Raw genomic sequence first — 89,353 nt, 5'->3', positions numbered from 1 at the left:
CGAACTCACCGACCGCTGCCCACCGTTCCGCAACCAATGCCCCGTCGTACAGCAATCGGGCGGCGGCGAGGAAGTCGGCGAGGTCGATCTCGACGATCGTGAACCCGGCCACCCGTGCCTGCTCGACCGCGGCGGCGAACGCGGCGCGCCACCGCTCGTCGAGTTCCGGAAGGTCGCGGGGCACTGCGACCGATGCACCGGGAGCCGCGGCCAGCGGCACGTCCGCCGCCCACGGCCGGCCACCGGGGGCGGTCGCCATGATCGCGACCGCACGTTCCGCGGACGGAAGGTCGCGGGCGAAGATCGTCACGCAGTCGTAGCTCGCGCACGCGGGCACGACACCCGTGGTCGCGACCGTCCCGACCGTCGGTTTGATGCCGACGATCCCCTGGAACGCGGCGGGAACCCGGCCGGACCCGGCGGTGTCGGTGCCGATCGCGATGTCGACGACGCCGAGCGCGACCGCGACCGCGGATCCGGACGACGACCCGCCGGACACGTACTCGGGGCGCCGCGCGTCGCGGACCGCCCCGTACGGGCTGCGGGTGCCGACGAGTCCGGTCGCGAACTGGTCGAGGTTGGTCTTGCCGACAACGACCGCACCGGCCGCGCGCAGCGCCGCGACCGCGGCGGCATCGACGTCGGGGACGTAGCCGTAGCCGGGGCAGGCGGCGGTCGTGGGCAGGCCCGCGACGTCGACGTTGTCCTTCACCGCGAGCAGCACTCCCGCGAGTTCTCCACCACGAGAAAGTGATTCGGCATACTCGACGGTGACCTCGGCTTCGTCGCGCAGGTGCACGAACACCTCGGGTCGGTCCGCTTCGCGTAGCCGCGCATAGGCTTGTGCCACACGGTCGTTCATGCCGCTTCCTTCCCGATTCGAGCGCCGCGGGAGAGTTCGCCGTCGGCTTCCCAGCGGGCGCGTTCCTCGTCGCGGGCCGCTTCCATCTTCGTACGGACGGCACCGATCGAGCCGGCTTCGCGTTCGAGGAACGCGAGGTGCTCGGCGAGGGAGAATTCACCCTCGGTGATGTCGACGCGGCCGCGTCCGGCGGCGGTGTCGGCGCGCAGGTCGAGCAGTTCCTCGGCGGACACCGGATACCAGGAGATGCGGTCGAAGAATCGCAGCAGCCACGGATGTTCGGGCTCGAATCCTCTTGTGTTCTCCGGGAACCGGTGGTTCCACACCTGCGTGGTGCGGCCGACGAACTGATAGCCGCCCGGTCCTTCCATTCCGTAGACGCACAGGTACGCGCCGCCGATGCCGACCGCGTTCTCCGGGGTCCAGGTGCGGGCCGGGTTGTACTTGGTGGTGACGAGCCGGTGCCGGGGATCGAGCGGGGTCGCCACCGGCGCACCGAGATACACGTCACCGAGACCGAGCACAAGGTAGGACGCGTCGTATACGGTCCGGTACACGTCGTCGACGGATTCCAGTCCGTTCATCCGCCGGATGAACTCGATGTTCCACGGGCACCACGGGGCGTCGGCGCGCACCCCGTGCATATACCGTTCGGTGGCCAGGCGGGTGGCGGGGTCGTCCCAGCTCAGCGGCAGCCGCACGGTGCGGCTGGGGACGACGAGCCGGTCCGCGGCGGGGAGCGCCGCCTCCGTCTCGAGCACGGCACCGAGCACCGCACCGCTACTCGTCAAAGTCGGATCGAATTTCACTTGCAGGGACCGGATTCCGGGCGTCAGGTCGACGAGACCGCGCAGCCCGGTCTGTTCGAGGGCGGTCTGCAGGGCGTGCACCCGCGCGCGCAGCACCAAGTCCAGCGACATGGTGCCGTATTCGACGAGGATGTTGTCGTCGCCACTGCGTCGCACCGTCACCGAGGTGGTGCCGTCGGCGGTCGCGCCGCGGTGCAGCACACCGTCGTCGCCGTCGCCGTTGCCGCCGACGACGGGCAGTGCCGCGCGCCGGGCAGGCCCGAACACCTTCGGTGAGGCCACGCTCGCGGCGCGCACCGGGACCAGCCGCAGCCGGTCGCCGGGGGCGAGCTGCCCCATCTTCCAGCGGTCGGCGGTGACGACGGTGACCGGGCAGACGAAACCGCCGAGGCTCGGGCCGTCGGGACCGAGCAGGATCGGGGTGTCTCCGGTGAAGTCGAGGGCACCGACCGTGTAGGGGGTGTCGTGGATGTTCGACGGGTGCAGTCCGGCTTCCCCGCCGTCCGGTCGCGCCCACTCCGGCTTGGGGCCGATGAGGCGGACGCCGGTGCGGTCGGAGTTGTGGTGCACCGTGTACGCGGTGCGGTAGAGGGTGTCGATGTCGTTGCGGGTGAAGAACTCCGGCGCCCCGTGCGGCCCCTCGGTGACCGCGATCGTCCAGTCGTGGCCGATCGAGGGGATCTCTTCGGCGGTGAGGCGCCGGGGCGTTCCGGCAGGCGCGCCGAGCGGCAGTGCGTCCCCGTCGGCGAGCACCCGGCCATTGACGCCGCCGAACCTGCCGAGTGTGAACGTCGCGCCGGACCCGAGGTACGGGTCGACGGCGAAGCCGCCGGCGACGGCGACGTAGGTGCGCAGACCTGCACCGGAGACGGCGCCGACATCGAGGACGCCGCCGGCCGGGACGATGACGGGCGTCCACTGCGGGACGGGGCGGCCGTCGACGGTGACCGCGCAGGCCGCGCCGGTGACGGCGACCGTGGTCTCGGCGTCGAAGCGCAGGCGCGGCCCGGCCATGGTGGCCTCGAGCCCGGCGGCACCCTCGGTGTTGCCGACCGCGAGGTTCGCGAGCCGGAACGACAGGTCGTCCATCGGGCCGGATGGGGGGACGCCGATCTTCCAGTAGCCGACACGTCCGGGCCAGTCCTGGACGGTGGTGAGCGGTCCGGGCCTCAGGACGGTGCAGGTCGCGCTCATGGTCAGGCCTCCGGTCGGGTGACGATCATCTGCACGGCGGTGGGGTCGAATCCGTTGCAGGGGTTGTTGATCTGCGGGCAGTTGGACACCAGCACGAGCGTGTCGATCTCGGCGCGCAGCGCGAGCCGGCGACCGGGTGCGGAGAGTCCGTCGACGATGCCGAGGGTGCCGTCCGGATCGACCGGCACGTTCATGAAGAAGTTGACGTTGCCGACCAGATCGCGCTTGCCGAGTCCGTGTTTCGCGCCCTCGGCGAGGAAGTTCTCGACGCACGCGTGCTGGTGGCGGGTGTGATGGCCGTAGCGGAGGGTGTTGGATTCCTGCGAGCAGGCTCCGCCGATGGTGTCGTGGTTGCCGACCTCGTCGGCGACGATCGTCATCATCGGGGCGCCTTCCTGGTCACGGATCACCGATCCGGTGGTCAGGAACAGGGAGCGCTGCGCGGCGATGGTGACCTGCGCGCTGTACCGGACGGTGGTGTCGGCGGCGCCGTAGAACAGGGTGTCGACGGCCTGGTTGCCGTACAGGTCGACGATGGTGAGCACGTCACCGGCGGCGACGATCGCCGACCACGGGCCGCGCGGGGCGACCGTCTCGTCGAGGATCACGGTGCCTGGGACGAGCGGTGCGGGGGCGGTGGTGGTCATCGGGTGGTCCCTTCGGTCGGCAGAGCGGCGGCGTGGACGTCTTCGGTGTTGCGGTGGGCGCGGTCGTATTCGGGTCCGATCTCGGGGGCCCGCGCGGCGAGCTCGGCGAGGTCGGCGGGGGCGCGCCAGGCGAGCAGTTCGATCGCGGTGGTGTCGAAGGTGGGCGACTCGTCGAGCGGGTGCGCGGTGTTCGCGACCGCGACGATCAACGGAAGGTGCAGCAGCAGTTCGACGCTCGCGCCCGGTCCGGCGTTGCCGGTGGCGATCAGGGACCCGTCGTCGTCGGCGCGGACCCCGTGGAAGAACGAGACGGTCGGGGCGACGTCGCGCGGTCCGAGCCCGTGTTTGAGGGCGGCGAGGGTGAGCAGTTCGCGGCCCGCGGGCGAGGTGGAGTGTGCCGAGCCGTCGCCGTAGCGGGCGGTGTTGGCCGCTGCGCTGGTGGTGCCGCACAGTGCGTCGTGCCGGCCGGAGGTGTCGGCGACGATCGTCGCGAGCACGCGGCCCTGGTCGTCGAGGAGGGGGTGGTCGACGCCGAGGTATGCCTGCCACGGCACCTTGACGGTGTCGGCGATGTTGAGCCGCTCCCACGGTGCGTCGGCGCGCCACAGCATCACGTGGGCGCAGCCGCGGCCGGCGAGGTCGGTCAACCGCAACCGGGTGCCGCGGGCGAGGACCTTGGAGGAGTAGCGGCCGCCCGGGACGGTCTCGGCCCACACCATCGCCGCGGCGTCGACGGGCGGGTTCGGCCAGGCAGAGGCGGGGATGACGGGCATCGGTCCCTCGTGCTGCCCGGCCTGGGAGCGGGCGTGGTCGCGGGCTGCGGAGGTGGTGGCGGTCATGGTGACTCCTCGGGATGCGGGCGTTCAGAGGGAGCGGACGGGACGCGGGTGGGTCCGGCCGCGGGGGAAGCACAGGATTCCGAGGGCGACGATCGCGACGATGGAGATCGGCCCGGCCCAGCGCAGGATCGGGGTGGTGCCCGCCGGGTCGAAGATCTCGGCGCGCGGCCACGACAGGTTCACGACCATGACCAGTCCGTAGAGGACGGCACCGGCGTTGACGAGGACACCCCAGCGGCCCAGGGAGAACAGGGGCCGGCCCTCGGCGTCGGTGCCGCCGGCGCCGGAGATCCAGCCGCCGGTCAGCCGCCGGTACAGCATCGGCGCGGTCACGAGCAGGTAGGCGAGGTAGATCGCGATGATGCACACGCTGGCCAGCGTCGAGAAGATCGCCGAGTTGCCGACGTTGAGCAGCAGCACCGCGACGCAGGCGAGGCCGACGACGATAGACGGGGCGATGGGGGTTCCGGTGCGGCGGTTGACGGTCGCGAGGGATTTGGAGAATGGGAGGCGTTCGTCGCGGGCCATCGAGAACATGAGGCGGGAGGCGGCGGTCTGGATGGCGAGGGTGCAGATGAGGATCGCGATCGCGACGTCGACGAGCAGCACGGTGCCCCACGGTGAGGACAGGACGGTGTCGAGCACGTACGGCAGGCCCTCGGTGGCGAGGCGGCCGTCGGTGAGGCTGGGTGCGGCCATGAGTGCGCCGAGGATCATGAGGCCGCCGCCGAGGGCGGACACGCTCAGCGCCATGCGGATGGTGCGCGGTGCGACCCGGCGGGGGTCGCGGGTCTCCTCGGCGAGTTCGCCGGCGGAGCCGAAGCCGACCATGACGTACGCGGCCATCAGGCCAGAGGCGATCCAGGCCCAGCCGTACCCGGATTGACCTGCGTGGACTCCCGTGTCGAAGACAACCTGCGGACCGCGCTGGGCGTGGGTGAAGAACACGCCGATGACGGCGACCACACCGACGATCTCGCAGACGACGCCGACGGTGTTGACCCGCGCCATCCAGCGCACGCCGACGCAGTTGATGGTGGTGGTGACGACGAGCAGCACGGTGCCGAGCAGCACGGCGTTCGCGGCGCCGCTGGGCGAGGTCAGCGAGGTGTCGTCACCGATGATCTGGAAGCCGGACCACACGGCCGGCAGCACGACCTGCAGGGCGATCGCGGCGGCGGAGGCGGTGACGATCTGCGCGAGGATCATGAACCAGCCACCGAACCACCCGAGCACTTCACCGCCGAGGCGCCGCGACCACTGGTAGACGGCGCCGGAGAGCGGGTAGCGGGCGGCCAGTTCGGCAAAGCACAGGGCGACGAGGAACTGGCCCGCGAACACGACGGGCCAGGTCCAGAAGAAGGCCGGTCCGGCGAACCCGAAGCCGAGGCCGAACAGCTGGAAGATCGTGGTGAGGATCGAGACGAACGAGAATCCCGCCGCGAACGACGCGAACTTCCCGAGCGAACGGTGGAGTTGCTGTTCGTAGCCGAACTCGGCGAGATCTCCCGCGTCACCGCCCTTTTCGGGTGGCGCCGCGGCGGGCGTGGTCAGTGCCATGGGGTCCTCGATTCGCGCAGCCGTCAAAACCTGTCGGGTGACAGTTTTAAGGGGGCGCATTCCTGCGCGGTGACGGCGATGTTTCGAATGGACTACCTGTGTTGCGAACATGTGACGCGGGTTCGGTGTGCCACTATCGCTGCATGCCCACCGCCACCGACCTCGCGCGCCTGCGATCCGAATTCGCCCGCGGCGCAACGTCGGAACACATCGCGGCCGAGTGGTCGCGGCTGTGCGTCGACGAACTGCGCACCGCACTCGACGCACACACCGACGCGCAGGTCTGGGTCACCGGCAGCGTCGGACGCGGCGAGGCCATACCCGGATCCGACCTCGACGCCCTGGCCGTCACCACGACCCCCGAGAACGAATTCGACGCCGCCGCCCTGCACGTGCCCGGGGTCGTCGCCGACCCGAACGGCGCCACCCCGCTGCGTCGACGACTGCGCCGGACCCCTGGCGAATGGCGCGACGCCGCGGCCCGCTGGACCGCCGACCCCCGCGAGGACCGCGGCGTCGTCATGATCGGTCTCCTAGCCGACGCCCGCTGCGTCGGCGACCCTGCCGGGATCGACCTGACCGAGGTCCTCGCCGCCGCGGTGCGCAGACAACCGCGTTGTCTCCACGCCGTGCTGTCCGACGCACTCGCCCACCGCCCGCACGTACGTCCGGCATTCCCGCTGGTCCCCGCCCCGAGCGTCGACCTCGAGCGGGACATGCTGACCCCGGTGCGCAAGATTGCCCGCTGGGCGGCGCTGGCCGGCGAGACCGGCGGGCACACCACCGGGGAGCGCCTGGCCGGTGCCCGCCCCGGCGAGTACCTCGAGACCGACGAGCTCACCGATCTGTGCCGCTGCCACCACGAAATCCTCGACCTCGTCACCCGGCGCGCCCTCGACGGCACCCGAGGCGACGGCCCGGTACCCCTGAGCAGCTTCCGGCCCGCCGAACGCGCCACGATCCGGTGGGTGTCGCGCACTGTCGCCGGGATCCAACGCGTCCTCGACTACCGGCTGTCCGCGTCGTCGTTCACCCGGCCGGACCGGCCGTGACCCCCGGTGACGCCGTCGCGCAGGCGGTGCACGCCCAGGAGCTCGAAGGCTGGCGGCCCGAGGACGACGCCCGTGTCGCGCTCACCGCGTTCGCGACCGGGACTCTCGGACGGGGCGAGTACATCGCCGCCGCGGTCGCGGCGGCGCGCGCGATCGATCCGAGCGAGCAGCGCCCCCGCCTGTTGCGCCGCTATCGCCCCTACTACGTGCGCGGAACCACAGTGCTGCGCAACGGGATCGGTCTTGCCAACCCGGTGGCGCTGGCCGAGGCCGAACATCGTGTGTGCGCGGCGCGGCTCGTCGAGATCCATCTGGGGGCCGTCGCGCCGGGTGTTCCGCTGGTGACGTCGATCCACCAGCATCTGTTCGGCGACGTCTACCCGTGGGCCGGGCAACAGCGCATCGTCGATCTGCGCAAGGGCGACGCAAAATTCCTGCCGGTCCCCCATCTCGCCGCGCGCATGGCGGCACTCGAGGCCGGCGCAGGCACCGTACGGCCTCCCGACTTCGTCGGGCCCACTGCCACAATTCTGGCCGATCTCGTTGCGGTGCATCCGTTCCGGGAAGGCAACGGACGCACGGCGACGACCCTGCTCGCCGTCCTGGCCCGCCGTGCGGGGCTGCCGTTCGACCTGCGGCGCATCGATCGCACGGCGTGGATGGACGCCTCGCGCGCCGCGATGGCAGCCCGGGATGGAGACCATCGGGTTCCGGGCGACCCGTTCGTGCCGATCGTCGAACGGGCGATCGGGATATGGCAGAGTGGGTCGGCGTGACCGGACCCGGACGACCGCGCCTCGTGGAGCGCCGTCGCCCCGGCGCGTCGGGACGCGAGGAAATCCTCGATGCCGCAGGCGAACTGTTCGTCACCCGCGGTTTCGCCGCGACGTCGACACGCGCGATCGCCGAGTCGGTGGGTATCAGGCAGGCGTCGCTCTACCACCACTTCCCCACCAAGGAATCGATTCTCGCGGCGCTGCTCGATTCGACGGTCGAACCGTCCCTGCGCTACGCGCGCGTCCTCGCGACCCTGGGCGGCGATCCGTCCGTGCTCCTGTGGGCCCTGACCGCGGGCGACTCGTGGAATCTTCTCACGGACCGCTCGAATCTCGGACGGCTGTACCTGATCCCGGAGGCGGACGCACCGGGACTGTCCGCGTTTCACGCCAAACGGCGTGAATTGCACGGCATCTACCGGACGCTGGCGGCACAGGTGCTCGCGGATCCGGCCGATCCGCGATGCGGACTACCGGTGCGGGTCACCGAATCGGTGATCGCGATCCGCGCCGACGACCCGTCGATCACCGCCCCCGCCGACGGTGCGCTGCCGACGGCCGCCCGACTCCTCGCCGACAGTTCCCTGCGGATCCTCGGTCTCGAACCCACCGACACACTCCGGGACTCCGGGACCGCACTGGTCGCCACCCACCGCACCGCCTCTCCCACTCCGGGGTGACGCCCCACCCCCGGGTGATGGCTCCCATCACCCGGATAGACCGAATATTGGTTCCCACCACCCACAGGGGCGGGCGCCGCACCCACAGGGGTAGTCGCCGGGGAGAGGATCGCTGCCGGGCAGTAGGTACGCATTCTCCGACTTCAACCTGGTCGGCGCCGATATCGTCGATGTTGCCCCGGCCCACGACCGCGCCGAGCTCACCGGCATGTCGCAGCCCACGTCGGCCACGAACTGCTGTCGGCGATGGCCGCGGCACAGCGGCCCTGACCGAGCACGCACCACACAACAGCACCGACCGAGGGACGTCCACCATGACCATCGAATACCGGCTGCCGCAGCAGCGCAGCCTCCGCACCACCCTGCCCGGTCCCCGCTCCGCGGAACTGACCGAACGGCGCAGGAACGTGGTCGGCGCCGGCGTCGGATCGTCCGTCCCGGTCTACGTGGCCGACGCGGACGGCGGTGTCATCGTCGACGTCGACGGGAACTCGCTGATCGACCTCGGTTCCGGAATCGCCGTCACCAGTGTCGGCGCCTCCGATTCCGCTGTCGTGGAAGCGGTTCGCGAACAAGCCGGCCGGTTCACCCACACGTGTTTCATGGTCACCCCGTACGAGGGGTACATCGAGGTCGCCGAACGGCTCGCCGACCTGACGCCGGGCGACCATCCCAAGCGCACGGTGTTGTTCAACAGCGGCGCCGAGGCGGTGGAGAACGCGGTGAAGATCGCCCGCAACGCCACCGGCCGTGACGCCGTCGTCGTGTTCGACCACGCCTACCACGGCCGCACCAACCTGACGATGGCGCTGACCGCGAAGAACATGCCGTACAAGAACGGTTTCGGGCCGTTCGCGCCCGAGGTGTACCGGATGCCGATGTCGTACCCCTTCCGGGAAGGACTCGGATACGACGGCGCCCCCGTCACCGGCGAGCGGGCCGCGCGCCGCACCATCACGCTCATCGAGAAGCAGATCGGCGCGGACAACGTCGCCGCGATCGTGATCGAACCGATCCAGGGCGAGGGCGGATTCATCGTGCCCGCACCCGGTTTCCTTCCTGCCCTGGCAGGCTGGGCACGCGACAACGGCGTCGTGTTCGTGGCCGACGAGGTACAGACCGGGTTCGCCCGCACCGGGCGCTGGTTCGCCTGCGAGGACGAGGAGGTCGTGCCGGACCTGATGACCCTCGCCAAGGGCATCGCGGGCGGCCTCCCGCTCGCAGCGGTGACCGGGCGCGCCGACCTGATCGACGCCGTGCACGTCGGCGGGCTCGGCGGCACCTACGGCGGAAACCCGGTCGCGTGCGCGGCCGCGCTGGCGACGCTCGATCGGATGCGCGACCTCGATCTGCCGGCGCGCGCCCGGCACATCGCCGACCTCGCGCTGCCGCGATTGCAGGCGCTGGCCGACGAACTCGACATCGTCGGGGAGGTGCGCGGTCGCGGGGCGATGCTCGCGATCGAGTTCGTGATGCCCGGTAGCCGCGAACCGAACCCGGTCGCGACCGCCGCGATCGCCGCGGCCGCGCTGGCGCAGGGTGTCGTGCTGCTCACGTGCGGCACGTACGGCAACGTGATCCGGTTGCTGCCGCCACTGGTGATCCCCGACGAGCTGCTCGTCGACGCACTCGATGTGCTCGAGGACGCGGTCCGTGGGGTCGCCGGACCGGAAGGAGACGCCCGATGACACACCCGCGCCCCCGGGTGAGGGGAACCTTCAGCCGGTCAGACCGAATATTGGTTCCCATCACCCAAGGGGCGCGGTGACGATCAGGAGTCGCGCTGGTGGCGCGGCTTCCAGACGACGAGGGCGTTGCTGCGCGGGATCGGGACGAGGTCGCGGCGGGCGCTGCGCAGCTGGGTGACCTCCGCCGACAGTTCCGCCACGCGCTGCTGCAGGGCCTCGACCTGGTTGGTCAGTTCGATGACGCGCTTGATGCCGGCCAGGTTCACACCCTCGTCCTGCGACAGGCGCTGGACCTCGCGCAGCAGTTCGACGTCGCGCGGCGAGTACCGGCGACCGCCGCCGCTGGTGCGGTGCGGGGTGACCAGGCCGAGCCGGTCGTAGTTGCGCAGCGTCTGGGCGTGCATCCCGGCCAGTTCCGCTGCCACGGAAATCACGTACACGCGTGCGTCCGGGTCGCCGGCATGGTCACGCGGCTGCCTCGGTTCCGGCATCATGCACCTGCCCATCCTTCACGTGGATCGAAGCCGCTGTTCTGTTCGGCATGCAGAAAGATGCGAAGAGCGTCGACGGCCTGATCGTCGAGGTTCTGCGGAATCGCGACCTTCACGGTGACCAGCAGGTCGCCGCTGCCGCCGCCGCGCTTGGGCACACCGCGACCGCGCACCCGCAGCACGCGTCCGTCGGCGGTGCCCGCGGGGATCTTCAGGCCCACGCGACCGTCGAGGGTCGGCACCGACACGGTGGCGCCGAGGACGAGTTCGCCGTAGCTGACCGGCAATACGAGGGTGAGGTCGTCGCCGTCCCGGCCGAAAACCTTGTCGGGACGCACGTGCACGGTGACGAACAGGTCGCCCGACGGTGCGCCGCGCAACCCGGCCTCCCCCTGCCCGGCGAGCCGGACCTTGGAACCGTCCTTGATGCCGGCGGGGACGCGCACGGTGATGGTGCGGGTCCGGTTCTGGATGCCGGTGCCCCGGCAGTCGCCGCACGGGTTGTCGATGATCGATCCGGAACCGCGGCAGTCGTCGCACGGCTCGGAGAAACCGAACGCGCCCTGGTTGCGGGAGACGATGCCGCTGCCGTTGCAGTTCGGGCACACCCGCGGGCTCGTGCCCGGCTCGGCACCGCTGCCGTGGCACGTGGTGCACGGAGCGGGGCTGGTCAGGCGCAGCGGGACGGTCACACCCTGCACTGCGTCGCGGAAGTCGAGGGTCGTCTCGGTTTCGACGTCGCTGCCGCGCCGCGGGCGGGTGCGGGTCGCACCACCGGCGCCGCCGCCGCGGTTGAACAGGCCACCGAACAGGTCGCCGAGTCCGCTGTCGGAGGCGCCGCCGCCGAACAGGTCGCCGATGTCGAAGTTGGTGCTGGTGAACCCGCCACCGGCACCGGGCTGGAAGCCGCCGAACCCGCCGCCACCGCCGGACGCGAACAGCCGGCGCGTCTCGTCGTACTCCTTGCGCTTGGTGGGGTCCGACAGGATGGCGTTGGCCTCGCTGACCGCCTTGAAACGTTCCTCGGCGGCGGTGTCACCGGGGTTGGCGTCGGGATGCAGATCCCGCGCCAGCTTCCGGTACGCCTTCTTGATGTCGTCCTGCGATGCGTCGGAAGAGACGCCCAGGTCCTTGTAGAAGTCCTTCTCGATCCACTCCCGCTGGCTCACCGGGCGTCTCCTCCTCTCGCAGTACTTGTTGTTTCTTACTCGGTGCCCGACTCGTCCGGCGGCGTTTGCGCCGGAGTGTCGCTCGGGTCGCCGTCGGCGACGGTCACCATCGCGTGCCGCAGCACGCGGTCACCGAGCCGGTACCCCTTGCGGAGAACCGTCCCGAGGACGGGGTGCGTGCCGTCGCCTTCCATCTGGACCGCCTCGTGCAGGTCCGGTTCGAAGGGATCGCCTTCCGCACCGAACGCTTCGAGGCCGAGGCCGGTGAGAATACCGGTGAGCTTGTCGCTCAGGGCTTTCATCGGCCCGGTCTCGAGGTCGCCGTGGGCGCGGGCCCGATCCAGGTCGTCGACCAGGTCGAGGAACTGGCCGACCACGGACGCCTTCGCGCCCTCGATTGCCACGACCTTCTCCCGCTCGATGCGACGCCGGTAGTTGGCGTACTCGGCCGTGACGCGCTGCAGATCCGCGGTGCGCTCGGCGAGTTCGGCCGTTTCCGGCGACGGCTCGGCCGTCAGTTCGGCTTCGTCTCCCGCAGCGGGAGCCACCGACTCGGTGTCCACCTCGATGGCGTGCGCTTCGGCGTCCGCCTCGCGCACCTCGAAGGTGTCCGGGTCGATCCGTCGCTTGTCGGTGACGGTGACCGGCTCCTGCTCGGGCTTCTCGGCACTCACTTCTTGTCCGAATCGTTGGGCTCGTCGACGACCTCGGCGTCGACGACGTCGTCGGCACCGGCGGCAGCACCGTCACCGGCTGCAGCACCGTCGGCGGCCTGCGACTCGTAGATAGCCTGGCCGAGGGCCTGCGACTCGGTCGCCAGCTTCTCGACGGCGGCCTTCACCGCAGCGATGTCGGTGCCGGCGAGAGCGTCGTTGGCTTCCTTGACGGCCGCCTCGACCTTCTCCTTGACGTCGGCGGGCACCTTGTCCTCGTTGTCCTTGATGAACTTCTCGGTCTGGTGCACGAGCGACTCGGCCTGGTTGCGGACCTCGGCCTCCTCGCGACGCTTCTTGTCCTCCTCGGCGTGCGCCTCGGCGTCCTTGACCATCCGGTCGATCTCTTCCTTGGAGAGGCCGGAGCCTTCCTGGATCTTGATCGTGTTCTCCTTGCCGGTGCCCTTGTCGCGGGCGGTGACGTGCACGATGCCGTTGGCGTCGATGTCGAAGGTCACCTCGATCTGCGGAACACCGCGCGGAGCGGGGGCGATACCGCCGAGCTCGAAGGAGCCGAGCAGCTTGTTGTGCGCGGCGATCTCGCGCTCACCCTGGAAGACCTGGATCTGCACGGACGGCTGGTTGTCGTCGGCCGTGGTGAAGGTCTCGGACCGCTTGGTCGGGATGGTGGTGTTGCGCTCGATGAGCTTGGTCATCACGCCACCCTTGGTCTCGATGCCGAGCGACAGCGGGGTGACGTCGAGGAGCAGCACGTCCTTGACCTCGCCCTTGAGAACGCCTGCCTGCAGGGCGGCGCCGACGGCGACGACCTCGTCCGGGTTCACGCCCTTGTTGGGCTCGCGGCCACCGGTCAGCTCACGCACCAGCTCGGTGACGGCCGGCATACGCGTCGAGCCGCCGACGAGGACGACGTGGTCGATGTCGCCGACCGAGATGCCCGCGTCCTTGATGACCTGCTGGAACGGAGCGCGGGTGCGTTCGAGGAGATCGTTGGTGATCTTCTGGAACTCGGCGCGGGTGAGCTGCTCGTCGAGGAACAGCGGGTTCTTGTCCGCGTCGACCGTGATGTACGGCAGGTTGATGGAGGTGCTCTGCGAGCTGGACAGCTCGATCTTCGCCTTCTCCGCAGCCTCGCGCAGACGCTGCAGGGCCATCTTGTCCTTGGTGAGGTCGATGCCGTTCTGCGCCTTGAACTTGTCGACGAGCCAGCTCACGATGCGCTCGTCCCAGTCGTCGCCACCGAGGTGGTTGTCACCGGAGGTCGCGCGGACCTCGACGACACCGTCGCCGATCTCGAGCAGGGACACGTCGAACGTGCCGCCGCCGAGGTCGAAGACCAGGATGGTCTGTTCCTTCTCGCCCTTGTCGAGGCCGTAGGCGAGGGCTGCGGCGGTGGGCTCGTTGACGATGCGCAGAACGTTGAGGCCGGCGATGGTGCCGGCTTCCTTGGTGGCCTGACGCTGAGCGTCGTTGAAGTACGCGGGGACGGTGATGACGGCGTCGGTGATGTCCTCACCGAGGTACGCCTCGGCGTCGCGCTTGAGCTTCATCAGCGTGCGGGCGCTGATCTCCTGCGACGTGTAGTTCTTGTCGTCGATGCCGACGGTCCAGTCGGTGCCGATGTGGCGCTTGACCGAACGGATGGTGCGGTCGACGTTGGTGACCGCCTGGTTCTTGGCGGGCTGGCCCACCAGAACCTCGCCGTTCTTCGCGAACGCGACGACCGACGGAGTGGTACGGGAACCCTCGGAGTTGGCGACCACCACGGGCTCGCCGCCTTCCAGAACGGAAACGACCGAGTTGGTGGTTCCGAGGTCGATGCCGACCGCACGAGCCATAATTCTCCTCCAATTTTCTCGCCGCGATACGTCGTTGCACCGCGGACCTGCATGCCCCAACCCTGAGCCCGACGGACTCAGGTGAGCGAAGTCCACTCAAGCTTGCACCCGGACCGAAACCGGAGTCAAGTCCAAGTTGAGCTACCCGCGCTCAAGTTTGTCGATCTGTCCAACCGCAACCTTCCGGACTTTGTTCCAACGGTGATGCGGATCACTCTCCCGGGGTCTGTTCGCGCCGCGGAGGAGCGGCCGCGCGCGGCCGTCTCCGTCGACGCCGGGTGTGTGGGCGGGACGGTTTGTTCACAGGCACCGAATCGGTCCACCGATCCGACCTACTCTCCTCCGGCATCACCTCCGACGAGGTGCGGCAGGCATTGCGCAGCGGCGCTCTCGCTCCGGTCGCGCCGGGCACGTACCTGCGGCGCGCCGACACCGACGGGCTCGACGAGATTGGCCGGCACCGTGTCCGAGCGCGATGTGTGCAGCACACGCTGGGCGGGGGACGCAGTGCTCAGCCACGTCACCGCCGCGCTGTTCCACGGAGCCGACCTGTGGAAACCGGATCTGTCACGCGTCCACGTCACCCGCGACCGGAGATCCGGTGGCCGCCGCACCGCCAACGTCCATGTCCACCCGGCTCCGCTTGCGCGTGACGACATCTTCGTCGCAGGCGCCGCGGGCAATCACCTCACCCGCGCGCACGATCGTCGACGTCGCTCGATCTCTACCCCTCGACGAGGCCGTGATCGCAGGGGATTCACTCCTGCGAATCCATCCTTCCGCCCTCGTGGGAGTCCCGGCCGTGCTCGACACTGCTGCTCTGTGTTCCGGGGTCGCGGCGGCGCGGCGCGTCGTCGACTTTCTCGACGGGCGCAGCGAGAGCCCCGCGAATCCCTCGCCCGTCTCCGGCTTCGCTCCGCGGGGACCCCGAGCCGAGTCTGCAGCGCGAGTTGTTCACACCGACGGCGTGTTCGTCGCGCGCGTCTTCCGGGAGGAACTCGGCGTCGTCGGCGAATTCGACGGCATGGGCGAATACGGCGCGGGCGATCCCGGATCGACGGCGGAGACCGTACGGCAGGAGAAGCTGCGGGAGGACGCGATTCGCGACCTGGGCGTCGAGGTCGTGCGGTGGACGTGGCCGGAGTTGTTCCGCTTCGACGTCGTCGAGGATCGCGTCGCGCGGGCCGCCGAACGTGCCCTCCACCCACACCCGCCGACGATGAAGACACCCGCGCGGTGCCGGTTGCGCGCGGCTGTCGATCCCGTGCGGGTGATTCAGACGCCGGCGAGCACACCTTCCGCGCTGCGAACCGCGACCGCGGCGGCGCGGGCCGTGAACGGGTCCAGGAGCGGATGCTCGGCCCGCGCGCGCCACGCGCGGACCGCCGCGACACCCGCGGCACGGACCTGCGTCGCGGGTGCGTCGTCGGGCAGTCCCAGCCGCTGCCGCGCCCCGATCCCGAAACCACCGACGAGGCGCTGCAGCTCGAACAGTTCGTCGTCGCCGAGTGAGACGGGACGCGACCGCAACCGGCCGAGCAGGCGCAGTTCTACGAAACCGTGCCCGTCGGCGAGTTCCCGCTGCACCGACGCCAGCAGACGACGATCACCGCACGCGCGCAGTACCCGCCGGAGCGCCAGCAGCACCGAATGGGTCTTGAGCTGATCGGCGCGCTGCCCGAACTGGACGTCGATGACCTGGCGCAGTTCGTCGAGTCCGCTGCGTGCGAGCAGTTCCGCGGCGAGCGTCGGCGAGTCGCGTACGCCGAGTTGCACGAGCGCGACGGCCATCCGGATCCCGAAGAGCCCGAACCGGTCCGCCAGCTGCGCCCGCAACTCGGGGTCGACGGGCAGTGGCATGTCCGGCCGCGCGAACCGGTCGACGGACAGCATCGCGGCCTGTAGTTCTGCGGGCGGCACTCCGGCGAGCGCCTCGAACGCGGCGAACTCACGCTGGCGCAACGTCCGCGCCCCGAGCGCGAGCAGACCCGCGACCGGAACGACCGCCTGGCACAGTCCGGTGCGCTCGAGTTCGCCGGCGAAACGGGAGGCGACGTCCTTCGCCGACATCATCGCGTCGGCGCGGCCGGCACCGATCTCGTCGGCGCGCGACACGACGCCGACCACACCGAGCGGTCCGGATTCTCCCCCGACGTGACGGCCGATGCGGTCGAGGAACTGGACGTCGGCGGCACCGAGTGTGCGCATCAGGTAGACGACGGCGTCGGCGCCGGACGCCGCGTCGTCGGGTGTGAGCAGGTCCAGGGTTCGGGCCGAAACATCGTGCGAGAGAGACGAAGTTCCCGGTGTGTCGATGATCGTGGTGTGCCGGAGCGCCCGCGCGGGCCACTCGACGTCGATGCCGTCGATGCGATCGGCGGTCAGCTCGCCCAGGTCGAACGTGAGCCGGCCGTCCCGGCGCTGGACCGGCACCGGCAGCGATCGGTCTCCGTCGTATCGGGCGGTGACCGCGGGAGTGGCACCGTTGCGGTACCAGGTGACCACGCGGGTGCACTCGGTCGCGTCGGTGGGGGCGATGTCCTGACCGACCAGGGCGTTGAGCAGTGTGGATTTGCCGGCTTTCAGCGAACCGGCCAGCGCCACTCGCAACGGCTGCGCCAGCCGCGCTTCGCATTCCGCCAGTTGTGGTGCAACCCGCGGATCGTGGCCGTATGCCGCCCTGGCCTCGGCGATCAGCTGCCCGGCTCCGCCCGGTTCTGCACTCATCGTCGCGCTCCCGCCAGTTCACGTGCCCGGTCCCGCAGGGCAACAAGTGTTTTCAGGTTCTCCTCGAGTTCGGCGATGCGCCGCTGCCGCTGCTGCTGTTCCAGCGTCGCGGCGTCCTGCGCTGCCTTCAGCGACTCCGAGACCGACCGCAGCGTCTGGTCGGCGAGTTCGGTGAAGTGGTCGCGCAGTTGCCGCTGGATCGACCGCAGCCGATCCTTCGATTCCTTGCCGACCTGGAACCCGACGTCGTCGGTGAAGCGCCGGATCGCGGTCTTCGCGTCGACGCGTCGTTTCGCGACGCGGGCCTGCTTGTCGTCGCGATACGCCTTCGTGCCGAGCACGACACCGGCGCCGATCGAGACCGGGTTGATCAGTGCCATGCCCATGAACGTGGTGACCAGACCGAACATGAGGACACCACCGTACGAGCCCTTCATCCCGACCAGCATCTTCTGCCCGGGCCCGATCCGGCCCGGGTCGAGGTCGCCGAGAGGATCGACCGGTTCGAACAGTGAGTCGAGATCGGCGAGGTTCAGATGCGGCAACCGGGTCGCGCCGTCCGCGGCGAACAGGTCGGCGACGGTCGCTGCGAGCGCCGTGGACCGTTCGTGCGCCCACACGAAATTGTCTCCGACGGATTCCGCGACCTGTTCGGCGAGCCACTGACCGAGACGGGGCCACTGCGTTCCCGGGTCGCATTCGTCGACCTCGGCCTCGGCGGCACGGGTGACGTGCCGCAGCCTGTCCCGCAGGTCGTGATCGATGTCGGCCGCCAGGTCGGTGATGCCGTCGGCGAGGGTCTGCTGCCAGCGCGCGGCACGGGCGCGCAGGGCCTCGGCCGCGGCCTTGGCGCGGACCAGATCCTCGACGGCGGCCGCTCCGGCGTCCGGGTCACGCAGCGCCGCGAGCTCACCGGCGACACCGAGGGCGACGTGATCGACGACGACCGCGACCTCGTGGGCGACCGTGCGCCGGTCGTCGTCGGCCGCACGAGCGACGACCCGCTCGCGCAGGTGGTCGTAAACGGCAGCGAACCCCGATTCCCGGTGCAGCGACTCGTCGTCGAGTTGCAGGGCGTGCTCGCGCAGCAACGACGACACGGGCAGCAACGGAACGTCGAGGTCGGCGCGCTGCAGATGAGCACGGTCGGCGTCGACGATCGCCCGCCAGTGCGGGTACAGATCGGTTTTGGTGACGAGCACCGCGACCGAGGGGCACAGCATCCGGACCTGCCGCAGGAAGCTCAGCTCCGGCGCGGTGAACTCCTGGCTCGCGTCCGACACCACGAACACGGCGTCGGCGGACGACAGCAGCGTGAGTGTCGCCGACGTGTGCGGGTTGGTGTGCCCACCCACTCCGGGGGTGTCGACGAAGACGAGTCCGTCGGCGAGGAGCGGGCTCGGCACGTTCACCTCGAGCCGGCGGATCTCGCGACCGCCCGCGTTGCCGCTGCGCGGACCGAACCCGCGTAGTTCGGTGAGGGGAATCGGCACACGCTCCGGCTCGACGCCCGCGTCGGCGACGACCAGCTCGGCGGAGGCCTCGGCCGCGTGCTGCACGAGGGTCGGCACGGCCGTGGTCTCGTCGTCACCCACCGAGCACACGTCGAGCCCGAGCAGCGAGTTCACGAAACGGCTCTTGCCCTGGCCGAGCGACCCCACCACGACGACGCGCAGCCGCGGGTCGACCACCCGGGTGCGGGTCGCGGCGAGCCTGGTGGCGAGATCGCCGCGACCCGCGGCCCGGGTGTGTTCGGTGGCTTCGTCGACGAGTTCGGTGAGCGCGGCGCGGCGCGGTGCGGGGTCGACCGGTGTGTTCTGCATGGTGCTGCGACGGCTCGCCTTCTGTCGTGGACTGTGGAGACTACGACGACACGGATCAGTTCGTGAAGTCGATGCCGGTGATGTCGGAGACATCGGCGGCGTCCGGGCCGACGTTGCTCGTTCCGCCGATGATCAGTCCGTCGCCACCGACGGAGGAGTCGAACAGGCCGCCGGTGCCCGCGGCGTTGCCGAACACGTCGCCGGCGTCGAGCGACGACCAGACATCCGTCGCGCCCTGGAGCCCACCGGACAGTGAAGCGCCGAGGTCCGCGGCGCCCTGCAGTCCCGCTGCCGCGTCTGCGCCGAGGCCGGCACCGAAATCGGTGGCTCCGGTCACCGCACCGGACACGCCCGCACCGAGATCCGCCACACCGTCGGCGGCACCGTTCAGCGCACCGTCGACGGCACCGGACACACCACCGGTGAGCTGACCGCCGACCTGGGCGGCGGTGTCGACCGCCGCACCGACATCGCCCGCGAGCCCGGCCGTCACATCCACACCGGCAGCCGCACCACCGGCAATCGCAGAATCGACCTGCACGCCCAGATCACCCACGAGCCCGGTCGCCACATCCACACCGGCAGCCGCACCACCGGCAATCGCAGAATCGACCTGCACACCCAGATCACCCACGAGCCCGGTCGCCACATCCACACCGGCAGCCGCACCACCGGCAATCGCGGAATCGACCTGCACGCCCAGATCACCACCGACCTGCAGCGCCGAATCGACCGCGGCCGACAGGTCCGCACCGGCATTCAGGCCGGCATTCAGGCCGGCATCCAGACCGGCACCCACGCCCGCTTCCAGGCCGGTGGACAGTCCGGCTCCGAGGTCGAGAGCGGAGCCGACGGCACCGCCGAGCGAACCACCCAGTTCCGCTCCGGCACCGAGAGCACCCGCCAGCGTGGTACCGACGGCGACGCCGAGGTCGGCGCCACCGCCCACGGCCGCGTCGACGGAGGTCGCGAAGTCCCCACCGGCGGTCAGAGCCGTGTCGAGCAGGCCGCCGAGCGCGAGGCCGACCTCGCCCCCGAGGTCGCCACCGAGCCCGAACACCGAGCCGAGTGTGGCGCTCAGGTCGGCCTCGAGCCCGGTACCGACACCGGCAGCGACGCCGCCGGCCGCGGCGAGGGCGGCGTCGAGAGCCGCAGTCAGATCCGCGGCGGCGCCCAGGTCGAGACCGAGACCACCGGCGAGGGCACCCGAGACCGACGCACCGAGGTCGGCGCCGACCGTTCCGCCGAGACCTAGCGTCGCGTCGAGGACGGATCCGACGGCACCGCCCAGGGCGACGCCGGTCTCACCGCCCGCCTGCAGGGCAGCCCCGAGTGTGGCGGCCAGGTCGGATGCGGCATCGAGAGCGAGACCGGTATCGAGGTCCAGACCACCGTTCGCTCCGGCTCCGGCCTCGGCACCGAAGTCCAGCCCACCACCGAGACCCAATCCACCACCGAGACCCAGACCGCCACCGAGACCGGCACCGGCCCCCAGCCCTAGTCCGGCGCCTGCGGCAGCGCCCACTCCGGCGCCACCCAGGAGACCGGCGGCCGCACCGCCGGCGATCGTGCCGGCACCGGTCAGCGCGGCGGTCAGATCCGCGGCGGAACCCGCGAACAGGCCGGTGTCGGCGACCAGCGGGGCGACCGCGACGATGTCGGCGTGGCACACGTCGGCCAACCCGGCCTCGGCGAGCACGAGGTCGGGGTTCTCGCAGTAACGGGCCAGGGCGTCCTCGTCGCGGAACAGGGCGAGGATGAAGTCGAGCACAGCGTTGGACATCGCAAACTCCTTGGGTGTTCGGGTTGTCTTCGACGCTAGGAACCCCCGGCCCCCGGCCCAAGGGGGCCGGCACCCCCATCTGCCCGCGTCGGCGCGTTAGGGGATCGACGGGCGATAGGGGGTCTTTCCCGTCGTCGGGAGGGTGGGGCTAACGGAAAGCTGGAGCGAAGCGACATATCGGTTCGACACGGCGGAGCCGTCCCGCCACGAACCTCGACAGGAGCGACCGATGACTGCAGGACTGGGCGTCACGATCGGATCGGCGAACGCGGTGGCCGCTGCCACCGTGCTCGAACGACCCGACGATCCGACGGTCCTGCGCCGCGCCACCACCGTGCGCCTGCACGACGACGGCACCGCCGAGCTGGGCCACGGCAGCGGAAGCAACGTCTTCACCGGTTTCGTGGGCCGCGTCGGGGACCCGGTCGGCATCCTGTCCGCCGACGGCACCTCCTGGACGGGTGAGGACCTGACCGCGACCGCGGTCTCGTGCCTGCTGCACGCGTCTCCGCCCCACGGGGCCGTGACGGTGACCCACCCCGCCATGTGGGCAGAGCACACGGTCGACGCTCTGCGCGGCGCACTCGACCGCGCCGGTCTGCACGGGGCGACGCTGATGCCCGAACCGGTGGCGGCGGTGCACTGGCTCGACTCGGCGCACGGTCCGCTGGGCGACGGGGTCGTCGTGGTCTACGACCTGGGGGCGCACTCCCTCGATGTCACGGTGCTCCGCACCGGCGGCGAGCCCGAGCTGCTGGGCCGTCCCCTGTCGAGCGACGAGCTGAGCGGCGACGTGCTCGATCACCTCGTGACCACGCACGTGCTCGACGCCGTCGGCGACGTCACCGGCGACCTCGACCTGTTCGACCCGGGCACCGTGGGGGCGCTGGCCGAGCTGCGGGCCCGGTGCCGCGGGGCGAAGGAGGAGTTGTCGGCGGACACCGATGTCGTCGTGACGGTCGAGTTGCCGGGAGTCCGCCGCGATGTGCGGCTGGTGCGGGACGAGGTCGAGGAGCTCGTGCGCGGGCCGGTGCGGGACTCGCTGCCGCTGATCTCCGAGGCGCTGCGCACCGCCGACGTCGACCCGTCCGACGTGAGCCGCGTCCTGCTCGTCGGCGGCGGATCCTCCATTCCCCTTGTTGCCGAATCAATTTCGTTCGAGCTCGGCCTGCCGGTGACGGCGTCGGCGAACCCCGCCGACACCGTCGCGGCAGGCGCGGCTCTCGTCTCGGCGCGCTCGCTCGCGACCTCGGGTGCCGCGATCGTCGCGCCCGATCCGGCCGACGACGCGATCACGACGGAACTGTCCGTGGTGACGCCACCGCCCGGTGCGTTCGCCCGGCCGGCGATCGCGGCGGGTGAGCCCGTCGAACCGCTGCGTTCCAAGGCTCGCAAGTTCGCCCTCATCGGTGCGGCCGCCGCCGCGATCGTCGTCGTCACCGGCGGTGGACTCGCCGTGGGCACGCTCACGACGAGCGCAGGCGAGGCCGGTGCCGAATCCGCCCGCTCGTCGACCGTGGTCGCGCCCACCGTCCCGACGACCGCCGGTGAGCCGACCTCCTCGCAGGCGACCGTCCCCGGCGGTGCAACCCACGCCGCCGCGACCGCGTCGACCCCCGCAACGCCCGGCTCGGCCGTGCCGGTCCTGTCGGGAACCATGGCCGGCACCGCACCGGCCGCGCCGGGTGCCCCAGCTCCCACCGTGCCCGGCGAACCGGCACCCGGGCAGCCCGCGACCCAGCAGCCTGCCCCGCAGCAACCCGTTCCGGCGCCCACGACGACCCAGCCTCCGGTTGCACCGCAACAACCCAGCGGTGGTGGAGTCGGCGAGGCCGCGGAAGGCATCGGCAACGGTGTCGGCGGGGCGGTCGAAGGGGTGGGCACCGGTCTCGGCGGAGCCGTCGAGGGTGTCGGCAACGGATTGGGCGGCGTCCTCGAAGGCACCGGCAACGCGGTGGGCGGCCTGCTCGGCGGCGGAAACTGACGATTCGGATGAGTTCGCCCGCACTCCCCCGCGCCGTCGCGCGGGCACTGACCGCCGATCCGCCACGGTTGCTGGTCGTCGGCGGCGCATACAGCGGAAAGTCCGCGCTCCTCGACCGGATCCGGCGCACGTTTCCGGACTCCGGTGAGGAGATCCGGGTCGTCGACGACGCGCACCGCCTGCCAGCGGAGGAACTCCTCGACCTGAGTGATCGGATGTTCCGCGACGATCGCGGCATCATCGTCGCCACGGAGCCACGGCCGCACCGGACGGAGGTGCAGCAGCTCGTGTCGAGGTGTGCCGCGCACGCGTGCATCGTGACGCTACAGCCCTCATCCCCGGCCGAAATACTCTCCCGGGCAGCGGCTTTCGGGATATCCGACCCTCGGGTCGTGCGCGGGGTGCTGTCGTTCACCGGCGGCTCCCGCGACCTCGTGGACGCGGCCCTGACGGCACTGCGGCAGGGCGCGGATCCGCGGCGCGCGGCCGTCGACCGGGTCCGGGCCCGGCTCGCCGGGACTCCCTCGCTCGCCGGTGTCCTGGCACTGGTCGAGCTGGGAGGTACGCCGGATCCGGCCGAGCTTTCCGCCGTGCTCGATCTCGACGCGGACCTCGCCCGCGAGCTGGCCGACGCCGCGCAGGCCAGCGGGCTCCTGTCCGCCGCGGGTGACGAGCTCGTCCCCGCCGCGTCCGGTGTTCCCTCCGCGTCGCTGGGGCCGCACGGATTCCTGGCCGTCGCACAGGGTCTGTTGTCGTGCCGGCTCGACCGCGCCCTGCTCACGGTCCCGGTCGCGTCGCGTCTCGCGGCGACCGGGATCACCGACCGCCGCCTCGCGGATTATCTCGTCGCGCGGGCGGATTCGTCCGCTCCGGCGGAAGCCTCCGCCTTGTATTCCGCCGCGGTGCGCGCCGGTGCCGACGCGTCCGACCTGGCGCTGCGGCGAGCCGAAGCCGCCGCTGCGATCGGCGACCGGTCGACCGCCGCGGCCCTCACGGACGAGATCCTCGAACGCGCCGGCTCGCTCACACCGGCGGACCTGGCCACTGCCGTCCGGATCGCCGCGACCGTCGCGGCCGGGGACGGCATGCTCGGCCGCAGTGCGGACCTGTACGAGTGGCTGGGGCCGGACCGGGCCGGTGCCGACGCCTCGGTCGGGGCTGCGGTGCTGCTGGCCGCCGGGCGCCCCGAAGCCGCGACGCGGATGATCGAGGCCGCCGGTGCCCTCGCTCCCACGTCGTCGGCGGCCGCCGCGCGGCTGCTCGCCGAGGGCATGCGCGAATCGATCGGCGGTGACGGGCGTGTCGCGATGAACGCGCTCACGCGTGCCCTGTCGATGCGCGGCGCCCCCGCTCGTGCCGGCGTGCAGCCGGACACCGTCGAGGCGATCACGGCGCTGCTGTGTCTGCACTCCGGGGAGCTGACGCACGCGTCGAACGTGCTCGCCCGGTACACCCCGCCGACGATCCGGCACGAACTTCTGGCCGCGTGGGCCGCGCTGCTCGGAGGTGACCTGCCGGCGGCGACCGCCGCGGCCGAGGACCTGTCCCAGCGCGCCACGCTCCCGCGCGACCTGCTGTTCCTGCACGGACTGCGGGTCGGGGCGGCCCGGCGCAGCGGCGACTCCGGGCGGCTGCTCGCCGAATGGGAGGCCGCGCAGGGGGTGGTCGCCGCGTACTCCGTCGACCTGGTGAGCCTGCTTCCGCTGGGTGAGCTGTGGCTGGCGGCCGTCCGGGTCGGTGACGCACCGCGCATCTCGCACCTGGTCGGACAGGCCCGGGACCTGCTCGCCGCACTCGGCGAGCCGCCGCTGTGGGGCGCGGCGCTGCACTGGTATGGGGTGCAGGCGGCGATCGCCGCGGAGTGTCCGGACGAACTGCTCCCGCACGCCCGCGCCCTGGCCGTCGCCGCCGAGTCCACCGCCTACGCCGCCGCCCTGGCGCGCGCCGGACAGCAATGGCTGCGGTTGCTGCAGAACGACGTCGACCCCGCCCGGATCCGGGTTGCGGCCGAGTCGCTCGCCGCGATCGGGCTGACCTGGGACGGCGCGCGGCTGGCCGGTGAGGCCGCGCTGCGGGCAACCGACACCGCGGCAGCGACCGCGCTGCTCCAGGTGGCGCGGGCGCTGCGCCAGCCGACGGCGGCCCCCGGTCCCGCGGTCGCGTCCGCCGATACGGTGTCCACACCGGCAGGTCCCCTGTCCGAACGGGAAGCGCAGGTGGCCGACCTGGTGGTTTCCGGCCTGACCTATCGCGAGGTCGGTGCACGGCTGTACATTTCCGGCAAGACCGTCGAACATCATGTCGCCAGGATCCGACGCCGCCTCGGCGCCGGTTCCCGCTCGGAGCTGATTTCCATGCTCCGTGCGATGGGGCACGGGGGTGACGGTCGCACGACCATCAGTAGCAGCAGTGAGAAGAAGGGGGGAACTTCGGCATGTCCGTAGGCGTCGGCCTGCGCGTTGGCACGACCGTTTCGTCGGTCGCCGTGACCTCCGCTGTCCCCGGTCAACCCGGTCCCGCACCGATCGAACGTCGCAGTGCAGTCCATCTGCACCAGGACGGTACCGCGACTCTCGGTGAGATCGACCCGATTCTCGATCAGGGTGCCAGTTCCTTCACCAACTTCCTCGACCGTGTCGGTACCCAGTCGGGCATCCGCGCCGAGGACGGATCGCTGTCCCGCGCCGAGGACCTCGTCGCGACCGCGATGGAGTGCCTGCTGGCCGATGCGGCGCCGCTGATCGGCGACCGTCAGTACACCGTCGTCGCGACCCACCCGACGGAGTGGGCACCTGCGACCGTCGCGGTCCTGCGCAACGCCCTCGACTACGTCGGGTTGCGGCACGTGTCGCTCGTGTCCGACGCCGAAGCCGCCGCAGCCTGGTTCGAGTCCCAGGTGTCGCGTCAGACCGGCCGCCTCGTCGCGGTCTACCACATCGACGGCCAGGGTTCGACGGTCACGCTGGTCCGTGCCGGAATCGCTGCGGGCAAGCCCGTGCGGTTCGGGCTCACCGACGCACCGCCCGTCACGAAGCAGTTGTCGACGGCCCTGTCCGGGTACGGCTGGCAGGTGACCAACCTCGACGCCGTCGTCGTCACCGCCGACGAGGACGTGGACACCGCGGCAGCGCAGATCGTCGCCCAGTCCGTCAAGGCCGGGATGGGCACCCGCTGTGCGCTCGCGCCGGATCCGCACCAGACCATGGTGCGCGGCGCCGCGCTGGCCGCCGCTGCCGGTTCCGTCGAATTCCTCGGCTCGACGCAGATCATCCCCACCGCCCGCGTGAATCTGCCGCGCAAGCAGACGCCGCAGGGTGACGGCACGCCGCCGCGGCTCGTCGATCCCGACGCCACCACGACGATCCCGAAGATCCCCGCCCGCGAACCGCACAGCGCGAAGCCGGCGAGCGCGCAGGCCCCGAAGGCATCGGTGGGACCGGCTCCCGTTGCGACCGTCCGGGCGGGCGACGCGGCGGTGGCCGCGCCCGATACCGAACCCACGCGGCGGCCCTCGCCGATCCTGCTGGCCATCTCCGCCGCAGCGGTGGTGCTGCTCGCCGTGGTGGGCGTGCTCGTGCTGACCCAGCGCGGCTCGGCTGCGGAAACCACCGCGCCGGTGGCCGACCAGCCCGTCGTCGCGACCATTCCGGAACTGCGTTCGCCGAGCCCCACACCGGCGAAGCCGACGACCACCACCACGACCGCGGTGACGACGACATCCGCCGCGGAGACCACGACACCGGCATGGTCCGATACCGAAGTGGCCTCGGTCGACGATTCGACGGCCGCAGCCGAGACGGCGGAGTCTCCTGCCACGTCACAGCAGTCGGATCGGACGACGTCCGGCAACACGGTGCCGCAGACCACGACGACCCGGCCGGTCCCGGGCTGGCAGACGTCCGACCCGAAGCCCACGCGGGATCGCGACCGGGATCGGACGACCACGCCGCCGACGCAGACGACGACCACGGAGCCGAGCGAGACCGATCCGGGCGGCCCGGGTCCGGAGGATCCGGACGACTCCACCGGGGCCGCTGGGTAGCAGCACCCCTCCCGTAGGCTGTTTTCGATCGTCGCAACTCACACCCGCTCACAACGAAGGGCTTTCATGCGTCACTCGTCGGCGTCGCGCGCCGCTGCTCGTACCACCGCCCGCCGGCTTGCTGTCGCTGCCGCGTCGGCGCTGATGCTGATCGGCCCGTTCACCGCGACCGCTCAGGCGGATCCGGTGGACGACCTTCCCGCCGAGTTGGTCGAGGCTGTCCAGCGCGATCTGCACATGTCTGCCGACGAGTACCTCGAGCGTTCGGCGCGGGCGCAGGAACTCGGGGAGTACGCCCGCGGCTTCCGTTCCGAGCGTCCCGCGGACTTCGCGGGCGCCTGGATCAACGGGAACGGCGAGCCGGTCGTCGCGGTCACGAACACCGATGCGGCCCGGCAGGCCGAGAGCGACGGCTACACCGCGACGGTGGCGCCGGTGTCCGCGGACGGTCTCGAGCTCGCGCTGGCGGAGTTGAACCGCTGGGTTGCCGCACTGCCGCGCGACGTGGCCGGTGCCGTTCAGTCGACGTCGATCGACGTACTGAACAACCAGCTCGTGGTCGACATCGTGAACACCCCGATCGGTCGTGCACTGAATCTGCCGTCGCTCATCGCGAACGTGCAGGTGCAGTTGACGCCGGGCCTGCCGGCGAACGATCCGGCGCCGCTCGGTGGCGACACCTACATCACCGCCGACGGTGACGTGCGTTCCACGCCGCTCGACCGCATCGGTATCTGCTCGTTCGGGTTCAACTCGGTCGACGCGAACGGTGACGCGGTGAACGTCACCGCCGGTCACTGCGATGCGGTGGCCCGCGCCGACGGTGGTTCCTCGGTGTACCTGCCGAACCGCGAGAACATCGACGAGAGCACCCGGATCGGCGCGTTCACCAGTTCGTCGGTCGGCACCGACAGCCCACTCGACTACGGCGTCATCAAATTCGACGAGGCCGGTGTGGACGCCGGGCTGGACCGGCCGGTGGTGCGGGGCGGCAACGGCTCGACCCTGACGATCACCGGCACCGCGGTCCCGGTCGTCGGCGCCCCGGTGTGCAAGTCCGGCCAGTCGTCGTACTTCACGTGCGGTGTGGTCGCCGCCGACCGTATCGAGACCCAGCTCGTCTACCCCGACGGTGCCAGCACGACGATCCGCGGCTTCGCGACCACCGCGTGCACGCTGTCCGGCGACAGCGGCGGCGCGATCGTCACCGGAACACTCGCGCTCGGTGTCATCAGCGGATCGAACAGTGCCGGAGCCCCCGACTGTGTGGAGGCGAACCTGGTTCTCGCCCCGAACGGGGGCACTTCCAGCCTCGGAATCCCGATTCGCGACATCCAGAACGTAACGGGCACCCGGGTCCGGACCGCCACCGATCCTGCCTGACCCGACGTGATCCACGCCGCTTCACCCCATATGATCTGACGCAACGACTGCCGCCCCGGTATCGGGACGGCGTCTTTGCGTGACCAGCCAGACCGTGTAATCAGCAAGATCTGTGTAGTCCGCCAAACCTGCGCACTGAGCAGGACCTATGAGGAAGGCATCCATGCGACGCTCCTTCGCACGTCGGGCAGCGGTGATCGGGTCGGCAGCTCTGTTGCTGCTCGGACCCGCCGTCGCCCTGGCGCAGGCCGAACCGGCCGACAAGCCCGTCGACCTGCCCACCGAGCTGGTCGATGCGCTTGCGCGCGACCTCGGCATCAGCCCCGAGCGTTTCGTCACCGATGCCGACCGCAGCCAGGAGCTCGCGCAGTTCGCGGCGACTGCGCGCGAGAAGTTCTCGGACGTGTTCGCCGGTGTCTGGCTCGACGAGCAGGGCACCCCGACCGTCGGCCTGACCGAGGGCGAGGGCCACGACGCCGCTCGTGACGCCGCCGAGGACGAAGGGTTCACCGTCCGGCCGGCCGAGCGCAGCGAAGGCGAACTCGAGGGCCTGTCGAAGCAACTGAACGACTGGCTCGACACGCAGCCGCCGGCGATCGCCGATCTGGTGCGCGGTATCGCGATCGACGTCGTCAACAACGACGTCGTGGTGCGCGCCGCCGATGTCGCCGGCCTCCAGCTCCCCGACGCCCTGCAGGGCGCGCGGGTGCTGCTCGCCCCGGCGACGCTGGAGCCGGAACTGCTGAAGCTCGAGCCCATCGCCGGGCTGGCCTCGCCGGATTCGCTGTTCGGTGGCGACGCCTACGCCGCGTTCGGTGCCGGCACCGGATTGCGCTGCTCGCTCGGATTCAACGGCGTCGACGGCTCCAACCGGCCGGTGAACATCACCGCCGGTCACTGCGACCCGAACCGCGCCCAGGCCGGCACGCAGTACGCGTCCGAGGTCTTCCAGGTCATCGGTGACGGTCTCGGCCAGCGGGTCGGCACCTTCGAGAAGACCATCCTCGACCGCCGCGACTACGCGCTGATCCGCCCGACCGCCGAGGCTCGCGGCCGGTTCGAGAACAACGGCGTGCGCGTTCCCTACGCGGCACCGCTTCCCGTGACCGGGGTCGCCGAGCCGGTCGTCGGCGCACCCGTGTGCAAGTCCGGTGTCCGCACCGGGTACAGCTGCGGCGTCGTGACAGGGGCCAACCAGTCCGTCGAGATCGGCCATCGTGTGCTCGATTCCGGGTTCTCCACCAACCTGTGCGCCCTGCAGGGCGACAGCGGTGGCACCCTGGTCAGCGGCACCCTCGCCCTGGGCATCTCCAGCGCGTCGAACGTCGGCCAGTACCAGATGTGCGAGATCGCCGGCGTCGTCAGCGGCATCCTGGGTGAGAGCCCCGAGCTCTACGCCACGCCGATCTCCGCGATCCTCGCCGAGAACCCGGGCCTGAAGGTCCGCACCTGGTGATCCGCCGGTAAGGACAGATCCACGCAGCAGGGCCCGTCTCCTCCCCCCGAGGAGACGGGCCCTGTTGCGTTGTGACCGTCGGCAACACGCGCCCGGGACAGTTACGTGTGCTACACACCGAATAGGTTACGATTCGGCAACAAGATGGTCCGGCCCGGCGTCGTCCGAGCCGGACCGTCATGTGTCACCGGCGTCCACAGGGGGCGTGCGGTCGGACGAAAGGTGGGGCTGTGTCGAGTGACCTGATTCTGGTCGGCGCGGATCTGTTCGTGTACTCGGGCGAGATCGTCATCAACGTGACGAAGCTGATCCTGCAGAACCTCTTCTGAGTCCCGAAACGACAGCGGCCCCGCCATCCGAAGGTGGCGGGGCCGCTGTCTGCGCGCGCTAGTTCGCGTACTGGGTCGTTCCCGGAGGCGCGGTGAGGGTCTGGATCAGGCCGATACCGGCGATGACCAGGGTGGGACCACCGACAACGATGGTGCCGATGACACCGCCGATTCCGGCGCCGAGCGGAACGGAAGCCAAACCGACCGGACCACCGAGGAATCCGAGACCGCCCACGAGTGCGCCAATAATGGTGCCCGACAATCCACCCACTGCGGTCGCGATACCAAGCTGCGAGCTGAAGTTCTGCTGCGCCTTGAGATTCTCCTCCGGCGAGGCGACATCCGCCAGCTTGAGGCTGACGGGCGTGAGGCCGCGGGCGACCCTATCCTCCGGTGCGACCGGGGTGGCCTTCGACGGATCCGTGACCGGGGTCAGCGTGAGGGTCTTGCCGTCCTCGCTGATCTCCCGCTCGAACGGCAGCTGGAGGTCGCCGAGCTGGACGGCGAGCGGCAGGCTGACAACGGCGTTGCCGTCGGCATCCTGGAGCTCGACGCTCTTGCCGTCGCCCGAAACCTGGAACGCGCCGGCGTCGATGACGGTCACGACGGAGTTGCCCTCCGCCTTGACCTCGTAGTTGATCTCGTCCTGCGCCGCCTCGGCAGGCGCCGCGTACGACGTGCCCGCAGTGATCCCCATCGCGGCGATGGTCATGGTGGCAACCGCCGCAAGCTTCCTGAGCTTCATTTGTTCCCGTTCTGTGACATGTGGCGCACGCCCCCGACGGACGCCCCCCTGGATTCAACAGCTCTGCACCGGCAAATCCGCTCCCCATCGCGCGAAAACCCCAGCGTGCAAGGCTGTTCGAGATCATATCCGAAATCACAGACAACTTCGTTACCGGGTCGAGCCACATTCGTCGGCGAAAAGCCGTGCGAGCGTCGTCCATTCGTGACCCCGACCGCGTGTTCGGGACTTAGGCCATCCTGAGCAGTCGGGGCACCGGAGGCGGCGTTTACCTTGTGCGCAGGAGAACCATCAGCACTCCAGCGCGAGTTACCCACGAGTAACATTGCTATAGTTACCGACGGGTAACTTATGAAGCGTTAGGATGCTGAGGCTTATACCAGGCGGCCCGGAGCCGCCCCCGACACGAAAGGCCGCGTATGAATGCCCTGACGATAACGTTGGGCACGATCGGCGTGCTGCTGAGCCTCGTGTGTTGGTACTCGTTCATCGGCGGCGCGTTGAAGATGGTCAACACCGTCCGGATCGGCCAACCGGCCCCGGATCGGTGGCGCCCGTTCTTCCCGCGCTTCAAGCAGATGATCGTCGAGTTCCTCGCACACACGCGAATGAACAAGTTCCGTACCGTCGGGTGGGCCCACTGGCTGGTGATGGTCGGCTTCCTGCTCGGCGCCATCGTCTGGTTCGAGGCATACGGACAGACCTTCAACCCCGAGTTCCACTGGCCTCTCATCGGTGGCACCGCGGTCTACCACTTCATCGACGAGATCCTCGGCCTCGGCACGGTGATCGGCATCCTCACGCTGATCATCATCCGTCAGCTCAACCACCCGCGTCAGCCGGGCCGGTTGTCGCGCTTCGGCGGCTCGGATTTCAAGGCCGCCTACTTCGTCGAGACCGTCGTCCTCATCGAGGGCCTCGGCATGATCTTCGTGAAGGCCGGCAAGATCGCCACCTACGGCCACGCGAACCCGTGGACCGACTTCTTCACGATGAACCTCGCGAAGCTGCTGCCCGCGAGCGCCGTGATGGTGTCGATCTTCGCGTTCGTCAAGCTGATGTCCGGCATGATCTGGCTCTACATCGTCGGCCGGAACATCACGTGGGGTGTGGCCTGGCACCGGTTCGCCGCGTTCTTCAACATCTACTTCAAGCGCGAGGACGACGGCGATGTCGCACTCGGCGCGGTCAAGCCGATGATGTCGGGCGGCAAGCCCGTCGACATGGAAGACGCCGACCCGGACAAGGACACCTTCGGTGCCGGCCGGATCGAGGACTTCTCGTGGAAGGGCTGGCTGGACTTCACGACCTGCACCGAGTGCGGTCGCTGCCAGTCCCAGTGCCCGGCCTGGAACACCGGTAAGCCGCTCTCCCCCAAGCTGCTGGTGATGTCGCTGCGCGACCACGGGTACGCGAAGGCCCCCTACCTGCTGGCCGGGGGCCGCAAGGACCTCGGCGGCGACGAGATCGGTCTGGTCGACGGCGAAGGCAACGTCGACGAGGCCGCGCTGGCGAAGATTCCCGAGGCCGCTCGCGCCGAAGCCGACCGCAAGCTCGTCGGCGAGACCGCCGAGCTGGTCGAGGCCGGTGAGCCCGCCCCGGTCATCGATGCCGAAACGCTGTGGTCGTGCACGAACTGTGGTGCGTGTGTCGAGCAGTGCCCGGTCGACATCGAGCACGTCGACCACATCGTCGACATGCGCCGCTACCAGGTCCTCATCGAATCGGACTTCCCGTCCGAGCTCGCGGGTCTGTTCAAGAACCTCGAGAACAAGGGCAACCCGTGGGGCCAGAACTCCAAGGACCGCCTGAACTGGATCTCCGAAATGGACTTCGAGATCCCGGTGTTCGGTCAGGACGCGGACAGCTTCGACGGCTACGAGTACCTGTTCTGGGTCGGTTGCGCCGGTGCCTACGAGGACCGGGCGAAGAAGACCACCAAGGCCGTCGCCGAACTCCTCGCCACGGCGGGCACGAAGTTCATGGTGCTCGGTGCGGAGGAGACCTGCACCGGCGACTCGGCACGTCGCGCCGGCAACGAGTTCCTGTTCCAGCAGCTGGCACAGCAGAACATCGCGGTGATCGATTCGGTGTTCGAGGGCACCGAGCGCTCCAAGCGCAAGATCGTCGTCACGTGTGCGCACTGCTTCAACGCGCTGAACAACGAGTACCCGGAGGTCGGCGGCCACTACGAGGTCGTGCACCACACCCAGCTGCTCAACCGCCTGGTGCGGCAGAAGAAGCTGGTGCCGGTCGCACGCCTGGGCGAGGACGTCACCTACCACGACCCGTGCTTCCTCGGCCGCCACAACAAGGTGTACAACGCGCCGCGTGAGTTGATGGAAGCCTCCGGCGCGACGCTGAAGGAGATGCCGCGTCACGGTGAACGCTCGATGTGCTGTGGCGCCGGTGGTGCCCGCATGTGGATGGAAGAGCGCATCGGTAAGCGCATAAACATCGACCGCGTCGACGAGGCGCTGACGACTGCGCCGTCGAAGATCGCGACCGGCTGCCCGTTCTGCCGCGTCATGCTCACCGACGGTGTCACCGCCCGTCAGGAACAGGGCCAGGGTGAAGGTGTCGAGGTCGTCGACGTCGCGCAGCTGATGCTGTCGTCGATTTCTCGGCTCGAAGCCGACCAGCTCAGCGCGAACACCAAGGTCGTGCAGGCCGAGAAGCCGCAGACCCCCGTCACCGCCGAGGCCGAGGCCGAGGAACTCGAGGCCGAGCGCGTCGCCGAGGTCGAAGAGGCTGCCGCTACCGCCGCGCCCGCGGCCGCTCCGAAGGCCGGCGGCCTGCAGATGAAGGGTGGTCTGAAGGCTCCCGGCGGTAAGCCCGGTGGCCTGCAGATGAAGGGCGGTCTCAAGGCCCCCGGCGCGAAGGCCGACGCACCCGCTGCGGCTCCGGCGGCCGAGGGATCCGAGGCTCCCGCCGCACCTGCTGCCAAGCCCGGCGGGCTGGCCATGAAGGGCGGCCTCAAGGCTCCGGGCGCCAAGAAGGCGGCGGCACCGGCGGCTGCCGCGCCGGCAGCCGAGGCACCCGCGGCTCCGGCGGCCCCGACAGCGAAGCCCGGCGGGCTGGCCATGAAGGGCGGCCTCAAGGCCCCCGGTGCCAAGAAGGCCGCACCTGCGGCCGCCGCGGCACCCGTTGCCGAAGCGCCGGCCGCCGAGGCTCCCGCCGCGCCGGCCGCACCGAAGGCCAAGCCCGGCGGGCTGGCCATGAAGGGCGGACTCAAGGCCCCGGACGCCAAGAAGGCCGCTGCTCCGGCAGCTGCCCCCGCGGCTCCGGCTGCCGAGGTACCGGCGGCTCCCGCTGCCGAGGCGCCCGCTGCCGAGGCGCCCACAGCAACGGAACCGCCGAAGGCGAAGCCGGGCGGACTGCAGATGAAGAGCGGCTTCAAGGCACCGGGCGCCAAGAAGGCTCCGGCTGCTCCCGCACCTGCTGCGGAGGCACCCGCTGCCGAGCCCACCGAGCCCGAGCCCGCCGAGCCGGAGGCTCCCGCGGTCGAGGAGACCCCGGCGCCGCCGAAGGCGAAGCCGGGCGGACTCGCCATGAAGGGTGGCATCAAGCCGCCCGGACGCAAGTAATCCCTCCGGGCTTACACCGCTTCCGTAACGCGTACACCCCCTCCGGCAGCCCGGAGGGGGTGTACGCGTTCTACCGGAGGTGTAAGCCCTGTGGCGTGACGACGTGCCCACTCGGTCGCGGGCCGCGCGCCGCCCGCGCGATCGCCTCCCGCACACGGGCGACGACGATCTCCGGTCTCTCCAGGTCCGCCCACACCCATCGCACGACGACCCACCCGGCCTCGCGCAGGCGATCCTCACGCTGCTTCTCCCGGAACACCACCTCTTCCGCGGCGGCATCCGCGACACCGTCGCGGCGGTATTTGACGCGCCCGTCGAACTCCCCGATCACACCGTGTTCGGGAAGCAGGAAATCGACACGCGCCAGCCACTGCCCGCCACCCGCATACACCTCCGCCTGGGTATACGGAATCGGCAGACCCGAGCGGACGAACAACACCCGGCTACGCGATTCGCCGACGCTGTCGCTGTGCCCGCACATGAATCGCACAGCCCGAACTGCCTTCGCGTTGCCCGGATGCGACGGATTCCGGGCAAGAATCGCAGAGACCTCGGCACCGGCGACTCCTGCTGTCCTCATCGCGTGGTCACCGGCGACCACCGCCTGCTCGAACGGCAGCGTGCGGGCCAGATCGGCGACCGTCCTGGCCACCGACATCACCGCCACACCATCGATGTCGACCACTTCGTCGGCCTCGAAGTGTTCGGCATGCAGTATCCGGCCGCGACTGCGTCCGTTTCCCCCGCTGCGACCACAGGTCAGGTGCACGTCGTCGAGCGGTGTTCGCCACAACTCCAGACCGTGCGCGATTGCAGCGGACACGTGCCCCAGCACCGTGCCCGGGCGGGCGATCTGCGCCGCCGCGAGAGCGCGATACAGGTGCCTGCCCCGTTCGTCCGCGTCCGCGTACACCCGGGTCGGGACATAGACACCGCGGCTCAGCCGGGTCCAGATTCCCGATCGGCACAGCCGTCGGATCTCGATGTCGGTGACGCCGCGCGCATGCGCGTCGCGACGCCGGATGATGTTCTCCGATTCCCCCATGACGACCAGCGTCACGCACGGACCCGGTGACGATCTCCCCCGAACGCCCGCACGGGGCGGATCTGTGGATGAATTACCCGCCTGTGGATTCGAGTTCGAGCGCGGTGGACAATTGCGGCCACGAAAGCCTCAGTTCGTCCTGCCAATACCCCCACGAATGGGTGCCCTCGTTCCGGAAATGGAAGGTCGCCGGAATACCGAGATCGTTCAGCCGTCCGGCCAGCGCACGAGTGCACACGTTGGTGGCCGCTTCGATGGTGCCGCCGACGACGATCTGATCGGCGAGCGGAGGCGACTGCGGGGTGCGCGGCAACGCCGGGTTCTCGTACGGGCCGGGCAGTCCGGTGCCGTTCGAGATGTACAGCGACAGTCCACGCAGTCGCTCCGCGTTCAGCGTGGGGTCGTGGTCCTTCCATCCCGGCCCGTCGAACGGACCCCACATGTTCGTGGCGTCGATCTCCCCCATCACTTCCACGACGGAGCGAATATAGGCCTGCCCGAGCGGGGTTCCGGTCTGGGCGCATCCGCTGTAGGACGCGGCGGCCCGGTACAGGCCCGGCGCCTGGATGGCCAGATCGAGGGCGGAGGTCGCCGACATCGACAGTCCCGCGATCGCGTTGATGCCGTTCGCCCCGAGCACCTCGTCGACCACCGGGGGCAGTTCGCGGGTGAGGAAGGTCTGCCATTTCTGCCGGCCGAGTTTCGGGTCGTCCTGTTGCCAGTCGGTGTAGTAGGTGAACATTCCCTCCGCGGGGATCACCACGTTGGCGTTCTTGTCACCCATGAAGTCGAGGATGTCCGTCTGGTTCAGCCAGTTCGCGCCGTCCTCACCGCCGCCCGCCCCGTTGAGCAGGTACAGCGTCGGACGGGGACTGCTCGTGTCGGCGGGACGAATCACCTGCAGTGGAATGACACGTTCCATGGACGGCGAGTAGACGAACACATCCCACCTGCGCTCGTCGATCCGCTCGATGCGATCCACGGAAGCCGTCGTGGACGTGCTGTGCTCCGTCACGGGAGTTGCAGTCGCCACCCCGAGCGGGGTCATACCGAACGCGAGGACGATGCCCGCGCACAGTCCGGTACGGCGTAGCAATTCGCTGTACATTGCCGAGAATTCCGCCTTTACGCTCACACCGATCGTCCGGAGGGTACCGAACGTTCCTGCCGATTTGGTCACGGGAACCCGCCGTCCGTCAAGATCTTGTTCAGGACGGGCACGATCGTCTCGAGGGCTTCCGGCGAGGTCATCCCCCAGTGCGTCGACGGAACCGGGTGGTCCCGCACCACGCCGGTGACCGCATCGCGCCATCCTGCGGCACCGTGTGCCCGCGCCGGAGCGTCGTCCGCAGCGGTGAAGTAGACGAGGTCACCGTCGAAACGCTCGGGTTCGTACCGTGTCGTCAGTCCGGCGTTCCGTTCGGCCGCAGCGAGCAGCCGCGCCACCACCTGTTCCGCCTGCTCCGTTGAAATGCCGTTCAGCGCCGCCAGGGAATCGACGATGCCCGACGCGTCGTCGCCGACTGTCTCCGGGTCGAATCCGAAACCGGCGAGCACCTCGCGCATCGGAACCTCGGCCGCCTCGCCGGTGGCCGCGTCCGCGCCGGTGAAACTGTCGAGCATCACCAGCAACTCGACCCGCGCCCCGGACCGCTGCATTTGCACCGCCATCGCGTGCGCGATCACGCCTCCGAGCGACCATCCGAGCAAGCGGTACGGTCCTTCCGGTTGTACCTTTCGAATCTCGTCGATGTACCGCCCGGCCAGTTCCTCCAGGGAATCCGGGGTGAACGATTCGTCCGAGACCGCCGGGGTCTGCAGTCCGTACACCGGCACACCGGTATCCAGCCGACGGGCAAGTCCCGTGAAGCACCAGGCGAGCCCGACGATCGGATGCACGCAGATCAGCGGGGTACCCGTCCCGTTCTCGCGCAACGGAAACACCGGCCCGAGCGTGTCCACCGCGTCCGGCCCGGCAACGTCCGCAATGAGGCCCGCCAAGCCCTCGACGGTCGAATCCCGGAACAACAACTGCAGTGGCACTTCGCAACTCAGTTGCGCACGTAGCCTTGCCGTCACCTGCGTGGCCAGGAGCGAGTTTCCGCCGAGCGCGAAGAAGTCGTCGTCGAGCCCGACCCGCTCGACGTCCAGCACATCGGCGAACACCGCAGCAACCGTACGCTCGACCGCGCCCTCGGGCGCCCGGAACTCCCGGCTCTCCGGCACCGGTTCGGGCAACGCTTTCCGATCCAGCTTGCCGGACGTGTTGAGCGGCAACGCATCCAGCATCACGATCGCGTCCGGAACCATGTACGACGGCAGCACGTCACCCATCGCGGCGCGCAGGTCGGAAGGTGCCCCGTCACCTGCCGGTACGATATAACCGACCAGACGGCCGGAGTGCACCGCGACCGCACCCGCCGCCACCTCGTCGAGGCCACGCAGCACGGTTTCGATCTCGCCGAGTTCGATCCGCAGACCACGGACCTTGACCTGGAAGTCGTTGCGCCCCAGGAACTCCAGCTCGTCGGCGGATGTCCACCGTACCCGGTCGCCGGTGCGGTAGAGCCGGTCACCGGAGGTGAAGGGGTCGGCGACGAACCGTTCCGCCGTCGCACCGGGACGGTTCTCGTAGCCTCGGGCCACCTGCGGTCCCGCGACGTACAGCTCCCCCGGAACACCCACCGGTACCGGCTGCAGGAACGGATCGAGGACGTACACCGCGGTGTTCCACACCGGCACACCGATCGGCACCACGCCGGAACCCGAGTCGCCTCCGATCCGATGGGTGATCTGCACGGTCGTTTCCGTCGGCCCGTAGACGTTGTGGACGTGCGCGCCGAACGTCTCGGCGACGCGTGCGGCCGTCACGGTCGCGAGCGCTTCACCGCCGGAGAACACGTGCCGCAACGGCCCCGCCGTCGCAGCCTGATCGAGCATCGGTTCGAGGACCGACGGCACGAACTGCGCGACCGTGATGCCCTCGTCGGCGATCACCTTCACCAGATACGCGGGATCGGTGTGCCCGCCGGGATCGGCCACGACCATCCGCGCGCCGATCCGGAGCGGCAGCAACACCTCCCACACCGACGCGTCGAAGGTGACCGGTGTCTTCCAGAGGAACACGTCGTCCGATGTCGGACCCGTCTCGCTGCGCATCCACTCGAGCTGATTCACCAACGCTCGATGCGGCACCGCGACACCCTTCGGCACCCCGGTCGAACCCGACGTGAACAGCACGTACGCGGTCGAATCCCCGTGCAACGGGGTGAGCCGTTCCGCATCGGTGATCACCGGTGCGGTCTCGGGCCATTCCTCGCCGCCGAGATCCACGATCGCGGGACCCGCCGGCAGGCGGTCGCGCGCAGTACCGGCGGTGATCGCCACGACCGGCCGCGCCACGCCGACGATGTGGGCGATGCGTTCGGCGGGATGCTCCGGGTCCAGCGGGACATAGGCGCCACCGGACTGCAGCACGGCATGGATCGCCACCAGCAGATCGACGCTCCGGGGCAGGCACACCGCCACCCGCGCTTCGGGACCCACTCCGCGTTCGATCAACCGGGCCGCCAGGTGATGTACCCGCGTCGCGAACTCGCGGTAGGTCAGCGAGCCACCCTGATACTGCACCGCAACCGCGTCCGGGGTCCGATCGACCTGTTCCACGAACGATTCCGGCACAACAGTTCGGGGAACGGTGTGCGAGACCGCGTCGCCGAGGGCCAGCACCTGTTCGCGTTCGCCGGCATCGAGCATCGGTAGCCGGGCCACGATTGTTCCGGGTTCCTCGACGACCGCGGTCAGCAGTCGCTCGAACCGCCGCGCGAACGACGTCACGGTCGCGGCGTCGAACAGATCGGTCGCGTACGTCCAGCCCACGTCGATTCCGGCGGGTGCTCCGGAGTCGTCGAACGCCTCGCGGACAGTCACCTGCAGATCGACCATCGCCTCGCGGATGTCCGCCTCGATCGCCGAGATCCGGACACCGGGCAGTTCGAACTGTGTCCGCTCCATGTTCTGCAACGTCAGCATCACCTGGAACAGCGGATTGCGGGCCTGCGTGCGCGCCGGGGCGAGGACGTCGACCAACCGCTCGAACGGCACGTCCGCATGCGCGAATGCCCCCAGCGCGACCTCGCGTGCACGAGCGAGCAACTCCGTGAACGGCTCCGCCGGAACCACTTCGGTCCGGAGGACGAGCGTGTTGACGAACATCCCGATCATTCCGTCGAGTTCCTGCTCGCCACGACCCGCGACGGGTGTGCCCACGGAGATGTCGTCACTGCCACTCAACCGGGAGAGTTCGACGACGAGCACCGTGTGCAACACCATGAACAGCGTCGCCTGCCGGGCGCGTGCCAGATCCAGCAGCCCTCGATGGGTCCGCGCGTCGATCGTCATCCGGTGCTCGGCGCCACGGCGGGATGCGACCGCAGGACGCGGCCGGTCCGTCGGCAACTCCAACGCGTCGGGTGCCCCTGCGAGGGTGTCGCGCCAGTACGAGATCTGACGTGCGGCCGGACTCCCCGGATCGTCCTCGGACCCGAGAACCCGGCGCTGCCACAGGCTGTAGTCGGCGTACTGGACGGACAGCGGAGCCTGTGCGGGGGCCTCGCCCATCGAGCGTGCCGTGTACGCGATCATCAGGTCGCGCAGCAGCGGTCCCGTCGAGAATCCGTCCGCTGCGATGTGGTGCACCACCACGACGAGGACGAACTCCCGGTCGGTGATCCGGAACAGCCCGGCACGCAACGGCACGTGCGCGGTGACGTCGAACCCCGCCCGGATCACACCGGTGACGGCGGTGACGATCTCGTCCGGGTCGATGTCGACGGGTGACAGGTCGAGCGGCACCTCCGATGCGGGCAGCACGAGCTGCACTCCGGAACCGTCCACCTCCGGATACACGGTCCGGAGGATTTCGTGCCGCGCCAGCAGGTCACCCACCGCCGCGCATAGTGCACCGACGTTCGGATCGCCGGTCAGCCGGACCGCGGCCGGGATGTTGTAGGTGGCCGATTCCGGATCGAAACGGTTCAGGAACCACATCCGCTGCTGCGCGGGCGACAGCGGGATCCGTTCGGGCCGTGGACCGGACACCAGCGCCGGACGGCCCCCGGTCCCGGAGTGCTGCTCCGCGCGCACCGCGAGTGCCGCGACGGTCGGAGCCTCGAAGACGAGCCTCAACGGAACACTCGCGTCGAGAGCGGCCGAGAGCCGGGCAACCACCTGGGTGGCGACGAGCGAGTTGCCGCCGAGTGCGAAGAAGTCGTCGTCCGCTCCGACCCTCTCGACGCCGAGCAGATCCGAGTAGACGGCGGCGACGATCTCCTCCACGGGTGTCGCCGGCGCCCTGAACTCGGTGGTCCCGACGACGGGCGCGGGCAGCGCCCGTCGGTCCAGTTTGCCGTTCGCGTTGAGGGGCAGCACGTCGAGCGGGATGTAGGTGGCCGGCACCATGTAACTCGGGAGCCGTTGCGCCAGCGCGTCCCGTACCGTTGCCGCGTCGAAGCCCTCACCGTCGGGAACGACGTAGGCCACCAGCCGATCACCGGTCAGCGCGTCGTGGTGGGCCACCACGACCGCGTTCGCGACGGTGTCGAGACCGCGGAGAGCCGACTCGATCTCACCGAGCTCGATACGGAAGCCGCGGATCTTGACCTGGAAATCGGTGCGGCCGCGGTAGGAAAGGGTCCCGTCGGCATTCCATACGACGAGATCGCCTGTGCGATAGAGCCTTCCCGCGCCACCATCCGGAGCGAACGGATCGGCGACGAACCGTTCGGCGGTGAGGTCGGGGCGTCCGAGATATCCGCGCGCAAGCTGTACACCCGCGAGATAGAGCTCACCGGGAACGCCCACCGGCACCGGACGCAAGCGCGCGTCGAGAACCAGGGCCCGGGTGTTCCAGGCGGGACGTCCGATCGGCACGTCGAGCGAATCGTCCTCGTCCACCCTGTGCCAGGTCGCCGACACCGCCGCTTCGGTCGGACCGTAGAGATTGAACAGTTCGGCGTCCGGATCAGCGGTGCGGAAGCGCCGCACCACCTCGGGTGTGAGTGCTTCGCCGATGGCGAGGACCCGACGCAGTGCCGGACCGGACGGACCGTTCGCCGCGGTGGTGATCGCGTCGAGCATCGACGGCACGACGTGCAACGTCGTGACCGCCCGCCGGCGGATGGTGTCGACCAGGTATGCCGGGTCGCGGTGACCGTCGGGGTCGGCGACGACGAGCCGGCCACCGGAGACGAGCACGGACCAGAATTCCCAGACCGACAGGTCGAAGGTCGCGGCGGTCTTGAGCAGCGCCGCATCCGTGGGGCCGAGTCCGAAGCGGTCCGTCTTCCAGATCATCTGGTGGGCGGCAGCTTCGTGGCTGACGGCGACACCCTTGGGCCGCCCGGTGGAACCGGACGTGAAGATCACGTACGCGAGGTGGGCGGGCGTCAGCGGGGTGAGCCGCTCGTCGTCACCGACGGGGCCGGTGGCCAGTGCGTCGGATTCCCCGTCGTCGATCACGATCGTGGCCCGGCCGGTGACCATCACGTCCCCGCGGCTGGTGAGCACGCAGAGCGGATTCGCCACGCTCAGGATGTAGTCGGTCCGCTCTGCGGGCTGGGCCGGGTCGAGGGGCACGTAGGCGCCGCCGGCCTTGGCCACGGCGTACATCCCCACGAGCAGCTCGACGGACCGTCGCATACCGAGTGCGACACGTGTTTCCGGTCCGACTCCGGCAGCGATCAGGCGCCGGGCGACGCGATTGATCCGGGAGTCGAACTCGCGGTAGGTGAGTTCCGTGTCACCGCACTGCACCGCGACCGCGTCCGGTGCGGCGGCTACCTGCGCGTCGAACATCGCCACGAGAGTGGTTGCGGGCACGGAACGTCCGGTGTCGTTCCACTCGGTGACGATCCGGTGACGCTCGGCGTCGTCGAGTATCTCGATGTCGCCGACGGGCGCCCCGGGCGCGGCGACCACGGCACGCAGGACCCGCACGAACCTGTGCACCAGCTCGACCGCCGTGGACTCGTCGAACAGCGCAGTGGCGTAGGTGAGGTGACCGGTGATGCCGTCGGGGCTGCCCGCGTCGTCGTACCGGTCCTGGACGATCCAGTGCAGGTCGAATTGGGATGTGCGGTGGGCGAGTTCGACGAGCGACGCATCGAGGCCGGGGAGCTCGAGTGTTCCCTGCGCGAAGTTCTGGAAGGAGAAGCCCACCTGGAACAGCGGATGCCGGGCGGTGGAGCGCGGCGGATCGAGCACCTCCACCAGACGCTCGAACGGCACGTCGGCGTTTCCGAAGGCTTTCAGATCCGCGTCGCGCACGGTCTGCAGGAGTTCGTCGAACGTCGCGTCGTCTGCGACCCGCGCGCGGAGCACGAGGGTGTTGACGAACATTCCGATCAGGTCGTCGAGCTGCTGATCGCCGCGGCCGGCGACGGGTGTACCGACGGTGATGTCGTCGCTGCCGGACAGTCGCGCGAGCAACACGGCCAGTGCCGCGTGCACCGTCATGAACAGGGTGGCTCGTCGCCGGTGGGTGAGGTCGACGAGTTGTGCGTGCAGGTCCGCATCGATGTCGAAGTCGATGCGCCCGCCGGCGTACGACTGCACGGCCGGGCGTGGCCGGTCGGTGGGCAGATCCATCTGGTCGGGAATCCCGGCGAGAGCGTCCCGCCAGTGCGCCAGCTGCTTCGAGACCGACGACGCCGGATCGTCTTCGGAGCCGAGCAGATTGCGGTGCCACAGCGCGTAATCCGCGTACTGCACGGTCAGCGGTGACCACGCCGGCGCCTCTCCCCCGCGATGCGCCACGTAGGCGGTCAACAGGTCGCGGGTCATGGGCGCGATCGAGAATCCGTCGGCCGACACGTGGTGCACGACCATCGCGAAGACGTGCTCGTCGGGCGCGAGCCGGAACAGCCGCATCCTCAGCGGAACGGAGGCGGTGACGTCGAAAGGCCGTGTCGTGAAATCGGTGACGAGATCGGGGAGGTCGACGGCGTCGGCATCGACGACGTCGATCTGCGTGGTGACGGTCGAGGTGGGCAGCACGACCTGGACCGGGCCGTCGGATGTCTCCGGGTACACGGTGCGCAACGCCTCGTGCCGGTCGATCACGTCGACGATGGCGGCGCGCAACAGGTCGAGGTCGATCTCCCCGGACAACCGGAGCGCCATCGGCAGGTTGTACGCCGTCGTTTCGGGATCGAAACGGTTCAGGAACCACATCCGCTGCTGCGCGGGCGAGAGCGGCACGTGTTCCGGCCGGGCGCCTGCGGTCAGTGCCGGCCGCGCACCCGTGCCTGCGGTCCCGGAGATCGCGGCGGCGAGCGCAGCGACCGACGGGGTCTCGAACACCGCGCGGACCGGAACGGTCGTGTCGAGCGCGACCCCGAGCCGGGCGACGAGCCGGGTGGCGCTGAGCGAGTTTCCGCCGAGCGCGAAGAAGTCGTCGTCGAGGCCGACGCGGTCCGCGCCCAGCAGGTCGGCGTACACGTCGGCGACGGTCTGCTCCACGGGACCTTGCGGGGCACGGAAGGGCCGGGATTCGAAGGCGGGCACCGGCAGCGCCCGCCGATCGAGTTTGCCGTTCGCGGTGATCGGCAGTGCGTCGAGCAGAACGATCTGCGCCGGCACCATGTAGCCGGGCAGTTCGTCGCCGAGTCGGTCGCGCAGGCGCTGCGGGTCGGCGCTGTGTCCGTCCGCCGGGACGGCGTAGCCGATGAGCCGGTCGCCGGTGTGGGCGTCGGCGTGGAGCACGACCACGGCCTGCGCGACGTCGCCCCCGCGGGTGAGGGCGGACTCGATCTCCCCGAGTTCGATGCGCAGTCCTCGCACCTGGACCTGGGCGTCGCCGCGCCCGACGAAGTCGAGTTCTCCGGACGCCGTGCGGCGCACGAGGTCTCCTGTGCGGTACATGATCCCGCCGGTGAACGGATTCGCGACGAACCGGGATGCGGTGAGCGCCGGGCGCCGGTGATAGCCCCGCGCGACCCCCGCACCCGACAGGTACAGTTCACCGATCACGCCGTCGGCGACGAGGCGCAGTCTCCGGTCGAGGACGACCGCACCGGCCCCGGCGATGGGTGCGCCGATGGTGATGGCGTCGCCCGGGGCCAGCGGTGCGGTTTCGGTGATGATGATGGTGGTCTCGGTCGGGCCGTAGCTGTTGACGAACCGGCTGTGGGTTCCGAATCGTTCCACGAGTTCGGGTGGGCACACGTCGCCGCCCACGACGACCGCCTCGAGGTCCGGGAAGGGACCACCGGTGACGGTGCCGAGCGCGGCGGGGGCGGTGAGGATGTGCGTGATGCGTTCACGGCGGATCAGGGCGCCCAGTTCGGCGCCGCCGACGATCTCGGGGGACGCGACCACCATGGTGGCGCCGGCGGAGAACGCGGCGATCTGCTCGAACACCGACGCGTCGAAGCTCGACGACGAGAACCGCAGCATTCGCGATGCCGTCGTCAGCTCCAGTTCGGGGCGGTGCGCAGCGGTGAACGCGGCGAGGCCGCGATGCGTGACGACGACGCCCTTCGGGGTGCCGGTGGAACCGGACGTGTAGATCATGTACGCCGCCGACCGTGCCGTGATCGCCGGGGCGAGCGGGGTATCGGGGTGCTCGTCGGCGTCGACGGTGAGCCACGGTATCTCGGCCGGACCGTCGCCGATCCCGAGGCGTGCCCCCGAATCGGCGAGCAGGTAGGTGATGCGGGTCGCGGGCAGCGCGGGGTCGACGGGCACGAACACCGCACCGGTCTTGGCGACCGCCCAGACGGCGACGATCGCTTCGATCGACCGCGGGAACGACAGGGCCACCGTGGTTTCCGGGGCCGCGCCGTGCGCGATCAGCTTGTGGGCGAGCCGGTTCGACGCGAGATCGAGTTCGGTGTAGGTGAGGCTGCGATTTCCGTCGGTCGCGGCTGTCCCGTCCGGATTCGCCGCGACGCCTGCGGCCAGGATGTCGGGGAGCAGCAGTGCCGGCAGCTCGGCGGGAACGGCGTGCGCGCGTGCCCGGGCGGCGTCGGACTCGTCGAGGACTGGCAGGTCACCCACCGCGACGTCCGGATCGGCAGCGACGGTCCGCAGCAGTCGCGCCCACCGTTCGGTCAGGACCACCGCCGTCGCGGCGTCGTACAGGTCCGTCGCGTAGGTCAGCGACGCGGCGAGCCCGCCGTCGTGGTCGTCGCGCACGGTGAATTCGAGATCGACCTTGGCGACGTCGATGCCGGGATCGACTGGTTCGACCGAGAGGCCGGGCAGGTCGAGGACTCCGGTGCCCTGGTTCTGCAGCGACAACGTCACCTGGAACAGCGGCGAGTGGGCTCGGGAGCGAACGGGGTCGACGGCGTCGACGACGTCCTCGAACGGCACGTCGGCGTGCCCGAACGCGGCGAGGTCGGTGTCGCGGACCCGGTCGAGCACCTCCCCGAACGCGGCGGCGGAGTCGATGTCGGTGCGCAGCACGAGGGTGCCGACGAACATTCCGACGAGGTCGTCGAGTTCCGCGGCGCCGCGACCGGCGACGGGTGTTCCGACGCTGACGTCGCCGGTGGGTCCCAGCCGGGCGAGCAGTACCGCGAGCGCGGCGTGCAGCACCATGAACCGGGTGGCGCCGTGGCGGCGGGCGAGGTCGTCGAGGGCGTGCACCGTACCGGGATCGATGCGGAAGTCCGTGCGGGCGCCGCGTTGCGAGGCGACCGCCGGCCGCGGTCGGTCCGTCGGCAGGTCGAGGACGGCGGGTGCGTCGGCGAGCGTCCGCGTCCAGAACGCGAGTTGCTGCGCCGCGAGCGACTGCGGGTCGTCCGGATCTCCCAGGACGGCACGTTGCCACATCGCGAAGTCCGCGTACTGCACGGCGAGCGGCTCCCACTCGGGGGCGGCGCCGGCCAGGCGCGCGGTGTAGGCGACGAGGATGTCACGGGCCAGCGGCACCGTCGAGGCGCCGTCGGCGGCGATGTGGTGCACGACCACGACGAGGAGGTGTTCGTCGTCGTCGACGCGGAGCAGCGCACCGCGGATCGGCGCCTCGGAGGTGACGTCGAATCCCCGCGCGAACACCGCAAGCATCTCCTCGCGCACCGACCCGTACTCGACGGAGCGGGGGGTGAGGTCGAGCGGGGCGTCGTCCAGCACGACCTGGTGCGGACCGGCATCGGACTCGGGGAAGACCGTGCGCAGACTCTCGTGCCGTGCCACGACGTCGGAGACGGCAGCGGCGAGGGCGCCGGTGTCGAGCCGGCCCGCCAGCCGCACCGCGACGGGGATGTTGTAGACCGGGGACCCGGGATCGAACCGGTTGATCAGCCACATCCGCTGCTGCGCGGGCGAGAGCGGGATGCGGGCCGGCCGCGACCCGGCGGTCAGGGACGGCCGGTGCGGCGCCGCCGTACCGACCGCTGCCGCGAGCGCCGCGACCGTGGGGTTCTCGAAAACCGTCCGGACCCCGAGTGCCGGATCGAGCCGTGCGATGACCCTGGTCGCCGACAGCGAGTTGCCGCCGAGCGCGAAGAAATCGTCGTGCGCGCCGACGCGCCCGAGACCCAGGACTTCTCCGAAGGCGTCCGCCACCCGCTGTTCGGCGCCGTCGCGGGGAGCAACGAATTCGACTGCCGCGAAGACTGGTTCGGGCAGCGCCCGGGTGTCGATCTTGCCGGCGCCGGTCAGCGGGAACTCCGGGACGATCGTGATCGCGGACGGCACCATGTAGGCGGGCAGCGACTGTGCGAGGTGTTCCGTCAGCTCGGCGGATCCGAGCGCGGTGTCCGCTGCCGGGACGACGTAGGACACCACTGTCCCGGTCGCCGGGTGCGGCACGGTGACCGCCGCGGCGACATCCCGGTGGCCGGTGAGGACCGCGTCGATCTCCGGCAGTTCGATGCGATGGCCGCGCACCTTGACCTGGAAGTCGGTGCGGCCCAGATAGTCCAGCTGATGATCGCCGGTCCAGCGCACGAGGTCGCCGGTGCGGTACAGGCGGCCGGGCGCGAACGGATTGGCGACGAATCGTGCCGCCGTGAGGGCGGGGCGGTCGTGGTAACCGCGTGCGAGTCCCGCGCCGTGGACGTACAGTTCTCCCGGCACACCGGTCGGTACCGGACGCAACCGGGCATCGAGCACCACCGCGCCGGTGCCCAGCACCGGACTGCCGATCCGGACCCGGTTTCCGGCCACCATCGGACCGAAATGGGTCGCCATGATGGTGGATTCGGTCGGACCGTACGCATTGAACATCTCGCGGCCCGGCGCCCAGCGCTGCACGAGCGCCGGCTCGCACGCCTCGCCGCCGACGATCACGACGCGGGTGCGGTCGAGTCGTGCCGGGTCCACGGTGGCGAGCGCCGCGGGCGTGAGGAACAGGTGGGTGACCGGCGCGAGGTGGGCGGCGAGTTCGGTGCCGCCGTACACGTCGGTGGGGATGAGCACGAGCGTCGCTCCCCCGCCGAACGCCATGAACATCTCGAGCAGCGACGCGTCGAAGCTCGGTGAGGCGAACGCCGCGATGCGATCCCCCGGCCGCACCCGGTAACGCAGTTGCTGTTCGGCGACGAACGCGCCGAGGCCCCGATGGGTGACGACGACCCCCTTGGGCAGCCCCGTCGAGCCGGAGGTGTAGATCAGGTACGCGGCGTCGTCGAGGTGCGGCACCGCCCGGGTGAGCGGCGCCGGATCACCGGCACCGTGCGGTGACACCCAGGTGACCGTGTCCGGCAGCGTGTGGCCCGCCGACGCAACGCCGATCCGGACCCCCGAATCGCCGAGCATGTGCTCGATCCGGGCACGCGGGTAGTCCGGGTCGACGGGCAGGAACGCCGCTCCGGTCTTCGCGATCGCCCACAGCGCGACGACCGAGTCCACCGATCGCGCGACCGCCGCCGCCACCACCGAGCCGGGCGCCGCGCCCGCGTCGATCAGGGTGTGGGCGAGCATGTTCGAGCGACGATCCAGCTCGCCGTAGGTGACGGACTCGTCGTCCGAGATCAGTGCGACCGCGTGGGGGTCGCGGGCGGCATCGGCGAGCAGTTCCGGCAGTGTGCGGTACGGCGCCGGCTCGGGGGTGCGGAGCAGCATCGCGTGTTCGGCGGCCGACAGCAGGTCCAGATCACCCACGGCGGCAGACGGATCGGTCGTCGCTCCGTCCAGCACCCGCAGGTACCGGTCGAGCAGCACCTCGGCGGTGGCGTCGTCGAACAGGTCCCGCGCGTACGTCAGCGCCACGGTGGCGTGGTGATCGTGCTCGGTCACCGCGAATTCGAGATCGAACTTTGCGATCCCGGAATCGACCGGCAGCAGCTCGATTCCGAGCCCGGGCAGGGACACGGATGACGGACGCGGGACCTCGAGCGCGAGCACCGTCTGGAACAGCGGATGGTGCGAGGTGGCCCGCGACGGTGCGAGTGCCTCGGCGAGCCGCTCGAACGGCAGGTCGGCGTGCTCGTACGCGGCGAGATCGATACCGCGGACCTGTCCCAGCACCGCGGCGAACGAGTCCTCCGCGGCCACACGCGTGCGCAGGGGCAACGTATTGACGAACATACCGACGACATCGTCGAGGTTCGCCTCACCGCGACCGGCGACCGGCGTGCCGATCGTGACGTCGCCGTCGCCGCCCATACGGGCGAGCAGAACCGCCAGTGCGGCGTGCAGCACCATGAACAGCGACGCGTCCCGGGTGCGGGCCAGTTCGGTGAGTCGCGCATACAGCTCCGCGTCGACGGTCGCCGAGACCGTCCCGCCGCGGAATGTCGGCACGGCGGGCCGTCGTCGATCGGTGGGCAGGTCCGACACCTCGGGTGCGTCCGCCAGACCGTCGCGCCAGTAGGTGAGCTGGCGGCCTGCCACCGAATCCGGATCGGTGGCGTCGCCGAGCAGATCCTGTTGCCACAGAGCGTAATCGGCATACTGTACGGGCAGTGGTACCCAGGACGGGGCGGTGCGTTCCGCACGGGCGGCGTAGGCGGTGACGAGGTCGCGGGCCAGCGCCTGCATCGACCACCCGTCGATCGCGATGTGGTGCACGACCAGCACCAGCACGTGTGCGTCGGCGCCTTCGCGCAGCACCGTCAGCGCGACGGGGGGTTCGGAGGTGACATCGAACCCGCGGCCGATCACCTCACGCAGACGTTGTTCCAGGGGGCCGTCGAGCGAGCCGACGGCGAGGATGTGCCCGGCCTCCGCGACGGGCAGAACGTCCTGGTAGGGACCGTTCCCGGAATCCGGGTACCGGGTGCGCAGCGTCTCGTGCCGCTCGACGATGTCGGCGACCGCCGCCTCGAGCGCGTCCGTGTCCAGCGTGCCGGTCAGCCGCAGCGCGACCGCGACGTTGTAGGCGCCGGACGCGGGATCGAAGCGGTTGACGAACCACATCCGTGCCTGTGCCGGCGACAGCGGTACGCGCGGCGGTCTCGGGCGGGCCGACAACGACGGGCGCCGGGCCCCGCCGCGCTGCAGGTCGACGACGCGCGCCAGCCCCGCCACGGTCGGGTTGTCGAACAGGTCACGGACCTGGAGCCGGGTGCCGAAGGCCTCGTCGAGCCGGGCGAGCAGCCGGGTGGCGGTGAGCGAATTGCCGCCGAGATCGAAGAAGTTCGCGGTCGCTCCGACGCGGTCGCGGTCCAGTAGTCCCGCGATGGTTCCGGCCACGACCTGCTCGGTGCCGGTAGCCGGTTCGACGTGCTCGGCCGACGCGAATTCCGGTGCCGGCAGCGACTTCCGGTCGATCTTCCCGTTCGGGGTGACCGGAAGCGCGGCGAGCCCGACGGCGACGGTGGGCACCATGTGCCGGGGCAGGCGGGATCCGGCATACGTCAGGGCGGCGTCCGCGTCACCGACGAGGTACGCGACGAGGTGCTCCCCGGTCGCGGGATCGTGGTGCAGCACGACGACCGCCTGGGTCACCGACGGGTGTTCGAGGAACACCGCTTCGATCTCACCGAGCTCGATCCGCTGGCCACGCAGCTTGACCTGGAAGTCGGTGCGGCCGACGTACTCGAGTGCACCGTCGTCGCGCCACCGCACCAGATCACCTGTGCGGTAGAGCCGGCCGGTCCCGTGCGGATCGGCCACGAATCGACCGGCGGTCTGCGCGGGCGCCCGCTGGTAGCCGCGCGCGAGTTGCACTCCCCCGAGATACAACTCTCCTTCGATGCCCACGGGGACGGGACGCAGGCGCTCGTCGAGCACACGAACCGTCGTGTTCCACACGGGCGTGCCGATCGGAACCGGGGTTTCGCCGGGGACCGTCCGGTGGGCGGTGACGTCGACGGAGGCCTCGGTGGGGCCGTACAGGTTGTACAGCGGGGCGTCCAGGACCGCGGCGAAGCGGGCCACTGTCGCCGTCGTGAGCGCCTCACCGCTGGTGAAGACCTGTCGCACGCTCGCGCACCGCGCCGGATCCCCGTCGATGAGGAACACGTCCAGCATCGACGGAACGAAATGTACTGTGCTGACCCGGTGTTCGGCGATCACCCGGGACAGGTACCGCGGATCGCGGTGCCCGTCGGGGGTGGCGAGCACGAGGGTGGCGCCGGTGAGCAACGGCCAGAACAGTTCCCACACCGACACGTCGAAGGTCGCGGGGGTCTTCTGCAGGACCACGTCGTCCCCGTCCAGCGGATGGTGTCCCTGCATCCACAGCAGCCGGTTGACGATTCCGCGGTGCGAGATCGCCACACCCTTCGGTCGGCCCGTGGAACCGGACGTGAACAGCACGTACGCCAGGTCGTCGGGTCGCAACGGAGCACGACGATCCGTGTCGCGAACCTCGGCGCCGGAATATTCGTCGGCTGGGGGCAGCGCGTCGAGCACCCGCACGGGGCGGGCCGTGTCGAGGATGTGCGCGGTGCGACCGTCCGGCTGATCGGGATCGATCGGCACGTACGCGGCACCCGCGGTGACGACGGCGTGGATCGCGACGAGTTGCGGCAGCGACCGCGGCATCGCGACGGCCACCAGGTCGCCGGGGCCGATCCCGTCGGCGATCAGCGACCGCGCCACCCGGTTCACCTGCTCCGCGAACCGTCCGTAGGTCAGGGTTTCGCCACCGTCGACGACGACCGCCGTGGCGTCTGCGGTCTTCACGTTCTGCTCCGCGAGGAGGCCGGCGAGCGTGACCTCCGGCAGCGGCACGGCCGCGCCGCGCTCGAACGCCGCGATCCGGTCGCGTTCCCCGTCGACGAACACGTCGATGTCGCGCAGGTGCATGTCCGGATGGGTCACGAACGTCTCGAGCAGCCCGACCAGGCGTGCCGCGATCCGCTCGACCGCGGACCGGGCGAACAGGTCGGTGCGGTAGCGCACACTCAGCCGCAGCCGCGGTTCGAGGAGGGCCATCACGGTGAGCGGGTAGTGCGTCGCGTCGCGGGCGTCGATTCCGGTCACCCGCATGCCGGCGAGGTCGGTCGTCTCGTCGAATCCGGCGCGGTCGACCGGGTACGACTCGAACACGGTCAGTGTGTCGAACAAGGTGCCGGCACCGGTCCGGTCCTGGATCTCGCCGAGCGCGACGTGGTGGTGGTCGAGCAACCGCACCTGCTGGTCTTGGACGCGCCGCAGCAACTCCGCGACCGTGTCGGTGGGCTCCCACCGCACCCGTACCGGCAGTGTGTTGATGAACAGGCCCAGCATGTTCTCGACGCCGGGCAGATCGGCGGGGCGACCCGACACGGTCGCGCCGAACACCACGTCGCGGCGGGCGAGCAGCCGCGACAGCAGCAGTGCCCACGCCGTCTGGACGAGGGTGTTGACGGTGACGTCGGCGTCACGGCGCTCGGCGAGCGCGTCGAGCAGCGTGGCCGGCAGCGCGACCTCCACCGGATCCGGGTTCTCGGACAGGACGGCGGCGGCGTGCGGCGCGATCAGGGTGGGTTCGGTGATCCCGGCCAGCACCTCGTCCCACGCCGCGAGCGAGCGGTCCCGGTCCTGCTCGCGCCACCACCGCAGGTAGTCCCGGTACCGCGCGGGTTCGGGCAGGGCGTCGCGAGAAACATAGTGCGTCAGCACTTCCCGAACGAGAAGCGGCATCGACCAGCCGTCGAGGACGAGGTGGTGGTTGGTCAGCACGAGCACCGCACGATCGGGCGCGGTCCGGGCCAGGACGGCGCGCAGCAGCGGCGGACGCGCCGGGTCGAACGGAAGGACGCGTTCGGCATCCAGCAGCGCAGTGAGCCCGGCCGCGTCCACGTCCACCTCGCGCCACGGCAGGTCCGCGTGGTCGAGCACGAGCTGTACCGGTGTTCCGGCGTCGTCGTGGACGAAGGCGGTACGCAGCCCCGGATGGCGGGCCACCACTGCGTGGACCGCGGCACGCAACCGCGCCGAGTCGACGGCACCGGAGAGGTTCAGGGTCAGTTGCGCGACATAGACGTCGAGCGAGCCGGCGGCCAGCCGCGAGTGGAACAGTAATCCGGTCTGCAGCGGCGGCAGGGGCCAGATGTCGCGCGCATCGGGGTATTCGGCTTCCCATCGTTCGATCTGCCGCTGGTCGACGCGGACGAGCGGTACGTCGGACGGTGTGAGGCCACCGGCGTCGGGTCGTCCGACGTGCACGGCCAGTGCGTCGAGCGCACGGGTCCACCGCTCGGCCAGATCGGTGACGAGCCCGGCCGGCACGGCCCGGGGCGGGTACGCGAACGTCGCGGTCAGGTGAGGGCCGTCCGGTCCGTCGACCACCATCGCGTTGATGTCGACGGCCGCGGCGACGGCGAGCGCCGACCCGCGCCCGGCGTCGAGGTCGACGGCATCGGGCACCCAGCCGATCTCGCGGACCTCCGCGGCGACGTGGCCGGAGGTCAGCCGGCCGAGGTAGTTGAACGAGATCTGCGGGGCGGCGGGCGCCGCCAGGACCGGGCCGGCCTCGGCGTCCAGGTACCTCAGAATCCCGTAGCCGACACCGTGATTCGGAACTTCGGCGAGGTGCTCCTTGACCGCTTTGACGGCGGCACCCGCGCTCGCACCGCCGGCCAGTGCGTCGTCGACGTCGATGTCGGCCGGCAGTGCCGGGCGTACCGGGTGGATGCCGGTGAACCATCCGACGGTGCGTGCGACGTCGGCGCCGGCGAGGTCGCGTCCGTGTCCCTCGAGCATGATCGGGACCGAGCGGCCGTAGGGGGCGACCGCCAGCGCGAGGGCGGTGATCAGGCCGTCGGCGGTGCCCGCGCGGAACAGGGCGGGCAGGCGCGTGAGGATCGCTTCCGTGGTGGCCGGACCGAGATCGACTCGGACGCGCTCGACGGTGGCGAGGGTGTCGATCGCGGGATCGAGCGGCACCACCCCCGGCAGCGACTGCCCGTCCGCGAGGACGCGCCGCCAGAAGTCCGTCTCGCCGGCGTAGGTGCGGTCGCGCGCCGCGTCGTGCAGGGCATGTGCCCAGCGGCGGTAGGACGTACCGACGTCGGCGAGGCCGGTTTCGGCGACGCCGCTGCCCGCGGTCGCGACCTGCATCCACGCCTGGGCCAGATCGGGCAGCAGCACGCGCCAGGACACGCCGTCGACGACCAGGTGGTGCGCGAGGATCAGCAGTCGTCCGTGGCCGGCGCCGGGATCGAACCAGACGCACTGCACCATGACACCGGTTGACGGGTCCAGCCGCTGCGCGGCCTCGCCGCAGGCGACCTCGGCTGCCGCCCGGATCACGTCGGGATCGTCGATGTCGCTGCGGGGAACGGCCTTTCGGGCGATCTCCACGGTACCGCGGGGAGCCTCGGCGAAGACCTCCCAGGTCACGCCGTCGAACGTCGAGCGCAGGACGTCGTGGCGGGCGACCACCGCGTCGAGCGCGGCAGCGAGGTGTTCGACGGTCAGTCCGGCCGGGGTGGTCACCAGCACGGCCTGCGCGAACCCGGAATAGTCTCCGCGGCGCATCATCTCGTGTGCGATCGGGGGAAGCGGAACCGTGCCGACGCCGCCACCGTCGAGTTCGGCGAGGACGGTCTCCCGGGGCACCGCGGTGGCGATCCGGGCGAGCGTCGCGATCGTCTTGTGCTCGAAGATCTGCCTCGCTGTCAGGTGCAGGCCCGCCTCCTTCGCGCGGGCCGCGAACTGCATCGCGATGATGCTGTCGGCACCGAGCGCGAAGAGCGAGTCGTCCGCGCCGATGCGGTCGACGTCGAGCAACCCCGACGCGATCTCGACGAGGAGCTGCTCCGAACTGCTCACGGGGGCACGGAATTCCGCTGTCGCGAACCGCGGTGCCGGAAGCGCGGCGCGATCGAGCTTCCCGGCGGGCGTGACCGGCACACGGTCGAGTTCGACGACGGCGCCCGGCACCATGTGCGACGGGAGCATCCCCGCGACACCGGCGAGCAGCGTTTCGGCGTCGAACGCACTGCCCGCCTTCATCAGCACGTAGGAGACGGGGACGACCGAATGCCCCGTGTCGTGCACGATCGTCGCCGCATAGTCGACGCCGTCCAGTTCGCTCAGGGCGGCGTCGATCTCACCGAGTTCGATGCGGAACCCGCGGATCTTGACCTGGAAGTCGGACCTGCCGACGAAATCCAGCTGATGATCGTCCGTCCAGCGCACCTCGTCGCCGGTGCGGTACAGCCTGGTTCCGGGCTCGAACGGGTTGGCGACGAACCGGCTCGCGGTCTGGCCGGGACGGCGCCAGTAGCCGCGTGCGAGACCCGGCCCGCCGAGGTAGAGCTCCCCGACGAACCCGACGGGCACCGGGTTCAGCCGCCGATCCAGCACCACCGCGGTCACCCCGTCGAGAGGCCGGCCGATCGTGATCGGGTCGCCCGGGACGAGCGGGTCCCCGGCGGTGACCACGATGGTGGTCTCCGTGGGGCCGTAGCTGTTGACGAAACGTGCCGTGCTGCCGAATTTCTCGACGAGGTCCGGGGTGCACACGTCGCCGCCGACGACGACCGCCTCGAGGTCGCCGAGCCCGGCCGGATCGACCGTGGTGAGCACCGTCGGCGCCGAGACGATGTGTGTGATCCGGTGCCGGCGGAGCAGCCGGACGAGGTCGTCGCCGCCGAGGGTGTCGGGAGGTGCGACCACCATTGCCGCGCCCGCGCTGAACGCCTGCAGCATCTCGAAGATCGACGCGTCGAAACTCGCCGACGAGAAACGCAGCATCCGCGACTGCGCCGTGAGACCGAGTTCGGGCCGTGCCGCGGCGCCGAACGTGGCCAGGCCGGAATGGGTGACCACCACGCCCTTCGGCGTGCCGGTCGAGCCGGAGGTGTAGATCATGTAGGCCGGATTCTCCGGTCGCGGCACGACGGCCGCAGCACGCGACGACACGGCATCCGCGCCGATCACGTTTTCGTCCACGGCAATCCAGCGGATGCCGGCAGGCAGCGACCCGACGCGGCCCGGCACGGTCAGGCCGAGGCGGGCACCGCAGTCGCGCACCATGTATTCGATGCGTCGAGGTGGCAACGCCGGGTCGATCGGCACGAATGCGGCCCCGGTCTTCGCGATCGCCCACAGCGCGATCAATGCCTCCGCGCTGCGCTCCATGCCGACCGCGACGAATTCCTCCGGTGCCGCGCCTTCGCCGCGCAGCACCTCCGCGAGCCGGTCGGAACGTGCGTCCAGCTCGCGGTACGACAGGACGCGGGTCCCGTCGATGATCGCCGGTCCGTCCGGGTTGCACGCGACACCGTCCGCGAGCAGGTCCCGCAGAAGCCGCACGGGAAGCGCCCGCGGGCCGCGGCAGGGCACGAGCGCGTCACGTTCGTCGTCGTGCAGCACATCGAGATCGCCGAGGGCTCCGGGGGCGGAGACGAACCCGGCGAGGAACTCGACGAACCGGGCTCGGTGTGATCGGAGTTCGGCGCGCGTGTAGAGGTTGGGGTTGGCCTCGAAATCGATGGCGGCCGGATCGTCGGGGCCGCTGGGGTAGATGTTGAGCGAGAGGTCCTCGGCCGGGCCCGTACTGAGCACGTGCAGCTGTCCCGTCGCGGCGCCGAGCCGCACCCGGCCGTGGAACATCATGATGTTCACGGCCGGACCGAAGAATCCACGGGCGGCGCCGCCGTATCCGGAGTCGCGGCGCATGTCCTCGGCCCGGTACCGCTGGTGGCGCAACGCGCCGGTGAGTTCGAGCTGAACCCGTCGCATGAGATCGCCGGCTGTGTCGTCGGGATCCACCGTGACGCGGATCGGGACGACATTCGACACCATTCCGCCCGATCGGCGCAGTTTCGCCGTGGTTCGTGCGGACACGGGCAGGCTCAGGACGACGTCGCGCTCGCCGGTGACCCGTGACAGGAATGCGGCGAACGCCGAAACCACGACGGTCGCGAACGTGGTGCCGGGCGAGGCGGCGAGGAGCCGGTCGACGGCGCCGGATATGTGATCGGGCAACGGCTCGCTCCACCGGACCGGGTGTGGTCCGACCGGGGCAGCACGCCCTGCGAGACCGATCGGGTGCGGCAGATTGGCAGTCCGTTCGGACCAGTAGGCGCGGTCGGACTCGAAGCGGGTGGACGAACGGTAGCGAGCCTCGTCCTCGATGATCTCGGGGAGCGCGTTGACGGCGAATGTCGCGGGGGCGCGATGCTCGACCGCCGCCGTGTACCGCTCGGCCGCACGGTTCGCGAAGGTCATCGCCCCGTAGCCGTCGAGGGCGATGTGGTGGATCCGGGTGTAGACCAGGTGGCGTTCGTCCGCGACGCGCAGCACCGCGCACACGATGAGCCGATCGCGGAGCATGTCGAGCGGTGCTCCCCATTCCGCCCGCATCCACGCGATCGCCGCGGCTTCGGGGTCGGCCTCGCCGCGCAGGTCGACGATCGTCATCCGGTCCTCGAGCGTGTCGTCGACGACCTGGTAGGGGGTGCCGCCGTCCTCGTAGAGACGGAGCATTCCGGTGCCCAGTTCCCGCGCGGCGTCCGCGGCCGCGTCGGCGAACACGTCGGCGTCGAAACGGCCGCGAACGTCGAGGTATTGCGCGATGGTCAGGGGCACATCGCCGAGAAGATGCTGGGCGAACCAGATGCCGCGCTGAGCGGCAGACAGTGGGAAACCCTCAGTGAGGGCGTGTGTTCCGGTCGTCGCATCGGGTCGCAACCTCGGTGACACGCTCCTCCTTCCGTGCGTCCCGCACCAGCGACAGGCGCATAGTTACTAAAGAAAACAATTGAATTTGCGCCTTTCTACAGCCTAGTTGTGCGCATGATCCCGCGCACAATGAGCGAGTGCCCCGCATTCGGAGAAATCCGCCCGTCGCCAGGCATACACGTCATCAGCCAAATTCCTTGTCGAGCAGTCGAAATGGGGAAGTTCACCACGGTATCGACGAGATGTCCACACCCACCGGCGGCGCCCGCACGCGTCGCCCTTCCGGTGTCGCCCTCAGCCCTCCCCGGCCGACGACACGCAGATCAGCGTAACCTGCCACGACCACCGCGGGGCGAAGAGGCGCACTTCACGAACGCCCCGGGTGGCCGCTGGGAGACATCACACCCGAAAGGTGCTGCGCTATCGATCGGAACCCATCGCCGCAGCCAGTTGCGGCCACGACGCGTACAACTCGTCCTGCCAGTACCCCCACGAGTGTGTCCCGTCCGCGCGGAACCGGAACGTGGCGGGGATCTGCAGTTCCCGGAGACGGTCGGCCAGCCGGTGCGTACACACGTTGGTGGCTGCTTCGATGAGACCTCCCCACACGATTTGTTCGACCAACATCGGCGCCTGCGGGGACCGCGGCAGCGCCGGATTCTCGTACGGACCGGGCAAACCACTGCCGTTCGAGACGTACAGCGACAGCCCCCGCAGCTTCTCTGCGTTGAGGTACGGGTCGTGTGCCTCCCATCCCGGGCCGTCGTACGGGCCCCACATGTTCGTCGCGTCCTTGGCGCCGGCCACTTCGACGACGGAGCGCACGTACGCCTGACCGAGCGGGTCGCTCGTCTGCGCGCACCCGCTGTACGACGCGACCGCGCGGTACAACCCCGGTGCCTGGATCGCCAGATCGAGCACGGAGGTGGCCGCCATGGACAGACCGGCGAGCGCGTTGACTCCCGACGCTCCCAGCGCCCGGTCCAGGACGGGAGGCAACTCCTTCGTGAGGAACGTGCCCCATTTGTTCCGCCCGGACGCCGGGTCCTCGTGCAACCAGTCGGTGTAGTAGCTGATCATCCCCTCGGCGGGGATGACGACGTTGACGTTCTTGTCCGCGGTGAAGGCGAGAATGTCCGTCTGGTTGAGCCAGTTCATCGAATCCTCGCCGCCCCCGGCCCCGTTGAACAGGTACAGCGTCGGCCGCGGCACCGTCGGATCGGCGGGACGGATCACGTTGAGGGTGATGGTGCGGCCCATCGCCGGGGAGTACACGAACACGTCCCAGCGCCGGTCCCCCACGACGTCGATCCGCTCCACGACCGCCGGCCCGCCGTCCGGTTCGGGGGCCCGTCCCGGCACCGCCCAGGCGAGGGCCTGAGACGCCGCCGCGAGCACGGCTCCGCCGATCACGGCGCCGGCGAGCCGCACCCAGGACGGCAACGCGCCGCCGACACCACCGTTCCGCAGAGCTCCCACATCCAACCCCCGCCGTCCACCCCGAGACGGACGCTGCGCATCCGTGTGACCAGGATTACGTCACAGCGGGGTAACGCGCAAGAATTTCGGCCTCTTTTCGTGGGTCGATGTTGATGCGCGACAGGTCGTGGTCGTAGTGCTCGAGCACTCGTCGATCCATGACGCGGCGCCACAGCGGCGGGACGAGCGAGATGACGACCAGCACCGCGTAGCCGGCAGGCAGCTGCGGGGCTTCCGGCATGCTGCGCAGGGTCTGGTAGCGGCGCATCGGATTGGCGTGGTGGTCGCTGTGCCGCTGCAGGTTGTAGAGGAACAGATTGCTGCACACGTGGTCGCTGTTCCAACTGTGGGGCGCGGCCACCCGCACGTAGCGGCCGTCGGGCCGCTTCTCCCGCAGCAGACCGTAGTGTTCGAGGTAGTTCACGGCTTCGAGGAACATCACGGCCATCACGGCCTGTGCGACGAGCCACGGCGCGATCTGCCAGCCGAACGCCGCGAGGAGGGCACCGAACAGCGCCACGCTCAGCGCCCAGGCGTTGAGGATGTTGTTGCGAAGCGGATTCCACGGCGATCGGCCGCGGCGGCGCAGCCGCGCGCTCTCGTACTCCCAGGCCGACCGCAGGCTCCCGAACACCGTCCGCGGCAGGAAACGCCAGTAACCCTCCCCGAATCGAGCGGTCGCCGGGTCCTCGGGCGTCGCCACGCGCAGGTGGTGCCCGTGATTGTGCTCGACGTAGAAGTGCCCGTAGAAGGACTGGGCGAGCGCAATCTTGGCGAGTCGGCGTTCGAGTTTGGTCCGCTTGTGACCGAGTTCGTGGGCCGCGTTGATGCCGACGCCGCCGACGACGCCGAGCGTGGCGGCCATCGCGAACTTCTCGAACGGTCCCATCGGGCTGTTCACCCAGGTCCAGCAGCCGAAGACCAGACCCGCGTACTGCAGCGGCAGATACAGATAGGTGCACCGGCGGTAGTACTTGTCGTTTTCGAGGGACTTCACGATCTCGTCGGGAGGATTTCGCCGGTCCTGGTCGACGAACCGATCCACGAGCGGAGCGATCACGGCGATGACGATGGCCCCGGCGGCCCAGAACACTCCGAGGCGGAGGTAGTGCACGAGGATCCACGCGACGAACGGGCTCAGCGGCACCGCCAGCCCGTAGAGCCAGAGATGCCGTTTGGGATCCTTCCACCGCGACCCGACCCCGTCGTACGCAGCCAACGCCGACCCCCCGGACACAACCAATTCCACCACTTACTTCCAGCCGTACTGCCACGCGACCTGCACGACAGCAGGCCCCTCCCGGTTGCAACGCCGACTGCCTTCGCCCCCGAACACAGCCCCATCGGTCTCGAAGAGTAATGCACGGGGGTGGACGCTTCTGTGGCCAGTGACGGAACCCACAGACAACACAACGGTGATGCCGGGCAACAAAGTTGCGGCACCACCGTTGTGACGGGGAAACGCGAGATCAGATCGCGCGGACGCCCTGCGCCTGCGGGCCCTTCTGGCCCTGACCGATCTCGAACTCGACGCGGGCACCCTCATCGAGGGTCTTGAACCCGCTGCCCTGGATCTCGGAGTAGTGGACGAACACGTCCGGTCCCCCACCGTCCTGTTCGATGAATCCGAACCCCTTCTCCGCGTTGAACCACTTCACAGTTCCCTGCGCCATTTCCGCCGACTCCCTACATCAACATCCGCACGTCACCCCGACGCCGCGGTCACAAGTCGCCATCATCGCACTGTTTCCGCGGATCGTCGCGGCAGACGCGGCGAGGTTTCGGAAAATCCGGTTGAAATGCGGTTGCGCGACGGTGGCACCATGGACGCCGTGACTATCGGAGAGCAAGGCCACCTTCACCACCGCATCACCCGCCCGCTCGAGCAGTCGTCGAAGCTGCAGAACGTGCTGTACGAGATCCGCGGGCCGGTGCACGCCCATGCCGCGCGGCTGGAGGCGGAAGGTCACCGCATCCTGAAGCTGAACATCGGCAACCCCGCCCCGTTCGGCTTCGAGGCACCCGAGACGATCGTGCAGGACATGATCGCCGCGCTTCCTCACGCGCAGGGTTACTCCGAATCGAAGGGCATCGCGTCGGCCCGCCGTGCGATCGTCACCCGTTACGAACTCGTGCCGGGATTCCCCAAGCTCGACATCAACGACATCTACCTGGGCAACGGTGTCTCCGAACTCATCACGATGACGATGCAGGCTCTGCTCGACGACGGCGACGAGGTCCTGATCCCCGCACCGGACTATCCGCTGTGGACCGCGATGACGTCCCTCGCCGGGGGCACTCCGGTGCACTACCTCTGCGACGAGTCCAACGACTGGAATCCGGACATCGCCGACATCGAGTCGAAGATCACCGACCGCACGAAGGCTCTGCTCGTCATCAACCCGAACAATCCGACGGGCGCGGTGTACTCCCTGGAGGTGCTGAGCCAGCTCGTCGAGCTGGCCCGCAAGCACCAGCTGCTGCTGCTCTCCGACGAGATCTACGACAAGATCCTCTACGACGACGCGAAGCACATCTCGCTCGCGACGCTGGCACCCGATCTGCTGTGCCTGACCTACAACGGCCTGTCGAAGGCGTACCGGGTCGCCGGCTACCGCTCGGGCTGGATGACCATCACGGGTCCGAAGGAGCATGCTGCCGGCTTCCTCGAGGGGGTCGACCTGCTCGCGTCGACGCGTCTGTGCCCGAACGTCCCGGCTCAGCACGCGATCCAGGTCGCGCTCGGCGGCTACCAGAGCATCGAGGATCTGATCCTGCCCGGCGGCAGGTTGCTCGAGCAGCGCGACGTCGCGTGGGAGCGGCTCAACGCGATCCCCGGTGTGAGCTGTGTGAAACCGCGCGGCGCGCTGTACGCCTTCCCGCGCCTGGATCCGAACGTGTACGAGATCCACGACGACGAGAAGCTGGTGCAGGACCTGCTGTTGCAGGAGAAGATCCTCATGGTCCAGGGCACGGGCTTCAACTGGCCCGACCACGACCACCTGCGGATCGTCACGCTGCCGTGGGCCCGCGATCTCGCCGTGGCGATCGAACGATTCGGCAATTTCCTCTCGAGCTACAAGCAGTAGCGTTCGTGCCCGTCAGCGGCTCGAACTCCTCCCGGCGGCAGGCTTCGGCTCCGGATCTCCGGACTCCGGGGCCTGCCGTGACACGCCCGAGAGTCGCGACACGCCCATAGATACGGAATTTATATCTGCATGCCAAAGGCCGTATTTTCCCAGGTAGAAGGTCCCTAAAAGGTCCCGAATCAGACAATTTTACCAATCCGTGAGCGGCAACACACCGCGGAACACTTCCCCGAATGCGGACACAACAAGTAGGTTTGTCCATGGCACGGCTCGATCGTGCCGGGCTCCCTGACCGACGCCATCCCCCCTGTGCGAGGTCAGGTGAAGGTGGCGGGGACACCCCCCCTGCTCCCCGCCACCACCAGCCCAACTCTCACCTCGGCCCTTCTGCACTCATCGCCGCCTCAGCGGTGTGCAGGCCGTGATCCGTCATCGGGCTGTGGATCTCGACGGGAAACCCACTCGCGGTCACGATTGAACCACAGAATTTCCGGGTAATCCACACGATCGGGGTGCGCCGGGCCGCATTTTTCGTGCGGGAGGCACCACCCCGCCCTCCCCGCTTGTTCCCCGCGCACATACGCGACCGGTGTGAACGCGCCCCGATCCGGGCACGTGGCCGCAGGTGGCTAGCCTGTTGCGGTGAGTCACGGACACGGACACGGGCACGGGCACGGCCACGACGGCCCGGTTCCGCTGGGCCCCACCGCGGCCCGGGTGGTCGTCGGATTGCTGACGGCCATCGGCATCGCCGTCCTGCTGGGCACGGTCGCACTGTGGCCCAGCAGCAGATCCATCGACATCCCCGCGCCGTTCCAGACATCCGGCGGCGGTGCCGTCGTCACAGAGGCCGGCACCGTTGTCGCCCAGGACGTCGGACCGTGCGGAAGCACCTCGTCGGGCCGCGTGTTCACCGGCGAGCCGGTGCCGCCGACGCTGAACGCCTACGAATGTTCCCGCAACGTGATCTCCATCGATTCCGGTCCCAACGAGGGCACGCGCACCCTGCTCGAGATCGCACCGGGTCCCGGGCAACCGGATCTGCGCGCCGGCGAGAGGATCCGGCTGGTCAGGCAGACGGATCTGTCCGGTGCGACCCAGTACTCCTTCTACGACTACGCGCGCGGCCTGCCCATCGCCCTGATCATCGTGGCGTTCGCCGCAGTGATCATCGCGGTCGCGCGATGGCGCGGGCTGCGGGCACTGATCGGCCTGTTCGTCGCGTTCGCCGTCCTCGTCGGCTTCATGCTGCCGGCGCTGCTCGACGGGAAACCGGCCGTGCCGGTCGCACTGGTCGGCGGCTCACTCATCCTGTACGCCGTGTTGTATCTCGCGCACGGCGTGAACCTCCGTACCAGCTCGGCACTGCTGGGGACCCTCGCGTCGATGGGCCTGGCGGCACTGCTGTCCTATCTGGCGATCCGGTTGACCCACCTGACGGGACTGTCGGAGGAGCAGAACACCGACGTGCAGTTGTACCTCGAGCACGTGAGCATCACGGGCCTGCTGCTCGCCGGATTCATCATCGGATCGCTCGGTGTCCTCAACGACGTCACGATCACCCAGGCGTCGTCGGCGTTCGAACTCGCGGCCCTCGACCCGTCCGCGAGCCGGCGCGAGGTGTACACCTCCGCGATGCGGGTCGGCCGCGATCACATCGCCAGCACCGTGTACACACTCGTGCTGGCCTACGCGGGCGGTGCGCTGCCGCTCCTGCTGTTCTTCAGCATCGCCGGACGATCGATCTCGGACGTCGTCACGGGCGACGCCGTGGCGATCGAAGTCGTGCGTGCCTGCGTGGGCGGCATCGCACTGGCCCTGTCGGTGCCGCTGACCACCGCCATCGCGGCGCTGCTCGCGCGGCCGGTCGGATCGGGTGCGCGAAGCGCCGCCGGCACCGATCAACCCCGCGGGCGTCACGCCCGCTGATCAGCGACCGGCGATCACGGCCCGGGCAACTCCAGCCGGGGCAGCTCGAACCGCGGCAACTCCACCGTCGGAAGCACGGGGACCGGGATGTTCAGGCCCGGGATCATCGCCGGGGGCGGAGGCGGCTCGGGAGCAGGCGGCACCTGCCGCTGCGTCGTCGTCACCGGGTCCGGTTCGACCGTGGTGGTCGTGGTGACCGGTGCGGGTGCGACCGCGGGCTTCGGCTGCGGCTTCGACGACGGCGGTGTCGTCACCACGGTTTCCGCGGGGGCGGACTCGTCGGACGGTGTCGACCCGAAGACCGTGTTGCCCGCGCCGAGCGCGACACCGATCAGTGCGACGACCATCAGGGCCGTTCCCGCCAGACCCGCGCCGCTGATCTGCTTGCCGCTGACCCGCGGTCCGCGGGCGGTGATCATCCCCAGCCAGGACCGCGACCCGTCGGAGTCATCGGCGTCCCCCGGCCGGTCCTTCGAACGGGCGATCCGGTCGGTGCGCTGGTCCGTCGAGGCGAATCCCCCGACCCCGGCCGGCGCCTGGGCCGGCCGCGCGATGCGCTCGGTCGCCGACGGCGGAACGATCCGGGCGGTGACGGCCGGGAACCGGTCCTTCGGCTGACCGGCCAGGAGTGCGCCGCCCTTCGCGAGGACCAGTTCCGGCTCGTGCGGCACCACCAGCGGCAGCTTCAGCCAGGACCGCAGGACCTCCTGCACGAGCGGAATGTGCGCGCCACCGCCGAGCAGCACGATCGCCTCCGGGTCCCGGCCGGCACGTTCGACGATGTCACGGACGAACCGCGCCGACGATTCGACGCACTGCGCGATCAACGGGTCGAACGTGTCCCTGGACATGAGAATGAGCCCGGCAGCTCCCGGTACCGCGACCGCGTCACTGGCGGAGAGCTGCTCCTTCGCCTCGCGGCACTGTGCATCGAACTCGGTGGAGGTCGCCGGGTCGTCGGGCAGCCACACACCGTTGGTGCCGAGCTGGTGCGCGCGGATCGCGGCGTCGAACACCCGCCCGCCGACGGTGTCGGTGCGTCCGGCCAGCACCTGCCCGGACGGCAGGTCGACGACCGTCACCGTGAGTCCGGAATCGCCCAGGTCGTAGAACACCGCGGTGTCGGTGCACAGCTCACCGGTGGCACGCAGATAGGCGAGCGCCGCCTCGGACTCGGAAACCAGGCCGAACCTGTCGAGACCCTGTTCTGCCATCGCCGCGCGGATCCGGTCGGCCTGCGTCGTGTCGCGGTACACCACGCCGACGGTGTCGATCGGCTCGCCGGCCACGCCGGTCTGGAACAGCACTCCCAACGTCTGGGCGGCGAGACGAGCGGGGTCGTCGCGGCCCGTGTCCACCACCTGGAACTGATATCCCGCCGACGGCGCGGTCCGGTCGATCGGACGCACGATCCGGACGGCGCTCTCCCCCACGGTCACCCCGAGTACCGAACTCATCAGCCGCCTTCTACAGTTTCCGGCGCCGCTGCAGTGCTCACCCCCGGCGCTTCGAGACGGACCCGATGTTACCCAACGGTCCCATCGGGCAACCAGGTGATTCCGGACGGTCGTTCTGCACGGGTCGGCGTCCGGGGCCGCGGCGCATAGGATCGGTTGATGCGCGTCCTCTTCGTGTGCACGGGAAACATCTGCCGGTCACCCACGGCCGAACTACTGACGGCGGCGTACGCGGCGGAGTCCGGTCGAGCGGATCTCACGGCCCACAGTGCCGGAACGCGGGCACTGGTCGGTCACGGGATGGAGCCGACGGCCGCGGAGGTGCTGCAGCAGCTCGGTGGCGACCCGGTGGGGTTCGCCGCCCGCCGGCTGACGCCGAACATCGCGGAGGACGCCGATCTCGTCCTCACCATGTCCCGCCGGCACCGGTCCGCGGTGATCACCGCGGCGCCGCGAATGATGCGGGTGACGTTCACACTTCGAGAGGCCGCTCGGGTCCAGCAGGCCAGTGGCGCCTCGACCGTCGCAGAACTGACGGCGGCCCGGGTGCAGAACACTGCACCCGGGCCGGACGACATCACCGATCCGATGGGACGGGACGAAGAGACCTTCGCGACGGTCGGAACCGAGATCGCGGACCTTCTGTTTCCGCTCCTGTCACGACTCCACGTCTGAGTTCTCGCTCGGCGGCCGCAGCCGTGCCTGCACGCGCGGCCGCTCACCCGGGCGAGGAGTCACCACCTCCGGATAACTCGGCGCGACCGAGTACGCCGGGACCGGGCGGCTGTGGGCACCGTTGTGCGCCGGAACCGGTGCGGGTTCCGGAGGCGCGACGTTCACGGCGGCCGGCACGGACTTCGTCGCGGCATCGTCGGACTCGTAGTAGTACCGGTACTCGTAGGCACCGGGTCCCTTCGACGGCGCCATGGTGATGATGGTGCCGAGCACCCGCACGCCCGCGTTGTCGAGATTGCCGACGGCACGGACCATCTGATCGCGTGTGGTCTTGCCGTGCCGGGCGATGACGAGCGCGCCGTCGGCGGCGGCGCTGAGCACGACCGCGTCGGTCACCGGCAGCAGCGGCGACGCGTCGATGATCACGTAGTCGAATCGCGCACGGAGATCCTCGACGACATGCTTGGCGGTGGCGGAGCCGAGAAGCTCGCTCGGATTGGGCGGCAGTGCCCCGGCCGCGAGCACGGTCAGATTCTCGAAGCGGGTCGGCTGCAGCACGTCGTCGAGCCCGGCCCGGCCGGCCAGCACCGTGCTGAACCCGGCGTCGCCGATCACACCGAGGTACTTCGAGACCCGCGGCCGACGCAGGTCGCCCTCGACCAGCACCACCGAGTGTCCGGCCTCGGCCAGCACGAGGGCGGTGTTGATGGCCGTGGTGGTCTTGCCTTCGGACGGCAACGCGCTGGTGAGAACCAGGACCCGCGGCGGGTTGTCCACGTCGAGGAACTGCAGATTGGTCCGCATCTCACGATATGCCTCGGCACTGCCGGAGTTCGCGTCGCGGAACACGATCGCCGCTGTCTCCTGGCGTGCCTTGTCGAGCGGGATCGTTCCGACCAGGCCGGCACCCGCGATGTCCTCGGCGGTCTTGCGGTCCTTGACCGTGTTGTCGAGACGGTCACGCAGGACCGCCGCGCCGATCCCGAGCAGCAGGCCGACCAGAAGACCCAACGCCGCATTGCGTTTCGTGTTCGGCGACACCGCCGTCGACGGCGTGGTGGCGTGCTGCTCGACCACGACGCGCGCGGCGGGGGACCCTCCGTTCTCGGGGGTCTCCAGTTCGCGTGCCATGGCCACGAACTCGTCGGACAGCACGTTCGCCAGATCGCGGGCGCGTTCCGGCGACGTGTCCGTGACCGTGGCATCGATGAGCACCGTGTCCGGCGCCGACGACGCCTTCACCTTCCCCGCGAGCTCGGCCGGGGTCACATCGGTGATCCCGAGGCTGTCGAGGGTGCGCTGCGCGAGTGTGGTGCCCGTGAGCAATTTGGTATAGGAGGCCACGCGCTCCTGCGAGAAGCGATTGCCCTGGTAGATCTCGCTGACCGATGCGCCGGACGATGTCGACACGAACAGCCTCGTCGATGCCTGGTACTGCGGGGTGGCCAGCAGCGAAGCGCCGAGCGCTCCGAGCAGCACCACCGCGGACGTCACAGCCACGATCTTCCATCGTGTCTGCAGAATTCGCAGATAGTCGTGTACTTCCATCAGGGCGTCTCCCTCGTTCCGATGACACTGCTGCTACGCCCGGTGGGCGCGAATTGGTGGTAGTTGCTGCGAAATTCCCCGTGCTGCACCAGCACGGGTCCGATCCGGCGGAGTGCTTCCGGCACCGTCAGATCCGAATGTGCGAACGGCAGTGGATGATCGACCACATCGCCGGTCGTGTACCGGCTCCACGCGGCGACGAGTGCGGCGGAATCCCGCCGTTCGGACTCGGCCACGAAGAGATGGACCGCGCCGTCGTGGACGCGGGGTGTGTGATGGCGCAACCCGGTTTCGACGGTCACCGCGGCGGTGTCGGCGCGTCTGCGGACACGGGCGACGAGATCGTCCGGGAGGCCGCCGGTGTCGATCTCGACCTCGCCGTACGCGGGTTCGGTCACGTCCGGCATCGTTTCCGGCGTGAACGTGTCGAGCAGCGCGAGCAACGCGACACGCTGTCCGGCTTCACGCAGCTGGACCGCCATCTCGTGCGCGATCGTGCCACCGGCGGACCATCCGAGCAGGTGGTACGGGCCGTCCGGCTGGACGGCCCGGATCCGGTCGACGTACCGCGCGGCGAGTTCGGGGATCGAGCCGGGAATCGGGTCGAGCCCGACCGCCTGCAAACCGTACACGGATGCGCCGTCCAGATGTGCCGCCAGACCGCTGTAGCACCACGCCAATCCGCTGATCGGATGCACACAGAACAGGGGCCGCGCCTCCGGATCACCGGTGCCGAGGGGAACCAGCACCGCGAGGGGATCGGTGGCCGGAGCCGCGACGCCGTCCGGGTCCACGCCGGAATCGATCCGCCGGGCCAGGTCGTCGACGGTCCGGGCGTCGACCAGCCAGCCGACCGGCACCCGGCGTCCGAGTGCCTCGGACAGCTCCCCCGCGACCGTGACGGCACCGAGCGAGCTTCCCCCGAGGTCGAAGAATCCGTGATCGGCCGAGACCGCGGTGACCGGGATGTCGAGGTGCCGGGCGTAGACGGCCGCGACGAGTTGCCCGGTCGGTCCGCTCGGCGGTACGTACGCTTCCGTGGACCCTGCCGTGTCCGGGGCGGGCAGCGCCGCCCGATCGACCTTGCCCGACGGCAGCATCGGCAGCGCGTCGACGACGGTGACGGTGGCCGGGCGCAGGTGGCGCGGAAGCTGCGAGGCGAGCTGTCGGCGCAGCCCCGGCAGGTCGGGACGACCCTGGACATAGGAAGCGAGGCAGAGGGTTCCGTCGGCACCGGGGATCGCAACGGTGACCGCCGCATCGACGCCGTCGGCGGTGAGCAGCACCGCGTCGACCTCGGCGGGCTCGGTGCGGATGCCGCGGATCTGCACCTGGTCGTCGTCCCGTCCGAGGTGGTCGAGTTCCCCGGTTGCCGTGACACGCACCAGATCTCCGGTGCGATACAGCCGACTTCCGGGCTTTCCGAACGGATCGGCCACGAAACGTGTTGCGGTGAGACCGGTCCGGCGATGGTACCCGCGCGCGAGCCCGGCGCCGGTGATGTACAGCTCCCCCACCGTTCCGGGCGACACCGGGTGCAGTCTCGCGTCGAGGACGTAGGCGGTCGCGCCCGCGACGGGGAGGCCGACAGCCGGTTTCGCCGTGGTATCGGTCAGTGGTCCGGCACACGAGACCATGACGGTGAACTCGGTCGGTCCGTAACCGTTGAAGATCCGGTGCCGCGACCAACGCCGGAGGAGCGCCGGATGCAGGGTCTCGCCGCCGGCGACCACTGTGACCGGCCGGAGCGCATCGGGGTCGAGGGTGGCGAGGACCGTCGGGGTGAGATCGAGGTGGTCGATGCGCGACTCGACCAGGAGGTTCTGCAGGGCCGGGCCGGCGATGGTGTCGTCGTCGGCGATCACCAGTGTGCCGCCGTGGGCGTGGGCACCGAGCACGGTGAGGATCGCGGCGTCGAACGTGGTCGAGATCGCCTGCAGTACACGGGTTCCGGGGCGAAGTCCGAGCCGCCGGGCCTGCACGTCGACGAGTGCGGTGAGTCCGCGATGCGGGACGGCGACACCTTTCGGGGTGCCGGTCGTCCCGGAGGTGTAGATCACGTACGCCAGCTCATCCACCGACTGCTCCGGTTCCGGTCGCCCGGAGCGGGAGTGCGAACCGGTCAGGTCGATCCACTCGACGGTCCCGCGACCGTATTCGTCGTCGTCGAGCCCGTGCGGCACGGTGAGACCGAAGGTCGCGCCGCAGTCCGCCAGGATCGTCTCGATCCGCGCGCGGGGCTGGCTCACGTCCAAGGACACCCAGGCTGCGCCGGCCTTCGTGACCGCCCAGAGGGCGAGGGGCCAGTACTCGCTGCGCGGTACCGCGACGGCGACGAGGTCGCCCCGGCCCACTCCGCGGCCCGCGAGTTCCGATGCGATCCGGGTGGCACGCGCGTCGAGTTCGGCATAGGTCCACGCGACCGGTCCGGCCTGCACCGCGATCCGGTGAGGATGCGCGGCCACCGTCCCGGCCAGCAGGTCCCGGAGCGTTCGCGGCGTCACCTCGGCCGTGCCGAGCGGTCGGGCGTCGGGAACCGCGAGGTCGCCGACGGGCCGTCCGGGCGTGGCCAGGGCCGCGTCCAGCAACCTCACATACTCCGCGAGCAGACCGTCGACGGTGGCTGCGTCGAAGAGGTCGGTGGCGTACACCACCCGCACGTCGAGGCCGGCGCCACCGTCCCCGGTGGTGTGCTCGACGATTTCCCAGGAGAGATCGAACAGCGCAGGGAAGGAACCCATTTCGGTGTCGCCGATGTCGACCCCCGGCAGCTGGAGCAGCGGATCGCCGGCCCCGCCGGGGCGGTGGGTCAGCATCACCTGGAACAGCGGATGGTGTGCACCGTCGCGGTTCGGGGCGAGCCGCTCGACGACCTGCTCGAAGGGGACATCGGCGTGGGCGAGCGCCCCGAGGTCCGCGGCCCGCACGTCGCGCAGCAGATCCGCGACGGCGGTGGACGGATCGACGGGGGTGCGCAGCGCGACGGTACCGACGAACATGCCGACGAGCGCGGACAGACGCGGATCGTCGCGTCCCGCGACCGCCGTGCCGACGACGATGTCCGATCGGCCGCTGCGACGGGCGAGCAGCGCCGCGAGGATCGCATGGAGCAGCATGAAGATGGTGACGTCGTGGGCCCGGGCGACCGTGCGCAACCGGGTGTGGAACTGCGCGTCGAGGTGTACGGCGGTCGTTCCGCCGCGGTAGCTCGGGCGGGACGGCCTGGGCCGGTCGGTGGGCAGGGGCAGCGGGGTGCCGGGCGCCCCTGCCAGTGCCGCCGCCCAGTAATCGAGCTGGCGGTGCGCCGGCGAGTCCGGGTCCGTGGGGTCTCCGAGGAAGGTGTGCTGCCAGCGGGCGTAGTCGCGGTAGGTCACCGGCAGCGGCTCAAACGCCGGAGCCGTGCCGCCGGCGCGCGCCACGTAGGCGGCCTGCAGGTCGGACAGCAACGGGGCGACCGACCCTCCGTCGAACGCGATGTGGTGGACCGCGGCGACGAGGATGCTCTCCCCCGGAGCGATGTCGAGCAGCCGGACACGCAGCGGAGGTTCGCAGCCGAGGTCGAACGGAGCGGAGAGCGTCTCCGTGACCGCAGGATCGGGGTCGGCACACGAGATCCTCTCCAGCACAGCCGGTTCGACCAAGGCGTACTCACCGTCCGGATATGCGGTGCGCAGGATCTCGTGACGATCGCACAGGTCACGGACCGCCGCATCCAGGGCATCGGCGTCGAGAGCACCGGTCAGGCGCAGGACCACCGGAACGATGTAGCGCGCGTCGGGTTCGGTGCGCGACAGCAGCCACAGTCGTCGCTGCGCCGGCGCGATCGGCACCGGTCCGGTCGTGTCGGCGCGACGCAGCGGTGGCCGCGGCGCCGGACCGTCGGTGACGGACCCCGCGAGTGCGATCAGGCTCGGCGCTTCCAGTACGGCGCGGGTGGGCACATCCGTCGCGAACGCTTCGGACAGACGCGCGGCGAGGACGACGGCTCCGAGCGAGTCACCACCGGCGGCGATGAATCCGAGGTGCGCGGCCGGGCGTGCACCGAGCACGTCCTCGGCGATCGTGACCACCAGTTTCTCGCCGGGCGTGAGCGCGCGGTCGTCGAACGCGACTGCGGCAGAGTCCAGTTCGGTCAGCGCGGCGAGGTCGAGTTTGCCGTTGGCCGTGACGGGAAGCTGGTCGACCACCCGGATCCGTGCCGGCATACGGTGCGACGGAACGGTCGCCGCGACGGTCGCGGTGAGGTCGTCGACGGTGGTGCCGGTGGCCGCGGCGAACGCGACGAGCGCGCCGTCGATCGCGGCCACGGCGGCCTGCCGGACCCCGGGTGCGGCGAGCAGTGCCGTCTCGAGTTCGCCCGGTTCGATACGGACGCCGCGGATCTTCAGTTGCCGGTCGGTGCGGCCGAGGTAGGCGAGGGTGCCGTCGGTGCGCTGCTGCACCCGGTCGCCCGTGCGGTACATCCGCTGCCCGCCGGGGGCCGCGACGAACCGCTCCGCGGTGAGGGGCGCAGCGTCGAGATATCCGAGTGCGAGCCCCGCACCCATCAGATACAACTCGCCGACGGCACCCACCGGGACCGGCTGCAGGCGAGTGTCGAGAACGTGGGCGGTCGTGCCGGGGACGGGCCGGCCGATTCCGCCCTCGGTCCGGTCCGCGCCGTGACCACCCTCGAACTCGGTGAGGGTCGCGACGATCGTCGACTCGGTCGGCCCGTACGCGTCGAGCAGCAGCCGGTCCGCCACCCAGCGTTCGGCGATCCCGGCAGGCAGGGTTTCGCCGCCGGACGCGACGACGCGCAGGTCGTGCAGGCCCGCCGGTTCGAGGGTGCCGAGCACCGTCGGAGTCGACAGGTAGTGGGTGATGCGTTCCTCGCGCAGCAAACGGTGGAGTTCGGGCCCGGCGTACACGTCCGGCGGCGCCACGACGAGGGTCGCGCCGGTCGTGTGTGCGAGCAGCACCTCGAGCAGGGCCGCGTCGAACGCCGGGTGGTATCCCTGCAGCACCCGGTCGCCGGGGCCGACGCGGTAGCGCGTCGCGGCCTCGGCCGCCAGCGGCGCGAGTCCGGTGTGGGTGACCGCGACCTGCTTGGGCGTGCCGGTCGAGCCCGACGTCGCCACGACGTAGGCGACGTTCGCCGGGCACGTCGCGGCGATGCCGGTGGATCCCGTGAACGCGGCACCGGTCTTCGTCGCGGCCCACAGATCGCGGATGCGGCCGGCGCTGCGGGTGTCGCCGAGGCGGACGACCGTGCCGGGTCCGATGCCCGCCGCGCGCCACTCGGCGGCGAGGGCGTCGGATGCGGCGTCCAGTTCCCGGTAGGTGAGCGAGATTCCGTCTCCGCGCAGGGCCTCACGATCGGGGTGGGCTGCTGCCGCCGCGCGCAGGAGGTCGGAGAGAGTGTGCGGTGCCGCCGGCACGTCGCCGGTCAGGGGCGCCGCGGGGGCGTCGAGCCGGACATCCCCGACCGGGTCCGCCGGCGCGGCGACCAGGCCGGTGAGCGCCGCGGTGAACCGCCGGACCAGCGCCTGGGCGGTGTCGTCCGCGAACCGGGACCGGTCGAACCGGAGGGTCGCGCGGTAGCCGTCGACGCCCGGGGCGAGGGTGAACTGGAGGTCGAATTTCGGGGTGTCGTCCGGTATTTCGCGTGCTTCGATGCTGATGTCACCGAATTGCACGCGGCCCGGGTCGAAGTCCTGCATCGCCAGGGCGACCTGAGGCCGCGGCCCCGAGAGCATCCCGGTGATCTGCTCGTAGGGCACGGTTGCGTGATCGAGGGCTGCCACGTCGAAAGCGCGGACGGTTGCGAGCAGTTCGGTGAAGGACCGATCGGGAGCCACCGCGGCACGCAGCACCAGGGTCTCGACGAACGGCCCGACGAGGTCGTCGAGTTGCGCCCAGCGTCGGGTGGACACGACGGCCGCGATCGCGACATCGTGCTGGTCGCCGACCCGTGCCAGCAGCACCGACAGCGCGGCGTGCACGACCATGAACTCGGTGGCACCGTGTGCGCGGGCGAGCGACGCGACCGCCTCCCGGACGGTGCCCGGGACGGCGAATTCGATCGTGCCGGCCACCGCATCCTCACCGGTGCGGTCGACGGGGAGTTCTGTGACGGTGAGACCGTCGAGTGCCTGCTTCCAGTGGTCGATGTCGGCGGCGGGAATTCCCCGTGCGTGCTCCCAGATCGCGTAGTCGGCGTACTGCAGCGGCAGCGGCAGCCAGCGCGGCGCGTGCCCGGCCGCGCGGGCGAGGTAGGCGTCGGCGAGGTCGGCGAGCAGCGGTCGCAGCGACGCGCCGTCCGCGAGGGAGTGGTCGACGTCGAGGTGCAGTACGTGCAGGTTCTCCTCGAGCCGTTCGAGTTCCACCCGGATCGGCCCGGCGGATTCGGCGGTGGGCGCCGGCACACGACCGGACTCGAGCAGCCGGGTCGTGTCCGGGCGGCGGGCGGATGCCTCCTGATGGATATCCGTGCCGGTCGGGACGTACCGGGTACGGAGGATCTCGTGCCGGTCCACCACGTCTCCGATCGCGGCGTCGAGCGTCTCGGGGTCGAGCCGGCCGCCGAGCCGGACCTCGGCGCGCAACCGGTACGCGCCCGGGTTCAGCTGGTCGAGTCCCCAGAGGCGACGCTGTGCGCGACTCAGCGGAATGCGCGAGGGCCGGGGCATCACCGCGACCGGCCCGGCGTCGACGTCGAACCCCCCGGCGTCGAGGACAGCGGCGAGGTCGTGGACGGTGGGGTGGTCGAAGACGGCGCGCAGCGGGACGGCGATGCCGGTCTCCTCCCGCAACCGTCCCACCAGAACGGTTGCCAGGAGGGAGTTTCCGCCGATCGTGAAGAAGTCGTCGGATCGCCCGACCGGCCCGGCCCCGCCGAGCACGTCGGCGCAGACCCGGGCCACGAGCATCTCCGTCTCGGTCCGTGGGGCGTCACCGCGCCGGACGGGCGCGGGCAGTGCCGCCGCGTCCAGCTTGCCGTGCGGGGTGACCGGCAGCGCGGCGAGCGCGACCACGACGGCCGGGATCAGATGGCCGGGCAACGTGCCGGACAACTGCGATCGGACCCGTCCGGTGTCCAGATCGGCCGGCACGACGTACGAGACGAGCGAGCCGTCGCGGACCACGGTCGCGGCCTGTTCGACGCCCGCGACGCGACGGAGTGCCGCGTCCACCTCGCCGGGCTCGATGCGGACACCGCGCAGCTTGACCTGGCTGTCACTGCGGCCGCGGTATTCGAGGGTGCCGTCGCGGCGCCACCGGGCACGGTCACCCGTGCGGTACATCCGGCCGTGGTCGGTCGCGACGAACCGCTGCGCGGTGCGGGCAGGCGCTCCGCGATAACCGACTGCGAGCCGTTCCCCCGACAGGTACAGCTCGCCCACGACTCCGACGGGTACCGGCTGCAGCCGATCGTCGAGGACTGCGACGGCCACGCCGCGCACCGGGTTGCCGATCACGGGCACGTCCCCGGGAATCAGGGCCGCCGAGCAGGTCGCGAAGACCGTGGCCTCCGCGGGACCGTATCCGTTGTAGAGGTCGCGTCCGGCCCCCCAGCGGTCGACCAGGTCGCCGGCGACGGTCTCGCCGCCGAGCATGAGGACCCGGAGATCGGGCAGGGCACGGGCGGGCACGCTCGCCAGCGCGGACGGGGTCAGGCACGCGTGGGTGATGCGCTCGCGGGCGAGCAGCTCCCCGAGATCCGCTCCGCCGTAGCTGTCCGGGCCTGCGACCACCAGCGTCGCTCCCGACGCACCCGCGACGAGCAGTTCGAGGACTGCGGCATCGAAGCTCGGCGCGGCGACGTGCAGCACGCGATCTCCCGGGCCGGCCGCGAAACGGTCGGCGAGGTCGGCGGCGAGTGCCGTCACCGCCCGGTGACCGACCGCGACTCCCTTGGGGTTCCCGGTGGTTCCCGAGGTGAACACGAGGTAGGCCGGGGAGTCCGGGTGCGGCTCCGGCAACCCGGCGAGTCCGGTGGTGTCGGCACCGGCCGCGGGAACACCGATCCACCGCACTGTCGCGGGAAGCGAATCCTGCTGTCCGGCAACACCGTGTGCCACAGCGTCCAGCATCCCGGCGAGCCTCGCGGGCGGCTGTGCCGGGTCGACGAACATCGGCGCGGCACCGAGTCTCGCGATACCCCAGGCGGCGACGACCGCGTCGAGCGAGCGGGGCAACGCGCATGCGACGACGTCGCCGGTCCGTGCTCCGGCGGCCCACAGCCGTGCGGCGATGTCCTCGGCGCGCTCGATCAGCCGGGGGTACGTCAGTTCCCGGGACCCGTCGCGCACGGCGACCGCGTCGCCCGCGCGGGCGGCACCGGCCACGAACAGCCGCCACAGCGACTGCGGCCGCGGTGCCGCGGGCCCCACCGCTCGTGCGGGCGCAGCACCTTCCCCGACGGAGAACAGGTCGATGTCGTCGATCTGCACATCCGGATCCCCCGCGGCGGCGTGAAGGATCGCCTCGAGCCGGGCGGCGAACGCCGACACGGTCTCGTCGTCGTACAGGTCTGCGGCACAGGCGAATTCCAGTTCGAGCTCGGCCGCGTCCTCGGTGACGGTGACCTGCACGTCGAACTTGGCGTGCTCGTCCGGTGCCGGCGTGACCGTCGCGGTGAGACCGGGCAGGCAGACGTCACCGACGGTGCTGCGGCGATGCGACAGCGCGACCTGGAACAGCGGGTGCCGGCCCGGGATCCGCGGTGGATCGAGCCGTTCGACGAGCGTCTCGAACGGTGCGTCGGGATGGGTGTAGGCATCGAGGTCGACGGCGCGGACGTGGGCGAGCAGTTCCGCGAACCGCATCCCGGGTTCCACCCGGGTGCGCAGCACGAGGGTCCCCGCGAACATGCCGACGACATCGTCGAGTCGCGGGTCGCCGCGTCCCGCGACGACGGTGCCGATCGGGATGTCCCGGCCGGCGCCGTGACGGGCGATCAGGGCGGCGAGCGCGGCGTGCACGACCATGAACACGGTGGCGTGGCGGTCGCGCCCGAGCCGGACGAGCCGATCGCTCAGGTCCCGGTCCAGGCGCAGACGACGGACCGCGGCGCGTCCGCTCGGACGGACGGGATGCGGACGGTCTCCGGGCAGCGTCGCCTCGTCGGGCAGATCCGCCAGCACGCGCAGCCAGTGCTCGATCTGATCGTCGGCGATCGCGTGCTGCCACCGCGCGAAATCGGTGTACTGCACCGGCAGCGGCGGGAACTGCGGTCGCTGCCCGCCGACCCGCGCGGTGTAGGCGGCGGCGAGGTCGCGCAGCAGCGGGGCGAGGGACCATTCGTCGGCTGCGATGTGATGGGCGACGACGACGAGCAGGTGACGTTCCGGCGCGAGTCGCAGCAGACGGATCCGCACCGGCCGTTCGACGGTGAGATCGAAACCGGCGGAGCAGAATTCGCGGATCTCGTGTGCACATTCCGACTCCGCGACGGCGATCGCCTCGAGGACGGGATGCGGAACCGGCGAGATCTCCTGGCGGGTGGCGTCCGGGTAGATCGTGCGCAGCGTGCGGTGCCGTTCGAGGACGTCGGCGACCGCCGCGGCCAGCGCGTCGGCGTCGAGTCGCCCGTCGAGGGACAGCACGAACGGAAGGTTGTAGGCCGCCGACTGCGGATCGAACCGGTTGACGAACCACAGTCTCCGCTGCGCGGGCGAGAGCGGGGCGTTGTCCCCGTCGGCCGCGGTCAGCGGTATCCGAGCGATCGGCCGTCCGGCACGCTCGGCGATCCGCTCGGCGAGGGCCGCGACGGTGGGAGCCTCGAAGATGTCGCGCACCGTGATGTCGGCATCGACGATGCCGACGAGCCGCCCGGCCAGGCGATTCGCCAGCAGCGAGTTGCCGCCGAGGTGGAAGAAGTTGTCGTCGGCGCCCAGAGCGACTTCGGAACCGTTGTCGCGCAGCAACTCCCCGAATGTGTCCGCGACCACTTCCTCGATGGGCCCGTGCGGCGCACGCCCCCCGGCCGAGACGACCACCGGCTCCGGCAGCGACGCACGATCGAGCTTTCCGTTTCCGGTGAGCGGCAGTGCATCGAGCACGACGGCGGCGGACGGGACCAGATGGTCGGGCAGCGTTCGACGAACCTCGTGCAGCGCATCGGCGGCGGATCCGCCTACGAGATAGGCGACGAGCCGGTCGTCGCGCAGGATCACCGCGGCGTCGGTGACGCCCGGGCAGCGCAGCAGCGCCGCTTCGATCTCCCCGGGTTCGATGCGGTAGCCCCGCAGGACGATCTGCTGATCGGCGCGCCCGAGATGATGCACGGTGTTCCCGGCTCTGCGGCCCAGATCTCCGCTCCGGTAACGGCGTGCACCGCCCGGCGCGGCGACGAACCGAGTGGCCGTCAGACCCGGACGCCCCCGATAGCCGCGGGCGAGTTGCTTTCCGGTGACGTAGATCTCGCCGGTGCTGCCGGGAAGTACCGGGCGCAGGTACCGGTCGAGCAGTTGCATCCCGATGCCGGGGAGCGGCTCGCCCACACCCGGGACGGCAGCCGGACCGCACGTGGCGTGCACGGCGGTCTCGGTGATGCCGTACATGTTCACCGTCTCGATCTGCGGCTGCTTCCACTGCCACGAGCGGACACGCTCGGCATCGAGCGGCTCCCCGCCGAAGATCACGAGCCGCACCGAGTCGGGCAGCGCCGCGGTGGCACTCAGCTGGTGGAACGCGGTCGGCGTCTGGTTGAGCACGGTGACCCCGTGCTCACCGAGCAGCGCGGCGAACCCGGCCGGATCCCGGACCGTCGCATGGTCGACGACGACGAGCCGCCCGCCGGTGACGAGGGCACCCCACATCTCCCACACGGAGAAGTCGAAGGCCGGAGAGTGGAACATCGTCCACACGTCCGATTCGTCGAATCCGAAGCGCGATGTGGTCGCGGCGAAGACGCTCAGCGCGCTGCGGTGGCTGACGAGCACTCCCTTGGGAGTTCCGGTGGAGCCCGAGGTGTAGATGAGGTAGGCGCCCCGATCCGGGTCGGCCGGCACGTCGTGGTCGTCGTCCGCGGCCGCCCGGTCCTGCACCGGGACGGTTGCGGGGTCGAGAGCGGGAATGTCCCCGGCGGCACGGAAATCGCTCCGGCACAGCACCGAAACGGGTTCAGCGTCGTCGAACAGCGACCGCAGCCGGGCCTCGGGATGGGTGATGTCGACCGGCAGGTACACCGCACCACACCGGGCGACCGCGACGATCGCGACGATCAGGTCGACGCTGCGGGGCAATGCGACCGCGACCACGTCCTCGGGTCCGATCCCCCGCTCGGCGAGCCGTGCCGCCAGCGCACCCGATCGCGCCCGCAGCTGGGCGTAGGTCAGGGCGGTGTCGCCGTCGGCGACGGCGACCGCGTCCGGCGCCGCGGCGGCGCGGCGGACGAACAGCTCGGACAGCGACCGGGCGTCCGCGTGCGGGACGGGTTCCGATACCGGTTCCGATGCCGGGGTGGGGCCGACCGGATCGACGGCACCGACGGTCGTCTCCGGGTCCGAGGTCACCATGTCGAGGATGCGCCGCAGCCACGACACCCACGTCGTGACGGTTCCGCTGTCGAACAGGCCGCTCGCATAGGTCAGCGTCCCATCCAGTCCCGCCGCTGCCCCGGCGTCGGAGAACGTCTCGCGCAGGGTGATCTCCACGTCCACCCGCGCGGTGTCCGACGCGAGCTCCCGCACCGTCGCCAGGCCCGGAATCGCTCGGGCACCGGTGTCGAAGGACTCGTACGCGAGAATGACCCGGAACAACGGATGATGCTCGGCCGCAGACACTCCCACCGCGTCGACGATGCGGTCGAACGGGACTTCGGCGTGGGCGAACGCATCGAGATCGACGCGGCGCGTCTCGGCCAGCAACTCGGCGAACGTGCCGCGCGGATCGATCCTCAGCCGCAACGGGACGGTACCGACGAACATGCCGACGACGTCGTCGAGCGCCGCGTCCGTGCGTCCGGAGACCGGAGTACCGACGATCACGTCGTCGCTCGCGGCGAGCGCCGCGAGCAGGACCGCCAGGGCGGCGTGCACGACCATGAACGGCGTGACGTCGTGCGCGCGGGCGAGTTCGTCGACAGCGGCGTGCACGTCGGCGGGGACAGCGAATGTGATCCGGTCCGCGTGGATGTCCCCCGCGGTCCGGGGACGGTCGGTGGGCAGCGGAAGCAGCGGGGACGCACCGTCGAGGGTGCGCTTCCAGTACGCGAGCTGCCGTGCGCCCAGACCGTCGGGGTCGGTGGGGGCGCCGAGCATCCGGTGCTGCCAGCGCGCGTAGTCCGAATAGGTGACCGGGAGTGCCGGCCAAGTCGGGATGGTCCCCTCACGGCGGGCGGTGTAGGCGGTGACGGCGTCGCGCCCGAGGGGCAGCAGGGACAGCCCGTCGGCGGCGATGTGATGCAGCACCACGGCCAGGGTGTACCGGTTGCCGTTGCGGTAGAGGCGGGTGCGGACCGGCGGTGCGACGGTGAGGTCGAACGGGCACCGGGCGAAGTCGGCGATCTCGTCGTCGAGGTCGGCGGGCGCGCCGACCGGGGTGAGGTCGAGCGTGATCGCCGGGAGTTCGCGCCGGTACGGGCCGTCCGGTCCGTCCGGATGAACGGTCCGCAGCGTGGCGTGCCGCCCGACGACGTCGGCGGTGGCCGCGGTCAGTGCGTCGAGGTCGACGCTCTCGTCGAGTTCGGCGACGAACGCGATGTGGTCGCCGCCGATGCCGGTGGCGAGGTCGAAGCGGTTGACCAGCCACATGCGCTGCTGCGCGGGGGCGAGCGGTTGCGGGCCGTCGGCGACCTCGTGCGTCAGCGGGATGCGCCGCTCCGCTTCGGTGTGCGTGATCGCGTCGGCGAGGTCGGCGACGACCGGGTTCTCGAGGATTTCCCGTACGCCGACACGGCGGTCGACGATGCCCGCGAGCCGAGCGGCCAGCTGGGTGGCGAGCAGGGAGTTGCCGCCGAGAGCGAAGAAGTCGTCGGACGGGGCGACGGCGGCCAGGCCGAGCACGTCGGCGACGACCGTCGCGACGAGATGCTCGGTGACGGTGCGGTATCCGTCGCCGGCCGGTGTTGCCGCGGCATCCGCCACCGGGAGAGCGGCCCGGTCGATCTTGCCGGTCGCGGTCAGCGGCACCTCGTCGAGCACGGTGACGGTCGTCGGCACCATGTGTCGCGGCAGCCGCGTCGCGGCGTACTGCCGGATCGCCGTCGCGTCGAGACGATCGCCGGAACCGTACACGAACGCTGCCAGTTTCCCGTCGTGCGCGACGGTGACGGCTGTGGTGACCGCGGGATGCGTGGTGAGGACGGCATCGATCTCCCCCGGTTCGATGCGGAAGCCCCGGATCTTGACCTGATGGTCCGCGCGCCCGACGAATTCGAGTACAGGGTCCGGGTTTTCGGCGGCCGGCGGAAGAGTCCAGCGGACGAGGTCACCCGTGCGGTACATGCGCCCGCCGCCGAAGGGCGCGGCCGGGAAGCGTTCCGCGGTCTGGACGGGGGCATCCAGATAACCGCGGGCGAGCCCGGCTCCGATCAGGTACAGCTCGCCGGTGACGCCGACCGGGACGGGGCGCAGACGCCGGTCCAGCACGATCGGGGTGACCCCTTCGAGCCCGGTTCCGAGGTTCAGCGGCTCACCCGGGGCCAGCGGTGAGCCGGCGGTCGCCAGGACGGTGGTCTCCGTGGGTCCGTAGACGTTGAGCATGGTGCGGCCCGGCGCCCAGCGGGCCGCGGTCTCGGGCTGCCATGCCTCGCCCCCGACGGCGAGGACACGCAGATCGTCGAGACCGTCCGGGTCGAGCCGCGCCGGCACCGACGGGGTCGAGAACCAGTGCGTGATCCGTTCGGCGCGAAGAAGTTCCAGGAGTTCATCGCCGCCGAACACGTCGGCGGGTGCGACGACGAGCGTTCCGCCGGACGCGAGCGCGAGCAGGTACTCGAGCACGGACGCGTCGAACGCGGGCGCCGCGAAATGGAGCACCCGCGCGTCCGGGGCCAGGCGGAAACGCCCGACCAGCGACCGCGCCAGCGGCGCGAGCCCCCGGTGGGTGACCACGACGCCCTTGGGGCGTCCGGTCGAACCCGAGGTGTACACGAGATAGGCGGCCTGATCGGGATGCAGCGGACGTGTCCGGTCGGCGTCAGTGATCTCGCGCACGCAACCGTCCGTGACGAAGGAAATCGTCTCGATCCCTGCGGGAACCGGAGTGCCCGGCTCGGCGATCACGTGCCCGACCCCGGCGGCGGTGAGCAATTGCGCGATCCGGGCGGCGGGCTGGTGGACGTCGACGGGTACGAACACGGCTCCGGTCAGCGCGACCGCGGCGGTCGCGAGCACCGACTGCACCGACCGTGGCAGCAGCACCGCGACCCGGTCTTCCGGCCCGATCCCGCGGTGCAGCAGCTCCCACGCCATCGGGCGTGCCGCGGAGTGGATCTCGACGGGGTCGTGTCCGGGCGCCGCCACCCGCGCCGGGCTGCCGCCGAGCAGGTGCGCCAGCGTCGCGACCGGGCCGGAGGGCGCGAGCACAACGGGTACGGCACCGAGGTCGATGTCACCGACGGCGGTCGTACGGTCGCCGGCCACCGACGCGATCACGGTGCCCAGCCGCTCCACCCACCGCGCGGCGGTCGCCGGTTCGAACAGGGAGCTGTCGTAGACGAGCCGTCCGGTGAGCGACCCGTCGCCGGTTTCCCGGATCTGGAGTTCGAGGTCGAAACGGGCACGCACCGAATCGAATTCCCGCACCTGCACGTCGAGTCCGGGGAGAACCGGAGTGGTCGGCGGAATGTTGTCGTAACTCAGCATCACCGCGAACGGACCGAATCCGAGTTTCTCGACGACCTGATCGAACGGCACACTCGCGTGCGCGAATCCGTCGATGTCGGCGGTCCGGACGTCGGCGAGGAGTGCGGCGAACGCGGCTTCGGGATCGACGGTCACCCGCAACGCCACGGTTCCGACGAACATGCCGACGAGGCCGGCGAGGTCCGGATGGTCGCGGCCGGCGACGCCGGTGCCGATCACGACGTCGCGTTCGCCCGTCCACGCGGACAGCCACACGGCGACAGCGGCGTGGACGGCCATGAACGTCGTCGCGTCGTGGCGGGCCGCGACGCCGCGCAACGCGGCGACGTGCGAAGCGGGAACGCTGAACGGGACGGCGGCGGCGGGCCCGGGCTCCCCCGTGCGCGGGTGGTCGGTGGGCACCGCGGGTGCGGATTCGAGTCCGGCCAGGGCACCGGTCCAGTACTCGAGTTCCCGGTACGCGAGACCGGCCGGATCGGCAGGGTCGCCGAGAAGCTCCCGGTGGGCGCGGGCGTGGTCGAGGTAGTGCAGGGGCAAGGGCTCCCAGCGCGGGGCATCGCCGTGGCACCGGGCGACGTAGGCGGCGGCGAGGTCCGCGGTCAGCGGGACGAACGACGCCCCGTCGAGCGCGATGTGGTGCGCGACGACGACGAGCACGTGACGGTCCGGACCCGTCTGCAGCAACCGGATCCGCACCGGCACGTCGACGGCGAGATCGAACGGCAGGGCGGTCCACTGCCGGATCATCGCCTCCACATCGTCCGGTGCGGCCGGGACCGGGACGATGTCGAAGGCGGTCAGCGCTTCGATCACGGGCAGAACCCGTTGCACCGGGCCGAGCGGTGACGCCGGGAAGACGGTGCGCAGCACACGGTGTCGAATCACCACGTCGCCCAGCGCGATCCGGAGCGCCGGCACATCGAGGTCGCCGTCGAGCTGCAACGCGAACGGCAGGTGGTACGCGCTGGTGTCACGCTGGGCCCGCGCCTGCAGCCACAGCCGGTACTGTGCGGGCGCCAGCGGCCCCGGATCGGGATGCGCATCGTCCGCTTCGGCGCTCCGGCGCTCGGCCGGGACCACGACGGGTCGTCCGGTTGCGGCGGCGGCCAACCGGGACACGGTCGGATGTTCGAACACGTCTCGCAGCCGGATGTCACGGCCGAGAGCGGCGGTCAGGTCCGACGCGAGTTGCGTTGCGGTGAGCGAATGTCCGCCGACGGCGAAGAAGTCGGTGTCCGCTCCCACGTCCACCGCGCCGGTGCGCTCGGTGAACAGTCGGGCCACCAGCACTTCGTCCGGTCCCGTCGGCAGCCGGTTTCCTGCATCGGGTTCGACGGCGGGAACAGGTAACGCCCGCCGATCGACCTTGCCGCCGGGAGTCAACGGCAGCGTGCCCAGAACCGTCGTCGTCGCCGGCCTGAGATGTACGGGCAGGCGCTGAGCCAGCCGCGCCGTCACGTCGGCCACGTCGACGGCCGCCGCTTCCTCGCCCACCACGTAGGCGTCGAGACGATCGCCGCGCACGACGACCACCGCCGCCGCGATGTCCGCGAACGAGGCGAGGACCGTTTCGATTTCGCCCGGTTCGATCCGCCTGCCACGGATCTGCACCTGACGGTCTGCGCGACCGAGGAATTCGAGGCGGAACTCGGCCGTGCCGGGCTCGCTGGTCCAGCGCACCCGATCGCCCGTCCGGTATATCCGCTCCCCGCCCGGTCCCGCCACGAACCGCTCGGCGGTGAGCGCCGGCGCGTCGAGATAGCCACGGGCGACCGACGGTCCCGCGAGGTACAGCTCGCCCACGACACCGGCCGGCACCGGGTGGAGCCTGGAGTCGAGGACGTGGGCTGCCGTCCCGTGGATCGGCCGGCCGATCGGCACACCGGCACCCGGCTGCAGCGGCTCGCTCAGCGTTGCGAGCACGGTCGTCTCGGTGGGCCCGTACGCGTTGAGCAGCACTCTGCCGACGGACCAGCGATCGGCGACGGCCTGAGGCAGTGCCTCCCCACCCGAGTCGACGACCCGGAGGCCGGGCAGACCCGTCTCCGGCGTGACGGACAGGATCGCGGGTGCCGTGATCGCGTGCGTGATCGCCTCGCGGCGGAGCAGATCCGCCAGCGGGGGACCGGCCACCGCATCGGAAGGGCAGATCACCGCGGTCGCGCCGACGTCGAAGGCGAGCAGCAGTTCCTGCAGGGACGCATCGAACGTGGGCGCGGCGAGATGCAGCACGCGGGACTCGCGATCGGCCCGGTACTTCTCGCGCAGGGTCGCGACGAGGGACGCCACGCCGCGGTGGGTCACCGCGACCGCCTTCGGGACGCCGGTCGACCCCGAGGTGTGGATCACCCACGCAGGATGGTCGACGTGCAGGGCGCGCGGGGGTTCGACGGCCGCAGCGGCATCGCCGGTAGGCCCGATCGACGGCGACACGACCGCGACGTGCCCGGGCAGGTCGGTGTCCTCCCCCGCGATCGCGACCGTGACCGAACGCAGCACTTCGCTCAGGCGTGTGGCTGGCAGATCCGGATCGATCGGGGTGTAGGCCGCGCCGGTCTTGGCGACCGCCCACAACGCGACCACCGAATCGATCGACCGGTGGAGGAGGACCGCGACCCGGTCCTCGGGTCCTGCGCCGGCCGCGATGAGCCGGCACGCCAGCTCGTCCGAACGGACATCGAGTTCTCGGTAGGTGAGGGACGACGTCCCGTCGCGCACCGCCACGGCGTCGCTGCCGGCGTGCGCAGTGAGCAGTTCCGGCAGCAATGCCGGTTCGGCCGCGCCGGAACCGTCGGTGGGAACCGGACCGGCGGGGTCCGCCGCATCCGTGAACGGAAGATCCCCCACCGCGCAGTTCGGCTCCGTGACGAAACAGGCCAGGTGATCGACGAACCTGCGGTGATGCCGGACGAGCGAGTCCTCGCTGTACAGAGCGGGATTGGCTTCGAAATCGACCCGGACGGTGCGGCCCGCGATTCCCGGATAGACGTTGACCGACAGATCGTCGATCGGCCCTGTGGACTGCACGTGGAAGTCACCGACGATGTCACCGAAGCTGATCTGCGGATGGAACATCATGAGATTGACGACCGGCCCGAACGCGCTGCGGACCTCGCGGTGCTCCCGTCCGAGTTCGCGGAGATCCGCCAGCATGTCCTCGTACCGGTACCGCTGGTGGCGCAGCGCACCCGTCAGTTCCAGCTGAACCTGGCGGATCAGTTCGGTGGGTGTGCACGCGGGGTGCACGAACAGTCGAAGCGGAACGACATTGGACAGCGCCCCACCGGACCGGCGCAGCGCCGCGGTGGTCCTGGCGGAGACGGGAAGGCTCAGCACCACATCGGATGTCCCGGTCGTTCTCGCCAGGAAGGCGGCGAACGCCGCGACGACCACCGGCACATCCGTCGAGTTCGCCTCGGACGCGAGTGCGGCGACCGCCTCGGCCACCGACGGTTCGAGTGACGCGCCGGTGTGCCGGCACGGCACCCGGGGCGGCGCCGACCCGTCGGCGAGGGAGACCGGGGTGGGCAGATCGGCGAGTCGCGGCGCCCAGTGCTCCCGGTCGCGTAGCCTCCGCTCCGAAGTCCGGTAGGCGGCGTCGAGTTCGGTCAGACGATCGACCGGCAGACTGCGCACAGGTGGCGGTTCGTCACCGCAGGCCCAGGCGGTGTACAGCTCTGCGCTGCGCTCGAGCATGACCATGGCGCCGTGTCCGTCGAGTGCGATGTGGTGGACGTGGCTCGACAGGAAGAACCGGTCGTCGGCCAGCTGCAGCACCGTGGTGCCGATGAGCCTGTCGCGCATCGGATCGTGCCGCCGGGAGTACCTGGCCTCCATCCACCGATGGGCATCGCCCTCCGGGTCTTCGGATCCGCGAAGGTCGACGAAACCGACGGAATCGGGGGCATCCACCCGGACCGTCTGATACGGCTGCCCTCCGACGTCCTCGAGGAAGAGGAAACCCGACTCCACATCGCGTGCGGCCTGCTCACAGGCCTTGCGGATCAATGGTGTATCGAGATCGCCTCTCAGTTCCACATATTGGGCGATGGTGAACGGGACCTCCGGAAGCAGTTCCTGGGCGAACCAGAGACCGCGCTGTACCGAAGACAGCGGAGTACGACGCACTGTCCTCCCTCACATCGCCCGACAACAACTCACCACGGACGAGAAGAACCACGAAGAGACCTCCCCAACCGAGATCGCGACGAAGCCTCCCAACAACGTCGACGACCGATAGTTCGCAAGTGTACTGACCGTCGGCCTCCGACACCACTTGAACGAACAGCCAATTCGAAATTCGGTTATGGTCTCGAACGGAAATCCTGAAAGGGGTTGTGAACGCGTGAGCGATATTACCGATGAGTCACATTCACCCGATCCGCGACGACGCAAGGTGAGACGCAAACGCACGGACGAGGAGATCGCACGTGACCGTCGGCGTCGGAATGTGACCCGACTTTCCTGTGGAGCAGCAGTTCTCGTTGCCGTCGGAGCGGCCGGATGGCTGGGATACGAGGGTGTGCAAGCGAAATCGAGCCTCGAGAAGGCACGCGACTTCGCGACACAGTCGAAAGATGCTCTCCTGTCCGGCGATCCGGAAGCGGCAACACGGGCGGCTGCGGACGCAGACCGTCATGCCCAGCGCGCACAGGCCGCCGCACATTCGGTGCCCTGGCGGATCGCCGCCGCGGTGCCGTGGCTCGGAACCCCGTTCGAGTCGACCGCGCAGATGACCGATATTGTGACAGGGCTCACATCGGACGTGTTGCAGCCCGTCGTCGACGCGGGAGCTGCCCTATCGCCCAGCCGGCTTCTTCTCGACGGAGCGCGAATCGATTTCGGCGCACTCGGAGACGCCGCACCGGTACTCGAGACGACATCCGCCGCAATGACCGACCTCGACGCGCAGGCACAGGCACAGGCAGTCGACCACACCTACATCGGAGCGATCGACCGCGCCCGCATCCAGCTGCAGGAGCAGACCGCAGAACTGAGCGGCCTCCTGGAGAACACCGCCCTCGCGGCACGGATCGCACCGGCGATGCTCGGCGGCGACGGCCCCCGAAGTTACTTCATGGGATTCCAGACCAACGCGGAAGCACGCGGGACCGGCGGCCTGATGGGCGGATTCGCGGTCGTCCGAGCCGAGGACGGTGCCGTGCGGGTCGACGACGTCGCAAGCAACCGCGAGCTCCGCCTGGACTACGCACCGGTCGACCTCGGTCCGGATTTCGCTCGTCTGTACGGACCGAGCCGGCCGACGCAGGACTTCCGCAACAGCAACGTGAGCTCGCATTTCCCCTACGCAGCCCGGATCTGGCAGTCGATCTGGCAGCAGGAATCCGGCGAAACGGTCGACGGTGTGATCGCCACCGACCCGGTCGCGTTGAGTTACGTCCTCGATGTCGTAGGTGCGGTGACCATGCCCGACGGCGAGAAGATCACCGCCGAAAATGTCGTCGAGCTCACCGGATCGAGGGCCTACGCACGGTTCGGCGACGACCAGAAGGCACGCAAGGAGTACCTGGAGACGATCGCCAGGAAGGTCGTACAGAAGCTCACCGGCAACATCGATCGTCCGCGGGCCCTGCTCGAGGCGCTCGGCCGCGCAGCCGGCGAAGGCAGACTCGCAGTGTGGAGTTCACACGCCGGCGAGCAGGACGTACTCGCGACGACCGCGCTGGGACACTCCGTTCCCGAAGACCCGGCGCCGTACGCCGGAATCGTGGTGAACAACCTGGGCGGCAACAAACTCGACTACTTCCTCGAACGCGAGATCGACTACACCGCCGGTTCCTGCGACGGACACACCCGCACGTCGACGGTCACCGTCCGCCTCGCGAACAACCTGCCGTCGGGAGAGCACACCGCCTATGTGGCAGGGATGTTCGACAACCCGATGGGTGCGCCGGTCGGCACCAACCTGACCGACGTCTCGCTCCTCGCGACACAGGGTGCGCGATTGGACAAGGTCACCGTCGACGGCCGGACCGCGTTCGCGCTCACCGGAAAAGAACTGGGCCATCCGGTTTTCGGAGTTCAACTGCCCGTTCCGCAGGGTTCGACGGTCGAGATCGTGTACGAGCTGACCGAACCGGTCGTCGCCGGCGCGGCGCGGGTCCCGGTGCAGCCGCTCATCGACGATCCGATGGTCAGCGTGTCCGTACCGGACTGCGCGTAGAGCCTTCCAGCAGACCGAGCGTGCCCGAGCTCCACCAGGAGACCGGGCACGCTCGGCGCACCGGCCGAGTGTGCAACGGCCGGTCGCAGAGCGCGGACAGGAGCTGCCCTCCGCCGCACTCAGAGTTCGATGCGCTTCTCGACGTCGGACCACATCTGCTCGGTCTCCGCCTTCTTCGCGGTCGCGAGCTCGGCCACGGACTTCCTGACGGCCTCGATCTCCCCGAGCCGCGCGCCCACGGTCGCCTCCACGGTGCCGGGATTCTCGTAGGGGTCCAGCACGAAATCCGACACGCCGTATTCGTCGGAGAGCCACCGGTACTTGTGGCTCCATCCGTGCACCAGCCCGGGCACGCCCTGGCTCAGTGCGCTCACCAGCGCGTGGAAGCGGCCGGACACGATGAACGGTGCCTGCCCCAGAAGCCACTTCGACTGCCTGCCGTCGAGTCCCTCGACCACCTGCAGGCTGCCGCACCGGTCGGCGAGTGCGCGGAGCAGTTCGGCGTCACCACCCCCTTCGTGGCACAGCCCGTACACCTCGTGGCCGTGTGCACGCACGACCCGCACCACCTCCTCCAGATTCCGCAGGTATGCGTCCTTCGACCCGCCATGCACCGCAGCGCGTTTCGCGATGTTCCAGTTCGCGACGATCGGGACCATCCCGCGCAGGTGCGCCGTGCCGTGCGGTTCCTCCGGTGTCAGAATCGTCGTGAAGTCCGTTGCCACCGAGATCTTCTCGTATGCGTCCGCCGACCGGGCAATGCCCTTCAGGAACGTTGCGGAATCCGGGTCGCGGGCATAGACGAGCTCACAGGTGTCCAGCAGGTCCGAGACCGGCGCGGTCACGTTCCGGAACGGACCGAACGCCTGCGGGAGCAGCACGACCGGGACACCTCGCTCCGACCATCGGATCAGGTCGTCGGCACGCCGCCGCAGGTCGAGGTGTTCCCATTCGTCGCTGAAGACGAAGCCGGACACGTCGAACACCGCGTCGATCT

38 protein-coding genes are annotated in these 89,353 nt (G+C 70.2%); 14 read left to right on the top strand and 24 right to left on the bottom strand.

What is annotated here, in order from left to right:
- The 5 genes from A8G15_RS01225 to A8G15_RS01205 all read right to left on the bottom strand — a co-directional run.
- Window positions 1-862 (bottom strand): amidase family protein (locus A8G15_RS01225; RefSeq protein ID WP_245687674.1); only part of this gene is annotated, 862 nt, incomplete at its 3' end.
- On the bottom strand, window positions 859-2,865 hold the full coding sequence (locus tag A8G15_RS01220; RefSeq protein ID WP_068154554.1) for a 5-oxoprolinase/urea amidolyase family protein: 2,007 nt from the start codon (window positions 2,863-2,865) through the stop codon (window positions 859-861). The genes A8G15_RS01225 and A8G15_RS01220, both read right to left, overlap by 4 nt.
- Window positions 2,866-2,867: 2 nt before the next feature.
- The gene (locus A8G15_RS01215) at window positions 2,868-3,512 is read right to left on the bottom strand and encodes an urea amidolyase associated protein UAAP2 (protein WP_068154551.1); all 645 of its coding nucleotides are present in this window, start codon (window positions 3,510-3,512) and stop codon (window positions 2,868-2,870) included.
- Entirely contained in the window at window positions 3,509-4,351 is an 843-nt protein-coding gene (locus A8G15_RS01210; RefSeq protein ID WP_068154549.1) for an urea amidolyase associated protein UAAP1, read from the bottom strand. The genes A8G15_RS01215 and A8G15_RS01210 overlap by 4 nt, the downstream gene beginning before the upstream one ends.
- A gap of 24 nt (window positions 4,352-4,375) precedes the next feature.
- Window positions 4,376-5,911: an amino acid permease gene (locus A8G15_RS01205; RefSeq protein ID WP_082899591.1), complete on the bottom strand. Its 1,536-nt coding sequence runs from the start codon at window positions 5,909-5,911 to the stop codon at window positions 4,376-4,378.
- Between the two features lie 143 nt (window positions 5,912-6,054).
- Between A8G15_RS01205 and A8G15_RS01200 the strand changes: the two genes are divergently transcribed.
- The 4 genes from A8G15_RS01200 (at window position 6,055) to gabT (ending at window position 10,107) form a co-directional block, all read left to right on the top strand.
- Window positions 6,055-6,963: a putative nucleotidyltransferase substrate binding domain-containing protein gene (locus tag A8G15_RS01200; protein WP_068154546.1), complete on the top strand. Its 909-nt coding sequence runs from the start codon at window positions 6,055-6,057 to the stop codon at window positions 6,961-6,963.
- Entirely contained in the window at window positions 6,960-7,739 is a 780-nt protein-coding gene (locus A8G15_RS01195) for a Fic family protein (RefSeq protein ID WP_068154544.1), read from the top strand. The genes A8G15_RS01200 and A8G15_RS01195 overlap by 4 nt, the downstream gene beginning before the upstream one ends.
- The gene (locus tag A8G15_RS01190; protein ID WP_245687673.1) at window positions 7,736-8,419 is read left to right on the top strand and encodes a TetR/AcrR family transcriptional regulator; all 684 of its coding nucleotides are present in this window, start codon (window positions 7,736-7,738) and stop codon (window positions 8,417-8,419) included. The genes A8G15_RS01195 and A8G15_RS01190 overlap by 4 nt, the downstream gene beginning before the upstream one ends.
- A gap of 314 nt (window positions 8,420-8,733) precedes the next feature.
- On the top strand, window positions 8,734-10,107 hold the full coding sequence (gabT, locus tag A8G15_RS01185; protein WP_068154541.1) for a 4-aminobutyrate--2-oxoglutarate transaminase: 1,374 nt from the start codon (window positions 8,734-8,736) through the stop codon (window positions 10,105-10,107).
- Window positions 10,108-10,190: 83 nt separating this feature from the next.
- Here gabT and A8G15_RS01180 read toward each other — a convergent pair whose 3' ends face one another.
- The 8 genes from A8G15_RS01180 to A8G15_RS32190 form a co-directional block, all read right to left on the bottom strand.
- Window positions 10,191-10,598, bottom strand: a complete 408-nt coding sequence (locus A8G15_RS01180) for a heat shock protein transcriptional repressor HspR (RefSeq protein ID WP_068154539.1) — start codon at window positions 10,596-10,598, stop codon at window positions 10,191-10,193.
- Window positions 10,598-11,767 (bottom strand): molecular chaperone DnaJ, encoded by a 1,170-nt coding sequence (dnaJ, locus tag A8G15_RS01175; RefSeq protein WP_068154537.1) that lies wholly within the window; start codon window positions 11,765-11,767, stop codon window positions 10,598-10,600. Before dnaJ ends, A8G15_RS01180 begins: the two co-directional genes overlap by 1 nt.
- A 35-nt stretch (window positions 11,768-11,802) precedes the next feature.
- Window positions 11,803-12,441, bottom strand: coding sequence for a nucleotide exchange factor GrpE (grpE, locus tag A8G15_RS01170; protein WP_068154535.1), 639 nt, complete (start codon window positions 12,439-12,441; stop codon window positions 11,803-11,805).
- Complete coding sequence (gene dnaK / locus A8G15_RS01165; RefSeq protein ID WP_068154532.1) at window positions 12,438-14,279, bottom strand: molecular chaperone DnaK; 1,842 nt, start codon at window positions 14,277-14,279, stop codon at window positions 12,438-12,440. The genes grpE and dnaK overlap by 4 nt, the downstream gene beginning before the upstream one ends.
- 757 nt (window positions 14,280-15,036) lie before the next feature.
- Window positions 15,037-15,489, bottom strand: coding sequence for a hypothetical protein (locus tag A8G15_RS30365; protein ID WP_068154529.1), 453 nt, complete (start codon window positions 15,487-15,489; stop codon window positions 15,037-15,039).
- A gap of 65 nt (window positions 15,490-15,554) precedes the next feature.
- Window positions 15,555-17,006 (bottom strand): dynamin family protein, encoded by a 1,452-nt coding sequence (locus A8G15_RS01150; RefSeq protein ID WP_068154527.1) that lies wholly within the window; start codon window positions 17,004-17,006, stop codon window positions 15,555-15,557.
- A complete protein-coding gene (locus A8G15_RS01145; RefSeq protein ID WP_068154525.1) occupies window positions 17,003-18,829 on the bottom strand; it encodes a dynamin family protein in 1,827 nt (608 codons plus the stop codon). Before A8G15_RS01145 ends, A8G15_RS01150 begins: the two co-directional genes overlap by 4 nt.
- A gap of 55 nt (window positions 18,830-18,884) precedes the next feature.
- Window positions 18,885-20,612, bottom strand: coding sequence for an IniB N-terminal domain-containing protein (locus A8G15_RS32190; protein WP_068154523.1), 1,728 nt, complete (start codon window positions 20,610-20,612; stop codon window positions 18,885-18,887).
- 229 nt (window positions 20,613-20,841) lie between these two features.
- On the opposite strand from A8G15_RS32190, the gene A8G15_RS01135 reads away from it, so the two are divergent.
- From A8G15_RS01135 to A8G15_RS01115, 5 genes are all read left to right on the top strand, one after another.
- Window positions 20,842-22,596, top strand: a complete 1,755-nt coding sequence (locus tag A8G15_RS01135) for an Hsp70 family protein (RefSeq protein ID WP_068154521.1) — start codon at window positions 20,842-20,844, stop codon at window positions 22,594-22,596.
- 8 nt (window positions 22,597-22,604) lie between these two features.
- On the top strand, window positions 22,605-25,040 hold the full coding sequence (locus tag A8G15_RS01130; RefSeq protein WP_068154519.1) for a LuxR C-terminal-related transcriptional regulator: 2,436 nt from the start codon (window positions 22,605-22,607) through the stop codon (window positions 25,038-25,040).
- Window positions 25,031-26,638: a DUF7159 family protein gene (locus tag A8G15_RS01125; protein WP_068154517.1), complete on the top strand. Its 1,608-nt coding sequence runs from the start codon at window positions 25,031-25,033 to the stop codon at window positions 26,636-26,638. Before A8G15_RS01130 ends, A8G15_RS01125 begins: the two co-directional genes overlap by 10 nt.
- A 66-nt stretch (window positions 26,639-26,704) precedes the next feature.
- Window positions 26,705-28,021, top strand: coding sequence for a S1 family peptidase (locus A8G15_RS01120; RefSeq protein WP_068154515.1), 1,317 nt, complete (start codon window positions 26,705-26,707; stop codon window positions 28,019-28,021).
- A 163-nt stretch (window positions 28,022-28,184) separates the two neighbouring features.
- Window positions 28,185-29,477: a S1 family peptidase gene (locus A8G15_RS01115; RefSeq protein WP_068154513.1), complete on the top strand. Its 1,293-nt coding sequence runs from the start codon at window positions 28,185-28,187 to the stop codon at window positions 29,475-29,477.
- Window positions 29,478-29,864: 387 nt separating this feature from the next.
- Here the strand turns inward: A8G15_RS01115 and A8G15_RS01110 are convergent, their stop codons facing one another.
- Window positions 29,865-30,551 carry a DUF8020 domain-containing protein gene (locus A8G15_RS01110; RefSeq protein ID WP_068154510.1) on the bottom strand — a complete coding sequence of 229 codons (687 nt, stop codon included), beginning with the start codon at window positions 30,549-30,551 and terminating at the stop codon, window positions 29,865-29,867.
- A gap of 419 nt (window positions 30,552-30,970) precedes the next feature.
- Here A8G15_RS01110 and A8G15_RS01105 point away from each other — a divergent pair, with 419 nt between their 5' ends.
- A complete protein-coding gene (locus A8G15_RS01105) occupies window positions 30,971-34,138 on the top strand; it encodes a (Fe-S)-binding protein (protein ID WP_068154509.1) in 3,168 nt (1,055 codons plus the stop codon).
- A gap of 70 nt (window positions 34,139-34,208) precedes the next feature.
- Here the strand turns inward: A8G15_RS01105 and A8G15_RS01100 are convergent, their stop codons facing one another.
- From A8G15_RS01100 to A8G15_RS01075, 6 genes are all read right to left on the bottom strand, one after another.
- Window positions 34,209-35,198, bottom strand: coding sequence for a type IV toxin-antitoxin system AbiEi family antitoxin domain-containing protein (locus tag A8G15_RS01100; RefSeq protein WP_245687672.1), 990 nt, complete (start codon window positions 35,196-35,198; stop codon window positions 34,209-34,211).
- Between the two features lie 58 nt (window positions 35,199-35,256).
- Entirely contained in the window at window positions 35,257-36,291 is a 1,035-nt protein-coding gene (locus tag A8G15_RS01095) for an alpha/beta hydrolase (protein WP_082899590.1), read from the bottom strand.
- 68 nt (window positions 36,292-36,359) lie between these two features.
- Window positions 36,360-57,221: a non-ribosomal peptide synthetase gene (locus A8G15_RS01090; RefSeq protein WP_082899589.1), complete on the bottom strand. Its 20,862-nt coding sequence runs from the start codon at window positions 57,219-57,221 to the stop codon at window positions 36,360-36,362.
- 399 nt (window positions 57,222-57,620) lie between these two features.
- Complete coding sequence (locus tag A8G15_RS01085) at window positions 57,621-58,679, bottom strand: alpha/beta hydrolase (protein WP_425415051.1); 1,059 nt, start codon at window positions 58,677-58,679, stop codon at window positions 57,621-57,623.
- Window positions 58,680-58,734: 55 nt separating this feature from the next.
- Window positions 58,735-59,928, bottom strand: coding sequence for an alkane 1-monooxygenase (locus A8G15_RS01080; RefSeq protein WP_245687671.1), 1,194 nt, complete (start codon window positions 59,926-59,928; stop codon window positions 58,735-58,737).
- Window positions 59,929-60,148: 220 nt separating this feature from the next.
- A complete protein-coding gene (locus tag A8G15_RS01075) occupies window positions 60,149-60,352 on the bottom strand; it encodes a cold-shock protein (RefSeq protein ID WP_068154505.1) in 204 nt (67 codons plus the stop codon).
- Window positions 60,353-60,502: 150 nt separating this feature from the next.
- Here A8G15_RS01075 and A8G15_RS01070 point away from each other — a divergent pair, with 150 nt between their 5' ends.
- Window positions 60,503-61,768: a pyridoxal phosphate-dependent aminotransferase gene (locus A8G15_RS01070; protein WP_068154557.1), complete on the top strand. Its 1,266-nt coding sequence runs from the start codon at window positions 60,503-60,505 to the stop codon at window positions 61,766-61,768.
- Window positions 61,769-62,410: 642 nt separating this feature from the next.
- Window positions 62,411-63,697: a YibE/F family protein gene (locus A8G15_RS01065; RefSeq protein WP_068154503.1), complete on the top strand. Its 1,287-nt coding sequence runs from the start codon at window positions 62,411-62,413 to the stop codon at window positions 63,695-63,697.
- A gap of 14 nt (window positions 63,698-63,711) precedes the next feature.
- Here the strand turns inward: A8G15_RS01065 and A8G15_RS01060 are convergent, their stop codons facing one another.
- Window positions 63,712-65,154, bottom strand: coding sequence for a DUF7159 family protein (locus A8G15_RS01060; RefSeq protein ID WP_068154501.1), 1,443 nt, complete (start codon window positions 65,152-65,154; stop codon window positions 63,712-63,714).
- Between the two features lie 159 nt (window positions 65,155-65,313).
- Between A8G15_RS01060 and A8G15_RS01055 the strand changes: the two genes are divergently transcribed.
- Window positions 65,314-65,829, top strand: a complete 516-nt coding sequence (locus tag A8G15_RS01055) for an arsenate reductase/protein-tyrosine-phosphatase family protein (protein WP_068154499.1) — start codon at window positions 65,314-65,316, stop codon at window positions 65,827-65,829.
- On the opposite strand, the gene A8G15_RS01050 is transcribed toward A8G15_RS01055, so the two are convergent.
- Together A8G15_RS01050 and A8G15_RS01045 are read right to left on the bottom strand one after the other, a co-directional pair.
- Window positions 65,812-67,377: a tyrosine-protein kinase domain-containing protein gene (locus tag A8G15_RS01050; RefSeq protein ID WP_068154497.1), complete on the bottom strand. Its 1,566-nt coding sequence runs from the start codon at window positions 67,375-67,377 to the stop codon at window positions 65,812-65,814. The genes A8G15_RS01055 and A8G15_RS01050 overlap by 18 nt on opposite strands.
- Entirely contained in the window at window positions 67,377-86,300 is an 18,924-nt protein-coding gene (locus A8G15_RS01045; protein WP_245687670.1) for a non-ribosomal peptide synthetase, read from the bottom strand. Before A8G15_RS01045 ends, A8G15_RS01050 begins: the two co-directional genes overlap by 1 nt.
- A gap of 268 nt (window positions 86,301-86,568) precedes the next feature.
- On the opposite strand from A8G15_RS01045, the gene A8G15_RS01040 reads away from it, so the two are divergent.
- The gene (locus A8G15_RS01040) at window positions 86,569-88,356 is read left to right on the top strand and encodes a DUF4012 domain-containing protein (RefSeq protein ID WP_068154495.1); all 1,788 of its coding nucleotides are present in this window, start codon (window positions 86,569-86,571) and stop codon (window positions 88,354-88,356) included.
- Between the two features lie 119 nt (window positions 88,357-88,475).
- Here the strand turns inward: A8G15_RS01040 and A8G15_RS01035 are convergent.
- Window positions 88,476-89,353, bottom strand: an 878-nt coding sequence (locus A8G15_RS01035; RefSeq protein WP_068154493.1) for a polysaccharide pyruvyl transferase family protein, incomplete at its 5' end; no start/stop codon positions are given.

This window comes from Rhodococcus phenolicus, from assembly GCF_001646785.1.
GTDB classification, from domain to species: Bacteria; Actinomycetota; Actinomycetes; order Mycobacteriales; family Mycobacteriaceae; genus Rhodococcus; species Rhodococcus phenolicus.
Note: the sequence above shows the minus strand (reverse complement) of the source record. Positions and strands in the feature narration are given on the sequence as shown.

Coding starts and splice junctions, on each gene's coding strand:
- A8G15_RS01220 (WP_068154554.1), bottom strand. CDS start 2,865: ATGAGCGCGACCTGCACCGTCCTGAGGCCCGGACCGCTCACCACCGTC.
- A8G15_RS01215 (WP_068154551.1), bottom strand. CDS start 3,512: ATGACCACCACCGCCCCCGCACCGCTCGTCCCAGGCACCGTGATCCTC.
- A8G15_RS01210 (WP_068154549.1), bottom strand. CDS start 4,351: ATGACCGCCACCACCTCCGCAGCCCGCGACCACGCCCGCTCCCAGGCC.
- A8G15_RS01205 (WP_082899591.1), bottom strand. CDS start 5,911: ATGGCACTGACCACGCCCGCCGCGGCGCCACCCGAAAAGGGCGGTGAC.
- A8G15_RS01200 (WP_068154546.1), top strand. CDS start 6,055: ATGCCCACCGCCACCGACCTCGCGCGCCTGCGATCCGAATTCGCCCGC.
- gabT (WP_068154541.1), top strand. CDS start 8,734: ATGACCATCGAATACCGGCTGCCGCAGCAGCGCAGCCTCCGCACCACC.
- A8G15_RS01180 (WP_068154539.1), bottom strand. CDS start 10,598: ATGCCGGAACCGAGGCAGCCGCGTGACCATGCCGGCGACCCGGACGCA.
- dnaK (WP_068154532.1), bottom strand. CDS start 14,279: ATGGCTCGTGCGGTCGGCATCGACCTCGGAACCACCAACTCGGTCGTT.
- A8G15_RS01150 (WP_068154527.1), bottom strand. CDS start 17,006: ATGAGTGCAGAACCGGGCGGAGCCGGGCAGCTGATCGCCGAGGCCAGG.
- A8G15_RS01145 (WP_068154525.1), bottom strand. CDS start 18,829: ATGCAGAACACACCGGTCGACCCCGCACCGCGCCGCGCCGCGCTCACC.
- A8G15_RS32190 (WP_068154523.1), bottom strand. CDS start 20,612: ATGTCCAACGCTGTGCTCGACTTCATCCTCGCCCTGTTCCGCGACGAG.
- A8G15_RS01135 (WP_068154521.1), top strand. CDS start 20,842: ATGACTGCAGGACTGGGCGTCACGATCGGATCGGCGAACGCGGTGGCC.
- A8G15_RS01130 (WP_068154519.1), top strand. CDS start 22,605: ATGAGTTCGCCCGCACTCCCCCGCGCCGTCGCGCGGGCACTGACCGCC.
- A8G15_RS01125 (WP_068154517.1), top strand. CDS start 25,031: ATGTCCGTAGGCGTCGGCCTGCGCGTTGGCACGACCGTTTCGTCGGTC.
- A8G15_RS01120 (WP_068154515.1), top strand. CDS start 26,705: ATGCGTCACTCGTCGGCGTCGCGCGCCGCTGCTCGTACCACCGCCCGC.
- A8G15_RS01115 (WP_068154513.1), top strand. CDS start 28,185: ATGCGACGCTCCTTCGCACGTCGGGCAGCGGTGATCGGGTCGGCAGCT.
- A8G15_RS01110 (WP_068154510.1), bottom strand. CDS start 30,551: ATGAAGCTCAGGAAGCTTGCGGCGGTTGCCACCATGACCATCGCCGCG.
- A8G15_RS01105 (WP_068154509.1), top strand. CDS start 30,971: ATGAATGCCCTGACGATAACGTTGGGCACGATCGGCGTGCTGCTGAGC.
- A8G15_RS01095 (WP_082899590.1), bottom strand. CDS start 36,291: ATGTACAGCGAATTGCTACGCCGTACCGGACTGTGCGCGGGCATCGTC.
- A8G15_RS01075 (WP_068154505.1), bottom strand. CDS start 60,352: ATGGCGCAGGGAACTGTGAAGTGGTTCAACGCGGAGAAGGGGTTCGGA.
- A8G15_RS01070 (WP_068154557.1), top strand. CDS start 60,503: ATGGACGCCGTGACTATCGGAGAGCAAGGCCACCTTCACCACCGCATC.
- A8G15_RS01060 (WP_068154501.1), bottom strand. CDS start 65,154: ATGAGTTCGGTACTCGGGGTGACCGTGGGGGAGAGCGCCGTCCGGATC.
- A8G15_RS01055 (WP_068154499.1), top strand. CDS start 65,314: ATGCGCGTCCTCTTCGTGTGCACGGGAAACATCTGCCGGTCACCCACG.
- A8G15_RS01050 (WP_068154497.1), bottom strand. CDS start 67,377: ATGGAAGTACACGACTATCTGCGAATTCTGCAGACACGATGGAAGATC.